The organism is Microbispora sp. H10836 (assembly GCF_012999525.1).
Classification (GTDB): domain Bacteria; phylum Actinomycetota; class Actinomycetes; order Streptosporangiales; family Streptosporangiaceae; genus Microbispora.
The window spans coordinates 1-113,300 of record NZ_JABBWU010000026.1; the positions used below are offsets into that span (position 1 = coordinate 1).

Annotated in this window: 105 protein-coding genes, 3 tRNA genes, 2 pseudogenes and 1 riboswitch; of the genes and pseudogenes, 55 read left to right on the top strand and 55 right to left on the bottom strand. The window is 71.6% G+C overall.

Going from position 1 to position 113,300, the window contains the following annotated elements; genetic code table 11:
- The 8 genes from HHX30_RS34350 to HHX30_RS34385 all read left to right on the top strand — a co-directional run.
- Positions 1–583 (top strand): GntR family transcriptional regulator (locus HHX30_RS34350; protein ID WP_169987508.1); only part of this gene is annotated, 583 nt, incomplete at its 5' end.
- 124 nt (positions 584–707) lie between these two features.
- Positions 708–1,139 carry a plasmid replication, integration and excision activator gene (locus HHX30_RS34355; RefSeq protein ID WP_169987510.1) on the top strand — a complete coding sequence of 144 codons (432 nt, stop codon included), beginning with the start codon at positions 708–710 and terminating at the stop codon, positions 1,137–1,139.
- A complete protein-coding gene (locus HHX30_RS34360) occupies positions 1,139–1,468 on the top strand; it encodes a hypothetical protein (RefSeq protein ID WP_169987512.1) in 330 nt (109 codons plus the stop codon). The genes HHX30_RS34355 and HHX30_RS34360 overlap by 1 nt, the downstream gene beginning before the upstream one ends.
- 87 nt (positions 1,469–1,555) lie before the next feature.
- Positions 1,556–2,995: an FtsK/SpoIIIE domain-containing protein gene (locus HHX30_RS34365; RefSeq protein WP_169987515.1), complete on the top strand. Its 1,440-nt coding sequence runs from the start codon at positions 1,556–1,558 to the stop codon at positions 2,993–2,995.
- A complete protein-coding gene (locus tag HHX30_RS34370) occupies positions 2,982–3,143 on the top strand; it encodes a hypothetical protein (RefSeq protein WP_169987517.1) in 162 nt (53 codons plus the stop codon). The genes HHX30_RS34365 and HHX30_RS34370 overlap by 14 nt, the downstream gene beginning before the upstream one ends.
- Before the next feature lie 38 nt (positions 3,144–3,181).
- A complete protein-coding gene (locus tag HHX30_RS34375) occupies positions 3,182–4,756 on the top strand; it encodes a replication initiator (RefSeq protein WP_211593091.1) in 1,575 nt (524 codons plus the stop codon).
- The gene (locus HHX30_RS34380) at positions 4,753–4,941 is read left to right on the top strand and encodes an AlpA family transcriptional regulator (protein WP_076435042.1); all 189 of its coding nucleotides are present in this window, start codon (positions 4,753–4,755) and stop codon (positions 4,939–4,941) included. The genes HHX30_RS34375 and HHX30_RS34380 overlap by 4 nt, the downstream gene beginning before the upstream one ends.
- The gene (locus HHX30_RS34385; RefSeq protein WP_169987520.1) at positions 4,938–6,320 is read left to right on the top strand and encodes a tyrosine-type recombinase/integrase; all 1,383 of its coding nucleotides are present in this window, start codon (positions 4,938–4,940) and stop codon (positions 6,318–6,320) included. The genes HHX30_RS34380 and HHX30_RS34385 overlap by 4 nt, the downstream gene beginning before the upstream one ends.
- Positions 6,321–6,574: 254 nt before the next feature.
- On the opposite strand, the gene HHX30_RS34390 is transcribed toward HHX30_RS34385, so the two are convergent.
- Both HHX30_RS34390 and HHX30_RS34395 read right to left on the bottom strand, forming a co-directional pair.
- Positions 6,575–6,648 (bottom strand) — tRNA-Arg (locus tag HHX30_RS34390).
- Between the two features lie 105 nt (positions 6,649–6,753).
- Positions 6,754–7,692: an alpha/beta fold hydrolase gene (locus HHX30_RS34395; protein WP_169987522.1), complete on the bottom strand. Its 939-nt coding sequence runs from the start codon at positions 7,690–7,692 to the stop codon at positions 6,754–6,756.
- Positions 7,693–7,859: 167 nt separating this feature from the next.
- On the opposite strand from HHX30_RS34395, the gene HHX30_RS34400 reads away from it, so the two are divergent.
- From HHX30_RS34400 to HHX30_RS34435, 8 genes are all read left to right on the top strand, one after another.
- Entirely contained in the window at positions 7,860–8,669 is an 810-nt protein-coding gene (locus HHX30_RS34400) for a phosphotransferase (RefSeq protein ID WP_169987524.1), read from the top strand.
- Positions 8,670–8,710: 41 nt separating this feature from the next.
- Entirely contained in the window at positions 8,711–9,664 is a 954-nt protein-coding gene (locus HHX30_RS34405) for a cobalamin biosynthesis protein (RefSeq protein WP_169987692.1), read from the top strand.
- A complete protein-coding gene (locus tag HHX30_RS34410) occupies positions 9,664–9,810 on the top strand; it encodes a hypothetical protein (RefSeq protein WP_169987526.1) in 147 nt (48 codons plus the stop codon). The genes HHX30_RS34405 and HHX30_RS34410 overlap by 1 nt, the downstream gene beginning before the upstream one ends.
- A gap of 10 nt (positions 9,811–9,820) precedes the next feature.
- Entirely contained in the window at positions 9,821–10,204 is a 384-nt protein-coding gene (locus tag HHX30_RS34415; RefSeq protein WP_169987528.1) for a thiol-disulfide oxidoreductase DCC family protein, read from the top strand.
- A 92-nt stretch (positions 10,205–10,296) separates the two neighbouring features.
- Positions 10,297–11,205: an ABC transporter ATP-binding protein gene (locus tag HHX30_RS34420; protein WP_169987530.1), complete on the top strand. Its 909-nt coding sequence runs from the start codon at positions 10,297–10,299 to the stop codon at positions 11,203–11,205.
- Positions 11,186–11,986: an ABC transporter permease subunit gene (locus HHX30_RS34425; protein ID WP_169987532.1), complete on the top strand. Its 801-nt coding sequence runs from the start codon at positions 11,186–11,188 to the stop codon at positions 11,984–11,986. The genes HHX30_RS34420 and HHX30_RS34425 overlap by 20 nt, the downstream gene beginning before the upstream one ends.
- Positions 11,986–13,038 (top strand): CdaR family transcriptional regulator, encoded by a 1,053-nt coding sequence (locus HHX30_RS34430; protein WP_169987534.1) that lies wholly within the window; start codon positions 11,986–11,988, stop codon positions 13,036–13,038. Before HHX30_RS34425 ends, HHX30_RS34430 begins: the two co-directional genes overlap by 1 nt.
- 181 nt (positions 13,039–13,219) lie before the next feature.
- A complete protein-coding gene (locus HHX30_RS34435) occupies positions 13,220–14,449 on the top strand; it encodes a glycosyltransferase (RefSeq protein ID WP_169987536.1) in 1,230 nt (409 codons plus the stop codon).
- Here the strand turns inward: HHX30_RS34435 and HHX30_RS34440 are convergent.
- From HHX30_RS34440 to HHX30_RS34475, 8 genes are all read right to left on the bottom strand, one after another.
- Positions 14,439–15,401 (bottom strand): quinone oxidoreductase, encoded by a 963-nt coding sequence (locus HHX30_RS34440; protein ID WP_169987538.1) that lies wholly within the window; start codon positions 15,399–15,401, stop codon positions 14,439–14,441. The two genes, HHX30_RS34435 and HHX30_RS34440, sit on opposite strands and share 11 nt — an antisense overlap.
- Positions 15,402–15,483: 82 nt before the next feature.
- Positions 15,484–16,554, bottom strand: coding sequence for a zinc-binding alcohol dehydrogenase family protein (locus HHX30_RS34445; protein WP_211593079.1), 1,071 nt, complete (start codon positions 16,552–16,554; stop codon positions 15,484–15,486).
- Positions 16,555–16,687: 133 nt separating this feature from the next.
- Positions 16,688–17,041: a helix-turn-helix domain-containing protein gene (locus HHX30_RS34450; protein ID WP_311922988.1), complete on the bottom strand. Its 354-nt coding sequence runs from the start codon at positions 17,039–17,041 to the stop codon at positions 16,688–16,690.
- A 24-nt stretch (positions 17,042–17,065) separates the two neighbouring features.
- Positions 17,066–17,746: an HAD family phosphatase gene (locus HHX30_RS34455; RefSeq protein ID WP_169987540.1), complete on the bottom strand. Its 681-nt coding sequence runs from the start codon at positions 17,744–17,746 to the stop codon at positions 17,066–17,068.
- The gene (locus HHX30_RS34460; protein WP_169987542.1) at positions 17,736–18,818 is read right to left on the bottom strand and encodes an ABC transporter ATP-binding protein; all 1,083 of its coding nucleotides are present in this window, start codon (positions 18,816–18,818) and stop codon (positions 17,736–17,738) included. Before HHX30_RS34460 ends, HHX30_RS34455 begins: the two co-directional genes overlap by 11 nt.
- On the bottom strand, positions 18,815–19,705 hold the full coding sequence (locus HHX30_RS34465; protein ID WP_169987544.1) for an ABC transporter permease: 891 nt from the start codon (positions 19,703–19,705) through the stop codon (positions 18,815–18,817). The genes HHX30_RS34460 and HHX30_RS34465 overlap by 4 nt, the downstream gene beginning before the upstream one ends.
- Positions 19,693–20,529 (bottom strand): ABC transporter permease, encoded by an 837-nt coding sequence (locus HHX30_RS34470; RefSeq protein ID WP_311922989.1) that lies wholly within the window; start codon positions 20,527–20,529, stop codon positions 19,693–19,695. The genes HHX30_RS34465 and HHX30_RS34470 overlap by 13 nt, the downstream gene beginning before the upstream one ends.
- A 4-nt stretch (positions 20,530–20,533) precedes the next feature.
- Positions 20,534–21,685 (bottom strand): ABC transporter substrate-binding protein, encoded by a 1,152-nt coding sequence (locus tag HHX30_RS34475; protein ID WP_169987546.1) that lies wholly within the window; start codon positions 21,683–21,685, stop codon positions 20,534–20,536.
- Positions 21,686–21,797: 112 nt separating this feature from the next.
- On the opposite strand from HHX30_RS34475, the gene HHX30_RS34480 reads away from it, so the two are divergent.
- Positions 21,798–22,535: a GntR family transcriptional regulator gene (locus HHX30_RS34480; RefSeq protein ID WP_169987547.1), complete on the top strand. Its 738-nt coding sequence runs from the start codon at positions 21,798–21,800 to the stop codon at positions 22,533–22,535.
- Between the two features lie 8 nt (positions 22,536–22,543).
- Here the strand turns inward: HHX30_RS34480 and HHX30_RS43540 are convergent, their stop codons facing one another.
- The 6 genes from HHX30_RS43540 to HHX30_RS34510 form a co-directional block, all read right to left on the bottom strand.
- The gene (locus tag HHX30_RS43540; RefSeq protein ID WP_169987549.1) at positions 22,544–23,245 is read right to left on the bottom strand and encodes a DUF6193 family natural product biosynthesis protein; all 702 of its coding nucleotides are present in this window, start codon (positions 23,243–23,245) and stop codon (positions 22,544–22,546) included.
- A gap of 82 nt (positions 23,246–23,327) precedes the next feature.
- On the bottom strand, positions 23,328–23,693 hold the full coding sequence (locus HHX30_RS34490) for a hypothetical protein (RefSeq protein ID WP_169987551.1): 366 nt from the start codon (positions 23,691–23,693) through the stop codon (positions 23,328–23,330).
- Between the two features lie 97 nt (positions 23,694–23,790).
- Positions 23,791–24,576: a putative hydro-lyase gene (locus HHX30_RS34495; RefSeq protein WP_211593081.1), complete on the bottom strand. Its 786-nt coding sequence runs from the start codon at positions 24,574–24,576 to the stop codon at positions 23,791–23,793.
- Positions 24,576–25,520, bottom strand: coding sequence for a biotin-dependent carboxyltransferase family protein (locus HHX30_RS34500; RefSeq protein ID WP_169987553.1), 945 nt, complete (start codon positions 25,518–25,520; stop codon positions 24,576–24,578). Before HHX30_RS34500 ends, HHX30_RS34495 begins: the two co-directional genes overlap by 1 nt.
- A 13-nt stretch (positions 25,521–25,533) precedes the next feature.
- A complete protein-coding gene (locus HHX30_RS34505; protein WP_169987555.1) occupies positions 25,534–26,148 on the bottom strand; it encodes an allophanate hydrolase subunit 1 in 615 nt (204 codons plus the stop codon).
- Positions 26,145–26,912, bottom strand: a complete 768-nt coding sequence (locus HHX30_RS34510; RefSeq protein WP_169987702.1) for a LamB/YcsF family protein — start codon at positions 26,910–26,912, stop codon at positions 26,145–26,147. The genes HHX30_RS34505 and HHX30_RS34510 overlap by 4 nt, the downstream gene beginning before the upstream one ends.
- A 188-nt stretch (positions 26,913–27,100) precedes the next feature.
- Between HHX30_RS34510 and HHX30_RS34515 the strand changes: the two genes are divergently transcribed.
- The 4 genes from HHX30_RS34515 (at position 27,101) to HHX30_RS34530 (ending at position 35,479) form a co-directional block, all read left to right on the top strand.
- Complete coding sequence (locus HHX30_RS34515; protein WP_169987557.1) at positions 27,101–28,339, top strand: hypothetical protein; 1,239 nt, start codon at positions 27,101–27,103, stop codon at positions 28,337–28,339.
- Positions 28,340–28,497: 158 nt separating this feature from the next.
- Positions 28,498–28,764 (top strand): DUF6504 family protein, encoded by a 267-nt coding sequence (locus HHX30_RS34520; protein WP_030509646.1) that lies wholly within the window; start codon positions 28,498–28,500, stop codon positions 28,762–28,764.
- A 79-nt stretch (positions 28,765–28,843) separates the two neighbouring features.
- Positions 28,844–32,419: a DNA polymerase III subunit alpha gene (locus HHX30_RS34525; RefSeq protein ID WP_169987559.1), complete on the top strand. Its 3,576-nt coding sequence runs from the start codon at positions 28,844–28,846 to the stop codon at positions 32,417–32,419.
- A 1,539-nt stretch (positions 32,420–33,958) separates the two neighbouring features.
- Positions 33,959–35,479: an extracellular solute-binding protein gene (locus HHX30_RS34530; protein WP_169987561.1), complete on the top strand. Its 1,521-nt coding sequence runs from the start codon at positions 33,959–33,961 to the stop codon at positions 35,477–35,479.
- Positions 35,480–35,568: 89 nt separating this feature from the next.
- On the opposite strand, the gene HHX30_RS34535 is transcribed toward HHX30_RS34530, so the two are convergent.
- Positions 35,569–36,411, bottom strand: coding sequence for a LysR family transcriptional regulator (locus HHX30_RS34535; RefSeq protein WP_169987563.1), 843 nt, complete (start codon positions 36,409–36,411; stop codon positions 35,569–35,571).
- Positions 36,412–36,487: 76 nt separating this feature from the next.
- Here HHX30_RS34535 and HHX30_RS34540 point away from each other — a divergent pair, with 76 nt between their 5' ends.
- On the top strand, positions 36,488–37,198 hold the full coding sequence (locus tag HHX30_RS34540; RefSeq protein ID WP_249350751.1) for a glutamine amidotransferase-related protein: 711 nt from the start codon (positions 36,488–36,490) through the stop codon (positions 37,196–37,198).
- Here HHX30_RS34540 and HHX30_RS34545 read toward each other — a convergent pair.
- Both HHX30_RS34545 and HHX30_RS43545 read right to left on the bottom strand, forming a co-directional pair.
- On the bottom strand, positions 37,167–38,180 hold the full coding sequence (locus HHX30_RS34545; RefSeq protein WP_169987567.1) for an LLM class F420-dependent oxidoreductase: 1,014 nt from the start codon (positions 38,178–38,180) through the stop codon (positions 37,167–37,169). The genes HHX30_RS34540 and HHX30_RS34545 overlap by 32 nt on opposite strands.
- A 20-nt stretch (positions 38,181–38,200) precedes the next feature.
- The gene (locus tag HHX30_RS43545) at positions 38,201–38,983 is read right to left on the bottom strand and encodes a FadR/GntR family transcriptional regulator (RefSeq protein ID WP_169987569.1); all 783 of its coding nucleotides are present in this window, start codon (positions 38,981–38,983) and stop codon (positions 38,201–38,203) included.
- Between the two features lie 91 nt (positions 38,984–39,074).
- Between HHX30_RS43545 and HHX30_RS34555 the strand changes: the two genes are divergently transcribed.
- Genes HHX30_RS34555 through HHX30_RS34565 form a run of 3 tightly spaced genes read left to right on the top strand, consistent with a single transcriptional unit; the run spans position 39,075 to position 41,832 of the window.
- Positions 39,075–39,812 (top strand): (Fe-S)-binding protein, encoded by a 738-nt coding sequence (locus HHX30_RS34555; protein WP_169987571.1) that lies wholly within the window; start codon positions 39,075–39,077, stop codon positions 39,810–39,812.
- Complete coding sequence (locus HHX30_RS34560) at positions 39,809–41,224, top strand: lactate utilization protein B (RefSeq protein WP_169987573.1); 1,416 nt, start codon at positions 39,809–39,811, stop codon at positions 41,222–41,224. The genes HHX30_RS34555 and HHX30_RS34560 overlap by 4 nt, the downstream gene beginning before the upstream one ends.
- Positions 41,221–41,832 carry an LUD domain-containing protein gene (locus HHX30_RS34565; RefSeq protein ID WP_169987575.1) on the top strand — a complete coding sequence of 204 codons (612 nt, stop codon included), beginning with the start codon at positions 41,221–41,223 and terminating at the stop codon, positions 41,830–41,832. Before HHX30_RS34560 ends, HHX30_RS34565 begins: the two co-directional genes overlap by 4 nt.
- Positions 41,833–41,870: 38 nt before the next feature.
- On the opposite strand, the gene HHX30_RS34570 is transcribed toward HHX30_RS34565, so the two are convergent.
- Both HHX30_RS34570 and HHX30_RS34575 read right to left on the bottom strand, forming a co-directional pair.
- On the bottom strand, positions 41,871–42,944 hold the full coding sequence (locus tag HHX30_RS34570; protein WP_169987577.1) for a Vms1/Ankzf1 family peptidyl-tRNA hydrolase: 1,074 nt from the start codon (positions 42,942–42,944) through the stop codon (positions 41,871–41,873).
- A gap of 9 nt (positions 42,945–42,953) precedes the next feature.
- Entirely contained in the window at positions 42,954–43,373 is a 420-nt protein-coding gene (locus HHX30_RS34575) for a DUF2795 domain-containing protein (protein WP_076435018.1), read from the bottom strand.
- A 134-nt stretch (positions 43,374–43,507) separates the two neighbouring features.
- On the opposite strand from HHX30_RS34575, the gene HHX30_RS34580 reads away from it, so the two are divergent.
- From HHX30_RS34580 to HHX30_RS34625, 10 genes are all read left to right on the top strand, one after another.
- Positions 43,508–44,596, top strand: coding sequence for a GNAT family N-acetyltransferase (locus HHX30_RS34580; RefSeq protein ID WP_169987579.1), 1,089 nt, complete (start codon positions 43,508–43,510; stop codon positions 44,594–44,596).
- Positions 44,597–44,809: 213 nt separating this feature from the next.
- Positions 44,810–45,976 carry a sirohydrochlorin chelatase gene (locus tag HHX30_RS34585; protein ID WP_249350752.1) on the top strand — a complete coding sequence of 389 codons (1,167 nt, stop codon included), beginning with the start codon at positions 44,810–44,812 and terminating at the stop codon, positions 45,974–45,976.
- A 106-nt stretch (positions 45,977–46,082) separates the two neighbouring features.
- Positions 46,083–47,168: a nicotinate-nucleotide--dimethylbenzimidazole phosphoribosyltransferase gene (gene cobT, locus HHX30_RS34590; protein WP_169987581.1), complete on the top strand. Its 1,086-nt coding sequence runs from the start codon at positions 46,083–46,085 to the stop codon at positions 47,166–47,168.
- Between the two features lie 127 nt (positions 47,169–47,295).
- A complete protein-coding gene (gene cobA, locus HHX30_RS34595; protein WP_169987583.1) occupies positions 47,296–48,528 on the top strand; it encodes a uroporphyrinogen-III C-methyltransferase in 1,233 nt (410 codons plus the stop codon).
- On the top strand, positions 48,525–50,714 hold the full coding sequence (locus tag HHX30_RS34600; RefSeq protein WP_311922990.1) for a dynamin family protein: 2,190 nt from the start codon (positions 48,525–48,527) through the stop codon (positions 50,712–50,714). The genes cobA and HHX30_RS34600 overlap by 4 nt, the downstream gene beginning before the upstream one ends.
- 58 nt (positions 50,715–50,772) lie before the next feature.
- Positions 50,773–52,404 (top strand): GTPase, encoded by a 1,632-nt coding sequence (locus HHX30_RS34605; protein ID WP_169987585.1) that lies wholly within the window; start codon positions 50,773–50,775, stop codon positions 52,402–52,404.
- Positions 52,405–52,589: 185 nt separating this feature from the next.
- Positions 52,590–53,357, top strand: a complete 768-nt coding sequence (locus HHX30_RS34610) for a single-stranded DNA-binding protein (protein ID WP_169987587.1) — start codon at positions 52,590–52,592, stop codon at positions 53,355–53,357.
- Positions 53,358–53,960: 603 nt separating this feature from the next.
- Positions 53,961–55,262, top strand: a complete 1,302-nt coding sequence (locus HHX30_RS34615; protein ID WP_169987589.1) for a GGDEF domain-containing protein — start codon at positions 53,961–53,963, stop codon at positions 55,260–55,262.
- 10 nt (positions 55,263–55,272) lie between these two features.
- Entirely contained in the window at positions 55,273–56,937 is a 1,665-nt protein-coding gene (ettA, locus tag HHX30_RS34620; RefSeq protein ID WP_169987591.1) for an energy-dependent translational throttle protein EttA, read from the top strand.
- A 93-nt stretch (positions 56,938–57,030) separates the two neighbouring features.
- Positions 57,031–57,435 carry a thioesterase family protein gene (locus tag HHX30_RS34625; RefSeq protein ID WP_311922991.1) on the top strand — a complete coding sequence of 135 codons (405 nt, stop codon included), beginning with the start codon at positions 57,031–57,033 and terminating at the stop codon, positions 57,433–57,435.
- A gap of 516 nt (positions 57,436–57,951) precedes the next feature.
- Here the strand turns inward: HHX30_RS34625 and HHX30_RS34630 are convergent.
- The 4 genes and pseudogenes from HHX30_RS34630 to HHX30_RS34645 form a co-directional block, all read right to left on the bottom strand.
- A pseudogene (locus tag HHX30_RS34630) lies at positions 57,952–59,034 on the bottom strand (alpha-amylase family glycosyl hydrolase); the annotation flags it as partial.
- A gap of 36 nt (positions 59,035–59,070) precedes the next feature.
- Positions 59,071–59,430, bottom strand: a pseudogene (locus HHX30_RS34635) (globin); the annotation flags it as partial.
- Between the two features lie 108 nt (positions 59,431–59,538).
- Positions 59,539–60,489, bottom strand: coding sequence for a mechanosensitive ion channel family protein (locus HHX30_RS34640; protein WP_169987597.1), 951 nt, complete (start codon positions 60,487–60,489; stop codon positions 59,539–59,541).
- Between the two features lie 537 nt (positions 60,490–61,026).
- Positions 61,027–61,287, bottom strand: a complete 261-nt coding sequence (locus HHX30_RS34645) for a hypothetical protein (protein ID WP_030509616.1) — start codon at positions 61,285–61,287, stop codon at positions 61,027–61,029.
- A gap of 335 nt (positions 61,288–61,622) precedes the next feature.
- Here HHX30_RS34645 and HHX30_RS34650 point away from each other — a divergent pair, with 335 nt between their 5' ends.
- From HHX30_RS34650 to purU, 4 genes are all read left to right on the top strand, one after another.
- Positions 61,623–63,212 (top strand): helix-turn-helix transcriptional regulator, encoded by a 1,590-nt coding sequence (locus tag HHX30_RS34650; protein ID WP_169987599.1) that lies wholly within the window; start codon positions 61,623–61,625, stop codon positions 63,210–63,212.
- A gap of 21 nt (positions 63,213–63,233) precedes the next feature.
- Positions 63,234–63,800: a GNAT family N-acetyltransferase gene (locus HHX30_RS34655; RefSeq protein WP_311922992.1), complete on the top strand. Its 567-nt coding sequence runs from the start codon at positions 63,234–63,236 to the stop codon at positions 63,798–63,800.
- A 256-nt stretch (positions 63,801–64,056) separates the two neighbouring features.
- Positions 64,057–65,970 carry a tetratricopeptide repeat protein gene (locus tag HHX30_RS34660; RefSeq protein WP_311922993.1) on the top strand — a complete coding sequence of 638 codons (1,914 nt, stop codon included), beginning with the start codon at positions 64,057–64,059 and terminating at the stop codon, positions 65,968–65,970.
- A gap of 157 nt (positions 65,971–66,127) precedes the next feature.
- Positions 66,128–66,976, top strand: a complete 849-nt coding sequence (gene purU / locus HHX30_RS34665; protein WP_169987603.1) for a formyltetrahydrofolate deformylase — start codon at positions 66,128–66,130, stop codon at positions 66,974–66,976.
- A 2-nt stretch (positions 66,977–66,978) separates the two neighbouring features.
- On the opposite strand, the gene HHX30_RS34670 is transcribed toward purU, so the two are convergent.
- Positions 66,979–69,042 carry a prolyl oligopeptidase family protein gene (locus HHX30_RS34670; protein ID WP_169987605.1) on the bottom strand — a complete coding sequence of 688 codons (2,064 nt, stop codon included), beginning with the start codon at positions 69,040–69,042 and terminating at the stop codon, positions 66,979–66,981.
- Positions 69,043–69,341: 299 nt separating this feature from the next.
- On the opposite strand from HHX30_RS34670, the gene HHX30_RS34675 reads away from it, so the two are divergent.
- From HHX30_RS34675 to HHX30_RS34685, 3 genes are read left to right on the top strand one after another with little or no spacing between them, the layout of a single operon-like run.
- Positions 69,342–69,851 carry an HNH endonuclease gene (locus HHX30_RS34675; RefSeq protein ID WP_169987607.1) on the top strand — a complete coding sequence of 170 codons (510 nt, stop codon included), beginning with the start codon at positions 69,342–69,344 and terminating at the stop codon, positions 69,849–69,851.
- 5 nt (positions 69,852–69,856) lie between these two features.
- Positions 69,857–70,675, top strand: a complete 819-nt coding sequence (locus tag HHX30_RS34680; protein ID WP_169987609.1) for a GNAT family N-acetyltransferase — start codon at positions 69,857–69,859, stop codon at positions 70,673–70,675.
- Between the two features lie 50 nt (positions 70,676–70,725).
- Positions 70,726–70,947, top strand: a complete 222-nt coding sequence (locus tag HHX30_RS34685; RefSeq protein ID WP_169987611.1) for a zinc ribbon domain-containing protein — start codon at positions 70,726–70,728, stop codon at positions 70,945–70,947.
- Positions 70,948–71,045: 98 nt separating this feature from the next.
- Here HHX30_RS34685 and HHX30_RS34690 read toward each other — a convergent pair whose 3' ends face one another.
- Complete coding sequence (locus HHX30_RS34690; RefSeq protein ID WP_169987615.1) at positions 71,046–71,540, bottom strand: YafY family protein; 495 nt, start codon at positions 71,538–71,540, stop codon at positions 71,046–71,048.
- A 299-nt stretch (positions 71,541–71,839) separates the two neighbouring features.
- Between HHX30_RS34690 and HHX30_RS34695 the strand changes: the two genes are divergently transcribed.
- From HHX30_RS34695 to pip, 3 genes are all read left to right on the top strand, one after another.
- Positions 71,840–73,579, top strand: coding sequence for an alpha/beta hydrolase domain-containing protein (locus HHX30_RS34695; protein ID WP_169987617.1), 1,740 nt, complete (start codon positions 71,840–71,842; stop codon positions 73,577–73,579).
- 347 nt (positions 73,580–73,926) lie between these two features.
- Positions 73,927–74,400, top strand: a complete 474-nt coding sequence (locus HHX30_RS34700; protein WP_169987619.1) for a hypothetical protein — start codon at positions 73,927–73,929, stop codon at positions 74,398–74,400.
- A 170-nt stretch (positions 74,401–74,570) separates the two neighbouring features.
- Positions 74,571–75,533, top strand: coding sequence for a prolyl aminopeptidase (gene pip / locus HHX30_RS34705; RefSeq protein ID WP_169987621.1), 963 nt, complete (start codon positions 74,571–74,573; stop codon positions 75,531–75,533).
- 77 nt (positions 75,534–75,610) lie between these two features.
- Here pip and ilvD read toward each other — a convergent pair whose 3' ends face one another.
- Positions 75,611–77,449, bottom strand: a complete 1,839-nt coding sequence (gene ilvD / locus HHX30_RS34710) for a dihydroxy-acid dehydratase (RefSeq protein WP_169987623.1) — start codon at positions 77,447–77,449, stop codon at positions 75,611–75,613.
- A gap of 100 nt (positions 77,450–77,549) precedes the next feature.
- A complete protein-coding gene (locus tag HHX30_RS42185; protein ID WP_310742258.1) occupies positions 77,550–78,152 on the bottom strand; it encodes a nuclease-related domain-containing protein in 603 nt (200 codons plus the stop codon).
- A gap of 372 nt (positions 78,153–78,524) precedes the next feature.
- On the opposite strand from HHX30_RS42185, the gene HHX30_RS34720 reads away from it, so the two are divergent.
- Entirely contained in the window at positions 78,525–79,952 is a 1,428-nt protein-coding gene (locus HHX30_RS34720) for an amidase (protein ID WP_169987626.1), read from the top strand.
- 3 nt (positions 79,953–79,955) lie between these two features.
- Here HHX30_RS34720 and HHX30_RS34725 read toward each other — a convergent pair whose 3' ends face one another.
- The 4 genes from HHX30_RS34725 to pepN all read right to left on the bottom strand — a co-directional run bounded on the left by HHX30_RS34725 (position 79,956) and on the right by pepN (position 86,098).
- Positions 79,956–80,924, bottom strand: a complete 969-nt coding sequence (locus HHX30_RS34725; protein WP_169987628.1) for a hypothetical protein — start codon at positions 80,922–80,924, stop codon at positions 79,956–79,958.
- Between the two features lie 9 nt (positions 80,925–80,933).
- Complete coding sequence (locus tag HHX30_RS34730) at positions 80,934–82,769, bottom strand: DUF2207 family protein (RefSeq protein ID WP_169987630.1); 1,836 nt, start codon at positions 82,767–82,769, stop codon at positions 80,934–80,936.
- A gap of 2 nt (positions 82,770–82,771) precedes the next feature.
- The gene (locus HHX30_RS34735) at positions 82,772–83,323 is read right to left on the bottom strand and encodes a LemA family protein (protein ID WP_169987632.1); all 552 of its coding nucleotides are present in this window, start codon (positions 83,321–83,323) and stop codon (positions 82,772–82,774) included.
- 210 nt (positions 83,324–83,533) lie between these two features.
- Complete coding sequence (gene pepN, locus HHX30_RS34740; protein WP_169987634.1) at positions 83,534–86,098, bottom strand: aminopeptidase N; 2,565 nt, start codon at positions 86,096–86,098, stop codon at positions 83,534–83,536.
- A gap of 183 nt (positions 86,099–86,281) precedes the next feature.
- Here pepN and HHX30_RS34745 point away from each other — a divergent pair, with 183 nt between their 5' ends.
- Together HHX30_RS34745 and HHX30_RS34750 are read left to right on the top strand one after the other, a co-directional pair.
- On the top strand, positions 86,282–86,890 hold the full coding sequence (locus HHX30_RS34745; protein WP_169987636.1) for a DsbA family protein: 609 nt from the start codon (positions 86,282–86,284) through the stop codon (positions 86,888–86,890).
- 94 nt (positions 86,891–86,984) lie between these two features.
- Entirely contained in the window at positions 86,985–88,391 is a 1,407-nt protein-coding gene (locus HHX30_RS34750; RefSeq protein ID WP_169987710.1) for an aldehyde dehydrogenase family protein, read from the top strand.
- A gap of 1 nt (position 88,392) precedes the next feature.
- Here the strand turns inward: HHX30_RS34750 and def are convergent, their stop codons facing one another.
- Positions 88,393–88,881: a peptide deformylase gene (def, locus tag HHX30_RS34755; RefSeq protein ID WP_169987638.1), complete on the bottom strand. Its 489-nt coding sequence runs from the start codon at positions 88,879–88,881 to the stop codon at positions 88,393–88,395.
- A gap of 106 nt (positions 88,882–88,987) precedes the next feature.
- On the opposite strand from def, the gene HHX30_RS34760 reads away from it, so the two are divergent.
- Complete coding sequence (locus tag HHX30_RS34760; RefSeq protein WP_169987640.1) at positions 88,988–89,458, top strand: ribose-5-phosphate isomerase; 471 nt, start codon at positions 88,988–88,990, stop codon at positions 89,456–89,458.
- Positions 89,459–89,464: 6 nt separating this feature from the next.
- Here the strand turns inward: HHX30_RS34760 and HHX30_RS34765 are convergent, their stop codons facing one another.
- Complete coding sequence (locus HHX30_RS34765) at positions 89,465–89,626, bottom strand: hypothetical protein (protein WP_169987642.1); 162 nt, start codon at positions 89,624–89,626, stop codon at positions 89,465–89,467.
- Between the two features lie 36 nt (positions 89,627–89,662).
- Positions 89,663–90,898 (bottom strand): GNAT family N-acetyltransferase, encoded by a 1,236-nt coding sequence (locus HHX30_RS34770; protein ID WP_169987644.1) that lies wholly within the window; start codon positions 90,896–90,898, stop codon positions 89,663–89,665.
- Between the two features lie 117 nt (positions 90,899–91,015).
- On the opposite strand from HHX30_RS34770, the gene HHX30_RS34775 reads away from it, so the two are divergent.
- Positions 91,016–92,128 (top strand): PP2C family protein-serine/threonine phosphatase, encoded by a 1,113-nt coding sequence (locus tag HHX30_RS34775; RefSeq protein WP_169987646.1) that lies wholly within the window; start codon positions 91,016–91,018, stop codon positions 92,126–92,128.
- 1 nt (position 92,129) lies between these two features.
- Here HHX30_RS34775 and HHX30_RS34780 read toward each other — a convergent pair whose 3' ends face one another.
- Positions 92,130–92,735: a response regulator transcription factor gene (locus HHX30_RS34780; RefSeq protein WP_169987648.1), complete on the bottom strand. Its 606-nt coding sequence runs from the start codon at positions 92,733–92,735 to the stop codon at positions 92,130–92,132.
- 190 nt (positions 92,736–92,925) lie between these two features.
- Between HHX30_RS34780 and HHX30_RS34785 the strand changes: the two genes are divergently transcribed.
- A complete protein-coding gene (locus HHX30_RS34785) occupies positions 92,926–94,230 on the top strand; it encodes an RIP metalloprotease (RefSeq protein ID WP_169987650.1) in 1,305 nt (434 codons plus the stop codon).
- A 14-nt stretch (positions 94,231–94,244) separates the two neighbouring features.
- On the opposite strand, the gene HHX30_RS34790 is transcribed toward HHX30_RS34785, so the two are convergent.
- Positions 94,245–94,754, bottom strand: a complete 510-nt coding sequence (locus HHX30_RS34790) for a DinB family protein (RefSeq protein ID WP_169987652.1) — start codon at positions 94,752–94,754, stop codon at positions 94,245–94,247.
- 78 nt (positions 94,755–94,832) lie between these two features.
- Complete coding sequence (locus HHX30_RS34795) at positions 94,833–96,002, bottom strand: serine hydrolase domain-containing protein (RefSeq protein WP_169987654.1); 1,170 nt, start codon at positions 96,000–96,002, stop codon at positions 94,833–94,835.
- Between the two features lie 340 nt (positions 96,003–96,342).
- On the opposite strand from HHX30_RS34795, the gene HHX30_RS34800 reads away from it, so the two are divergent.
- On the top strand, positions 96,343–96,774 hold the full coding sequence (locus HHX30_RS34800) for a hypothetical protein (RefSeq protein ID WP_169987656.1): 432 nt from the start codon (positions 96,343–96,345) through the stop codon (positions 96,772–96,774).
- A 579-nt stretch (positions 96,775–97,353) separates the two neighbouring features.
- On the opposite strand, the gene HHX30_RS34805 is transcribed toward HHX30_RS34800, so the two are convergent.
- The 8 genes from HHX30_RS34805 to HHX30_RS34840 form a co-directional block, all read right to left on the bottom strand.
- Positions 97,354–98,694: a cytochrome P450 gene (locus tag HHX30_RS34805; RefSeq protein ID WP_311922994.1), complete on the bottom strand. Its 1,341-nt coding sequence runs from the start codon at positions 98,692–98,694 to the stop codon at positions 97,354–97,356.
- A complete protein-coding gene (locus HHX30_RS34810; protein ID WP_169987658.1) occupies positions 98,691–99,290 on the bottom strand; it encodes an ATP/GTP-binding protein in 600 nt (199 codons plus the stop codon). The genes HHX30_RS34805 and HHX30_RS34810 overlap by 4 nt, the downstream gene beginning before the upstream one ends.
- A gap of 4 nt (positions 99,291–99,294) precedes the next feature.
- Positions 99,295–99,651, bottom strand: coding sequence for a DUF742 domain-containing protein (locus HHX30_RS34815; RefSeq protein ID WP_117409594.1), 357 nt, complete (start codon positions 99,649–99,651; stop codon positions 99,295–99,297).
- Entirely contained in the window at positions 99,648–100,082 is a 435-nt protein-coding gene (locus HHX30_RS34820) for a roadblock/LC7 domain-containing protein (protein ID WP_169987660.1), read from the bottom strand. Before HHX30_RS34820 ends, HHX30_RS34815 begins: the two co-directional genes overlap by 4 nt.
- Positions 100,083–100,174: 92 nt before the next feature.
- Complete coding sequence (locus HHX30_RS34825; RefSeq protein ID WP_169987662.1) at positions 100,175–101,698, bottom strand: sensor histidine kinase KdpD; 1,524 nt, start codon at positions 101,696–101,698, stop codon at positions 100,175–100,177.
- A 469-nt stretch (positions 101,699–102,167) separates the two neighbouring features.
- Positions 102,168–103,091 (bottom strand): hypothetical protein, encoded by a 924-nt coding sequence (locus tag HHX30_RS34830; RefSeq protein WP_249350753.1) that lies wholly within the window; start codon positions 103,089–103,091, stop codon positions 102,168–102,170.
- A gap of 22 nt (positions 103,092–103,113) precedes the next feature.
- Positions 103,114–103,252, bottom strand: a riboswitch (cyclic di-AMP (ydaO/yuaA leader).
- A gap of 70 nt (positions 103,253–103,322) precedes the next feature.
- The gene (gene galT, locus HHX30_RS34835) at positions 103,323–104,381 is read right to left on the bottom strand and encodes a galactose-1-phosphate uridylyltransferase (RefSeq protein ID WP_169987664.1); all 1,059 of its coding nucleotides are present in this window, start codon (positions 104,379–104,381) and stop codon (positions 103,323–103,325) included.
- Positions 104,382–104,418: 37 nt separating this feature from the next.
- Positions 104,419–105,222 (bottom strand): DeoR/GlpR family DNA-binding transcription regulator, encoded by an 804-nt coding sequence (locus HHX30_RS34840; protein ID WP_169987665.1) that lies wholly within the window; start codon positions 105,220–105,222, stop codon positions 104,419–104,421.
- 140 nt (positions 105,223–105,362) lie between these two features.
- On the opposite strand from HHX30_RS34840, the gene HHX30_RS43860 reads away from it, so the two are divergent.
- Positions 105,363–105,440 carry a 50S ribosomal protein bL37 gene (locus tag HHX30_RS43860; RefSeq protein WP_373320643.1) on the top strand — a complete coding sequence of 26 codons (78 nt, stop codon included), beginning with the start codon at positions 105,363–105,365 and terminating at the stop codon, positions 105,438–105,440.
- A 9-nt stretch (positions 105,441–105,449) separates the two neighbouring features.
- Here the strand turns inward: HHX30_RS43860 and HHX30_RS34845 are convergent, their stop codons facing one another.
- The 4 genes from HHX30_RS34845 to HHX30_RS34860 form a co-directional block, all read right to left on the bottom strand.
- Positions 105,450–106,016, bottom strand: coding sequence for a TIGR03086 family metal-binding protein (locus HHX30_RS34845; RefSeq protein WP_169987667.1), 567 nt, complete (start codon positions 106,014–106,016; stop codon positions 105,450–105,452).
- Positions 106,017–106,102: 86 nt separating this feature from the next.
- A complete protein-coding gene (locus HHX30_RS34850) occupies positions 106,103–107,836 on the bottom strand; it encodes a SpoIIE family protein phosphatase (protein ID WP_169987669.1) in 1,734 nt (577 codons plus the stop codon).
- A 163-nt stretch (positions 107,837–107,999) separates the two neighbouring features.
- Positions 108,000–109,358 carry a TrpB-like pyridoxal phosphate-dependent enzyme gene (locus tag HHX30_RS34855; RefSeq protein ID WP_169987671.1) on the bottom strand — a complete coding sequence of 453 codons (1,359 nt, stop codon included), beginning with the start codon at positions 109,356–109,358 and terminating at the stop codon, positions 108,000–108,002.
- Between the two features lie 77 nt (positions 109,359–109,435).
- On the bottom strand, positions 109,436–109,933 hold the full coding sequence (locus tag HHX30_RS34860) for a DUF2087 domain-containing protein (RefSeq protein ID WP_169987673.1): 498 nt from the start codon (positions 109,931–109,933) through the stop codon (positions 109,436–109,438).
- 50 nt (positions 109,934–109,983) lie between these two features.
- On the opposite strand from HHX30_RS34860, the gene HHX30_RS34865 reads away from it, so the two are divergent.
- Positions 109,984–110,376 (top strand): VOC family protein, encoded by a 393-nt coding sequence (locus HHX30_RS34865; RefSeq protein ID WP_169987675.1) that lies wholly within the window; start codon positions 109,984–109,986, stop codon positions 110,374–110,376.
- 3 nt (positions 110,377–110,379) lie between these two features.
- Here HHX30_RS34865 and HHX30_RS34870 read toward each other — a convergent pair whose 3' ends face one another.
- Both HHX30_RS34870 and HHX30_RS34875 read right to left on the bottom strand, forming a co-directional pair.
- Positions 110,380–111,141, bottom strand: coding sequence for an enoyl-CoA hydratase (locus HHX30_RS34870; protein ID WP_169987677.1), 762 nt, complete (start codon positions 111,139–111,141; stop codon positions 110,380–110,382).
- A gap of 175 nt (positions 111,142–111,316) precedes the next feature.
- Positions 111,317–111,393 (bottom strand) — tRNA-Pro (locus tag HHX30_RS34875).
- Between the two features lie 90 nt (positions 111,394–111,483).
- Here HHX30_RS34875 and HHX30_RS34880 point away from each other — a divergent pair.
- Positions 111,484–111,554, top strand: a tRNA-Gly gene (locus HHX30_RS34880).
- 116 nt (positions 111,555–111,670) lie between these two features.
- On the opposite strand, the gene HHX30_RS34885 is transcribed toward HHX30_RS34880, so the two are convergent.
- Both HHX30_RS34885 and HHX30_RS34890 read right to left on the bottom strand, forming a co-directional pair.
- Positions 111,671–112,582, bottom strand: a complete 912-nt coding sequence (locus tag HHX30_RS34885) for a ferritin family protein (RefSeq protein ID WP_211593087.1) — start codon at positions 112,580–112,582, stop codon at positions 111,671–111,673.
- A gap of 235 nt (positions 112,583–112,817) precedes the next feature.
- Entirely contained in the window at positions 112,818–113,297 is a 480-nt protein-coding gene (locus HHX30_RS34890) for an ATP-binding protein (RefSeq protein WP_169987679.1), read from the bottom strand.
- Between the last annotated feature and the right edge of the window lie 3 nt (positions 113,298–113,300).

A 113,300-nucleotide genomic window follows, 5' to 3' on the forward strand; every position in this document is an offset into this window, starting at 1 on the left:
CCGCACCACCGTTGTGCGGGCGCTTCAGACCCTTGCCATGCAAGGCTGGATTGAGCGCGAGCACGGCCGCGGCTCGTTCGTGAAGGGCCGCCCGGAAAGCCCGGCCGAGCGGGTACGGCCCGGCCTGTCGACGGCTGAGCATCCCGAGAGCGCCGAGGACCTCGTCAGCGTTGCCCGGGTGCCGGCCCCCCGGCACGTCGCCAGGCTGATGGGTGTTGACGAGCGAACCCCCGTGATCGCCCGCAACCGCGTGACCAGGCAAGGTGACCGGGTCTCGGCGGCCGAGACTCTGTGGTTCCCCCTGGAGATCGCCCTCGGCACCGACCTGGACAAGTCCGATCCGCTGCGGCATGGCGTCCGGCAACATCTCCAGGCGGTCAAGCATCTGCGGATCGACCACGTCACCGAACGCCTGACCGCGCGGAAGCCGACTAAGGAGGAAGCCGAACTCCTCGGCTCCTCGTCCTCGGTGCTCGGCGTGCTGGCGACCGTGCATGACCCGGCGGGGAGCGTGCTCCTGGTGCTGAGCGTGGCCCTGCCCGGTGACCTGTACGAGCTTGAGGATGTCTATCAGGTGAGCTAAGTCTTACCCCGCTCGTCTCGCTCGGTTACTTGTGCGGACGAGTAGGCAAGACTTACAGTAGAACTCAGTCGGACAAGTGGACGAGCGGTTGAGCTGCTCGTGCCCGAGAAAAGGAATCAAGCACATGGCCATCGCAGGACCCATCCCGATCGCCTTTGAACACGTCTTCCCGCACGGCTGCTACCTCGTGGGGGAGGTGGAGCAGGTCAAGGACTTCACCGCCTCGACCGGCGGGCGCACCGTGTTCGCCAAGGACAAGACCACCGGCGAACTGGTCTGGCAGGTCGCCGTCATGGACGCCGACCCAGCCGCCAAGATCGCCCAGAAGACGGTCGCGGTGAAGATCATCGCCCCGGTGCAGCCGGTCCCGCCGACCCCCACGCCCGGCCTGCCCATCACGCCGGTCGAGTTCGAGGGGATGACGGTCACGCCGTACGTCCACCAGACCACCGGGCGCCTGGCCTACTCCCTCCGTGCGAGGAGCATGCGCGCTCCCCGCACCGGGGCCAGCTCGGCCAAGCAGACCGGCGCGGCCGGTAAGGAGGTGGCGGCCTGATGCTCCGCGACCCCTACACCTACGTCACGCTGTCGCTCAGCCCCGGCGCTCCCGCGAACGTCGGCATCTCGTTCTACTCGCCTGAGCTGCGGGCCGGGGCCTCGGTCCTGGACTCCGGGCGGCCCTACTTCGCCATCACCAGCCCGAGCGTGGACGTGACGGTCTCGACCACCGCGGCCGGGCCGGTCACCCCCAGGGATGTCGAGATCGCCCGGCAGATCTTCCAGGCCGCCTCGCGCTACCTCGCCGAGTGCGAGCGCCTGGTCAACCAGCAGCCGGCCGACTCCGATCAACTCGCCCTTCCCGGCGTCGACGGCTCGGCGGCCTGACACGCAAGCGGGGCCGCTGGAAGCGGGAACTTCCGGCGGCCCCTCGGATCTCCCACGCACGCCAATGCTTGAGAGGACTCCAGCCTAATGCTGAGAAGACTGCCCGGAGACGAGGCACGTAACCTCGTCTCCACCACCCCGGACACGGCCGTCGTCTTCCGCCCGGCCGTCATGCAAACCCCCGCCATCGTCACCATCGTGATCTGGCTGGCCCGCCTCCTGCGCGGGCTGGTCCGGACGCTCTGGCGTCACCCGATCGCCTGCACCGCCGCCCTGGCCCCGGCTGTGGTCACCCTCGTCTACGGGTGGCGGATGACGGTAGTCCTGGCCGGTTTCCTGCCCACGGTGGGCCTGTCGTGGGTGCTGCTGGAGCGGGATTCGTTCCTGCGCGTGGTCGGCTGGCCGCTGCTGGCCTGGTGGCGCCTGGTCTGGGTCTACCGGCGGCACTGGCAACCCGTGATGATCGTCTCCGGTCTCGGTCGGCACCTGCGCGGCCGGGACTACCTGCCCCGCCTGGTCAAGGTCACCTGCACATCCTGGGCCGACCTGGTCACCGTGAAGATGCTCAACGGGCAGGCGGTCAAGGACTGGACCGACCGGGCCGACCACCTCGCGCACGGTTTCGGCGCTCGAAGTTGCCGGGTGTCGATCGCGCGGGCTGGTCGCCTCGTGCTGACCCTGCCCCGGCATGACCCCCTCGCCGAGCCGTTGCCCGCCATCCCCATTCCCGAGGCTTCTTCGGTGGGGCCGGTTGAGATCGGCCGGTGCGAAGACGGTACCCCGTACCGGCTCAAGGTCCACGGCACGCATGTGCTGATCGCGGGCGCGACCGGCGCGGGCAAAGGCTCCTACCTGTGGAGTGCCATCCGCGGCCTGCTCCCCGCGATGCGGGCGGGCCTGGTTCAGGTCTGGGCGCTGGATCCCAAGCGGATGGAGCTGTCCTTCGGCCGGGCGCTGTTCGGCACCCGCTACGCCGCCACCCCCGCCGAGTGCGCCGACCTGCTTGAGGCGGCCGTGTCGGTGATGCAGGAGCGGGCCGACCGATTCGGTGGCAACCAGCGCTCCCACACACCTACCGTGGCGGACCCCTTCGTCCTGGTCGTCGTCGACGAGGTCGCCTTCCTGACCGCCTACCAGTCCGACAAGGGCCTCCGCGAGCGGACCAAAGCAGCCCTCGCCACGCTCACCACCCAAGGCCGCGCGGTCGGTGTCGGCGTCATGGCCGCACTGCAGGACCCGCGCAAGGAGGTCATGAACATCCGCAACCTGTTCCCCGACAAGATCGCGCTCCGGCTGGACGAGTCGGAACAGGTGGACATGGTCCTCGGCGACGGCGCACGGGACCGGGGCGCGCTCGCTGACCACATCTCACCCGTCCCGGAGCTGGGCGCGGGGATCGGCTACGTCCGGCTCGAAACCTCACCCGACCCGATTCGCGTGCGCGCGGCCTACGTCTCCGATGAGGACATTCGCACCATGGTCGCCATCTTCTCGACTGGCAGGGCGGGGGCGCATGCCCGTGGTTGAGATCTCCCACCTTCTCGACGAGCTCACCTGCGCGGCCTGCGGCACCCGCAACGCGCTGTGGCTCTACCCCGTCCGGGGCGTCATCGAGTGCCGCGAGTGCGGCGAGAAGGCAATCGTGATCGTCGAGCCCTCCGGCGGTGACCAGTGACAGTCGCCAATGACAGGGCCACCCCTCGCGCCGTCCGCATGGCGATGCCGCTGGCCCGGGGCGTCGTCGAGGAGATCGCCAAGCAGTACGGCGTGTGCATCCGCCCGGTTCCGCTGCGGCGACAGGACATCCTCACCGGTCAGGTTGAGGTGATCGACGTGCCGTGCGGGGCGACGCTGGAGAGCAAGTGCCCGCCGTGCGCCAAGCGGAATCGCCAGTTGCGGCGGGCGCAGTGCCGGGAGGGCTGGCACCTGGAAGCCGAGCCGGTGAACCTCCCGGACAACGCTGATGAGTATCAGCGCCATCTCGTGGAGTTGCGGGCCGACGCTCAGACATGGCGGGATGAGGTGGAGAAGGCCGGCGGCGACACCACCGACCTGGACGCCGCGATCGTGGAGCTGGACGAGGAGATCAACAGGGCGGGGATGCGCGGCAACGTCCTCGGCCGCACCTCCGGAAAGCGCGCGCGCTCGACCAAGCGGCGGCAGGACGCTCCGGATCTGCCCAAGCGGCAGATGACGAAGAGCACGTTGGGGCGGACCTTCACCGGCTCGGACGGCAAGGTCTACCGGCCGTCGATGTTCGTCACCCTGACCCTGCCGTCCTATGGGCGGGTGCTGGAGGGTGCTCCCGTCGACCCTGATCGGTACGACTACGGCCGGGCGGCCCGCGACGCGCTGCACTTCTCCAAGCTCGTGGACCGCTTCGTGCAGAACCTCCGCCGCGTGGCGGGCTACGACGTGCAGTACTTCGCCACCGTCGAACCTCAAAAGCGGCTCGCACCACACCTGCATATGGCGATCCGCGGCACCCTTCCGCGTGCGGAGCTGCGGCAGATCATCGCGGCCACGTACCACCAAGTGTGGTGGCCGTCCACTGATGTCGTGCGGTTCGAGGGGGACCACCTGCCGGTCTGGGAGGACGGGGCCGGCTACCTCGACCCCGACACCGGAGAGGTCCTGCCGACCTGGGAACAGGCCCTCGACCGGCTCGATGTCGACGACGAGGCCGAACCCCTGCATGTGCTCCGCTTTGGCGACCAGCTCGACATTCAGAGCGTGCTCGCAGGAACGCCGGACGCCGACCAGCTCATTCAGTACCTCTCGAAGTACCTGACCAAGTCCCTCGGCGACGCCCTCGGCACCGACGACCCACGCCGCAAGGCCCACGCGGAACGACTGCTTGACGCTCTGCGGTTCGAGCCGTGCGCGCCGACCTGCCTGAACTGGCTGCGGTACGGCGTGCAGCCCAAGGGCGCCAAGCCGGGGATGGCCCCCGGCCGGTGCAAGGGCAAGGCGCACAAGCCCGATCACCTCGGCTACGCGGGGCGGCGCGTGCTCGTGTCGCGGAAGTGGTCCAACAAGACCCTCACGGAGCACAAGCAGGACCGGCGTACCTGGGTCCTGGAAGCCCTCGGCCTGCCTGACGAGCCGGTCGACCCCCACCGCTACATCTGGCGACCGGTCAAACCCGGTGATCCCGACCTGGCCCCGATCGGCGTCCGGCTCCTGCGGTCGGTCCACGAACGCCAGCGCTGGCGCAACCACCTCGACCGGCTCCAGGCCGAGGCAGAGGGACAAGTTCTTTCGGCAACTGAAGGGAGGGCGGCATGAGAAAGGACGACAAGCTGATGACGGTCCCCGAGATCCTCGACGAACTCGGCGTGTCCGTCCGCACCTTCTACCGCTGGCGCGAGATTGGCAAGGCACCCCAGGGCTTCAAGCTTCCCAATGGCGAGATTCGCATCTACCGCAGCGAATTCGCCGCCTGGTTGGAAAGCCTCCGGGAGGCGGCGTGAACCCGACCTACAACGTGAAGTTCTGGGAGATCCGCGCGAACAAGACTTCCCAGGGGCCGGGGAAGCCGAAGCGGGTCGTCTCGCACACTGTGCGGTGGACAGTGGACACCCGCGAGAAGTCCGCGACGTTCCGCACGAAGGGCCTGGCCGAAAGCTACCTGTCAGACCTGCGGCAGGCCGCCAAGCGCGGGGAAGCTTTCGACCTTGAGACCGGGCTCCCCGAATCGATGGTCAAGGCGAAGAACGCTCGCACGTGGTTCGCCTTCGCCGTCGCCTACGTCGAGACCCGCTGGCCTCACTCGGCGGCCAAGAGCCGGGAGGGCATGACAGATGCGCTGTCCAACGTCACGCCCGTGCTCACCAGCGACCGGCCAGGCCGACCCGATGACGAGACTCTGCGGCGCGCTCTCCGAGAGTTCGCGTTCCTGCCGGCCGACCGTCGTCCGGCTCCTACGCCTGAGATCGCGGGCGCGCTGCGCTGGCTGGAAGCGGCTTCGTTGCCTCTCACTGCCTTGGAGGACGCCAAGCATGCACGGGCGGCCCTGGAGGCGCTCGCGCTCCTCCTCGACGGTTCTGCGGCGGCGGCCTCGACCTACCGGCGTAAGCGGGCCGTGTTCCATCACGCCCTGGACTACGCCGTAGAGCTGGAAGAGCTTTCGGCAAATCCACTCGACCGGGTGAAGCTACGCCGTCCCAAGTCGACGGATGAGATCGATCGGCGCGCGGTGGTGAATCCCGCCCAGGCGCGCGAGTTGCTGACGGCCGTGACCTACTGCGGCCGGACGCGGGGGCCGATGCTGGCCGCGATGTTCGCCTGCCTGTACTTCGGCGGTCTGCGACCGGCTGAGGCGGCTGGGCTGCGTGAGAAGGACTGTCACCTTCCCGAATCCGGCTGGGGCCTGCTCACCCTGGAGAAGACCAAGCCGCAGAGCAACAAGCGCTTCACCGACTCGGGCAAGACCCACGACGATCGCGGGCTCAAGCACCGGGGCGAGAAGGGCACGCGGCAGGTACCGATCCCGCCCGAACTGGTCGCCATTCTCCGCGAGCACATCGGGCGGCACGGCGTCGGTGACGACGGACGGCTCTTCCGTACGAGGACGGGTGGTCTCATCTCCGGCTCGGCCTACTCGAAGGTCTGGAAGGAGGCACGGAGCTACGCCTTCACGCCCGAGCAGGTCGCCTCTCCTCTCGCTGCCCGGCCGTACGACCTGCGCCACGCGGCCGTCTCGCTGTGGCTGAATGCGGGAGTCCACGCACCGGAAGCCGCAGAGCGGGCCGGCCATGGCATAGACGTGATGCTCAGGGTGTACGCCAAGTGCATCGACGGTCAACGCGACGTCGCCAATCAGCGGATCATGGAAGCTCTCGCCGGATGAGGCGACACGAGCACGTATCGACGAAGGGTCTCGGTCCACGCCGAGGCCCTTCGGCGTGTTCCGGGAGGCTCGGAATCGTTCCGGAAGTTGGCGGAATCCGCCTGGCGACCTGCGGAAACGCGGCCAAGATCATTCCGGATATGTTCCGGGAGGGGCCGCCTGGGGCTGCATCTGGTGGCGTCCGGCTGCATCCTCGGCGACAGCCCGATCATGTGAAGGGCCAGCTCAGAGGGCATCTGGGCTGGATTGGGGAGCGCGCCCTGAGGGATTCGAACCCCCGACCGTCGGATTAGAAGTCCGATGCTCTATCCAGCTGAGCTAAGGGCGCTCGTGCCTAATTCTGCATGATCCGGGGACCTGGTACACACCCGGTTTCCCGGATATGACCCGGACCACGGCTCGCGCGGGCCTCCGAGCCTGGTGGCCGTGCCCGTCAAGGAGCCGCCCGGCCTGGGCCGACATCGCTCTGGCGCCGGCCCGTGCCCTCTGGGTGAGGAGCCGAGCGGGTGCCCCTGACCGGACTGTCGCGGAGGAAGGCCAGTATGGGTTCCGCGTGCCCGCGCAGGCCGTGCGGGGCGTCGGGGAGGTAGCGGAGCGTGGCGTGCCGCACCAGGTGACGCATTCGGCGCTCGGTGTCGCGCGAGTCGAGCATGACGTCCCGGCCGCCGAGGATCACCAGCACCGGCATCGTCAGGCCGCCGAGGGCGTCGTCGCCGAACACCGGCAGTCTCTGCCTGCGTGGCCTGAAGTGCCGGGAGATCTGGGTCGCGTAGTCGAGATACGCCGCAAGACGCGCATCCGGCGTCGCGCCGCCCATGACCATGGTGAGCAGGCGGCGCCGTCCCCGCTCGCCGAACGGGAGCAGGAACAGCGCCTTGACCGCGAAGCCCGCCTTCTGCCGGCCGATACCGCCCGGGGACAGCAGTGCGAGCCGCTCGACCCGGCCGGGGCGCCGGATGGCGTAGTCCACGGCGAGCCAGCCGCCAAGCGAGGCTCCCACCAGTGACACCCGCGACAGTCCCAGCCCCTCCAGCACGTCGTCCAGCCACAGCGCGTACGCCTCGGAGCCCAGCGGGGGACGTGAGGGAGCGCTCAGGCCCGGCTCGCCGATCAGGTCGACGGCGTAGACGCGGAAATGCGGCGCCCAGGTGGCGACGTCGCCCAGCCACATCACGCAGGTCGTGCTGGATCCGTGCAGCAGGAGCAGCGGTGGGGCCTGCGGAGGGCCGGAGGCGATCACGAAGGTCTCACCCTCCCTGGTCGGGATCCGCAGGCGCTCGCTCGGGACCGGCCAGCGGGTCAGGAGCTCCTGGTGTCGCTCGCGCAGCTCGCGCTCGCCCTCGCTGGTGACGTAGATGCCGGTGGCAGTCATGCCCGTCTTCCCTCCCTAAAATTCCCTACAAGACATTAATAGGGAAGGTTGCAGAAGTATAGGGAGTTTCTCGCTGGATGGACGGTTGTCCGGGTGGCGAGACGTTTTCCCGTACTTCATGCTTTCGGGCGGAAATTTGATCGCCTACGGGACTAAAATCCAGCGCCATGTCCGTACGCGAGATCCCACTCATCGGAGACGTCTCCGAGGGGGTCGTGCGGGTGGGGGCGACCGTACGGCGGCCGATGCGGCCCTCGTCGCCTGCCGTCCACGCGCTGCTGCGGCATCTGGAGGCCGTGGGGTTCGACGGTGCGCCCCGGTTCCTCGGGACCGACGAGCGGGGCAGGGCGATCCTCACGTACGTCGAGGGCGTGGTGCCCGCGCACCCCCTGCCGGCGTACGCGGTGAGCGACGAGGCGCTGACGGCGGTGGCCCGGCTGCTGCGGAGCTTCCACGACGCGGCGGCGTCGTTCCGCCCGCCTCCCGGCGCGATCTGGGATGACGGCTCGGGGGCCGAGGGCCCCATCGAGCTCGTGGGCCACTGCGACGTCACGCCGGCCAACGTCGTCTTCCGGAGGACGGCGCGGGGACTCCTGCCGTACGCACTGATCGACTTCGACCTGGCCAGACCGACGACGCGACTGTTCGACGTGGTCACCACGGTGCGGCACTGGGCCCCGCTCGCCGACCCGGTGGACCGCGACCCGCTGCAGCGGTCCCTGGACGCGGCGGCCCGCGTCCGGCTGTTCTGCGACGCGTACGGCCTGTCCGCGCGAGACCGGCTCATGCTGGTGGAGACGGCCAGGATCCGGTTCGGCCGCTCCTACACGCTCATGCGGGACCGGGCCCGGACGCTCGGCGGAGGCTGGGCGCGCATGTGGGCCGGCGGCGCGGGCGGGCGGATCAGGCGTGCCGCCGCCTGGCTCGACGCCAACGAGGACGCGATCCAGAGCCGCCTCCTCGCCCCCGCCCCTTGAGCCCCGGCGGCGTACGGCAGAATGCGTGGGTGACCCGGATCATGGACGGTGCCACGGCGGCGGGGCTGCTCGCCGGGGCCGCGATCGACGCCGCGGTGGGCGATCCCCGGCGGGGTCATCCGGTGGCGGTGTTCGGAAGCCGGGCCGCTGCCCTCGAAACGCGCATATATCGGGACTCGCGGTTAGCCGGCGTGGCCTACACAGCCGTCTGCGTGGGCGCCGCCACGGCCACCGGGGTCATCGCGGAGCGGTTGACCCGGTCGAGCCCGCTCGCGCGGGCCGTGGTCACCGCCGCCGCCACCTGGGCGGTGCTCGGCGGCACGACGCTGGGCAGGGAGGGCGCGCTGATGGCCCAATCGCTGAAGGAGGGCGACCTGGCCGCCGCCCGCGCGCGTCTCCCGCATCTGTGCGGGCGTGACCCGTCCGGGCTGGACGCGGCGGAGCTCGCGCGGGGCACGGTCGAGTCCATCGCGGAGAACACCTCGGACGCCGTCGTCGCCCCGCTCGTGTGGGGCGCGGTCTTCGGGGTGCCCGGCCTGCTCGGCTACCGCGCGGTCAACACGCTCGACGCGATGGTGGGCCACCGGTCGCCGCGCTACGCGAGGTTCGGCTGGGCCTCCGCCCGGCTGGACGACGTGGCCAACTACCTGCCGGCCCGGCTGACCGCCCTGCTCACGGCGGGCCTCGCCGGTCTGGTCGGCGGTTCCCCGCGCCGCGCCGCGGCCGTTCTCGCACGGGACGGGCACCGCCATCCGAGCCCCAACTCCGGACGCTGCGAGGCGGCGTTCGCCGGCGCCCTCGGCGTACGTCTCGGCGGGGCGAACGACTACGGCGGCAGGGTGGAGCACCGCCCGGAGCTGGGCGACGGCCCCCGCCCCGCCGTCTCCGACATCCCCAGGTCCGTACGGCTGGCGCGCGCGGTGTCCTACGCGTCGGTCGGCCTGGCCGTCGCCGCCCGGCTCGCCCTCACCCGGAACCGCCGAAGGGATCGATGATGAGCGCACTCGTCCTGCTGCTGGTCCTCGCGGTCGTCTTCAGTCTCACGGTCGCGGTGATCCTGATCGTCGTGCTGGCGGTGCGCGCGTCGCGACGGCCCGCGCCGCCGCCACGAGACCGGAATGATCCGTCCCAGGATTGGTAGGTTCGACGGCATGGGCCGAGAAAGCGGAGAAAACCGGGTTCTGCTGGTCTTCGACGGCGACTGCGCCTTCTGCCAGACGTGCGTGAACGCGGGGCACCGGTTCCTGCCGTACATGCCCGCCGTACGGGCCTGGCAGGGCCTCGACCTCGGCGCGGCGGGCCTGACGCGCGAGGAGGTCATGACGTCCGTGCAGCTCCTCGGCCCGGACGGGCTGCGGGCCCACGGTGCGCGCGCCGTCGCGCTGATCCTCGCCCTGCAGCCGGTCGTGGCCTGGCGCGCGGCCGGCCGGGTGATGCTGACGCCGCCGGTGAGCTGGCTCGCCGAGGCGGGCTACCGGCTGGTCTCCCGCTACCGCCACCTCCTGCCCGGCTCCACCACCTGCGGCACGTCCTGACCTCCGCTTTGCCGAAGGTGGGAACGAAGAAGACCGGCAAGTGTCCGGAAGCGGGCATACCCCGCGCCTGACGGGAGCGCCACCATTGCGGCATGACAGCAGTGGTGGAGACCGAAGGACTGACGAAGTTCTACGGTACGAGACGGGGCCTCGAGGACCTCACCCTCGAAATCCGGCCGGGCGAGGTCTTCGGTTACCTGGGCCCCAACGGCGCCGGCAAGACGACGACGATCCGGCTGCTCCTCGACGTGATCCGGCCGACGTCCGGCCGGGCGACCGTCCTCGGCGCCGGCACCCGTGATCCGCGCGTACGCGCCCGGATCGGCTACCTCCCGGGCGAGCTGGCCCTGGAGGGCAGGGAGCGGGCCCGCGACTATCTGCAGTTCCTCGCCGACGTACGCGGCGGGGTGAGCCGCGGCAGGATCGACGAACTGGCCGAGCGGCTCGACGCCGACCTGTCCGTCAGGATGGGGGAGTTGTCGAAGGGCAACAAGCAGAAGGTCGGCCTCATCCAGGCGTTCATGCACGAGCCCGAACTGCTCATCCTGGACGAGCCGACGAGCGGGCTCGACCCGCTGGTGCAGCAGGAGTTCCTGGCCATGGTCCGGGAGGCGCGCACGGCCGGCCACACGATCCTGATGTCGTCGCACGTGCTCGCCGAGGTGGAGCACGTGGCCGACCGGGTGGGCATCGTGCGCGCGGGCCGCCTCGTCGCGGTCGAGGACATCGCCGCGCTGCGCGAGCGGGCCGTACGGCACGTGGAGCTCCACTTCGACGCGCCGGTCCCGAGGGAGTCGTTCGAGGGGCTCCCGGGCGTACGCGACGTGGTCGTCCAGGGGGCGAGCCTGCGCTGCACGATCGACGGCAGGCCCGATGCGCTGATCAAGGCGGCGGCCGGCTACACCGTGGTCCACATGGTCAGCGCGGAGCCGGACCTCGAGGAGATCTTCCTGACCTACTACAGCGAGGAGGAGGGCCGCCATGCCCACGCTGGTGCGTAAGAGCCTCGGAGAGTACCGCCGCGCCCTCATCGGGTGGACGGTCGGGCTGTGCGCGTTCCTCGGGATGTACATCTCGATCTTCGCGAGCATGATGAACGACCCCGAGACGTTCAGCAAGCAGGCCATCGCCAAGTATCCCGGCGCGTTCAGGGACCTGATGGGCGGCATGTCCGACATCGCGACCGGGCGCGGCTATCTGCAGGCGGTCGCCTACCAGCTCCTCGGTCCGCTGCTGTTCACCATGTGCGCCGCGATCCTCGGCAACCGGGCCATCGCCGGCCCGGAGGAGGCCAAGACGCTGGAGCTCACGCTGACGCTGCCGATCGACCGCAGGCGGCTGCTCCTGGAGCGCTGGGCCGCGCTGGCGCTCGGCCTGCTCGCCGTCGCGCTGGTGACGCTGGCCGTCGCCGCCGGGGCCTCGTCCGCCGCTCACATGGACGTGCCGTTCGGCAGCATCCTCGCCGCGCACACCGGGCTGTTCCTGCTCGTGCTGTTCTTCGGGACGCTGACGCTGTGCGTGGGCGCGGCGTTCGGGCGCAAGCAGATCGCGCTCGCCGTGGTCGGCGTCTGGGGCGTCGCCGGGTACATCGTGGAGACCATGGGCAGGAGCATCGACGCGATCTCCTGGCTGCGCTGGATCTCGCCCCTCCACTACTACCTCGACGGCAGGCCGCTCTATCAGGGCTGGCCGTACGGTGACTACCTTGTGCTGCTGGGTGCGACGGCCGTCCTCCTCATGACGGCGCTGCTCGCCTTCGAACGGCGTGACGTAGGAGTCTGATGGACAGCGTTCTCGCTCGCGTGAGCGAGGCGACCGGGGTGCCCGCCGACTTACTCGGCGGGTTCCTGTCGGTTCTGGCCGCGTCGGCCGCCACCGGCAGGCTGCCCGGCCGCGCCGACATGGACGGCCTGCGCGAGTGCGGCGCCCTCGCCGCCGAGCGCGGCATCCCGCTGCGGGTGCTCGCCGACGCCTGCCTGCACGCCGCCGAGATCACCGCCGGCGGGGCGTTCGGCGCCGTACGCCGCGGCATGGCCGCCTACATCGAGGGGTACGAGGAGGCCCAGCGCGCCGCCCTCCGGCAGGAGGAGGAGGCCCGCCGCCTGTTCGTCGACGACCTGCTGCAGGGCAGGGCGGACGCCGAACGTGCCGAGCACTTCGGCCTGCGGCTCGCCGGGGCGTACGTCGTGACCGTGGTGAGGCCGGGCGCTCCGGTGGCGCCGGGCGACCCGCTGGCGGCGCGGGTCGAGCAGGCACTGGTGGCGAGGTTCGGCTCGCACAACATCCTGGTCGCCGTCCGCGACGGCCTGCTGGTGTGCGTGGCCCCGGGCGCGCTGACCGCCGCGAGCGGCGAGTTCACCCACCACGTACGCTCCGCGCTCACGGACTGGCGGGCCGGGGTGGGCCGCCCCCACCAGGGCCCCGGCGGCATCGTCACCTCCTACCGGGAAGCGGTCAACGCGATCGACCTCGGCGAGCGGCTCGGCCTGCGGGCCCAGGTGCTGAAGGCGGCCGACCTGCTGGTCTTCCCGGTGCTGCTGCGGGACAGGGAGGCGATCGTGGACCTCGTCTCCACCGTGCTCGGACCGCTGACCTCCGCCCGCGGGGGGCCCGAGGCGCTACTGGAGACGCTGGAGGCCGTCTTCGCCTCCCAGGGCAACCACACGGCGGCCGCGCGCAGGCTCGGCGTCAGCACCCGGGCGATCACCTACCGGCTGGAGCGGATCCGGAGGCTGACCGGCTTCTCGCCGAGCGACCCCACGCAGCGGTTCACGCTGGAGACGGCCGTGCTCGGGGCCCGCCTCCTGGAGTGGCCGGCCCACCCGCTGACCTGATCGAACCCCCGAGCAAGTCCCCGCCACTTTCAACGTATAGGCGGCGGGGGGACTTGTGGCAAGGCCCCGGTGACGCCGCAGAATCGGAGGCCGTCAGCCGGACCGCCCCGGTGCGGGACTTCGGCCGCGGGCGGGTTCACGTTCGCCATGCCGTCATAGGGGCCGTCACAGGGGAGTGCACATGCGCGTGCTTCTGTCCACGATCGGAACGCGGGGGGAGGTCCAGCCGATGGTGGCGCTGGCCATGGCGTTGCGGGAACTCGGGCATGAGGCCCGCCTGTGCGTGCCCCCCGACTTCCGCGGCTGGATCGAGGGCCTGGGATTTCCCGTCGTGCCCATCGGGCCCGAGCTGCGCCGGACCGCGTCGGCCGCCCCACGGGCGCAGGCCCCGCCCACGCCCGAGCAGCGCCGGCGGATGATCGAAGGCACGGTCGCCGTCCAGTTCGCCACGATCCCCGCGGCGGCCGAGGGCTGCGACGTCATCGTGGGTGGCGGAGCCATGTCGATGGCCGCGCACTCGGTGGCGGAGCAGCTGGGGATCGGCTACGTGTACGTGAGCTACTGCCCGGTCACCCTGCCGTCACCGCACCACGCGCCCGTGCCCGTCTGGGGGCAGGCGACGGCCGGCGCGACGGCGGGTAACCGCGCGCTCTGGGCCGAGGACGCGCGGCGCTGGAACGACACCGTGGGCGCCGCGCTCAACGTCCACCGGGCCTCGGCCGGCCTGGCCGCGGTGGCGGACACGCGTGGCCACATGTTCACCGACCGGCCGTGGCTGGCCGCCGACCCGACGCTCGCGCCCTGGCCCGAGCCCGCCGACATCGGCGTCGTGCGGACGGGCGCCTGCATCCTGCCGGACCGGCGCCCGCTGCCGCCGGAGCTGGAGAGGTTCCTCGACGACGGCGAGCCGCCCGTCTGCGTCGGCTTCGGCAGCGTCCGCGCTCCCCGGGACATCGCGCGGGCGACGGCCGAGGCGGCCCGCGCGCTCGGTCGCCGCGTGGTCGTGCTCCGCGGCTGGGCCGGCCTGTCCCCGGCGGACGACGGACCCGACTGCCTGGCGATCGACGAGGTCGACCAGCAGGCGCTCTTCCCCCGGGTCGCCGCCGTCGTCCACCACGGCGGCGCGGGCACCACGACCGCCGCCGCGCTGGCCGGGACGCCGCAGGTCGTCCTGCCGCAGCACTACGACCAGCACTACTGGGCGGGTCGGGTCGGCGACCTCGGGATCGGGGTCGCGCACCCGCCCGCCGCACCGACCGCCGAGTCGCTGACCGCGGCTCTCGGCCGGGTCCTCCACCCCGATGTGGCCGCCCGCGCCGGAACCGTCGCGGGCGAGGTGCGCACCGACGGCGCCGCGGTCGCGGCGCGACGTCTGGCCGTCATGGCCGCCGAGCGGACGTTCAGGGCATGAGCAGCAGCTTGCCGGTCGTCCGCCTGGCTTCCAGGTCGTCGTGGGCGCGCCGGGCCTCGGCGAGCGGGTAGCGCTGGGAGACGTGCACCTTCAGCGCGCCGGAGGCGACCCAGCCGAGCAGGTCGTCCGCCCGCGACAGCAACTCCTCGCGGGTGGCCGTGTAGTGCGCGAGCGTGGGCCGCGTCAGGAACAGCGAGCCGCCCGCGTTGAGCCGCTGCGGGTCGAAGGGCGGGACGGGCCCGCTGGCCGCGCCGTACAACGCCATCATGCCGCGCGGCCGCAGCGACGCGAGCGACCCGTCGAACGTGGCGGCGCCGACCCCGTCGTAGACGACGTGCACCCCGGCGCCGTCGGTGATCTCCTGCACGGCCTCGGGGAAGCCCTCGTAGCCGACGACCTCGTCGGCGCCCGCCTGCCGGGCGAGCTTCTCCTTCTCGGCGCTGGAGACCGTGCCGATGACGCGGGCGCCGCGCAGCTTGGCCATCTGGACGAGCAGCAGGCCCACGCCGCCGGCCGCCGCGTGCACGAGCACGTCGTCACCCGCCCGGATCGCGTACGTGGAGTGGGTCAGGTAGTGCGCGGTCAGCCCCTGGAGCAGCACCGCCGCCGCCAGGTCCGGCGACAACCCGTCGGGCAGCCGGATCGCCTTGTCCGCCGGGACCACGGCCTTGGTCGCGTACGCACCGGTTGCGCTCGCGGAGACGACGCGGTCGCCGGGCACGACGTCGGTCACCCCCGGCCCGACGGCCGTGACGGTCCCGGCCGCCTCCGAGCCCGGGATCAGCGGCAGCGGCAGGGGATAACGGCCCTCGCGGTGGTAGACGTCGATGAAGTTGACGCCCGTCGCCGCGACCTCGACCAGCACCTCACCGGGGCCGGGCTCGGGGTCGGGCCGCTCGGTGTACTCCAGCACCGAGGAATCACCGTACGCGGGGACGACGATGGCATGCATGCGCGGCTCCTGTCTGGTCTCTTCTGAATGCCACTAACCGGCCGCTCCCCGGAGGTTGTTCCCGGGCCCGGTACGGCGGGCCTCAGAAACCGGTCGGGGTGATCTTGCCGATCGCGGTGCCCGACTCGAGGATGCGGTGGGCCTCGCGCAGGTTGGCGGCGTTGACCGGGCCGAGGTCCAGGTTGGCGGTGGTCGTGACGACCCCGGCGTCGACGAGCCGCGCGACCCGGTCGAGGATGCGGTGCTGGTTCACCTGGTTCGGGGTCCCGAACAGCGAGTGGGTGAACATGAGCTCCCAGTGGAAGGCGATGCTCTTCGACTTGAGCACGCCGATGTCGAGGGAGTCGTGGTCGTCGATGGCGACGATCCGGCCGAAGGGGGTGAGCGCCTCGGCGTAGGCCGCGAGGTTGCGGTCGGTGCCGGTCGTGCTGAAGACGAAGTCCACGCCGCCCGGCGCGACCTCGGCCAGCTGCTTGGCCAGCGGGGCGCGGTGGTCCACCACGTGGTGGGCGCCCATCCGGCGGGCGAACTCCACGGTCTCCGGCCGGGAGGCCGTGCCGATCACGGTCAGCCCGGTCAGGGCGCGCGCGAGCTGCACGACGATGGAGCCGACGCCGCCCGCGGCCGCGGTCACCAGCAGCGTCCCGGTCTGGTCGAGAGCGTCGCCGCGCAGGCCCAGGCGCTCGAACAGGCCCTCCCAGGCCGTGAGGGAGGTCAGCGGCAGCGCGGCGGCCTCGGTGAAGGACAGCGTGGCGGGTTTGTGGCCGGCGATGCGCTCGTCGACGACGTGGAAGCGGGAGTTCGCGCCGGGCCGGTCGATCGCGCCGGCGTAGTAGACCTCGTCGCCGACCTCGAAGAGCTCCACCTCGCCGCCCACGGCGACCACGGTGCCGGCGGCGTCCCAGCCGAGCACCTTGGGTTCGCCGCCCGGATCGCTGTTGCGCCGGACCTTGTAGTCCACCGGGTTCACGGCGACGGCCTCGACCCGGACCAGCAGGTCGCGCGGGCCGGGCTCGGGCACCGGCAGCTCGACGTCCAGGAGGCTGTCCGGGTCGTCGACGGGAAGGCTGCGCCGATAGGCGACGGCGGGCATGACGGCGGGCATGACGGCGGGCATGACGGCGGGCACGGTCGTGCTCGGGTACTCACTCATGATGGTCCTCCCACACACAGAGGCGGCCGGCGCGGATCGCACGGCGGCGCGGTGACTGTGGGACGGTACCCGCCGGAGCGTGGTTACCCGCAAGGGACACGAGTACCCGATGGGAACCATCGAGGTGGGGGGACTAGCCGGAGCCGGGGAAGCGGTCGATGTTGCGCTCCACCCACGTCCGCAGGTGGGCGAGCGGGACGTTGGCGTCCCTGCCGAGCGGGGTGAGGCTGTATTCCACGCGCAGCGGCACCTCCGGATACACCTCGCGGTGGACGAGGCCGTGGTCTTCCAGGCGGCGCAGGGTCTGGGTGAGCACCTTGGGGCTGACGCCCTGGAGGCGGGCGCGCAGTGCGCCGAAACGCTGCGGCCCGTCCTCCATGGCGCCCAGGGCCAGCGCGCTCCACTTGTTGGCCAGCAGGTCGAGCATGTCGCGGCACGGGCAGGCGGCGGAGTAGACGTCCTTGGGATCATCGCAAACGGTCTTCACAGTGCGAAGATATCCAAAAGGTACTTATGGCCCTGGGGTGATCGCCCCCGGAGGGGAGACCAACCGGCGCAGCAGCGGCAGGTCGACGCTTTCCAGCGTCGGCACGGCCGTCACGCCGCTGCCGCCCAGGAGGCCGACCGCGATGACGGCGCACCCGGCGGCCCGGGCCGAGGCGACGCCCGTCGGGCTGTCCTCGATCGCCACGCACGCGGCGGGGTCGACGCCGAGCCGCGCCGCGGCGGCCAGGTACGGGTCGGGCGCCGGCTTGTTCCTGGCGCTGTCCCCGGCGGCCACCGACAGCCGGAAGCGGTGCCCGCCGACGGTCTCCAGCACCAGGTCCACGACCGGCCGGGGGGACGCGCTGACCAGCCCGGCCGGGATCCCGGCCGCGCGCAGGGCCTCCAGCAGCGCGACCGCGCCGGGGAGCGTGGTCACCCCGCTTTCGAGCCGGACGGTGAACGCGTCCGTCAGCATGGCCTCGACGGCTAGCGCCCCGGGACCCCCGGTGGTGTCCAGGGCGGCTGTGATGTGCAGGGCGGCGTCCTCGACCGACAGGCCGTACAACTCCTCCCGGTCGGCCTCCCCGAGAGGGGAGCCCAGGCCGTCCGCGACCTCCACGCAGGCGTCCCACCACAGGCCTTCGGTGTCCACCAGCGTGCCGTCCATGTCGAACAGCACCGCCGCCGGGCGCTCTCTAGACGACATCGGGTTCGGGGACCGCCGCCGCGGCTCCGGCCTCCGGACGGGCCGACACGAGCACGGGCCGCTCGACGAGCCCGACGCGTACGGCGGTGCCGGGCGCGAAGCGCGCGGAGTCGTGCCCGGGCACGTCGGCCAGCACCTCGTCGCCGTCCCCCAGGCGGACCCGTAGACGGGCGGTGGAGCCGCGGAACGACGACACCATGACGATCCCGTCGCCCTCGCCGTCGGGGGTGACCAGCACGGCCTCGGGCCGTACGAGCACGTCCACCCGCGCGGTGTCCGGGGACGGCCCCTCCACCGGCAGCGTCTGGCCGAGGACCGTGACCCGGTCGCCCGACACCAGGCCGGGCAGGTGGTTCATCGCCCCGACGAACTCGGCGACGAACGGGGTGGCCGGCCGGTCGTACAACGTGGCGGGGTCGGCGACCTGCTCCAGGCGGCCCTCGCGCAGCACGGCGACCCGGTCGGCCATCGACAGCGCCTCCTCCTGGTCGTGCGTCACGAAGATCGTCGTGATGCCGAGGGACAGCTGCAGGCGGCGGATCTCCTCGCGCAGCGTGACCCGCACCTTGGCGTCGAGCGCCGACAGCGGCTCGTCCAGCAGCAGCACCCTGGGCTCCAGGGCGAGCGCGCGGGCCAGCGCCACGCGCTGCTGCTGACCGCCGGACAGCTGATGGGGGTAACGGTCGCCGACCGAGGGCAGGCCGACCAGCTCCAGCAGTTCCTGCGCGCGGGCGTGCCTCTTGGCGGCGGGCGCCTTGCGCACCCGCAAGCCGAAGCCCACGTTGTCCCGCGCGTTGAGGTTGGGGAAGAGGCTGTAGGACTGGAAGACCATGCCGGCGTCGCGCCGGTTGGCCGGCACGCGCGTGATGTCGGCGCCGTCCACCAGGACCTCGCCCTCGTCGGGCTGCTCGAAGCCGGCCAGGCAGCGCAGCGCGGTCGTCTTGCCGCACCCCGACGGACCGAGCAGCGCGATCAGCTCGCCCGGCTCCACCGTGAGGTCGAGCCCGTCCAGCGCGACCGTGCTGCCGAACCGCCGCCGCAGGCCGCGGAACTCGACCCGGGCGCCGTTCATGATCCACTCCTTTGCCTCGCGCCGGCGGACGACAGGGCGAGCAGCAGCAGCCAGGTGATCAGCAGGCTGAACACCGAGACGGCCACCGACACCTGCGCCTGTGAGCCGGAGATCCGGTAGATCCAGTTGGGGAAGGTCTCGAAGCTGAGCAGCCGGGCGATGGTGAACTCCCCGAGCACCAGCGCCAGCGTGAGGAACGACGCGCTGGCCATCGCCGACCGCATGTTCGGGATGATCACCCGCAGCAGCACGTGGGGCCACGACGCCCCGAGGTTCCTGGCCGCCTCCGTAAGCGTGCGCACGTCGATCGCGCCCAGGCCCGCGTCGAGCGAGCGGTAGGCGAACGGCAGTGCCAGCACGACGTAGGCGAGCACGAGCACCACCGGGAAGCCGGGGTTCTGCAGCGCGATGATCGTCTGGTAGAAGGGCGTGCTCGCCAGGTAGTCCGGCCCCCACCGAAGCACCGTGCTGATCCCGGCCACGAACGTGATCGGGGGCACGACCAGCGGCAGCGTGCAGACCACCTCCAGCACCGGCCGCAGCCGCGGCGCGCCGAGCCGTACGGCCACCACGGCGGGCAGCGTCAGCAGCAGCACCAGCGCGATTGTGGCGAGCCCGAGCCCGAGCGACAGCAGGAGGCTGCCGCCGAAGCCCTCGGCCGAGAAGATCTGGCCGTACGCGTCGAGCGAGAAGCCCCGGCCCGGCGCTTTCACCGTGAAGACGAACGACGCGATCAGCGGGACGAGGAAGTAGACGGCGGCGAGCAGGAGGACCACTCCGCGCCACACCCGGGGACGCCGGGGCCGGCCGCCGCCGCGCGCGGGCACCGTCCCGGGCGTCACCTGTGTGGTGACCTGTGTGGAAACCTGTGGGGTCAGCGAAGCCATCGGGCGCTCCTTCGCTGCAGCGGGAGGTAGACGGCCATGACCAGGCCCGCGACCACGATCATGTCGAGGCTGAGGGCCAGCGCGACGTTCTCGTGGCCGATCAGGACGTTGCCGGTGAGCGCGTCGGCGATCTTCAGCGTGACCAGCGGGACGGTGGACCCGACCATGGCCTGCGCCGTGGCGTAGGCCGAGAACGCGCCGCCGAACAGCAGCACGACCCCGCCGAGCAGCGCCGGGGTCAGCACCGGGATCCCGACGTACCGCCAGAACTGCCAGGTGCTCGCGCCGTTGTTCTGCGCGGCCTCACGCCACTGCGGGCGCAGCCCGTCCAGCGCGGGCACGACCGTGAGCACCTGGAGGGGGATGGAGAAGTACAGGTAGACCAGGGTGAGACCCCAGAAGTTGTACAGGCTCCACCCGTGCTGGCCGAGGCCGAGCGTGGTGGTGACGACGCCCGAGTTGCCGAGCGTGGCGATCCAGGCGAAGGCCAGCGGCACGCCGCCGAAGTTGGCCAGCACGCCGGAGGCGGTCAGCACCGCCTCGCGCAGCGCCCGGAACCTGGAGGTCACCACGGCCTGGGCGAGGAAGGTGCCGAGCACCCCGCCCAGCACCGCCACGAGCGCCGAGATCTTGACGCTCCCGACCAGCGCGGTCAGGTACGCGCCCTGGAGCGACTCGGTGAGGTTGGCGGTGCTGAGCGTGCCCTCCTTGGTGAACGTGCCACCGAGGAGGACCAGCATCGGCACGCCGAAGACGATGACGGCGAAGACCAGCAGCGGCGCGGCCGCCCACCGGCCCTTCGATCGCGTACGGCTGTCGCGCACGGTCTCAGCCCGAGACCGCCGCGCCCCACCCGCTCGCCAGGGCCTCCTTGGCCTTGTTGACCTGGTCCGGGGTGGGGAAGGAGGGGGTGCCCTCGACCTTGGGGAGCTGGTCGACCATGGCGGCGTCCGCGCTGCCGTCCTCCTGCATGGACGGCAGCAGCACCGGGCGGGCGTAGCCCTTCAGCCACAGGTTCTGGCCCTCGGCGCTGTAGAGGAACTCCTGCCACAGGCGGGCGGCGGCGGGGTGCGGCGCCCACTTGTTGATCGCCTGGGCGTAGAAGTTGGCGTACTCGCCGTCCGAGGGAATCGCGATCTTCCAGTCCACGCCCTTGGACGCGAACTCCTTGGCGTAGCTCGCCTGCAGGTAGTCCCAGTCGAGGGTGATCGGGGTCTCGCCCTTCTCGACCGTGGCGGGGGTGGCCTCCACGGGGTTGAAGTTGCCGTTCTCCTTGAGCTTCTTGAAGAAGTCGATGCCGGGCTGGATGTCGTCGAACGAGCCCTGGTTGGCGAGCGAGGCGGCGTACACGCCGGCGAAGGCGGCGCCCGCCTTGGTCGGGTCGCCGTTCAGCGCGACCATGCCCTTGTACTCGGGCTTGAGCAGGTCGGCGAACGTCTGCGGGCAGGTCTTGACCCGCTTGGCGTCGCAGCCGATGGAGATGTAGCCGCCGTAGTCGTAGTACCAGGCGCCGCTCGCGTCCTTCTGCCCGTCGGGGATCTTGTCCCAGCTCTGCACCTTGTACGGCGCGAACAGGCCCTCCTGGGCGCCGCTGAGCGCGAAGGCGCTGCCGAGGTCGAGCACGTCGGGGGCGCGGCCCTGCCCCTTGAGGGTCTTGACCGCGTTGATCTCGTCCTGGCTGGAGCCGTCGGGGTTGTCATTGGTGATCTTGATGCCGTACTTGGCCTCGAACGCCTTGATGACCTCGCCGTAGTTGGCCCAGTCCGGCGGGAGCGCGATGGTGTTGAGCTGCCCTTCCTTCTTGGCGGCCTCCACCAGCTTGTCCAGGCCGCCGAAGTCCTGGGCGGAGGTCGCGGAGGCGGCCTTGGAGTCGCCCGATCCCGAGCCGCCGCCGGCGGTCGTCGGGGCGGCGCCGCACGCCGCGATCACTGAGGTGGTTATCGTGAGCGCGGCCACGAGGCCGGCGGTACGTGTGGACAAGGGTCCCTCCCACTATGGTGCGTGGATCGAACTTAGGCGAACTTGTACAAACAAGCCAGAGCAAGTAAGTCGCATATCGATGTCGGTCGCGTGAACGGAAGGGCTCAGCACGATGGCGCGCTACGAACAGATCGCGAGTGACCTGCGGGACGCCATCGTCAGGGGGGACTATCCGATAGGCGCTCAGCTCCCCTCCGAGGCTGAGCTGGCCTTACGGTACGCCGCCGCGCGCGGGACGGTCCGTCAGGCCGTCGCCCTGCTCGCCGCCGAGGGGCTGGTCGGGTCCCGGCAGGGCGCCCGGCGCATCGTGCTCGGCAGCGAGCGCAGCCAGAGCTTCGCCGAGTTGCACAGCTTCGCGCAGTGGGCCCGCTCGATGGGCTACCGCGCCAGCGGGACCGTGCTGTCCTCCGGGCGCCGCCCGTGCTCGCCCTCCGAGGCCGTACGGCTGTCGCTCGAGCCGGGGGAGGACGTGCTCGCCGTGCTGCGGCTGCGGCGGCTCGACGGCGAGCCGGTGCTGGTCGAGCGCACCGTCTACGCCGGCTGGATCGCCCCCGCCGTCGAGCGGCTCGATCCCGACTGCGAGTCGGTGACCCAGGAGCTCTACGAGTCGGTCGGCCTGGTCTTCGCGTACGGCGAGCACCTGATCGACGCGGTGGCGGCCGGCAGCGAGGACGCCCGGCTGCTCGGCGTGCGGCGGGGCAGCCCCCTGCTGCGCCAGCGCCGCGTCACCACCACCCAGGAGGGCCGGCCCGTCGAGTCCTCCGACGACCGCTACCGCGCCGGCAGCGTGACCTTCAGCATCCGCAACTCCACCGCCGCCAACCCCCTCGTCCGCCGCGCCGGAGACTGACGGCCCGGTCAGGACAGGAAGGAGCGGGCGAGTCCAACGGCCTCCGGCAGCGTATCGGCTTCCCCCGTCGAGCCGTTCCAGGTGGCCTCGACCCGGAATCCTCCGCTGGGCAGCGGCACGAGCCGAAGCTCCCCCAGTGACGTGTCGCGAACATCCCGGTAGAGGCGCAGGGCGCCATGGCTCACGTAGGGAAACAGGGCGCCCAGCCGCTCGTCGGAATGGGCCGCGTGCAACAGCGGCCGGACGTGAACGAGTTCGGGATGTCCGAGGAGCTCGTCCCATCGGGCGGGGATCGGGTCACCCCGTTCGAAGGCAAGAGCCAGCGCGTTCGTCCGCATGAAGGGGAAGCGGTGCACCAGCTCGTCCAGGGTCGCGCCCCTGCGCCAGGCGTTCGCGACCTCGGTGACCGCCGCCAGGTCGTCGGTGGCGCCGCTTGCCCACACATGCCCCAGGTGCGAGATCCTGATGGAGAAGAAGCGCTTTTCGGCGCCGAGGAGAATCGCTATCCTGCCCCGATCGGAACTCATTGTGGCGGTGACGAAACGCGCTGGGCCGGCGTCGGTCTCGATTCGGCCCAGATCCCAGCGCCCGCGGGACGCCAGGCGGCGCATCGCCGGCGCGAGGCCGCCGTCCCGCAGGAGATCCGGATAGAGGCTGCCGTCGACGACGCCGGCTATTCCGTCGTCCGGATCTTTTCTTTTCTCCGCCACCCGGCATCGTCCCTTCCACCGGCGCGTCATCGTATCGTAGGCGGCAGGCCCGGCCTCGACCCGTGACGGGAATTCAGCCGGCTCAGAAATAGAAATCAGGCAGTCTGCCGAAGGTCGACCAGTCGGGTTCGAGAATGTTCAGAATGTTCCCGTTCTCGTCGTAGAACCTGACGGAACTCCATTCCCTACGGCCGTTCGCGACCGCTCTCGCGATCCAGTACATCTCCTCCTCGGTCGCCCTGGCGCCGGTGCTCTTACCCCGCATGGCCATCTCTCGGAAGCCGGCGTTGAAGCCGGTCGTGTTCACGTGCAAGTCCACGCTGCCGTCACCGATCGCTCTTTGGACCGGCGCCCGCCACGCGTCCCCGGAGTAGCGCGGGTGCAGGAAGTGCCGCAGGCCTCTGCCCTCCGCGAACTGCCTGGTGGCGACCGACGCCGTGCCGTTCACGGCGACTTGCCCTACTTCTTCGTTCCCGCCAGGCTGGACCCCGATCGGTGGTGGAGTGGCTGAGCCGGGTCACCGCCGTGAAAGTTCGGATGCCGCCTCAGGGCACCAGGTAGTCGCTGTCGCGGGCGTCGGTGATCGCCATGTGGCCGGGCGCGTGGCCGATCGCGAACGGCGGACGCGACCGCATCACCGCGGCCTGCGGCGTCACCCCGCAGGCCCAGAAGACCGGCAGTTCGCCGGCGCGCACCTCGACCGGGTCGCCGAAGTCCGGCTCGCCGAGGTCGGCGATGCCCAGCGCGGCGGGGTCGCCGACGTGCACCGGTGCGCCGTGCACGGCCGGATAGCGCGAGGTGACCCGGACCGCGGCCGGCACCAGCTCGGCGGGGATCGGGCGCATCGACACCACGAGCGGCCCGGAAAGCTCGCCCGCCGGGACGCACGGCCGGTCGGTCAGGTACATCGGCACGTTCGTCCCCGCCTCGATGTGGCGGACCGGGACGCCGGCCTCCAGCAACGCGGCCTCGAACGTGAAACTGCAGCCGATCAGGAAACCCACCAGGTCGTCGCGCCAGTAGGACGTCACATCGGTGACCTCGGCGACCTGCTCGCCGTCCCGGTAGACGCGGTAGGCGGGCAGATCGGTGCGCAGGTCGCCGTCGAAGATCGACGCGAACGGCTCGCCCGGCTCGGTCACGGCGAGAACGGGGCAGGGGCGCGGATTGCGCTGCGCGAACAGCAGGAAGTCGTACGCCCTGTCCCTCGGTAGCGCGATCAGGTTGGCCTGCGTCCACCCCGCGGCCCAGCCGGAGGTGGGCGTGACCAGCCCTCCCCGGAACAGCTCCCGCGCCTCGCGGGGGGTCAGACGTGCGGGATCGAGTTCCATCACGGCCTCCCCGGGCCGGTGGGCGGTCCGGCGCCCGTCACCTGGAAACGGACGCGCTGCCCGGGGCGGGCCTGCGCCGCCCGGTCAACGTCGGCGTCGTGCAGCACCGCTATGACGGGATATCCGCCGGTGACGGGGTGATCGGCGAGGAAGAGTGTCGGCTGGCCGGACGGCGGCACCTGCAGTGCGCCGGGGACCATCCCCTCGCTCGGCAGCTCTCCTTCGCGCGTGCGTTCCAGGCGAGGCCCGCGCAGCCGCATGCCGACGCGGTCGCTGTGCGCGGTGACCTCGTACGGCTCGGCGCACAGGGCCGCCAGCGCCCCGGGCCTGAACCAGTCGTGGCGTGGCCCCGGCATCACGCCCAGCGTGAGCACGCCGGACCCGGGCCCGGGCACCGGCGCGAGATCGGCCACGGGGAACTCCGCCGGCGCGGGCCCGACCGGCAGCACCGATCCTGGGGCGGGACGTTCCGGGCCGAGCCCCGAGAGCAGGTCGGTGGCCCGCGACCCCAGCACCTCAGGGACGTCGACGCCGCCGCGGACCGCGAGATAGGTCCGCAGCCCGCGGGACGGCACGCCGAGACGGAGCGTGGCCCCGTCCGGGAGGCGCTCGACCGACGCGTGCCCGATGCCGCGGGTGCGCCCCTCGGCGTCGGTGACGGTGGCGGGGCAGGGCGCGCCGGTGAGCGCCACGAGCAGATCGCCGGTGGCGCGCACCTTCAGCCCGCCCAGCGTGACCTCCAGGCAGGCCGCGTCCTCGGGATTGGCCAGCAGGCGGTTGGCCAGCCGCAGCGCGCCGCGGTCGGCGGCGCCGGAACGCCCGACGCCGAGATGGCTGTGCCGGCGCCGCCCGAGGTCCTGCACGGTGGTGAGGGGACCGGGAGCCAGCACCACCAGCGCCCGCCGAGGTTCGCTCCCACCGGCGCTCACAGTCGCCTCACTCACAGGGCCTCCGTACTCACAGGGCCTCCGCGAACCGTACCCGGACCCCCGGGCGCAGCAGGGCGGGCGGGTCGGCCGCGATGTCCCACACCACGGTCTCGGTGCGCCCGATCAGCTGCCACCCGCCCGGCGACTCGCGCGGGTAGACCCCGCTGAACTCCCCGGCGAGCCCCACGGCTCCGGTGGGCACGCGCACACGCGCCTCCGGCCGCCGCGGCACGGAGAGCCGGGGGTCGCCGCCGATCAGGTATCCGAAGCCGGGGGCGAACCCGCAGAAGGCGACGGTCCAGGGTGTCCCGGTGTGCACCGCCACGACCTCGCGTTCGGTCAGCCCGGTCAGCGTGGCCACGTCGGCGAGGTCGTCGCCGTCGTACACCACCGGGATCACCACCTCCTCGGTCGTCGTACGGCGGCCTCCCGCGGGCCGTACGGCCAGGACGGCGGACTCCACCACGGCGTGGCGCGCCGGCGGCTCGAACCGGACGAGCACCGTCCGCGCCGCGGGGACGATGTCGACGACTCCCGGCGGGGAGTCGGCCACGAGGGCGTCGTAGAGCGCGACGACCTCCTCGAGACGGTCGAGCTCGACCAGGACCGCGTGCTCGCCGCAACGGTGCAGTCGTGCGTTCACAGGTCCTCCTCGACGAACGGCGCCAGGCCGATGCCGCTCGCCTTGAGCGCGTCACGGACCTCCAGGGCCATGGCGACGGCGCCGGGGCTGTCGCCGTGAACGCAGATCGAGTCGGCCGTGACGGTGAGCGGTGTCCCGTCGACGGCCTCGACCGGCTCGCCCATGGCCATGCGCACGCAGCGCTCGGCGACCAGGGCGGGGTCGTGCAGGACGGCGCCGGGCACGTCGCGCGGCACCAGCGCGCCCTCGGGGGTGTAGGCGCGGTCCGCGAAGCACTCGGAGACCGTGGTGAGCCCGGCCTGGCCGGCCTGCCGCAGCCACACCGAGCCGGGCAGGCCGAGCACGGGCAGGCCGGGATCATAGGCGCGCACGGCCGCGACCACCGCGGCGGCCTGCGCCTCGTGGTGCACGATCGCGTTGTAGAGCGCGCCGTGCGGCTTGACGTACCTGACCCTGGTGCCCGCCACCCGCGCGAAGGCGTCCAGCGCCCCGATCTGGTAGATGACGTCGTCGGCGAGTTCGGCGGGCGGCACGTCGACGAACCGCCGCCCGAAGCCCGCCAGGTCGCGGTAGCCGACCTGCGCGCCGATCACCACCCCGCGCGCGGCCGCGGTCTCGCAGGTGCGCCGCATGATCACCGGATCTCCCGCGTGGAATCCGCAGGCGACGTTGGCGCTCGTGACGATCGACAGCAGCGCCTCGTCGTCGCCGATCCTCCACTGGCCGAAGCCCTCACCGAGGTCGGAGTTGAGGTCGATACGCATGGTTCGGTAGGGCATGTCGGCTCCAGAGTGCGCTGATCCCGCTCAGGGAGTTCCGGCCGAGATAGATGGTAAGCGCCCGGATACGGGCCGCCGCCCGGCCGCCTACGCGGAACACGCCGGTTGAGCCCGCTGGGCCTGGGCCTGGAGTTCCGGCAGAACCGGATGACCGGCCGCCACGTCCTATGGATATGCGGACGCGGATTCTGCGGGTGACGGCGGCGCTGGCCGCGATGGTTCTGCCGGCGGCGTGCGCGTCGACCACGCCCCGCGATCTCGAGACCTGGAACGAGTCCGACGCCGTGAGCGCGCTCGCCGCGCCGGAGCGCCCGTCGCCCTCCTGCCTGACGGGGTCGCCGACGCCGGAGCCGGGCGGGGAAGGCGGGCGGAGCGGCGGGTGGCGGACCGCGTACTACGACTACCGCGACCGCCTCGGGGGCCTGGCCGTGACCCGCGAGGGGACCGTGTGGGCGGCCGGCACGCGGGTGTCCCACCCCTGCGGGTCCGAGACGAAGGCGCCGCTGCTGCTGCGCGGGGACGGCGGGCGGTGGCACGAGGTCGCGGCCCCGCCGACGGTGCCCGAGCCGAGAGCCGTGGTCGCGTACTCCGACCGCGACGTGTGGCTGTTCGGCGGGGAGAACGCCGCGCACTGGAACGGGCGGGAATGGACCGCGGCGCCCGGCCCGGGCGCTGACCTGAAGCGGGTGCACGCGGCGGCTCCCGGCGACGTCTGGGCGATCGTGAACGCGAACTTCCTGGACGGCGCCGGGGGAGCCGAGGGAGCCTGGGGCTCCCGGGCGGACCTGCGGCGCTGGGACGGCAGGGCCTGGCGCGAGGCGCGGCCGCCGCTGGTCGCCAAGGACGTGGACGGCCTGCCCGGCGGCGAGGTCTGGGCGGCCGGTTCCAGCCGCGGCCGGGCCGCCGTGGCCCGGTGGAACGGCTGGTCCTGGAGCACGGTCCCGCTTCCCGCGGTCCCCGCCCTGCACCGGAACCAGCTCTCCGAGCTCGTCGACCTCGCGATGGACGAGTCGGGCCGGGTGGCGGCCGTCGGCTGGGTCGCCTGGGTCTGCGGCACCGAGGAGGAGGACGTGACCTACTGCGGCAGCACGCTGTTGCTGCGGCGGGAGAACGGACGGTGGAGCTACAGCCTGCCGGGCGAGCCCGCGCTCGATCCTCACCTGCGGCTGGAGGCCGACGGCCGGGGCGGGTTCTGGCTGTTCTACGCGAAGAACGAGTGGAACACGACGGTCGGTCACCTGTCGGGCGGCCAGTGGACGCACGGGACGTTTCCCGTGGGCCCGCTCGGGCACACCCAGCTGACGGCCGTCGTCAGGGAGCCGGGGACGGCGCGCCTCTGGGCGACGGTGACGGACTCGACCGAACGAGAGGAACCGCCCTACCGAGGCGGTGGGATCTGGCTCGGCGAGTGATCCGCCGGACGCGCTTCCTGGGCTTTCGCTCCCGCGAACGGGTCGGGCCGACTTGCGTTCCCCCTCCTGGGAACGTATGTTCGAAGTAGCGGCGATTCCGTCCGAATCATCCGCCCGTCTTCCCCCGGGTGGCCAGAAAGCCACAGGGAGAAGGAGTCTTGAGCAGACTTTACGGCGATCCGATCGAGGTGTGGGTCCGGGACGGGCACCCTGCTCAGTTCGTCTGGCGTGACCGGCTCTACACCGTCCGCGAGATCCAGGACCACTGGGTGGTCGCCAGGGAGTGGTGGAAGACCTCGGACGCCGATCCCGGCGAGCGGCGCTTCTGGCGAGTGGGGGCCGCGGCCGGCAAGGAGGTCGGGACCTATGAACTGCGCTTCGACACCGCCAGCGGCGGATGGCTCCTGCTGAGGGCCTGGGACTGATGGGAACGCTCCAGCCACCCACGACGACCGGGGGACGGGCCGCTGGAGGACGGACCGGGGGACGGACGGGGGCGCGCCCGTGACGCAAGCCTTCGCCCACCTGCACGTGGCGTCCGCCTTCTCGATGCGGTACGGCACCGCGTTCCCCGCCGCCCTCGTCCGGCGGGCCGCCGAGCACGGCATGGACACGCTGGCGCTGACCGACCGCGACGGCCTCTACGGCGCGATCAAGCACGTCATCGCGTGCCACGAGCGGGGTGTCCGCCCGGTCGCCGGCGTCGACCTGGCCCTCGGCGAGAGCTCCGTGCCGGACGACCTGTTCGGCGGCGGCCTGCCGTCCGGCCACCGCACCGGACCCGGCCACCGCGCGGGACACGGCCACCGCGCGGGACACGGCCACCGCGCGGGACACGGCCGGGGGACGGCGGCCGAGCCGGCGCGGGTCGTCGTGCTCGCGCGCTCGCACGGCTGGGCCGCGCTGTGCCGCCTGGTCACCGCCGCCCACCACGCGGGGGAGCGCGGCGAGCCGCGCGTCACGCCGGGGATGGTGGCCGAGCACGCGACCGGCCCGGACGGGGAGCCGCGGCTGACCGTGCTGCTCGGACCCCGCTCCGGGGTCGGCCGCGCGGTGGCCGAGCGGCGCGACGACCAGGCCCGCGCCCTGCTGGCCGCCTGGCGCGCGGTGGTCCCCGACCTGGTCGTCGAGGTGTCCGACCTGTACGGCTACCGCGACGCGAACACCGCCGCCCGCATGATCGGGCTGGCCGACTCGATGGGCGTGCCGGTCGTGCTGACCAACGCGGTCCGCTACCTGGACGCCGCCGACCACCAGGTCGGCAACGTGCTCGACGCGGCGCGCAAGCTGGTGCCCCTCGACGGGCGGCATCTGGACGACCCCACGGCCCACGCGTACCTGAAGGACGGCGCCGAGATGGCGCGGGTGGCCGCGCGGATCTGCGGCGGCGATCCCGGCCGGGCCGGGCGGCTGCTGGCCGAGACGCGCCGCGTGGCCGACCGGTGCGTGCTCGACCCCGTCGAGATCGTGCCCCTGCTCGAACCCGAACGGCCCCGGCTGCACCTGCCGGAGGTCGGCGAGGACCCGGTCCCCCTGCTGCGCCGCCGGTGCGAGGAGGGGCTGGCCCGGCGGGGCCTGGACCGCTCGGCGGAGGCCCGCGACCGCCTGGCGGCCGAGCTCGGGATCATCGAGCGGAAGCGGCTGTCGGGATACTTCACCGCGGTCGTCGGCATCACCGACATGATCCGGGCGATGGGCGTGCGGTGCGCGATCCGCGGCTCGGGGGCGGGCAGCCTGGTCAACTACCTGATCGGCATCGGCGAGGTGAACCCGCTCGAACACGGCCTGCTGATGGAGCGCTTCCTGTCGGAGGGCCGCAAGGGCCTGCCCGACATCGACATCGACGTGGAGTCGGCCCGCCGCCTCGACTGCTACCGCGCCATCCTCGACCGGTACGGCGAGGACCGGGTGGCCTGCGTGTCGATGATGGAGACCTACCGCGCCCGCAGCGCGATCAGGGACGTCGGCGCCGCCATGGGCCTGCCGCCGCACGAGATCGACGTCATCGCCAAGGCGTTCCCGCAGGTGCGGGCCAGGCAGATCAGGGCCGCGCTGTCCGACCTGCCGGAGCTGCGCGACAGCGGGCTGAACGACCGGTCGCTGGAGACCGTGTTCCGCCTGGCCGAGCGGCTCGACGGGCTGCCCCGGCACATCGCGCTGCACCCCTGCGGCGTGCTGATCGGCAACTCCACGCTGCGCGACCGCACGCCGGTCGAGCGCAGCCTGCTGGAGTTCCCGATGTCGCAGTTCGACAAGGACGACGTCGAGGAGGCGGGGCTGCTCAAGCTCGACGTGCTCGGGGTGCGCATGCAGTCGGCGCTCGCCTACGCCATCCAGGAGGTCGAACGGGTCGAAAACCGGAAGATCGACCTGGACGCCGTGCCACGCGACGACACCGACACCTACGACATGATCCGGCTCAGCCGCACGATCGGCTGCTTCCAGATCGAGTCGCCGGGACAGCGCGAGCTGGTCGCCAAGCTGGAGCCGCGCACGATGCACGACCTGATCGTGGACATCTCGCTGTTCCGCCCGGGACCGGTCAACTCCGACATGGTCACGCCCTACCTGGAGACCAGGCACGGCTTCCGCGAGCCGCGCTACCCGCACGAGTCGCTGCGCGAGGCGCTCACGGAGACCAACGGGGTGGTCGTCTTCCACGAGCAGGTCATGAAGGTCATCGACGTCATGACCGGGTCGGGACTGTCGGAGGCCGACCGGGCCCGCCGCGCACTCGGGACGCCGGAGGGCCGTGCCGCCGTACGCGCCTGGTTCGTGCCGCTCGCCAGGGAGAACGGTTACGCGCCTGACGTCGTGGACCAGGCGTGGAAGGTGCTCGACGCGTTCGGCGGGTTCGGGTTCTGCAAGGCCCACGCGGCGGCGTTCGCGCTGCCCACCTACCAGTCGGCCTGGCTGAAGCGGCACCACACCGCCGCGTTCCTCGCGGGCGTGCTCACCCACGATCCCGGCATGTACCCGAGCCGGGTCATCCTCGACGAGGCCCGCCGGTGCGGGGTGGACGTCCTGCCCCTCGACGTCAACCGCTCGGGGAAGACCTGGCTGGTGGAGCGTACGGAACCGGCGGAGGAGAACCCCGGCGGGTACGGCCGCGGGTACGGCCTGCGGGTGCCGTTCTCGGCCGTCCGGGGGGTGAGCGAGGCCGAGGTGGACCGCATGGTCGCCGGCCGGCCGTACACCTCGCTGGCCGACTTCTGGGGGCGGGCCAGGCCCTCGCGCCCGGTCGCCGAGCGGATCGTGGAGGTCGGCGGGTTCGACGCGCTGCACGGCCTGCGGCCGGGGGAGCCGCGCTGGCGGCCCGGACGGCTGACCAGGCGTGACCTGATCGCCCAGGTCGGCGCGCTCGACCGCGGCTCTCCGGCGGGTGCGGAGGGACAGCTCCCGATGGGGTTCACCGAACATGTCGCGCCCGGAGAACTGCCGGAGATGACCGAGGCCGAGGCCGTCGAGGCCGAGCTGGAGATCCTCGGCATGGACGTGAGCCGCCACGTCATGGACTTCTACCGCGACCTGCTCGACGCGCTCGGCGTGACGCGGGCCAGGGATCTGCTCCGGCAGCGCAACGGCGCGGAGATCCTGGTCGCGGGGGTCAAGGTCGCCACCCAGACGCCCGCCGTGCGGTCGGGACAACGGGTGATCTTCACCACCGTCGACGACTCCACCGGCCCGATCGACCTGACGTTCTTCGAGTCGGTGCAGGCGCACACGGCCGCGACCGTGTTCGGGTCGTGGCTGCTGGCCGCCAGGGGGGTGGTGCGGCGCACCGGGGGCCGGGCGGTCTCGCTGCGCGCCGTGCACTGCTGGAACCTCGCCGACCTCGACCGTGTGTGGCGCACCGAGGGGCTCGACGCCGTACGCGCCGTGATCAGCGAGGTGCCCGCACCCGGCGCCGGGGTGGGCGGACGGCCCATCGAGTACGGCAACGGCTTCCGGGTGTCGCCCTACTCCGACAACGGCGCTCCGCCGGCCGCGCGGGAGGGGCGGTTCCTCGGCCACCCGGGGGAGCCCCAGCGGCGGCTCTGGCACGCCAGCTCCGGCAGCTCGGGGCCGTCGCCCGGCTGATGATCCTCCCCACCGTCCGTGCGTCCCGCGTGTGCCGCACGGACGGCCGGTGCCGCGGCGACGGGCCTGCCGGACGGCCGTTCGGCAGGGTCATGGGCAGGGTTGAGGACAGGGTTATGGGCAGGGTTATGGGCAGAGTTGAGGCGGACCTGCGGTCGGGTCGCGGGCCGCGCCGCGCGACCGTGCCCCGCACCCGTGTGCCGGGCGGTGACCTCGCGGACGGCCGAGGCGCATAGGAGCGCCGCGACGGCGACCGCGGCGGCCTGCGGCGTGCCGAGGCCGGTCAGTCCCTCCCGCGCCGGGCCGGCGAACACCAGGCCGAGCGCGGCCAGCCAGCTCACCCACCAGCAGGCGAGGACGACCAGCCATCGGGTGCGCTCCGCGGGCCCGCCGGTGCCTCCGCCGAGGCCACTCCCGGTCCGGGCGCCACCCGTTGTCCCGGTGCCATCCGTGGTCCGGGTGCCGCCCGTGCTTCCGGAGCCGTCCGCCTGCCGCGCACGATCCGCCGGGCGGCCGTGCCGTGGCGCGGGGGCCTCACGCCAGGCGAGGTCCGTCAGGAACAGCGGGACCACCAGGTTCACCCCGGGCACGAGGTACGCCGCCGCGAGCGCGACGGGCGGCGTAGCCGGGCGCACCTGCCGAAGCCAGGACAGGTAGGCGAGCGCGGCGGTCACGGTGGCGGTGAGGAGGGCGAGGAGCAGCACGGCGAACGTCGTCGCCGCGCCGCTGACGGCCCGCGCGGCCGGAGAGGCGGGATCCCCGCCGAAGGCCGCGATCTGCGAGGCCAGCCGGCTGCCCCGGGACTCTTCGAACACGGCCAGCGCGGCCACCGAGACGACCTGGGCGGCGAGGGCCGCGTACACGCCGGCCGCCGCCCGGCTCACCGCTGACGACGTGGACCGCATCTGTTCTCCCCCCGGCACCGGTGGCGTGACCTGCCTCACTCTTATCCCGCCCGCGCCGTCGCTAATCCGCCTCCGGAGCAGCTGTCAGGGAAGGGGGATTTAGGGCTTTTGGGGCCTTTTCTCGCTTTGATGCTGATATGGGGTTCTCGGGAGGGATTTGCGGCGGAGTCCATGCTTGGCGCCCCGGGGTATACGGCTGCGGGCTCGGACCACCAGGTCCTCGTACATGGCGGCGTATCTGTCGCCGAACCCGCGAATCTCGCGCTCGCGCCGGATGTGCGACTCAAGCGCGTCCCACGCTTCGCTCGCATGCCGCCATTCCGCCAACCGGAATTCCTGAAATCGGGCCGGGTGTGAACTCGCCGAGCGCCGGCCCGGCTCGTGGGGCGTGATGCGCGTATGCATCCGGCTGAAAGTCGAGTTCCTCCATCTCCCAAATGCGTCCGTTATCGCGCGAAGTGTGGCCTGAGTGCCCCAGATGTATCATTACTCGAAATAACAAATCATCGTGATCAAGAAGCGCGGTCTGTGAGACTGGTCTGCCCTGTTTAGGTAGAACGGCAGCCGGGGGCCGCCACCGCCGGTATCCCGGCGGTGCGGCAGCACGGAACGGCCACCGGAGAAGGAGACGGTGTTGAACGACCGGAACACCCCGCTGAAATTGCCCTATCGCATCCTGCTGGTCGCGGCCGCGGTCGTTCCGGTTGTCCTCTCCACGGCGGTCGGATCCGGGCTGGTGAACGCGACACAGGGTCTTCCCGACGATGCCTGGGGATGGGGGAGACTGTGCCTCGGGGCGGCCCTGCTCGTGTTCGCGGCCTTCGCTCTGAACATCCTCGGGTGGATGATCAGGGTGCTGCTGAGGCGGCCAGAGAACGAGGACGAGCTCCGCTTTCTCGAATCGCTGAACCGGCTGGGAAGGACCCTCGGGAGGCCGAGCAGGGTGATCGCCACCCTGGCCGCGCTCGCGCTCATCGCTCCGATCGCGTGGCTGCTCCCGAACAACGGGCTGGAGCCGGGCACGCTGTACATCATGAGCGCCAAGGACGAAAGCGGGCCGGCCAACGCCCGGCGGATCCTCGTGCAGCAGTGGAACCAGGCCCACCCGGGCAACCCGGTGGAGTTCGTCGGCGGCCCGGACACGGAGCCCGACAAGCAGCACGCGCGCATGGTTCAGGACGCGAGAAAAGCCCATCAGGCGGACGTGTACGTCCTCGACGTCGTCTATATGCCGGAGTTCATCAGCAACGGCTACCTTCGGCCGATCGACGAGTCCGGGCGGTCCCAGGAGGGAGCGGGTGACGACTTCCTCGACAACGTCCTGAACACGTGCAGGGACATGAGCGGGACCCACGAGGGATTATGGGCCCTCCCCTGGAACACCGACGTGGGACTGCTCTACCGGCATTCGGGCGCACGTGGTCCGGCGAGCTGGGCCGACTATTTTCCCGGCTCCGCCAACGCCGCCCATCTGGTCGGCTCGGAGAACCTGACGGTCACCGCGCTGGAGGCGATCTGGGCCCACGAGGGCGACGTGGTGAACCAGGACGGACGGCTCGTGCTGACGCCCGACAACAGCGCCGTCGACTTCGACGAGAATGTCCGCGACGCGTTGAAGGACCTGGCGGACGTCTACCGAGGGAAGGATCCGGAGGATTCGGTCGACGCCGAGGCGGCCGCCCTCCGGGAGTTCGCGAACGGCAAAACCGGCGTCATGCGCAACTGGCCGGTGGCGTACGACAAACTGGCCAAGCCCCCTACTGGCCTCAACTCGCTCGAGGTCACGCGGCTTCCGCACGCGAGTGTGCTCGGCGGGCAGAATCTGGCGATGTCGAAGTGGACCGACAAGCCGAGGGCGGCCCAGGCGCTGATCGAGTTTCTCACGAGCCCGTCCAGCGAACTGATCCTGTTCGAGGTCGGGGGATTCGCCCCGACCCGCGACTACGCGTACAGGTACGCCACACGTCCATTCCGTACGGAACTCGAGAACGCCGTGATGGAAGCGCGTCCCCGCCCGATCACACCGCACTACACCAAATTCAGCGAGGCGTTCCGCGAGGGCATCTTGTACGCCATCCGCAACAAAGGCCGTTATCCGGCCGATTTCCCGCAGAAGTTGGCGACTATCGCCGCGGGCGGCTCGCACGGCGATTGACCGCCCGTCCTGTCGGTCGGCGGCGAGAAGGGAGGCCTGACCGGCGGGAGCTCGTGCCCGCTTGCGCACTGAGCTCCGATGGGTGGCGCTCAGGATGTGAGCGCGCGGACGACCTCGGCGGCGGGGCCGGGCGGGAGGGCCGCGTGCACCAGCTCGACCCGGTGCACGATCCGCGGCGCGACCAGCGGCACCCGCACCCCGCACGGCGCGGCGGACGCGGGCAGCAGGGTCAGGCCGTGCCCGGCCGCGGCCAGGCGCGCCGCGACGGCCGGGTCGTGGCCCTCGTAGCGGATGCCGGGCCGCAGCCCGTCGAGCCGCGCCACGGCGCGCAGCCGGTCGAGCGGCATCACCTCGGCGGCGTCCACCCACACGGCGTCCGCCAGGTCGTCCAGCCGCAGGCCGGCGCGGCCCGCCAGCGGATGCCCCTCCGGCAGCACGACGACCAGCTCCTCCTCCCGCACGCCCACAGTGGTGAGCGGCCCCGCGTCGGTAAGGCTCAGCGGGTCGGAGGGCGCCGCCGGGCCGTCGACGAGCGCGAGATCGGCCTCGCCCGAGGCCACCAGCGCCACGGCCGCCGCCGCGCCCGCGACGCGCACCGTCGTCACCCCGGCCAGCGCCGCCGCCGTGCCCGCCGTGAGGGCGAGCGGGCCGGCGGCGAGGGTCAGCGTCCGCGGCTCGGCGGACAGCCGCGCCACGTCCGCCCGCGCGGCCCGCAGTCGCAGCAGCAGCGGCCCGGCGTGCTCCAGCAGGCGTTCGCCCGCCCGGGTCGGCCGTACGGGACGGCGGCCGAGCAGCGGCACCCCGAGGTCGGCCTCCAATGCCGCGATCTGCTGGGAGACCGCGGGCTGGGTGTAGCCGAGCCGGTCGGCCGCCGCCGAGAACGACCCCTCGGCGACCACGGTCACGAACGTGCGCAGCAGATGAGGATCCACGGGCATCAGCATCCCTTATGGCAACCCCACAAATCATCATTTGTCATTAAGTTCGCATGTCGTCAGCATGGACGTCATGAGACCCCGCATCGCGCTGGTGGGCGACCGGTCGCCCACCGTCCGCTCCCACACCCGCGTCCCGCTCATCCTCGGCGCGCTGCGCGAGCGCGAAGGGCTGGACCTCGACGCCTACTGGATCAGGACCGACGAGGTCGCCGATCTCGGCGGGTTCGACGGTGTCTGGATCCTGCCCGGCAGCCCGTACCGCAGCGAGCAGGGGGCGATCACGGCCGCCCGGACCGCCCGTGAGCACGCGATCCCGCTGCTGGGCACCTGCGCCGGTTTCCAGCACGCGCTGCTTGAGTACGCCCGCCACGTGTGCGGGCTGACCGTCAGCCACGCCGAGAACGATCCGGACGCCCCGAACCCGCTGATCAGGCAGCTCGCCTGCTCTCTCGCCGGGCACGAGGCGGCGGTGCGGCTCGTCCCCGGCTCGCTGGCCGAGCGGATCGTCGGCGCCGACCGGACCGTGGAGCGCTACTTCTGCTCGTACGGCCCCGATCCCGCCTATCTGGAGACCCTGGAGGCCCACGGCCTGCGCTTCACCGGCCACGACGAGGAGGGGGAGACGCGGGTGGCCGAGCTGCCCGGCCACCCCTTCTATCTGGTCACGCTGTTCCAGCCCGAGCTGGCCGAACGGCAGCCGCATCCGCTGGTGCGGGCCTTCGCCGCCGCGGTGGCCGACCGGGCGGCGCTCACCCGAGGACCAGATCCCGTACGGCTCTGAGCGTGGGCTCGTCTCGGGGACCCATGACGAGCAGCGTCGTGACCGGGCTGCGGCGCCACAGCTCCAGCCGCTCCCGGATACGGCCGAGCGGGCCGAGGAGCGCGATGCCGTCGGCCAGCTCGTCGGGGATGGCGGCGAACGCCTCGTCGCGGCGGCCGGCCAGGTACAGCTCCTGGATGCGGCCGGCCTCCTCGGCGTAGCCCATCCTGCCGATGATGTCGGCGTGGAAGTTGCGGGTCTTGGCCCCCATGCCGCCGATGTAGAGGGTCAGCATCATCTTCACGCCGTCGAGCGCGGCCCGCAGGTCGCCGGTGACGACCACCATGACCATGGCGGCGATGTCGAACCCCGGTTTCGCGCCGGCCAGCGCGTCGCCGTACATCGCCTCGATCTTCTCGGGGAAGGCGAACAGCGGCAGCCAGCCCTGTCCGATCTCGGCGGCGAGCGCGACGTTCTTCGGGCCCTCGGCGCCCAGGTAGACAGGGATGGCGGGCCGCAGCGGATGGGTGATCAGCTTGAGCGGCTTGCCGAGGCCGCCGGGCAGCGGCAGCGGATAGTGCGGGCCGGGGCTGGTCACCGGCTCCTCCCGCCGCCACACCTTCCGCATGATCTCGACGTACTCGCGGGTGCGGGCGAGCGGCGCGGCGAACGGCCGGCCGTACCAGCCCTCCACGACCTGCGGGCCGGACGCGCCGACGCCGAGCAGCAGCCGCCCGCCGGTGAGGTGGTCGAGCGTCATCGCGGTCATCGCCGTGGTCACCGGGGGACGGGCGGACAGCTGGGCCACGCTGGTGCCGAGCTTGATGCGGCTGGTCCTGGCGCCGTACCAGGCCAGGGGGGTGAACGCGTCGCTGCCGTACGCCTCGGCGGTCCACACCGACTCGTAGCCGAGGCGCTCGGCGGCCAGCACCACCTCGGTCGCGTCGTCGGCGTTCCGCTGCCAGTACCCGAGGTTCAGCCCGAGTCTCAGATCATCGGCCACACGCGTGATTAGAACACGTTCTATGAATCCGGGCCAGACTCCGGATAGGCGCGGGCAAGGTGCCCGGCGACCGCGGCCGCCGCGGCGCCGGCGTCGCCGTCCTCGATCGCCCGGTGGATGCGCCGGTGGTCGTCCTGCAGCCCGCCGGTGTCGCCGAGCCGTACGACGGCGTCCACGGCGTAGCGGCGCACGGCGTCGCGCAGCGCCCGCATGACCGCCACGATCAGCCGGTTGCCCGACGCCGCGGCGAGGGCCAGGTGGAACGCGATGTCGTGCTCGACGAACTCGGCGGGGTCGCGGGCCGCGTCCATGGCCGCGATCGCCTCCGCCATCCGCGCCATGGCAGTGGCAGTGGCAGTGGCCGTGGCAGTGGCAGTGGCCGTGGCAGTGGCAGTGGAGACCGTGCCCGTGGAAGCCGCGGGCGGGGGAGTCGCCGCCCGGGCCGCGGCCCACTGCTCGATCATCAGCCGGGTGTCGATCACCTCGCGCATCGAGAGCGTGGCGAGACCGAGATGCAGCCGGAGCAGGTCGGTGAGCGCGCTTCCCGGGCGGGAGGTGAGCACCGCCCCGGCGTCCGGGCCCCGGCCGGCCTGCGGCGTGACCACGCCGAGGGTCTCCAGCACGCGCAGCGCCTCGCGGACCGACGACCGGCCGACGCCGAGCTGCTCGGCGAGCTGGCGTTCGCCCGGCAGCCGGTCGCCGACGGTCAGGCCGTCGGCCGCGATCCGCTCCTCGATGCGGGCGAGCACCTCCTCGAAGGCGCGCGGGCGGGCGTCCGTACGCCGGCGTTCTTCGGTGGTCACCGCGGCTCCTCACGACGCCGGTGTCGCCGGGGGCGAACCAGGATGTATGGTCTGACCATATTTGGTCTGACCATACACGCCGGGAGGGCATGTGCGGGTAGCCCTGTTCGTCACCTGCGTCAACGACACGCTCTTCCCGGACACCGGGCGGGCGGTCGTGCGCCTGCTGCGCCGTCTCGGCGTGGAGGCCGACTTCCCCCGCGCCCAGACCTGCTGCGGGCAGATGCACGCCAACACCGGCTACCGGGACGAGGCCGTACGGCTGGCCCGGCGCGGCGTGGCGGCGCTGCGCGGCTACGACGCGGTCGTCGTCCCCTCGGGCTCGTGCGCGGCCATGATCCGCGAGCAGTATCCGAAGCTGGCCGGGGCGCGGGGTCCCTTCGCCGACGCGGTGGCGCGGGTCGTGCCAAGGACCTACGAGCTGACCGAGTTCCTGGTCGACGTGCTGGGGGTGACCGACGTGGGGGCGTACTTTCCCCACCGGGTCACCTACCACCCGACGTGCCACTCACTGCGCGGCCTCCACTTGGGCGACCGCCCGCTGACGCTGTTACGCCAGGTCAAGGGGCTGGAACTGGTGCCGCTGCCGGGAGCGGAGGAGTGCTGCGGCTTCGGCGGCACCTTCGCGCTGAAGAACGCCGACGTGTCGGCGGCGATGTGCGCCGACAAGGTGCGCGCCGTCCTCGACACCGGCGCCGAGGTGCTGTGCGCGGCCGACAACTCGTGCCTGATGCACATCGGCGGCATGCTCGGCCGGCAGAAGTCCGGCGTACGGGTGATGCACCTGGCCGAGATCCTCTGCTCGACCGAGACGGCGGGAGTGCGATGAGCGTCACCTTCCTCGGCATGCCGGCGGACCGCCCCTTCCCCCGCAACGCCGCGAGAGCCGTACGGGACTCGCAACTGCGGTTCAACCTGCGCAAGGCGACCAGGACCATCAGGGCCAGGCGGGCGAGCGTCGTGGCTGAGGCGCCCGACTGGGCCGGGCTGCGCGAGGCCGGCCGGGCGATCAAGGAGCACACGCTCCGCAACCTCGACAGATATCTGATCCAGCTGGAGGAGGCCGTCACGGCGGCCGGAGGCCACGTCCACTGGGCCGCGGACGCGGCGGAGGCGAACCGGATCGTCGCCGACCTGGTGAAGGCCACGGGCGAGACCGAGGTCGTCAAGGTCAAGTCGATGGCCACCCAGGAGATCGGCCTCAACGAGGCGCTGCTGGAGCACGGCGTCACCGCGTACGAGACCGACCTCGCCGAGCTGATCGTGCAGCTGGGAGACGACCGGCCCTCGCACATCCTCGTCCCGGCGATCCACCGCAACCGCGCGGAGATCCGGGAGATCTTCGCCGAGCACATGTCCGGCTGGGGCCGGCCCGCCCCCGGCGACCTGACCGACGACCCGGAGGCGCTGGCCGAGGCGGCCCGGCTCCACCTGCGCGAGCGCTTCCTGAAGACCAAGGTGGCGATCTCCGGGGCCAACTTCGCGATCGCCGAGACCGGCACCATGGTCGTGCTGGAGTCCGAGGGCAACGGCCGCATGTGCCTCACGCTGCCGCGCACGCTGATCAGCGTGGTCGGCATCGAGAAGATGCTGCCGTCCTGGCGTGACCTGGAGGTCTTCCTCCAGCTCCTGCCGCGCAGCTCCACCGGGGAGCGGATGAACCCCTACACCTCCATGTGGACCGGGGCGGCCGAGGGCCAGGAGTTCCACCTCGTGCTGCTCGACAACGGCCGCACCCGCGTCCTCGCCGACGAGGTGGGACGGCAGGCGCTGCGCTGCATCCGCTGCTCGGCCTGCCTCAACGTCTGCCCGGTGTACGAACGGACCGGCGGCCACGCGTACGGCTCGGTCTATCCCGGGCCGATCGGGGCCATCCTGACGCCGCAGCTGCGCGGCATGGGCTCGGAGCTGGACCGCTCGCTGCCGTACGCCTCCTCGCTGTGCGGCGCCTGCTACGACGTCTGCCCGGTGGCCATCGACATCCCGTCCGTACTGGTGGACCTGCGTTCCCGGGCCCGCCACCCCTGGCCGGAGCGCGCCGGGATGGCGGCGGCCGGATGGGTGTTCGAGCGGCCGGGACGGCTGGCGGGCCTGCAGCGGGCCGGGGGACGGCTGCGCCGGCTCGTACCCCGCAGACTGCCGGGGCCGCTCGCCGGGTGGACCGACACCAGGGACCTCCCGGAGGTGCCCCGCGAGTCGTTCCGCGAATGGTGGGACCGCACGGACGGAGGCCGCCGATGAGCTCCCGCGACCTGATCCTCGCCCGGGTCCGCCGCGCCCTGGCGGGCGTGCCCGACGTCGAGATCACCCGCGCCTACCGCGGGCCCTCCCCGGCCCCGGGCGATATCCGCCTGTTCGAGGAGCGGGTCCGCGACTACCGTGCCGTGGTCCACGTGGTGGACGAGGCGGGCACGGCCGGGCAGGTCGCGCGGTCCCTCGCCGGGCGCGGAGCGCGCAGGGTCGTCGTGCCCGGAGGCTTCCCCCCGCGGTGGTTGGCCGCCGAGGGTGCGGAAGCGGTCGCCGACGACCCGCCGCTGAGCGCCGCCGACCTCGACGCGGTGGACGGTGTGCTCACGACCTGCGCGGTCGCGATCGCCGAGACCGGCACGATCGTCCTCGACGCCGGGCCGGGCCAGGGCCGGCGGGCGCTCACGCTGGTGCCCGACTACCACCTGTGCGTGGTGCGCACCGCGCAGATCGTCGCGGCGGTGCCGGACGCCGTCGCCCGGCTCGACCCCGCGCGGCCCCTGACCTGGATCAGCGGCCCCTCGGCGACCAGCGACATCGAGCTGAACCGGGTCGAGGGCGTCCACGGCCCCCGCACGCTCGAAGTGCTGATCGTGACCTGAGGCCCGCCCGGATCAGAAGCCCGGATCAGAAGCCCGGATCAGAAGCGCAGCAACGCCCCGATGCCGTCCGGCGACTCGATGCGCGGGACGAACCACAGCTCGGCGTCGGTCGCGGCCACCGCCCGCGCGAGGGCGGCGTCCGCGCGCTCCCGCACGGGCCGTTCGACCCCCCAGGCGGTCAGCTCCGTGGGGTCGGTGGACAGCTGCGTCGGCTCGGGCCCGATCCACATCATGGCGGTGGAGGACGGGTCGTCGTGCATCAGCACCGCGCCCACCCGCCGGTCGCGCAGCGCCCGTGCCGTCTCCGTGAGGCCCGTCACGGCGTTGCCCGCCGCGTACGTGTTCAGCAGATCCTCACAACGCCGCTCGGTCCAGGCCCGGCAGGCCCCTTCGACCTCCCGCCGGAAGTGGTCCAGGTCGGCGCCCGGGGCGCGGCTGCCGTGCTCGGCCACCGTCAGCCGCCGTACGACGTCCTTGGCGAGGTAGTCGGTCACGAGCGCGCGGGCCTTGGGATCGCCGGCCAGCACCACCACCTCCGCGCCGATGCCGTGCGCCTCCTTCTCCACCACCTCGGCGAGGGCCACGGCGTTGCGGCGCCAGCCCTCCTCGACCTCCCGGTCGAAGTTGGCCTGCGACCAGCCGCCCTGGCCGGTCTTCTGGAGCGACCGGTCCGGGTCCGCCACCTCCACGGTCAGCTCCCGCCGCCGCCCGTCGGCCACGACGACCACCTCGCCGCCTGCGCGGTCGGCCAGCACCTCGATGTGCGGCACGTGCTCGCCGCGCTGCGCGAGCAACGGCACCACGTGGGGGAGCGGCGACCACCGCGCGGTCTGGCGGCGCGGCCGGTGGGCGAGCGCCTCGGTGAGCACGACCTCGCCCTCCCTGGCGAAGGCCGCGCGCCCCGGCGCGACCCACCCCGGATCGAGCATCAGCTCGCCGATGGGCTCGAGGGTCGAGGCCGGCGCGCCCTCCTCGGCGAGCCGGTCCCTGAGCTGGGCCCAGCGGCGCTGGATCACGTTGGCCGGGCCCTCGGACGACCGGTCGGTGTCCACGTATACCGAGGCGTACGGGCCGCTCCGCTCGTACAGCCCGCGGATGAAGTCCAGTCTCACGGGCCCTCCCTACCAGCGCTGACGTTCCACTCCGAGTCCGAGTGCCTCCGCCACCTCCGCGATGTTGTGGAACGTCATCTCGGGCAGCCGCCGTACGGCGTCGATCACCGCGTCGGGAGCGTTCTTGTGCTCGGCGTGGGCGAGCAGCTTGGCCGGGTCGGCGGGGAAGCCGGCGTCGCTGAGCCAGGTGGCGAGGTGGCTGCGGCGTTCCACGTCGGCGGGGGTGATGCCGAGCGGCGTCCCGGGCTCGCGGCCGGGCGGATGCCGGCGAGGCGGCGACATGTCCTCCTCGGGCTGCTGCGTCGGCTCGGGCTCGCGCCACTCCTCGACCCGGGTGCGTCCGGCGCCCTGCACGAGGCCTTGTGTCTCGTGCTTCTGCTCCTCGTCGAGCCGGCGGCCGTGTTTGTCGCTGCCGCGCTGGATACTCATGACCTCACCTCCCGATTAGGGTCACTGTCGTGCCTCGTACCCGGACCGCCTGCCCCAAACATCGGGAGCGGTGAGGCCGTGTCCCACATAATCTGCGGCGGGCGAAAAATCCGCTCATGTGATGGAGTGACGCATTGTTCGACGAGCGGCTTACGGTCAACACCGAACGGCTGATCCTGCGGCCGTTCGGTCCCGGAGACGCGGGCCAGGTGCGGGCGATCATCCAGGACGGCGCGCACCTCACCGCGCTGCCGCCGGGCGCGCCCGGGCACGCCTCGGGCATCGCGCAGTGGCTGTCGTACGGCGTGCACGAGCTGTGGCGCTCGGGTCAGGGTATCCACCTCGCGATGCACGCGCGGGAGGGCGTGGTCGGGTCGATCAGCGTCTTCAAGACCCAGTGGGGCGCGGGCACCGCGGAGGTGGGATACGGCGTGCATCCCGCCCACCGCCGCCGGGGCTACGCGACCGAGGCGGTCCGCGGGCTCGTCGGCCGCCTGCTCTTGGAGGGCCCGCTGCGCCGGATCGAACTGCGGGCCGACGCCGGCAACCTCGCGTCGATCAGGGTCGCCGAGAAGGCGGGCTTCACCCGTGAGGGACTGCTGCGCGGCGCAGGATTCGAGGACGACGGGCCGCACGACCTCGTGGTCTTCGGCCGGCTGCGCGGCGACGAACGGGCCGTCCCGCGCCGCAGGATCGAGAGCGAGCGGCTGGTCCTGCGGCCGTTCTCCCGGCACGACGCCTTCGACGTCGTCGAGGCGGTCAAGGGCGATCCCGAGATCGCCCGCTGGATGACGTGGGCCGAGGGCTACACGCTGGAGCGCGCGCTGGAGTGGTGCACCCGGCTCGCGCACGCGAACGGCCCCGGCTATGGTGGCAACTTCGCGATACAGCCGAAGGACGGGGAACGGCTCGCCGGAGCCGTCGGCGTGCAGCGCGAGGACCACGAGCGCGGGGACGCCGAGCTGGGATACTGGATCGCTCCGTGGGCCCGCCGCAGGGGGTACGCGGTGGAGGCCACCCAGCTGGCCACGGCCCACCTGTTCGACCTCGGATTCCACCGTGTCCATCTGCTGGTCGCGACGGGAAACCGCGCCAGCCAGGCGGTCGCGAGGAAGGCCGGGTTCATCGAGGAGGGCATCATGCGGCAGGCGCTGCCGGTCCCGGGTGGCTGGGCCGACGCCGTACTGTTCGGCATGCTCAACGGGGAAATTTCATGGCAATAGGTAAAGAATCGCCCTAGTCGCTGGGCCGCTGGGTCAAGCGGCCACCATGATTGAGGGCCGGAAGGCTATCCTCGCCAGCCGAGCCTCCCGCCGGCCGGCGAGCGCGCGTCCCGACGCGGGAGACCCCGGCCCGGCGCGCTCGGGCGAAACCGGCCCGGACGGCGAGCGGGGATTGTGAACGGACGCAGGTCAACTGCAGGGGAGATCGACCAGATGAAACCGCCGCTGCTGCTCATCGGCCACGGCACTCACGATGAGACCGGCGTCGCCGAGTTCGGCAGGTTCGTTCACCGCCTCCGCTGCCGCCTCGACGGGCTCCCCGCCGAAGTGAGCGGCGGCTTCATCACGAACGCCCGCCCCCCGCTCGGCGACTCCATCGCCTCTCTCGTGGCCCGGGGGCACCACCACCTGATCACGGTGCCGCTCAGCCTGACCGCCGACCGGCGCGCGCTCGGGGACATCCCCGGCACCATGGCCCTCGAGCAGGAGCGGCACCCGACGCTCGAATACGACCTCGGCCGCCCGCTCGGGGCCGACCCGCGCGTGCTCAAGCTGCTCGCGGAGCGGCTCGCCGACGCGCGCGCGGAGATGCCGCGATTCGTCACCGACGAGCCGCCCGCCGAGATCGCGCCCGGCGAGACCGCGGTCGTCCTGGTCGGGCACGGCTCCACCGACCCCGCCGTCAACGCCGAGGTCCACCGGGTCTCGCGGCTGTTCTGGGAGACCCACGCCGCCGACCTGCTGACCGTGGAGACGGCCTACGTCTCGCACACCCGACCGGGCGTGCCCGGCGGCCTGGAGCGCTGCCGCAGGCTCGGCGCCAAGCGCGTGATCGTCCTGCCGTACGTCCTGTTCGCCGGCGCGGTCCTCGAACGCATCTTGGCGCAGGCGCTGGCGTACGGCGCCAACCACGAGGGCCTCGACATCCGCTGCGCCGAGGTGATCGGCGACTGCGAGGGCCTCGCCGACGTGGTGATCGAGAGGTACGAGGAGGCGCTCGCCGGGGGCGGGCAGTCCTCGTCGCCGGCCGCGAGCCGCCCGGCCACGATGCCGCCGCTGACCCGGCCGTTCCCCACGAGGCGCGCGGAGCCGGGCGCGAGCCCGGACGCCGAGGCCGACGCCGGCCTCGTGACCGCCATCGCCGCGCGCCTGACCATGGCCCGGGACCCCGATCCCGAGCCGCTGGATCTGGAACAGCTCGACGTGGACGTCCTCGACTTGGAGACGCTCGAGGCCGAGATGCCCGAACCGGAAGCGGAGGGCGAGATCGGGACGGATAGCATGATCGGCATGGCCGGCCGTGGCGAGGCGGGGGAGGAGCCCCGCGACGACGCGCCGGACGAGCCCCTCGCCCAGCCCGGAGTCGCCAGCGCCGTCTGACGCGCCCGCCGGTCCGGGTTCCGGCAGCCGCCCGGCCGGAGCCGGTGAGCAGAGGGCCGGCATCGGGGCGCCGCGGCCGGACCAGGTGGCGACAGAAGGAGAGAGCATGACGTCCCTCGGCGAGACGATCGGCGCCATCCGCCCGGTCGAGCCCGGCCCCATGGCGGAGGCCAGGGCCCACCAGGACAGGCTCACCAAGCCGAGCGGCTCGCTCGGGGTCCTCGAGGACGTCGCGGTGCGGCTCGCGGGCATCGCCGGGACCTGCCCGCCGCCGCTCCCGTCCCCGGCCGCCCTGGCGATCTTCGCCGCCGACCACGGCGTGCACGCGCAGGGGGTGAGCCCCTGGCCGCAGGAGGTCACCGCGCAGATGGTGGCCAACTTCACCGCGGGAGGAGCCGTCGCCAACGCCTTCGCCGCCGAGGTGGGCGCGTCGGTGACGGTGGTGGACGTGGGAGTCGCGGCCGACCTGCCGCCCGCGCCCCGGCTGCTCGCCCGCAAGGTCGCGTACGGCACGGCCGACCTGTCGCAGGGACCCGCGATGACGCCGGAGCAGGCCGGGGCCGCCCTGGTCGTCGGCGTCGAGGTCGCCCGCGACCTGGTGGGCGCGGGCGCGCGCTGCCTGGTCTCGGGTGACATGGGCATCGCGAACACCACCGCGTCGGCCGCACTGATCTGCGCGTTCACCGGCAGGCCGGCCGCCGGGGTCACCGGGCGGGGGACCGGCGTCGACGACGCCACCTTCGAGCACAAGATCGAGATCGTACGGCGGGGCCTGCGGGCCAACGGGATCACCGAGGCGGGAGCCGTACCGGACGGGCCGGACGCGGCGCTGCGCGTGCTCGCGGCGGTCGGCGGCCTGGAGCACGCGGCGATCGCCGGTTTCGTGCTCGGCGCCGCCGCGGCCCGGGTGCCCGTCATCCTGGACGGGGTGATCGCCGGAGCGGCGGCCCTGGTGGCCGGCGCGATCGCGCCCGACGCGATCGGCTACTGCCTGGCCGGGCACCGGTCGGCCGAGCCCGGCCACGCGGCGGCGCTGGCCCACCTGGGCCTCGACCCGCTCGTCGACCTGCGGCTGCGCCTCGGCGAGGGAACCGGCGGGCTGCTCGCCCACCCTCTGGTCAGCGCGGCGGCGCGGGTCATGCACGAGGTCGCCACCTTCGACTCCGCGGGCGTGGCGGACAAGGGCGAGTGAGTCCCGAGGGCCCGCGGGGCGACCGACCTGTGGACTCACAAGTCTCAACCGGTGAATGTCGCCCGAGCCCAGCGGGTAGGTTTGCCTCCTAACAATGCACGCTTGACGCGATAGGGAGACTGGGGTCATGGCGCCCTACCTGCTCGGCCTCCGCCTCGACGGGCGGCGTGTTCTCGTGGTCGGCGGCGGACGCGTCGCACAGCGGCGGATCCCCGCGCTGCTCGACGCCGGAGCCTCCGTCACCCTGATCTCACCCACCGTCACCCCGGCGCTGGACGACCTCATCGCCACCGGGCGGGTGATCTGGGAACGCCGGCCGTACCAGGTCGGCGACTGCGACGGCGCCTGGCTCGTGCACGCCTGCACCGACCACCGCGACGTCAACACCGCGGTCGCGGCCGAGGCCGAGGCCAAGCGCATCTGGTGCGTGCGGGCCGACGACAAGGACGCCTCCGCGGCCTGGACCCCCGCCAGCGGGCGGGTGGACGAGGTCGGCGTGGCGGTCACCGCGGGCGGCGACCCCCGCCGCGCGGCCGGCATCCGCGACGCGATCGTCGGCGCGCTGCGCGACGGCACAGTGGACGCCAGGCGGCACCGCACCAAGCCGGTCGGCGTCGCGCTGGTGGGCGGCGGCCCCGGCGACCCCGGCCTGATCACCGTGCGGGGACGCCAGCTCCTGGCCCAGGCCGACGTGGTCGTGGCCGACCGCCTCGCGCCGCGCGCGCTCCTGGACGAGCTGTCGCCCGACGTCGAGCTGATCGACGCGGCGAAGGTGCCGTACGGCCGGTCGCTGTCCCAGGAGAAGATCAACGAACTGCTCGTCGAGCACGCCCGCGCGGGCAGGTTCGTCGTGCGGCTGAAGGGCGGCGACCCGTTCGTCTTCGGCCGCGGTGGCGAGGAGATGATCGCCTGTGCCCGGGCCGGCATCCCGGTGACCGTGGTGCCCGGGATCACCAGCTCAGTCGCGGTCCCCGGGGCCGCCGGGGTCCCGGTCACCCACCGCGGGGTCAGCCAGGAGTTCCACGTCATCTCCGTGCACGTCCCGCCCGGCGACCCCAGGTCCACGGTCGACTGGCCCGGATTGGCGCGATCGACCGGAACCCTGATACTTCTCATGGCGGTCGAACGGATCAAGGAGATCGCCGAAACGCTGGTTCGAGACGGACGTTCACCGGAAACTCCCGTGATGGTGGTACAGGACGGTACTCTTCCGACCCAGCGAGCCGTTGCCGCCACGTTGTCGACCGTGGCGGAGCGGGTGACCGCGGCCGGAGTGCGGCCTCCGGCGATCGTGATCGTCGGCGAGGTCGTCAAGGTCGGCCAGGAGATCGAGATGGTGCGAGCGGAGCGGGTCCCGTGAGATCGGCAGCCAGGAACACGCCCGACCACGGGACCGGTGCGGGTTCCGGCGACGCCGTGACCGAGGAGCCGGACATCGAGGAGCACCCGGAGTCACCGGGGGAGCGGACCGTCGCGTTCCGCCCGATCCGCGACGACGAGCCCGATCCGGAGCCCGCTTCGCGTCCCTCGGGCTCGCGCGGGCCGCTGCCCGCCCCGTCCGCGCCCGCCCCGTCCGCGCCCGCCGTGGAGACCGCGCAGGAGCCCGACGCGGCCCTGGGTGACGCGGCCCTGGGTGACGCGGCTCCGGACGGCACCGTTGTGAACGACACGGCCGACGACGATTCCGGGGACGGCTCCGTGCGGGACGCACCGGAAGAACCCTCCGCGGGAGCGGCCGCGGACGCCGACGGGGAGGAGGCCGGACGGCCGGAGAGCGGCGACGGCGAACAGGACGCCGAGGACGTCCCAGACGTCCCGGACGCGGAGACCGCGGTGGAGGACGCGTCCGACGACGACCGGGTCCGCTCGTTCCCGATGCCGGAGCCGGTCTCCGCGGCGCTGACCGAGGCGCTCAACAACCTCCGTACCGCGGTGAAGGGCCTGCACTTCGGTCTCGACGTGCCGGGCTCCGAGGAGGCGCGCAAGGCGCAGGCGGCGGTCCTGGCGCAGCTCGACGACTACGTCATCCCGCGCGTCCACATGAGCACCGCACCCGCGCTGATCGTCGTGGCCGGTTCGACGGGGGCGGGCAAGTCCACCATCGTCAACTCGCTCGCCGGGCGCAAGGTCTCGGCCACGGGCGTGCGCCGCCCGACGACGGCGACGCCGGTGCTCGCCTGCCACCCCGACGACCACGAGTGGTACGCGCGGGGCGACCTCCTCGGCGAACTGAACAGGCTCGACGAACCCACGCGGGACGCCCCGCCCGGCAGCGTGGTGCTGAGGTCGAGCCCGTCCCTACCCCGGGGACTCGCGCTGCTCGACACACCCGACATCGACTCGGTCGTGGAGGAGCACCACGAGATCGCGCATCGCATGCTGGACGCCGCCGACCTGTGGGTGTTCGTCACCACGGCGTCCCGGTACGCCGACGCGCCGTCCTGGGGCCTGCTGCGCCGGGCCAAGGAACGCGGGGCGCGCCTGGTCATCGTGCTGTCCCGCGTGCCGCCGAAGTCCCGCGACGTCGTCGTCAAGCACTTCGGCCGCATGCTGAAGGAGTACGGCCTGGGCGAGGTCGAGTGCTTCGTCATCAACGAGACGGCCGTACGGGAGGGGCGGCTGCCCGAGATCGAGATCGCCGACCTGCGCATGTGGCTGTCCGCGCTGTCCGTCGACGACGAGCGGCGGGAGGCGGCGGTCAAGACGACGCTGAACGGCGTGCTGAACAGCTTCCGCACCCGGCTGCCCGCCCTCGCCCGGCACCTGGAGACCCAGGTCGCCCTGCGCGCCGATCTGCGCTCCGACGTCGACGCGGCGTACATGGGGGCCCTGGCGGGGATCGACGAGGCGACCAGGGACGGCTCGCTGCTGCGCGGGGAGGTGCTCGCGCGATGGCAGGACTTCGCCGGCTCCGGCGACCTCATGCGCACGCTGCAGTTGCGGCGCGGAGGCAAGGGCCACCAGCAGGGCCCGGAGCGCGTGCGCGGGCTGAGGACCGCCCTGCGGACCGGCCTCGAAGCGCTGGTCAACTCGGCCGTACAGCAGGCCGCCGAGGAGGTCGTGACGCGCTGGCGGCAGCGGGCGGGCGCGGGCGACCGGCTGGCCGCGACCCCGGGGCTCGGGCGCCCGTCGGAGGAGATCGGACGCAGGACCACCAGGACGATCACCGCCTGGCAGGACCACGTCACCGAACTGATCCGCACCGAGGGCGTGACCAAGCGGTCGGTGGCCAAGCTGATCTCGTTCGACGTGGAGTCGCTCTCGCTGATCTTCATGATCGGCCTGCTCGGCTACGGCGCCACGGACGCCCCCGCGGGCGCGGGCGCCGTCGCGCTGCCCCAGCGCCTGCTGCGCGGCCTGCTCGGCGCGGAGTCGCTGCGCAACATCAGCGCCAAGGCCCGCAGCGACCTGCGCGCCCGCGTCGGCCTGCTCTTCGACGAGGAGACCCTCCGGTACGTCGACGCGCTCGACAGCGCCGGCATCCCGGACGAGGCCGCGGCGACGCGGCTGTACCAGGCAACGTACAACCTCGAGGTCGCACGATGACGGAGCCGATCCGGCAGCTCACACCCGAGTACGCCTCCGGCACCACGGTGAGGAATCCATGACGGCTGTCAGCACCGCCGAAACGCAGCACGGGCTCGGCTCCAGGCTCGCCGCCCTGGCCAAGATCGTCGAGCTGGGACAGGGGCGGCTCGATCCGGCGCTGGTCACGGAGGCGGCCCAGCTCCTGCTGCGCGCGGGCGACCGGCTCAAGCTGTCGTCCGACCACACAGTCGTCGCGCTCGCGGGCGGCACGGGCAGCGGGAAGTCGTCCCTGTTCAACGCCGTCTCCGGGCTGGAGCTCTCGCCCATCGGCGTACGCCGGCCGACCACCGCGCGCACCCACGCCTGCGTGTGGGGCATCGACGGCGCGGGCCCGCTGCTCGACTGGCTGCAGATCCAGTGGCGGCACCGGTTCGCCCGCGCCAGCGCCCTCGACAAGGGCGAGAGCCAGCTGCACGGGCTGATCCTGCTCGACCTGCCCGACCACGACTCGATCCGCGCGCTCACCGACCACGAGGCCCACCGGCTGATCCAGGTGGCCGACCTCATCGTCTGGGTGCTCGACCCGCAGAAGTACGCCGACGCCTCGGTGCACCGGCGCTACGTGACCGAGCTGACCGGGTACGACGCGGTGACGGTCTTCGTGCTGAACCAGTCCGACCGGCTCACCCCGGAGGAGCAGGCGGAGTGCGTGGCCGACCTGGAGGACCTTCTCCGGCGTGAGGGCGTGGCCCATCCCCGGGTGGTCGCGACGTCCGCCACCACCGGCAAGGGCGTGGACAGTCTGAAGGCCGTCCTGGCCGAGTCCGTGGCCGCCCGGCGCGCGGCCTACCAGCGCCTCGAAGCCGATCTCGACCGGCTGGTGCAGCGGCTGGTGAAGGACATGCCGGAGCTGCTGCGGGTGGAGCCCACGGTGGACGGAGCGCGGCGTGCCGGGCTGGTCGACGCGTTGTGCGACGCGATCGGCGTCTCCGCCCTGGGCGAGGCCCTCGAGAACGTGCACGCCGTCCGCTCGGCCGACTGGGTCGGCTGGCCGTACGCACGCTGGACGGCCGGGATGCGGCCCGACCCGCTCAAGAGCCTGCGTCTCGGGGCGGTGAAGGACGACATCCGCGGCCTGGTCGCGAGTTCGGTGACCGCCCAGCCCGCCGAGGTGGACAACGCGGTGCAGGCGCTCGCCGACGGGCTGACGGCCGGCATGCCCGAGGTGTGGCGCGACGGCGTGCGCGAGGCCGCCCGCTCACGGGTGGACGAGCTTCCCGAGGCGTTGTCGAACGATCTGGCGGAGGTGGCTCCGCCGCTCGACCGGGTGCCCGCCTGGTGGTGGCTGCTGAAGATCTGGCAGTACCTCCTGGTGGTCATGTTCGCCGCGAGCCTCGCCTGGGCGGGCGCGATCCTCGCGTACGGCGTGTTCAAGGCGGGCCGCCCGCCTGCCGAGGTCCTCGGGGACGTGGGCGTGCTGCCCTGGGTGGGGCTGATGATGATCAGCGTTCTCGGGCTCGGGCTGTTCTCGGCCATGGCGAGCAGGAACTTCGTGGTCCTCGCGGCGGGCAAGGAACGCGACCGGCTGGAGCGCGACATGAGACGCCGGGTGGGCGTCCTGACACAGGACATGGTCGTCGAGCCGGTCGAGCGCGAGCTGGACCGGTACAACGAGTTCTTCGGCGCGATGGCGGCCACCCGGCGCTGACGCGCGGCGGGGCCGCGAAGGCGGCCGTCAGCCGGGGGATGTCGCTCACAGGTTGGCGCCCACAGGCTGTCGTCCACAGGCACCGTGTCATCCACAGAACGCGGTTCTGGCCGGTGGGGCGGTGATGTTCCCGGCCAGTGTGGTCACCCGAGCCCGGCGAGTGACCGGGCCGGGGAGGCACATCGATGAACGACATCTACGTCACGCTGAGCGGGAACGTCACCGACGACCCCCGGCAGTACCAGTTCCGCGACGGCTCTCGCGTGACCTCGATGCGGATGGCCGTCAACAGGCGCGTCCTCGACCAGCAGACCAACACCTGGCAGACCAGGGACACCACCTACTACACCGTGCGCTGTTACCGGGGACTGGCGGACAACGTCCAGCAGTCGATCCGCAAGGGCCACCCGGTCGTGGTGTACGGCAAGCTGCGCATCAAGCAGTTCGAGCGCGACGGCGAGCAGCGGTTCTGGGCGGAGATCGAGGCCAGCTCCGTGGGCCATGACCTGAAGTGGGGCATCGCCACGTTCGAGAAGCCGATCCGGGCCTACTCGGCGGGCGCGCCGAGTGACGGCGAGCGCCAGGCGATGGAGGACGCGACGCGGGAGTGGGAGCTCACCGGCACCGCCGCCCCCGGCGGGGGAGTCGCCGCCGACGGAGGCGGTGACGAGGCCTTCGACGCCCTCGTCGGCGGACGAGGCACGGCCGACGAGGCCCTGCGGACCGCCGGAGCGGGGGAGACCGCCGGCGCCCGCGACGCCTGGTGGGCCGGCGACCCGGGACGGACCGCCAGGCCGGAGGAGACCGACGCGGGAGACGCACCGGAGGCGGCGGCCGCCGCGACCGGCCCGGGCGAGGCGTCTGATCCGGGCGACGCGTCTGATCCGGAGACCGCGGAGAGCGACCCTCAGGGCGGCGAGGACGCCTGGCTCCCACGCGCTCTCGCCGCCTGATCACGCCGTCGCCCCGCCTCGGAGAGGCCCGCCCGTCGAGGGTGGCGCCTCCGCCCTGCCTCAATCGATCGGGCTTGACCGGGTGTCCCGCCGCCGAACGTCGGCCGCGCGCCGGCCCGGAGGAACGGCCGGAGCGAGGCGAGCGGCGGAGCGGGCGGGCGGGGCGAGCGGCGGGGCGGCGTTGTGCCGCGGGTGGGTGTCGGTGGCAGCGGCGGCGGAGGGGGCCATGCCGGCTGCCGAGGGCGCGCGGTACCCGCTGTCCGGTGCATGCGCGGTCGTGGGAGGGCGCGTGGGAGAGCACGTGGGGCGCACGTGGGCTGGCTCCGCAGGGGACCGATCAGGTCCAGATGACGCCTCGCGGCATGGCTGCTCCTTCCGGCGGTGGCCCGCTTTCGTTCGCTTCCCCCCGCACCCGATATGTCCGTCCGCCCCGGGGCCGGGAGTCCGCGGGCAAACCGCCGCAGACGCTCCCTTAGCCCATCAGAAGCAGATGGCCACCGTGCCAAGGTAGCGGTTCCCGTCGCGCTTCGCACACTCCGCAACTATTGTGTTACTCATCGTGAGATGGAGCTTCGGCTACTGGTTCGGCTACTGGGAGGCGGGATGACGGCGACCGGTCAGACCTCGGCCAGGCCGCGAAGCGCGATCTGCTCGCGAAGTCGCTGGCCCCTGCTGGCCCAGCCGCCCGCCCTCGTGTCCTACGTGTGCGCGATCGTGGCGTTCGACGCGGTCCTGATCGCCGTGCTGGCGAGGTCCACCGCGTTCCACGCTCCTCACCTGGTCATGTTCGCGGCGCTCACCGCGTGCGGTGCCGTGTGCATCGAGGCGACCCGCCGTCTCGGCATGCCGGCCGGTGTGTCCCGCGACCTGCTGTCCGCCTGGTGGTTGCCGGTGGCTTTCCTGCTTCCGCCGGTCTACGCCCTGCTCGCGCCCATACCGATGCAGATCCTGCTGCAGCTCAGGGTCCGGGCGACCGTGCTGTACCGCCGTGTGTTCAGCGCTGCGGCGATCGGGCTCGCGGCGGCCTCCGCCTCGGCCGTCTTCCATCGCTCGATCCCCGTTCCCGCGCACCTGTCGTCGGGTGAGGGCGGGCCGATCGCGGTCGCGGCGGCCTGCGCGGTGCTGTTCACGGTGCTCAACACCGCGCTGATCGCGGTCGCGGCGCACGCGTCGGACCCCGAGGGCCGCTGGGGCGAGGTCCTGTGGGACCGCGAACGCGTCCTCCTCGACGCGGTCGAGCTCTGCCTCGGCGTGCTCGTCGCGGCCGTCTGCGGGCTCAACCTGGCGCTGCTGCTGCTCGTGCTGCCGCCCGTCGTGCTGCTCCAGCGGAGCCTGCTGCACGCCCAGCTGCAGGCCGCGGCCCGCACGGACCCGAAGACGGGCCTGCTGAACGCGGCCGCCTGGCAGCGGGAGGCGGACACGGAGATCGTCAGAGCCCAGCGGACCGGGGACACCCTCGCGCTGGTCCTGGTGGACATCGACCACTTCAAGAAGGTCAACGACACCTACGGCCACCTGGTCGGCGACCAGGTCCTCGCCCAGGTGGCGGCCACCCTCCGCACCCAGCTGCGCGAGTACGACGTGGTCGGGCGGTTCGGCGGCGAGGAGTTCGTCGTGCTGCTGCCCGGCGCCGACGTGCACGAGGCGCGGCGGGTGGCCGAGCGGCTGCGCGCCCGGGTGGGCCGGATGGTGGTCCCCGCCGAGCAGGCGACGGTCACGGTCACGGTCTCCGCCGGGGTGGCCATCATGAACGTGCACGGTGAGGATCTCATCGAGTTGCTGGCCGCCGCCGACCTCGCCCTCTACCGCGCCAAGGAGCTCGGCAGGGACAGGGTCTGCCTCCCCGCCGCCCCCGTGGCCCCGCCTCCTCGCAGCGCGGACGGCGCTGCCGGTGCTATCCCCTAGGCTTGAAGGTATGCCGGAGTACATCTACACGTTGCAGCGCGTGCGCAAGGCGCACGGTGACAAGGTGGTCCTCGACGACGTCACGCTGTCGTTCCTGCCGGGGGCCAAGATCGGTGTCCTGGGCCCGAACGGCACGGGCAAGTCGACGCTGCTCAAGATGATGGCGGGGCTGGAGCAGCCGTCCAACGGCGAGGCCCGGCTGATGCCCGGCTTCACGGTCGGCATCCTGCTGCAGGAGCCGTCGCTCAACGAGTCGAAGACCGTGCTCGGGAACGTCGAGGAGGGCGTCGCCGAGACCAAGGCGATGCTCGACCGGTTCAACGAGATCGCCGAGCAGATGGCCACCGACTACAGCGACGAGCTGCTGGAGGAGATGGGCCGCCTGCAGGACGCGCTCGACCACCGCAACGCGTGGGACCTCGACAGCCAGCTCGAACAGGCCATGGACGCGCTGCGCTGCCCGCCGCCCGACGCCGAGGTGAGCAAGCTCAGCGGTGGCGAGCGGCGCCGGGTCGCGCTGTGCAAGCTGCTGCTGGAGCAGCCCGACCTGCTGCTGCTCGACGAGCCCACCAACCACCTCGACGCCGAAAGCGTGCAGTGGCTGGAGCAGCACCTGGAGAAGTACCCCGGCACCGTCCTGGCCGTCACCCACGACCGCTACTTCCTGGACAACGTCGCGAACTGGATCCTGGAGCTGGACCGCGGCCGGTGCTACCCCTACGAGGGCAACTACTCCACCTACCTTGAGGCCAAGGCCGCGCGTCTGAAGGTCGAAGGCCAGAAGGACATCAAGCGCAAGAAGCGCCTGGAGGAGGAGCTGCAGTGGGTGCGCTCCAACGCGCGCGCCCGCCAGACCAAGAGCCGTGCCCGTCTCCAGCGCTACGAGGAGATGGCCGCCGAGGCCGACAAGTACCGCAAGCTCGACTTCGAGGAGATCCAGATCCCGCCGGGCCCGCGCCTGGGCACGACGGTCATCCGGGCCGAGAAGCTGAGCAAGGGCTTCGGCGACCGGCTGCTCATGGACGAGCTGTCCTTCGACCTGCCGCGCAACGGCATCGTCGGCATCATCGGCCCGAACGGCGTCGGCAAGACCACGCTGTTCCGGATGGTCACCGGGTCCGAGACCCCGGACACCGGATCCATCACGGTCGGCGAGACCGTCAAGATCTCGTACGTGGACCAGGGCAGGGCCGGCATCGACCCGAACAAGAACGTCTGGCAGGTCGTCTCCGACGGGCTCGACCACATCAAGGTCGGCAACGTCGAGATGCCCTCGCGGGCGTACGTCGCGGCGTTCGGCTTCAAGGGCCCCGACCAGCAGAAGCTCGCGGGCATCCTGTCCGGCGGCGAGCGCAACCGGCTCAACCTCGCGCTCACCCTCAAGCAGGGCGGCAACGTGCTGCTCCTGGACGAGCCCACCAACGACCTCGACACCGAGACGCTGTCCAGCCTCGAGAACGCGCTGCTCGACTTCCCGGGCTGCGCTGTGATCACCTCGCACGACCGGTGGTTCCTCGACCGCATCGCCACCCACATCCTGGCGTGGGAAGAGGGCTCGAACTGGTTCTGGTTCGAGGGCAACTACGCCGACTACGAGAAGAACAAGGTCGAGCGGCTGGGAGCGGACGCCGCCCGCCCGCACCGCGTCACCTACCGCAAGCTCACCCGCGACTGACCGGACTCACCGCCTGTGTCCCCCGCCGCCGGGCGGGGGACGGGCGCCGGTTAGGTTTGACCGGTGACCGAGCTGCGTAATCTCCCGGATCAGGTGACTCGCTACGTTTTCGAGCGCAAGGTGCGCTTCGCCGACGTCGACAGCTTGGGACACGTCAACAACGTCCGCTTCTTCGACTACCTCGAGGACGCGCGGGTGTCCATGCTGTGGGACCGGCCGCGCGAGGTCGCCGGCCGCCGTCAGGACCTCGTGGTGGCCCGGCACGAGATCGACTACCGGCGGCCCCTGACCTTCCGCACCGACCCCGTACGTGTCGAGGTATGGGTGCCCGAGATCTCCAGGGTCCGCTTCACGCTGGCATACGAGATCCGCGACGACGAGACGCTCTACGTCGAGGCGCGCACGATCATGGTCGCCTACGACGCCGCGGCCGCCTGTCCCCGCCGGCTCGACGAGGACGAACTCACCTACCTCAGGCGGTTCTCCGCCGCGCCGTGACCGGCCGCGACGGCGAGCGCCCGCGGCCGGCCCCGGGACGTGGCGGAGTCAGCCCGCGAGCAGCCAGGCCGCGGTGTCGGCGGGCAGGGAGGTGCCGTCGAGCGGACCGCTGGTGATCAGCACCTGGTCGTGGGGCGGCAGTGCGACCGCGCCCTCACCGCAGTTGATCACGCAGATCAGGCGGCCTCGCCGGAACAACAGCGTCTCCTCCGGCGACTCCAGCCATGTGATGGCGTCGGGCAGGGTGCCGCGCAGTTCCCGGCGCGTCTGCAGCGCCCGGCGGTAGAACCACAGCGTCGAGGCCGGGTCGGCCGCCTGCCGTTCGGCCGTGAGGTCGGCCCAGTCCGCCGGCTGCGGCAGCCACGAGCCGCCCGGCCCGAATCCGTACGGCGGCTCGGTGCCCGACCAGGGCAGCGGCACCCGGCAGCCGTCGCGGCCCGGCACCTCGCCGTTCGACCGTGCGAAGATCGGGTCCTGCCGCGCCTGCGGCGGCAGGTCGATGACCTCGGGCAACCCGAGTTCCTCACCCTGGTAGAGGTAGGCCGACCCCGGCAGGGCGAGCATGGCGAGCAGCGCCGCGCGAGCCCGTGCCAGACCGGCCCCCGGGTCGAGCGACCCCTGGCCGTAGCGGGTCACGTGCCGTACGACGTCGTGGTTGGACAGCACCCAGGTCGGCGAGGTGACGGCTTTGAGCGTGTCGTCGATGACCTTGCGGAAGGCCGTGGCCGACCAGGGGGCCTCCAGCCAGGCGAAGTTGAAGCTCTGGTGCAGCTCGTCCGGCCGCACGTACAACGCCAGGTCCTCGGCCGAGTCGGTCCAGACCTCGCCGATGGCGACGCGGGTGCCGGGGTAGGCGTCGAGCACCCGCCGCCACTCGCGGTAGATGTCGTGCACCTCCGGCCGGCTCCAGATGGGCGACCTCGCCCCGAAGCCCGGGTCCGTGTCGGGCAGCCCCTCCTCCTTGATCAGGCCCATCGCGACGTCGATCCGGAAGCCGTCCACTCCCCGGTCGAGCCAGAACCGGAGGATGTCGAGGAACTCCTCCCGCACCTCCGGGTTGCGCCAGTTGAAGTCGGGCTGCTCGGGCGCGAACAGGTGGAGGTACCACTGGCCGTCGGGCGCCTGGGTCCACGCCGGGCCCCCGAAGGTGGACAGCCAGTTGTTCGGCTCTCCATGGCCGCTTCCGCCGCCCTCGGGGCCGCCGTCCCGGAACATGTACCGCTCGCGCTCCTGGGAGCCCCTGGGGGACGCCAGGGCCTTCTGGAACCAGGGGTGGGCCGACGAGCTGTGGTTCGGCACGATGTCCACCATCAGCCGCAGGCCGTGCGCGTGCGCGTCGGCGACCAGGTCGTCGAAGTCGGCCAGCGATCCGAACAACGGGTCCACGTCGCGGTAGTCGGCGACGTCGTAGCCGCCGTCCGCCATGGGGGAGGGGTAGAAGGGGGTCAGCCAGACAGCGTCGACGCCGAGCTCGGCGAGGTACGGCAGGCGGTCCCTGATTCCCGCCAGGTCGCCCGTACCGTCGCCGGAGGCGTCGGCGAAGCTGCGGACATAGATCTCATAGACAACGGCATCACGCCACCAGGGGGTTTTTTCCATGTGTCTTTGGCTGCCCGCTGCTTCCGTTGCTTAAGCGTTGACCATGCTGTGGGCGGCGTAGACGAGGTAGTCCCACAGCTGCTTGTCCAGCTCGGCCGGCAGCTCGAGGGAGCGCACGGCGTCGCCCATGTGCCTGAGCCAGGCGTCGCGGGCCGCGTCGTCGACGACGAACGGCACATGCCGCATCCGCAGCCGGGGGTGGCCGCGCTGCTCGCTGTAGGTCCTCGGGCCGCCCCAGTACTGCATGAGGAACAGGCGCAGCCGCTCCTCCGCGCCGGTGAGGTCCTCCTCGGGGTACATCGGGCGCAGCAGGGGGTCCTCCGCGACGCCCTGGTAGAACCGGTGGACGAGCCGCTGAAAGGTTTCCTCGCCGCCGACTGCCTCATAGAAGGACAAGGTCTGCTCGCTGGTCACGATTTCAGCCTAGTGCCGCGACCGCCGAAGTTTGCCCGACGGGGCAAAGGTCGGCGGGAGGGGCACCAGGCCAGCTACCGATCGGTAATGTCAGGCGGCGAAGGTGAGGCTCTTGTCGTCGAAGGCGCGCTTCACCCGCAGGCGCAGCTCACGGGCGACCTCCAGGTGTCGCGCCGGCACGGTCCTCGCGCTGACGCGGAAGATGACGGACGAGCCCGACACCGACTCCAGGCCGAAGACCTGCGGCTCCTCGACGATGACCGTGTCCCGGTACTCCGGGTCCTCCCACATGTCGTGGGCGATGTCCGTCAGCAGGTCGCGGACCGTCGCCACGTCGCTGTCGTACGGAACCGGGACGTCCACCAGGGCCCTCGACCAGCCCTGCGACTCGTTGCCGATTCGGGTGATCGTGCCGTTGCGCACGTACCAGACCTTGCCGTCCGCGTCGCGCAGGCGGGTGATGCGGAGCGTGACGGCCTCCACCGTGCCGACGGCCACGCCGGTGTCGATCACGTCGCCCACGCCGTACTGGTCCTCCAGCAGCATGAACATGCCCGCGATGAAGTCCTTGACCAGTTCCTGGGCGCCGAAGCCGACCGCCACACCGATGATTCCGACACTCGTGAGCAGCGGCGCCAGTTCGACCCCGAGCTTCGCGAAGACCATCAACGCCGCGGTGCCGAGGATCACGACGGACGCGAGGCTCCGCAGCACCGAGCCCATCGTCTCGGCGCGTGCCCTGCGGCGCTCGGTCATGATCGCCGCCGCGGCCTCCGTGCTGGTCAGCACGGCCTTGCCGCGCAGCCGCTCCGGCAGCACGCCGACGCTGGCCCGCATGGTGAGCCGGGTGATCAGCCGGTGCACGACCTTCCGGATGATCATCGCTCCGGCCAGGATCAGGGCGATCAGCAGCAGCACGTCCACGATGCCCGCCACGAGCTGCATCCAGGCCGGAAAGTCCCTCTTCGGGAAGGCGCTGTTCAAGACGGTGCAGAAGATGCCGTCGTTGTTCTCACACGCCTTCATCACCTGCTGCCCCATCTCCGTAGGGTCCAGAACGGTCGGCTCAGGATCTGGCGTCGCGGGTGACAGCGGCAACACGAGGTGGATCCCCCTCTGGATCGGTTCAACGGCAGGTCATGAACGTAGCCAATACTGCCGACTGATCCGGCCTCCGTCACATCGCCGGGGAAGACGGAAGCGCGTCCCGCCCGGGGCCGCGGAGGGCGGACCGGACACGCTCCAGTGACGGTGTGGCAGGACGCGGGCGCGCACCCGGAAGCGTGCCCGTCGCCGTTCTCCAAGTGGGGGATCCCCCCCGATCACCGCCCGGCCCCACCTGCTCGACGGGGCCGGACGGCGGTCCATGGTGCCGGCGGGCCGGTGGGCCCGCCGGTCGTGCCGGAATGCGGACGGGTCGGGGCGGGCGGGACGCCGCAGCGTCGCCGTCGCGCCGGGGCGGCGCGACGGCCACGCTCCGCACCGGGCGTCCTGCCCGCCCCCCGAGGCCGCGGTGGATGCGGCGGCCCACGGCGACTGCGTTCTCACCGTGCTTTCACCTTGGGCCGCCGCCTTCCCCTATTCGCTCACCGCGGCGAGCACACGGGCCACCTTCGTGGCCGCTCCGGCGGGGTCGTCCGCCCGGTGCATCCGCTCACCCCAGGACCACCAGTAGTCGGCCGCCTGGCAGACGACGTTCTCCGTGAGGCTTGTCGCGTCGGGGTTGATCACGCGCACGTAGGCGCGGCCCGACGGGGTGCGCACGACTCGCGCGAGCAGGCCCCGGGCGTCGAGTTCGGCCACCAGATGCTCCAGGCGCCGGAAATCGTCCTCCCCCACCGTAGGTCCTCCTTCAGTTCCGTTCGCGGGCGGAATGTGTACTTTGCGTTCCCGTCTGTTCACTCTGGTGCGCCAAAGATGGCTCACAGAAGTGCTCGGGTCAACGAGGGCGGCAAGCGGCCGAGGTGAAGGAAAACCCATGTTGGTTGAAAGAAAACCCCTATCGGGAGACGATCCTTAGTCGGCACGTTCAGGTTGGGGGCTTGGCTGCGCCAACTATGGTCCATCATTATGTTGTGGGCGGAGTGCGACGGCAGCGTCACTCTCCGTCACAAGGTGAGGACCGCTCGAGACCACGGGCTGCTAGTGCGGCCGGCCACGAGAGAGGGGCCGGAATGTCCGGCAGGCAACACAGGGAGACGGAGATCGCGCGCCGGATCCGGGCGCGGGGCCTGGCCACCGGGCGCAGCCTGGCCGAGATCGCGGAGGAGATCCACAACGACTGCGGGCCACAGTTCGGCACGACCCGGATCAAGGCACATCGCCTCTCGCACGGTGTGGCGCTCGCCGACGTGATCGAGCAGGTGCGCGCTCTCTTCGAGAGGGACGGAAAAGGCGTCCCAGGCATCGGAGAGACGCTACTGTCCGCGTACGAGTCGGGCATGAAGCGGCCCGGCCCGGAGTATCTCCACTACCTGTGCTCGGTCTATCGGGTGGAACCGCTGGCCCTCGGGTTCGAAAGCCCGTGCATCTGCGGCCACGGACACCTCGCCGAATTAAGTAGTGGAGCCCCAGAAGAGGACACACCTGACACTTCACCCGCTCCGTGGGTTGCGCCGGCCCCGTCGGGCGGCGGAACCCCCGCGATGAACGGGGGCGAGGAGGACGAGAACGTGCTACGGAGGACGCTATTGAGGCTCCTCGCCGGCGGCGCCGTGGGGGCGGCTGGCCTCCAAGAGCTCAACGAAGAGGTGCTCGGCGCGGTGGAGAACCTCCGACGGCGTATGGACGAAACCATGGTCACGGCCACCGTCTCGCCGGCGATGCTCGACCAGTGGGAGCAGGCCACTTCCGGTTTCGGGCGGCAGTACATGAACACCCCGCCCGTACGGCTGCTCTGCGACGTCATGCTGGAGTTCACCGCGGTGCGCAAGGCCCTGGACCGCCGCCAGCCCATCGACGTGCAGGAGCGGCTGTGCCGGATGGCCGCCCAGCTCGCCGGGCTCTCCGGGATGATCATGATCGACCTGGGGGACCAGCGGTTGGCCCGCTCGTTCTTCCGCACCGGCAGGATGGCGGCGGACGAGACCGGAGACCGCGCCCTGCGTGCCTGGGTCACCGCCCGCGAGGCGCTGGTGCCGCTCTACTACGGCGACCCGCGGGAGGCGCTCACGCTGGCGAAGAAGAGCCGCGACCTGGCCGGCCACACCCCGTGCGCCGCCCGGACCATGGCGCCGGTCGTCGAAGCGAGGGCGCTGGCGAAGATCGCCGGCGTCAACGGCTCGCGGCACGAGGTGGTCGAACAGGCCAAGCGGGCCCTGCACCGCGCCCGGGCGGCCTTCCAGCAGATGAGCGACAGCGACCGGGAGGACCCGGCCTTCGGCTACACCGAGCGGCAGCTCTACTTCTACCAGGGCGACGTCCTGGTGAAGCTGGGGCAGACCGTGGAGGCCGACGTGATCCTGCAGCAGGCGCTCGACAAGTACACGGACGAGGACCTGCTCGACCAGACCCTGATCCGGTTCGACCGGGCGATGTGCCGGCTCATCGACGGCGACGTCGAGGCAGCGCTCAAGCTGGGTCAGGAGGCCATCGACCTGGTCGACAAGGACTACCGGACCGACCTGCTGCTCAAACCGGCGTACGACCTGGTGAAGGCGATCAGGGCCAAGCACGGCGACTCCGCCCGGTTGCAGGAATTCTGCGAGGTGATCAAGCAGAGCCGCGTCACGATCCCGCCAGAGCTGATCCGGGACGTCGGGTGACGTGGATAGCAAGGAGGACGTGTGGCAGGAGACGCGCTGGCGGGTGATCTCGAGCCGGGAGATCCCGTGAGAGGCGGGGAGAACGGGATCGCGCCGCTGAGGATCCGGCGGTACCGCTGGTCGGATCTCGACGCGGTGTGGTCCCTCCATCAGATCGGCCTGGCCCAGGTGGGTGTGGTGCCTGGTGACGGCGTCTACTACGACGACGACTTCCCCCGGATCACCGAGATCTACCTGGCAGCCGGGGGTGACTTCCTCGTCGGAGAGGTGCCCGGGGCGGGGCTCGTCGCGATGGGCGGCCTGCGGCGCATCGACGCCGACACGGCCGAGATGTGCCGGCTGCGCGTCCACCCCGAACACCAGCGGCGCGGCTACGGCGCGCGGATCACGCAGGAGCTCGAGGAGCGGGCACGCCGCCTCGGATACTCGACGTTGCGTGGTGACACCACCCTGCGTCAGGTCGCCGCGCTGGAGCTCTACCGCAAATCCGGCTGGCGGGAGTTGCGGCGCGAGGTATGCGGTGACAACGTGGTGATTTATATCGAGAAGCAGCTGAATGGCGTGGTCTCCCCGCTTTTCTCCCGATAGATAATGCTTCCATCCCTTGGCGGATAGCTGATCCCTGCGAATACTTGTGCCTTGTCCGCAAGAGTGGGGAAAGAGGCGTGATGAAGAAGATCATTATCCGTAAGCCGGGAACGACCAAGCTGAGCGGCACCTCGAGTGTGATCCACAAGGGGTGAGGGACCTCCCGAGCCACATCTGGGTCCGGGGAGACCTCTCCCGCGACCGCGTAGCGGCCCTCCGAGCGCTGGGGAATCACGCCCTGGAGGTGCCGCCCCCAGTGGTGCCCGTCGTCAACGGGCACCGTCGGCTACGCGGTCCGTACACGATCGGTGGCGCGCTGCTGCGCGCCCTCGTCCCGGTCGCCTTGGAGCGTTCCCCGGGCCTGGTGGCGGAACACGACATCGAGATCCGCGCCGTCGCACCCGGCCTGCGCCCTCTGGTGCCGGCGCGACGCCGGCTCATCGAAGACGGCCTGACCGAAGACGAGCGGATCCTCGTGCCCGCGCCACGTCGCACGCTGCGGATCGCCAACGGCGTCGCCGAGTTCGTCCGCGACTGCCTGGAGGAACCGCGGACGCTGCTGGTGGACAACCTGCACGAGGCGGATCCGGCCGACCGCGAACTGCTGCGCGTCCTGGCGCGCCGGGTGCCCGGCCTGACGCTGGCCGTGGGCTCGGCCGAGCCGCCGTGGGAGGGCATGCGGCCGGTGGAGGCGCGGGCCCAGGGCGGGCCGCCCGACGACTACGTCAGCTCGGACGGCACCTCCGACGACCCCCGGGCCTACCGGGCGTACCTGTCGCTGCCGCCGGAGGAACGCGCGCGCCGGCACGACCGGCGCGCCGCCGAGCTGAGGGCCGGCGCCGCCGCGGCGGAGTACGCCCTGGGCGCGGTGCCGTACCACCTGGAGCACGGCGGCGACACGGACGCCGCGGCGCAGGCGCTGTGGGCGGCGGTGGACCACTGCGTCACCGAGGGGTTCCTGCACGCGGTCGTGGAGTGGGGCTCGCGCGGCCTGCGGCTGGTGGAGCCGGGTTCGGACCTGTGGTGGCGCTTCACCCAGCGCACCGCGACCGCCCTGGCGGGGCTGGGCCGGCGCGCGCACGCGCAGGAGCTGTACGACCAGGCCCGGCGGGTCAGCGTCGATCCCGCCGTGCACGCGGCCGCCGCGTACGGCACGGCGATGCTCGACGCGCGCGAACGCGATCCGGCACGGCGGGACCTGGTCAGGGCCAGGGCCTGGATCAACGAGGCGATAGCGATCTCCACGCTGCTGCCCGACCGGCGGACGCGGGCCTTCAAGCTCGGGTTCGACCAGAACGCCCGCGCGCTGATCGAGCTGCGGGAGGGACGGGCCGACGATGCGCTCGGCCTGGTGCAGTCGGCCATCGACCTGGCCGAGCGCGATCTGCCGCCGGGCGCCCATCCCGTGCACCGGATGGTGCTGTTCGCCAACCGTGCGCAGCTTCTCGCGCGCCTGGGCCGCACGCGGGAGGCGCTGGCCGACTTCGACCGGGCCGTCGCGATCGATCCGGGCTTCCCCGACCACTATCTCGACCGGGGCAACCTGCTGTTCGAGATGGGACGTACCGGCGAGGCGCTGGCCGACTACGAGACCGCGATCCGGGTGAGCCCGCCGCTGCCCGAGGCGTATTACAACCGGGCCGAGCTGCGCCTGGCCGGCGGGGATCTGGACGGCGCCCGGGCCGACCTCGACCACGTGCTCGAACTCGACCCGGGCTACCTCGACGCCTACGTCAACCGGGCCGGCGTGCTGGAGATGCTCGGCGAGCACGAGGCCGCCAGGCGCGACGTCGAGGCGGGGCTCGCCCTCGACCCCGGCAACGCGCACCTGCACGGGGTGCTGGGGCAGCTGGAGACCGAGGCAGGTCGCTACGCGGAGGCCGCCCTGGCCTTCGACGCGGCGCTGGCCGCCGACACCCGCCTGGCCTCGGCCTGGGCGAACCGCGCGACCCTGCGGTTCGAGACCGGCGACGCGCCGGGCGCGGTCGACGACCTGACCCGGGCGATCGAGCTGGGCGAGGACGCGGCACTGTACTTCAACCGGGCCACCGCCCTCGACGCGCTCGGCCGGGGCAGGGAGGCACTGGCCGACCTGCGCCGGGCGCTGGCCCTGGCCCCCGACGACCCCGACGTACGCGCGGCGCTGGAGCGGCACGAGAAGGAGGGGTGACGGGGCCGGGGAAGACGGTCACGCCGAGGTGCCGAGGAGCCGCTCGACGGCATCCGCGGCGAGGCCGGCCGGTCGTCCCGTCCCCGCCTGCCCGCACCTCCCGGGCCGCTGGCCCTACCCTTGAACCCGATACGTCACCCCTGTCGAGGATCTGAGCATGAGCGCTGAATACGTGCTGACCCTGTCCTGCCCGGACCGGCCCGGAGTGGTCGCGGCCGTCTCCGGGCTGCTGGCCCGGAAGGGCTGCAACATCATCGAGAGCCAGCAGTTCGGCGACCCGGTCGAGGAGCGGTTCTTCATGCGGGTGCAGTTCTCCAGTGGGTTCGCCGTCGACGAGCTGCGGGCCGAGTTCGCCTCGCTCGCGCCGGAGTTCGCCATGGAGTTCCAGCTCTTCGACCTCGCGGTGCGGACCCGGGTGCTGGTGCTCGTCAGCCGGTTCGACCACTGCCTCAACGACCTGCTCTACCGCGTGCGCTCGGGGCTGCTGCCGATCGAGATCGTGGGTGTGGCGTCCAACCATCCCGACCTGCGCCCGCTCACCCAGTCGTCCGGCGTGGACTACCACCACCTGCCGGTCACCCCGGAGACCAAGCCGCGGCAGGAGGCGGAGATCCTCACCCTGGTCGACCACTACCAGGCCGACCTGGTCGTGCTGGCCCGCTACATGCAGGTGCTGTCGGAGGACATGTGCGCCAAGCTCGCCGGGCGCATGATCAACATCCACCACTCGTTCCTGCCGTCGTTCAAGGGCGCCAAGCCGTACCACCAGGCGTACTCCCGGGGTGTGAAGCTGATCGGCGCCACGGCGCACTACGTGACGCCCGACCTGGACGAAGGGCCGATCATCGAGCAGGAGGTCGCGCGGGTGAACCACACCCACTCGGCGGAGGACCTCGCCGCGATCGGTCGCGACCTCGAATGCCAGGCGCTGGGCCGGGCCGTCCGCTGGCACGCGGAGCACCGCGTGCTGCTGGACGGCCACAAGACCGTCATCTTCCCCCGCTGAGATCAGCCCACCTTCAGGCCGGTGTGCCGGGCCAGGAAGGCGAGCTGGTCGGCCGAGAGCTCGACCGACCGGCTCACGGCCCGGGCGCCGTGACCCACCTCGGTCTCGTTGCGCAGCAGGATCGGGCGGTCGCCCGCCTGCGCGTGCTGCAGGGCCGCCGCCATCTTCCACGCGTGCAGGGGATGGACGCGGGTGTCCGAGGCGAACACGGCGAACAGCGTGGCCGGGTAGGACACCCCCTCGCGGACATGGTGGTACGGCGAGTAGCCCCACAGCCAGGCGAACTCCTCCGGCGCCTCGGCGGAGCCGTACTCGACGTTCCAGGTCGCCCCGAGACCGAACTTCTCGTAGCGCACCATGTCGAGCAGCGGGGCAGAGCAGACGACGGCCGCGTACAGGTCGGGGCGCTGCGTGAGCGCCGCGCCGACGAGCAGGCCGCCGTTGGAGCCGCCGGAGATGGCCAGCCGGTCGGGGCTGGTGACACCGGTGGCGACGAGGTGCTCGGCCGCGGCGTGCAGGTCGTCGAAGACGTTCTGCTTGTTGCCGAGCATGCCGGCCCGGTGCCACTGCTCGCCCTCCTCGCCGCCGCCGCGGAGCTGGGCGACGGCGTAGACGCCGCCCGCCTCGACCCACGCCAGCGTGGTGGCGGAGAAGCCCGGGTTCATTGAGATCCCGAAGCCGCCGTAGCCGTACAGGATGGTGGGGCGGGGCCCCGAGCCGGGGCGCGAGGTGACCAGCATGCGCACCTCGGTGCCGTCCTTCGACCGGTAGACCACCTGCTCGGTGGTCGCCTCGGGCACCTCCACCGCGCCGGGCGGCGCCTCCCAGAGCGTGGTCTCGCCGGTCAGCGCGTCGTAGCGGTACACCGCGGTCGGGGTGATCTCGTCGGTGTAGCTGAACCAGGCCTCGTGCCCGCCCTCCGGCCGCTCGACGATCCCGCCGATCGAGCCGAGCCCCGGCAGCGGGACCTCGCCGGTCCGCTCGCCGCTCTCCAGCGCGTGCACGGAGATCTCGCCGATCGCGTGCCGGGTCCAGCCGACGAGCAGGACCGGCTCGGCCATGCCGTCGAGGATCGCGAAGTCGGACAGCACCGCCTCGGCGTCCTCGGGGATCAGGTCGCGCCAGTGCTCCGGACCGGGGGTCTGGGGCGAGGTGACGCAGACGCGCCCGCGCGGGGCGTCCCGGTCGGTGAAGACGTAGAGCCGCCCGTCGCGGCCGAAGTGGAGCCCGGTCTGGGCGTCGACATCCTGCTGCACGGTGACCAGTTCCGGCGCCTCGGGCGACGAGGCGACCAGGTCGGCCACCCACAGGTCGTTGCGCGGGGCCGTCCCCCGCGAGGCGGAGATCGACAGCCACCTGCCGTCGAGGGAGACCGACACCCCGTAGTAGTTGGTCTTCTCCAGGCCCTCTCCGAAGACCAGCACGTCGTCGTCGGGGGAGGTGCCGACGCGGTGCAGGTAGACGCGGCGGTGGTACTGCTCCTCGCCGGCCGGGACCAGCGATGGCGCCAGCCTGCGTACGTAGTAGAACGCCTCGCCGCCGGGCAGCCAGGCCACGGGGGAGTAGCGGCAGCGGTCGATCGGTCCCTCGACGACCTCTCCCGTCGCCACGTCGACGACGTACAGGCGCGACTCCTCGTCGCCGCCGACGGAGATCTGGTACGCCAGCCGGTTGCCCTCCTTGTCCGGCTGGTAGGAGTCGAGCGTGGTCAGGCCCGAGGGATCGAGGGCGGTGGGGTCGAGCAGCACGCGCTCGCCGTCTCCCTCCCCGACGTACAGGACCGGGTGCTCCTGGTCGGGAGCCCGGCGGGTGAAGAAGCGGCGCTCCCCGCGCCAGGACGGCGTCCCCACCGACCCGGAGCGCAGCAGTTCGGCGACGCGCTCGCGGAAGTGGTCGCGCCCTTCCAACTCGGCGGACCGGAACAGGATCTCCTGCGCGTCGAGCCACTCCTTCGTCGCCGGATCGTCCGGATCCTCCAGCCACCGGTACGGGTCGGGGACGGGCGTTCCGTGGAGATCGTCGACGATGTCGTCACGGTGGGCTGGCGGGTACGGCGGTCGGCTCATGCTGGCACTTTAAATCAGCCGGACGACTGCGACGGTACATCGTCCGTACCCGGCCAAGACGGGAATAAAGGGGTGATCGGCTGGGCATAGAAGCAGCAGGCGTCCCAGTCGTTCACCTCGCAGACCCTTTTATGGGTGGCGAAGGGGTCGCCGAAAAGGCCACACTTTGGTGAAGGGCGGTGCCGTGGTGACGATCCGCTGGGCCGTCCGGCGGAGGTCCCTGTGACGGAAGCACCCGGGTCCCAACAGGCGGGGCCACAACCCAGGCGCACAGCCGAGATCGCTGTGGAGGCCGGCTGATGCGCCAAGTCCTGCTCCTCAATGCCACATACGAGCCGCTGACCACGCTCTCCCTGCACCGGGCCGTCATCTTGGTGCTCAGAGAGAAGGCGGACGTCGTGCACCGCGACGGCCGGGGCGCGGTTCTGCGCTCGGCCACCCGCACGCTCGACGTCCCGTCGGTGATCCGGCTCCGGCGCTACGTCCGCATTCCCTACCGGACGCGGATCCCGCTCACCCGCGCGGCGCTCATGCGCCGGGACAACTTCCGCTGCGCCTACTGCGGCCAGCGGGCCGAGACCATCGACCACGTCATCCCGCGTTCCCGGGGAGGCCCCCACACCTGGGAGAACTGCGTCGCTTCGTGCACGCCGTGCAACCACCGGAAGGCCGACAGGCTGCTGGAGGAGCTGGGGTGGGCGTTGCCCGTCGCCCCCGTGGTGCCGCACGGCGCGCACTGGCGGCTCATCGGCGCGCAACTCGACGGCGATCCGCAGTGGGCGCCCTACCTGTCGGAGACGGCGGCCTGACGGGCATGCGCTGGACGATCACCGATGAGGTGGAGGAGTACGCCGCGGCGGCCGAGCCCTGGCTGCTGCGCGATCCCGTCCGCAACACGGTCATGCTGACCGCGTTGCGCGGAATCCGCAGCGGCCAGTTCGCCGGCGACTGCCTGCTGGCCTGGCTGGAGGAGGACGACGGCACGGTGGCGGGGGCGGCCTGCCGGACGCCGCCGTACCCGCTCGCGCTCGGCGACGTCCCGCTCACGGCGCTTCCCCTGCTGGCGCGCGAGCTGATCGAGATGGATGAGGACGTGTCCGAGGTCGGCGGTCCGGTGGCCGCCGCGGAGGCGTTCGCGGACGCCTGGTGGCGGCCGGAGACGCACCGGCGGTCCGAGCGCCTCTACCGGCTCGGCACGCTGCGGGCGCCCTCCGCGGCGGGGAAGCCCCGTGTCGCCGGCCCCGACGACCTGGCGATGGCCGTGCGCTTCTTCCGGGAATTCCAGGAGGAGGCGCACGTGGACAGTACGGCCGATCCCAGCCCGGTCGTCGCCGCGCGTATCAACCGCGAGGAACTGGTCTGGTGGGAGGACGACGACCGGCCCGTGTCCATCGCGGGGGCCTCCGCGCCGATCGCCGGGATGTCCCGGATCGGGCCCGTCTACACGCCGCCCGATCTGCGCGGGCGCGGCTACGGCAGCGCCGTCACCCACGCGGCCAGCAGGAAGGCGCTCGACGACGGCGCGACCGAGGTGCTGCTGTTCGCCGATTTGAGCAACCTGACGTCGAACTCCATCTACCAGCGGCTCGGTTTCCGGCCCGTCACGGACTTCGCGAGCATCCAGTTCGGGTGATTCGGGCGCCGCCCGATGCCGTACGCGGTCGCGGGTCGTAATCTGGACGCATGCCTCGCTATGACTACCGTTGCCGCGCGTGCGGATCGACGTTCGAGCTCAACCGTCCCATGGCCGAGGCCGGTGACCGGGCGGTGTGCCCCTCCGGCCACGACGACACCGTGAAGCTGCTGTCCACCGTGGCCGTCACGGGCAGGGCGTCCGGGACTTCCGCCGCCCGGCCGGCGGGAGGCGGCGGTGGCGGCTGCTGCGGCGGTGGCTGCTGCGGCTGACGCGCGTACGGCAGTGCGGCCCGGGGCGTCACGCCCCGGGCCGCACGGCATGCCTCGGCCGGTCCTGCCGGCCGAGGCATGCCGTGGCAGGGCAGGAGTCAGGCCGCGGACGGGCGCCTGACCCGCGCGCGTCGCTGGAACGGCAGGTAGCGCTGCGGCAGGTGGGGGCGGGCCGGCAGGTCGGTCGGCTCGACCGCCAGGATCCGGTCGAAGCGGAAGGCCCTGATCGAGCGGCGCATGCGGCACCAGCCGACCAGGTACCAGAACTCTCCGTGGACCAGGCAGGTCACCGGCTCGACGTCGCGGACGGTCATCCGGCCGGCGGCGTCGTGATACTGGATGCGGATCACCAGGCGCGCGGTGATCGCGTTGGCCACCGCCCGTGCCCGGCGGGCGACGTCGGTGGGCAGCGGGGTGGTCAGGGTGGTCAGGGTCGTGGCGATGACGTCGTCGTCCAGATCGAGGTGCTCGAAGACGTGGCGCAGGCCGCGCCGGGCGGTGACCGACTGGGGGCCGGCACCGAGGTGAGCGAGCGACAGGGCGAGGGCGGCGAGTTCCTCGGCGGTCAGCGAGTGCCGAATGACGTTGGCCATATCTCGACAATAACGACGAGGACTGACATTTTTCCGAACGTCTTATCGGATGGTCAGCATCATGTCGCCGCCGTGCCAGCCATTACTTCCCTGTACGGCGGTCGGGGTTGGTCGCCCGCGCCCGAGCCGGGGTTTGGCGCGTTTGGCAAGCGGCGCCACTGCCTTTCGTTGTTTTCGCCGAAAGTTTGATAGCTACAAGACTATCTTTCGTCCGATCTGACAGTTAGTCTCTGCGCCAGAGACAGCGCGCTGATCCGGACGATCCCCCCCCACCCGGCCTCTCGCAGCGAGGTGAAGTTTTGCCTGCTCTTCTTCCCAATCTCCGGACCGTTCACCGACGACTCGCCGCGCTCGGCCTCGCCGGCGCGCTGACCGTTCCCCTCGGACTCGCCGCTCCCGCGAGCGCGTCCGGGACCGCCCGGAGCGAGGCCGCGCCCCGCCCGTCCACCGCGACCGGCGACAGCGTCGCGAACCCCGTGCTCACGGGACCGATCGCCCGCACCACCCCCGTCGGGGATCCCGCGCACGGCTACCCGTTCCTCGCCACCGACGTCGACCTGAAGGCGGCGGGCTACGTCGAGCAGGAGTTCTTCGTTTCCGGCACGGCGACGGGCTACGCGACCCCCGGCACGGGCACCGCGACCGCCGTCAGCATGGGCAACCCGTACAGCACGCGCATCGTCGTACGCCGCCCGGTCAAGGCCCGGACGTTCAACGGGGTCGTGATCGCCGAGTGGTACAACGTCAGCAATCAGTGGGACCAGGAGGTCGACTGGTTCCAGTCGCACGAGCATCTACTCCGGGAGGGGTACGCCTGGGTCGGCGTCTCCGCCCAGCGCGCCGGAGTGCACTCCGCGACCGGACTTAAGGCGTGGAGCCCGGCCCGCTACGGAGCCCTCGATGTGACCGCGGGCGGGACGATCAACGACGACAGCCTCTCCTACGACATCTTCAGTCAGGCGGTGAAGGCCGTCCGCAGTCCGGCGGGCGCCGACCCGCTCGGCGAGCTGCCCCCGCCCCGGTACGTGATCGCCACCGGCCACTCGCAGTCGGCCGGTCGCCTCGCGAACTACTACAACGGCGTCCAGCCGCTCGCGAACGTCCTCGACGCGGTCGTCCTGCACGGCGGCGGTGGCCCGCTGCGCACCGACCTCGCGACGCCGGTGTTCCGGATCAACTCCGAGGGCGACGTGAGCAGCGGCATCCTGTCGGCGGCGGCCCGCGCTCAGGCCGACTCGGCGGTCCTGACCAGCTGGGAGGTGGCCGGCGCGTCGCACGGCGACTGGAAACTCATCAGAGACTACGGACCGCTGCGCAAGCGTGACATCGGCACGTACCCCGGCGGTTACCCGGGCGAGCCGCAGACGTGCACGCTGCCCTCGTTGTCCCGCATTCCGCAGCACATGGTGCAGAACGCGGTCTACGACCACACCGTCGCCTGGGTCGCCCACGGCGTGCGGCCCCCGGCGGCTCCCAAGATCCAGATGACGAACACGACTCCGCCGGCGGTCGCGCGTGACGGCCTCGGCGTCGCGCTCGGCGGCATCCGGCTGGCCCAGCAGGAGGCGCCGCTGCGCGTCAACAGCGGCAGCAACACCGGCCCGGGCTTCTGCTTCCTCGACGGCAGCTCGGTGCCACTGGCCGACGCGCGGCTCGCGGAGCTCTACCCGACCGTGCGGTCGTACGCCGACGAGGTCGTCGGGACGACGCTCGCCGACGTCGAGGCCGGGTACATCCCCCGGTCGTTCACCCGCGATCCCGCGTGGTACTCCGACATCCGCGACCTGATCGGCGAGTACGCCGCCGCCGGTCGTATCGCCGGGCCTGTCGCGTCCTCCCTGGAGGACCGTCTCCGGCACGCCGAGCGGGCCGGTCTCGCCGGTGACGCGCCCCCTGCCATCGCCCACCTGCGGCAACTCGCCGAGCGTGCGGACAGGCATGTCGAGGACGACGCGGCGAGGGCCGGAGTGCTGCGTGTGACCGAGGCGCTCATCGCGCTCCTCGCCGAGGCACGGAAGGCGGAGCACAAGGGCCGCTAGACACGGTCCGCTCCGGTGGGCGGGTCCGCAGGTGTGCCACTCACGCCCGCGGACCGTCCGCGGCTGTGAATCTTTCACCGAACCGGCTCTGTTCAGAAATCCCATCGATCTCCGCGGTCGCGGAATTTCGGCGGGCCACCGGCACGAATTCCCCGATTCCCGCTGCATACCGAGTCATGACGGCCGGGCCTGACCGGTACCGCTTTTCCGGTCCTCGGCGACGTGCGGTTTTCGCGTTCGGGACGACCAGGCCTTCCGGCCCCGCCGAAAACGCCGGTCATTGACGGCGTCCCGATGAAGTGGTGGATTCGCTGTGGTTGTTGCCGGAGACGGGAGAGGGGCATTTGATGTTCACGGTGAATTCAGCCAGGAGGGTGCTCGCGCTCGGTGCGACGCTCGTGACGACCGGCGTGCTGAGTGCGGCGCTCGCGCCCACTCCCGCCGCGGCCGCCGCCGTCACGGTGCAGGCCACGGTGGACTGCGGCAACTTCAACAGTTACGGGGACACCTGGGACTCGTTCCCCATCGACCCGAGCATCAGCGCCTCGCCGTACGGGGCAGGAGGGACGCCCAGCATTGTCTCGGTCCCGATAACGAACGCGTTGCGGCTCACACAGACGCTGCCCAGCGGAACGACGTCCGTCAGCGTCTCCGCCATGTGCAGCCGGGGCCATGTTTACGACTTCTTCGGCTCGGCCGACAGCGTCACCATCCCCGCCGGAGTCACCACGGTGACGGCCGCCTGGAAATGCTATACGGCCCCGGTCAACCCCGGTCCGTGGAGGACCGACTGCTACCTGCAGTCGGCCTCGTACAGCTGATCGCCCGGCCGGCGGTGCGGCCGTCGGGCGCGTGAACTCGTGGGGCGCGTCCGTGGTGGCGGAGGCGCCCCACGCTCTTCCGGCGGCCGCGCGGCCGGAGCCGTGGTGAGCAGTCCGCCGGCGGGGAAGACCGCTTCCCCAGCCCTGCCGATCACTGTAGTTTCACCGGCGTGTATCCCCCGATAGAGCCGTACGACCACGGGCAACTGGACACCGGCGACGGCCATCTCGTCTACTGGGAGGTCTGCGGAAACCCCGAGGGCAAGCCCGCACTCGTCGTCCACGGCGGCCCCGGCTCGGGCTGCACACCGGGCCGGCGCCGGGCCTTCGACCCCGCACGCTACCGCGTCATCCTGTTCGACCAGCGCAACTGCGGCCGGAGCCTGCCCCACGCGAGCGACCCGGCGGCCGACCTGACGACCAACACCACCCATCACCTGGTCGCGGACATGGAACGGCTGCGTGAGCGTCTCGGGGTCGAGCGGTGGCTGCTCCACGGCGGGTCCTGGGGATCCACGCTCATCCTCGCCTACGCCGAAGCCCACCCCGAGCGGGTGTCGGAGATCGTCATCGCGGGGGTCACGATGACCCGCCGCTCCGAGATCGACTGGCTCTACCGGGGAGTCCGCCGGTTCCTCCCGGAGCAATGGCAGCGCTTCCGCTCGGGAGTCCCCGAAGACCGGCGCGACGGCGACCTGGTCGCCGCCTACGCGCGGCTGATGTCCGACCCCGACCCCGGCGTACGGGCCAGGGCGGTTCACGACTGGGTGACGTGGGAGGACGCGGTGATCTCCCACGAGGTCAACGGCAAACCGGACGCCTACAGCGACCGGCCCACCCCGGCGCTGCAGGCGTTCGTCCGCATCTGCACGCACTACTTCTCGAACGCCGCGTGGCTGGAGGAGGGCGTGCTGCTCCGCGACGCGTACCGGCTGGCGGGCATCCCCGGCGTGCTCGTCCACGGCCGCCTCGACCTGGGCGGACCGCTGGAGACCGCCTGGCAGCTCGCCCAGGCGTGGCCGGACGCGCGCCTGGTCGTCGTGGACGACGCGGGCCACACCGGCGGCGACGCCATGAGCCGGGAGATCCTGGCGGCGCTGGACGGCTTCGCGGGCGCCGCGAACGGGCGGTGACCTGCGCCGCGCGTCTCCCGAAGGACAACGCCTGACGGCTGCCACCCCGGTATGGGGGAGCAGCCGTCACGCGCCGATCAACGCGAAAGCTGGGACAGGTCCCGCGAGGCGCCGGTCGAGGCCGAGGTGGTCAGCGCGGCGTACGCCTGCAGGGCGGCGGACACCGGGCGGTGCCGGTCGCGCGGCCGGTAGCCGCCGAGGTCGGCCAGCAGCCGCTCGCGGCGGGCGGCCAGCACGTCCTCGGCCACCTTGAGTTCGATCGAACGGCCCGGGATGTCGATCTCGATGATGTCGCCGTCCTCGACCAGGGCCATCGTGCCGCCCTCGGCCGCCTCGGGGGAGGCGTGGCCGATGGACAGGCCCGAGGTGCCGCCGGAGAAGCGGCCGTCGGTGACCAGCGCGCACGCCTTGCCCAGGCCGCGGCCCTTGAGGAAGCTCGTCGGGTAGAGCATCTCCTGCATGCCGGGGCCGCCCTTGGGGCCCTCGTAGCGGATGACCACGACGTCGCCGGGCTTGACCCGGTCGCCGAGGATGCCCTCGACGGCGTCCTCCTGCGACTCGAACACGACGGCGGGACCGGAGAATCGCCAGATAGACTCGTCCACGCCGGCCGTCTTGACCACGCAGCCGTCCTGGGCGAGGTTGCCGTACAGCACGGCGAGGCCGCCGTCCTTCGTGTAGGCGTGGTCGAGGTCGCGGATGCAGCCCTCGGCGCGGTCGAGGTCGAGCGACTCCCAGCGGGCGTCCTGCGAGTAGGCCTTGACCGTCCGCACGTTGCCGGGCGCCGCGTGCCACAGCTCCATGGCCTCCTCGGTGACCTCCGGAGACTTCGGGTCCCACTTGGCGATGTACTCGGCCATGGAGGAGGAGGACACGGTCGGCAGGTCGCGGTGGAGCAGGCCGGCCCGGTCCAGCTCGCCGAGGATGCCGGGGATGCCGCCCGCCCGGTGCACGTCCTCGACGTGGTACTTCATGGTCGCCGGGGCGACCTTGCACAGGCACGGCACGCGCAGCGACAGCTCGTTGATCTCCTTGAGCCCGAAGTCGACGCCCGCCTCGCGCGCGGCGGCCAGGATGTGGAGGATCGTGTTGGTCGAGCCGCCCATGGCGACGTCGAGCGCCATCGCGTTCTCGAACGCCTCGCGGGTGGCGATGTTCCGCGGCAGGACCGACTCGTCGTCCTCCTCGTAGTAGCGCCGGGTGAGGCCGACGATCTCCCGTCCCGCGTTCTCGAACAGGGCCTTGCGGGCCTTGTGGGTCGCCAGCGTGGTGCCGTTGCCGGGCAGGGCCAGGCCGATGGCCTCGGCGAGGCAGTTCATGGAGTTGGCGGTGAACATGCCGCTGCAGGACCCGCAGGTCGGGCAGGCGTTCTCCTCCATCGCCAGGAGGTCGGCGTCCGACACGCTCGTGTCGGCGGAGGCGATCATCGGGTCGATCAGGTCGAGCTTGCGGCCGGGGATCTTGCCGGCCTCCATCGGACCGCCCGACACGAAGATCGTGGGGATGTTGAGCCGGAAGGCGGCGAGCAGCATCCCCGGCGTGATCTTGTCGCAGTTGGACACGCAGACCAGCGCGTCGGCGCAGTGGGCGTTGACCATGTACTCGACCGCGTCGGCGATCAGCTCGCGGGACGGCAGCGAGTAGAGCATGCCGCCGTGGCCCATCGCGATGCCGTCGTCCACGGCGATCGTGTTGAACTCGCGCGGGACGGCCCCCGCCTCGCTGACCGCACCGGCCACCACCTCGGCGACCTCGCGCAGGTGCACGTGGCCGGGCACGAACTGGGTGAAGCTGTTGGCGATCGCGACGATCGGCTTGCCGAGGTCGCTGCCCGCTACGCCCGTGGCCCGAAGCAGCGCGCGGGCGCCGGCCATGTTCCTGCCGTGGGTGACAGTGCGGGACCTGAGAGCGGGCATCGAGGGACCCCAATCCGGAGACTACTGAGTCTTCAAATGGTACGACCAGTGCCCGGCTGCCGAGACCTGCTGTCCACGTCTCGGGACGACGCGTCGTCCTCTATTCGGGGTACCGCGCGGGCAGCACGCGCTCGGCGGCCCGGTAGATCGCCTCGATCTCGGCCGTGGTGAGCGATCTCTCCCGCTTGGTGATCCACTTGCGTACGAGCCCGCCGGAGAAGACGTCGACCTCGCGGATGTTGAGGATGCGCCAGGGGATCGGCGGGCCGTAGATGGCCAGGGACGGCACCACGGTGATCTCCCGGCCGAGCGCCTTGCTGATCAGGTCGCTGGCCTGCGCCGCCTCCCACCGGGCCTCGTCGAGCCGCGGCTTCTGGTTGAACGGGCCGTGGAAGAGCTTGCGGTGCGACTGGACCCGTACGGGCAGCCGCTTGTCCCACTTCTCCGAGTCCACCGCGTACACCCCGGTGGGCCCGACCACCAGGTGGTCGATCTGGGCCTCGCTGCCGGGGATGGCCCTGGCGTGCAGCGTCTTGTAGCCGTTCCGCTCCAGCTTCTTGAGCTGGGCCTCCGTCTGGCGCTCGGCCGCGGAGGCGCGCCGCCACGCGGGGATGGTGGAGACGGTCCTCGCATGGAAGACGGCGTCGGCGACACACGCGAGGATGGCCGCGGTGAGCCCGAGCCGCCAGCTGCCGAAGAGCACGCCGAACACCACGGCCGCCGCGACCGCGATCAGGGCACGGCGGCGAAGATGGCGATATCGCGTGTCCTGCCACAGGCTGCTCAGCGACGTGCGCTGGACCGGAGCGTACGTGGGGGACGCCGGCGCCTCGGGTGGCGCCGGAGGGCGTTCCGCCTGCTCCGACGTTTGGTCACCGACCCAGATGGGTGACGTATCGTGACCGTCTTCTGGCGCTAGACCGGTATCCACATCACTCACGGTAGTTGAGCCGTCAGCGGCTTGCCTAGTGTTGGATGGTTCATACTTTTGTGGCCTGCTTGAGCCGATTCGTTGCGCGGAAGTGCGGGTATCTTCTCTAGATATCCGCGGCCCGGAGGCCTACCGTTCGGTAGCGTGGCGCACATTCACGATCTTACCGCCCTCGAGCAGGCGGCAGCTGTACGTACGGGTGAACTTTCCCCCGTGGAAATCACCGAGCACTACCTGGAGCGCATCGAGCGGCTCGACCCCGGCCTGGGGGCGTTCGTCACGGTAACCGCCGAGCGAGCCCTCGGCCAGGCGCGCGAGCAGGAGGCCCGGATCGCCGCGGGCGACTCGGAGGACCTGCCCCCGCTGCTCGGCGTACCCGTTCCGATCAAGGACCTCAACTTCGTCAAGGACGTCCCGGTCTACTTCGGCTCGGCCACGTACGAGGGGTTCGTCGCGCCCGCGGACGACAGCGTGGTCGAGCGCCTGCGGGACGCGGGCACGATCATGCTGGGCAAGACGAGCACCCCCGAGTTCGGCATGCCCTGCTACACCGAGACCTACCTGGGCGAGCCGGCCCGCACACCCTGGGACACCACGCGGTCGGCCGGAGGGTCGAGCGGGGGAGCGGGGGCCGCGGTCGCGGCCGGTCTCGCGCCCGTGGCGCAGGGCAGCGACGGCGCCGGCTCGATCCGCATCCCCTCCTCCGTCTGCGGCCTGTACGGCATCAAGCCCAGCCGCGGCCGCATCTCCGCGGCCCCCATCGTGCCCGACCTCGCGGGGCTGTCGACCAACGGGCCGCTGGCCCGCGACGTCGCCGACGCCGCGGCGCTGCTGGACGCCATGGCCCACAACAACCCCGGGGACCTCTACCACGCCCCGCCGCCCGCGCTCGGGTCGTTCTCGGCGTACGTGGGACGCGAGCCGGGCCGGCTGCGGATCGCCCGGTTCGCCACGCCCGCCGTGCCCGGCGCGGAGGTCCACCCCGAGGTGCTCGCGGCGTACGAGAGCGCCTCGGCGGTGCTGGAGTCGCTCGGCCACGAGGTGGAGGAGATCGCCCCGCCGTTCGGGCCGGACGTGGTGCCCGAGTTCGTGAAGATGTGGTTCGCCTTCTCCTGCATGCACCCGGTCGCCGAGGAACTGGAGCCGAAGCTGCGCCCGCTCACCGCGTGGCTGCGCGAGCGCGGCCGCGCCGTCTCGGCCCCCGAGTTCCTCCAGGCGCAGGGGACGCTCCAGCTCGCCACGCGGTTCGCGCTGCTGGTGACCGACACCTACGACGCGGTGCTCTCGCCGACCGTCACCCAGCCGCCCGTGCCGGTGGGCTGGTTCGAGGACGTCGACTCGCCTGAGGAGACGTTCGAGCGGATGATGCGCTTCGCGCCCTTCGCCGCCATCTACAACGTGAGCGGGCAGCCGGCGGTGAACCTCCCGCTCCACTGGACGCCCGAGGGCCTGCCGATCGGCGTCATGCTGGCGGGCAGGTACGGCGACGAGGGGACGCTCATCTCGCTGTCGTCCCAGGTGGAGGCGTCGGTCGGCGGCTTCTGGGGTGACCGCAGGCCGCCGGTCTGGTAACGGCTACCGGAGCAGTCCCACCACGTGGGCGGCGACGTCGGCGAGCAGCGTGGCCGGTCGCACCGGCGCCGCCGCCACAGCGGAGAACAGGGCGGGCAGACCCGGCAGCGGGAAGTCGTCGTCCTCGGTGACCTCGCGGGCCGCGTCGTGCTTGGCCAGCGCGGCCCGGCTGCGCTCCCACGCCTCCAGCACCTCCTCCGGCGACGGCACGCCGAAGCCGTGGCCCACCGGGGCCGCGTGGCGCAGCCGTACGAGCGGGGTGTCGGCGAACGCCAGCGCGATCCGGCAGCGGGCGGACAGGTCGTCGAGGTCCGGCACCCAGGCGAGTGCCCGGCAGGGGGTGCGGCACCGGCCGGCGCAGGTGGCCAGGGCCCCCGCCACCTGACTGTGCTGCCGGTCGAAGTAGGCCCGCCAGCCCGGCGGCGGCTCCACGGCCACGCGCAGCGTCCGCTCGGCCGCCGACCGCTCGGCCCTGGTGTGGTCGCACTCCCTGACGGGCATGGTCCCGAACCGGCTGCCGGGGGCGCGCAGGCCCTCCGGCCAGCGGACCGGGTCGCCCGCGTGGCCGAGCGCGGGCTCGAAGGCGAGCAGGGGCAGATACTCGCTGCAGATGTGGACGGCTGCGATCATCGCGCTGAGCTCGCGCCGCCGCCAGCGGGCCTCGATCACCTCCAGGAGCAGCGCGTAGGCCGGTCGCAGCGAGTCGAGCGCGCCGCGCGGCTGCTCCCTCGGCGTCTGCGGCATGTGGCACGCGCGGGCGCGCCTGCGCAGGTCGGCGGGCACCGTCTGAGCGTCGATCTCGGTGGCGAAGTCCTCCGCGTCGAGGGTGAGCAGCCGCTGGCCGAACTCGCAGACCGACGCCACCAGGGCCGCCCGCCCGCCCTCTCCGAGCACGTCGGGCGCCAGCGCGCCGACGTCGCCGAAGGAATGCCTACGAGCCAGGGCGATCAACAGGTCTCGGGCTGAGTGCACCCGACGACCTTACTGACTGAGGCGGGCGGCGGCCGTACGGGCGAGCTCGATCAGCGGGCCGGGCGGCGGCGGGCCCTGCGGGGACGACACGGCGATCGCGAACGTGCCCCGGCGGGTGGCCGCCGACACCAGGCCGGGGTAGAGCATGGCGCCGTCGCCGACCCCCTCGACCGGCCGGCCCTGAACCCGGGTCAGCGTGTGCCCGACCACCATGAGGTAGCGGGAGCGCAGGCCGGTGGCGGCGTGGACGTCCACCGTCACGCCCGTGCCGGTCTCGTACCGGCAGGAGTCGACGTGGAGCCAGGACGGCGCGGGCGGGCCGTCGCACGCCACAGGGGCCCCGACGTCGATCCCGAGGGCGCGCTTGAGGTCGGCGGGGGTGACGAGGTCGGCCGGGTGCACGCCGTTCGCCGTCGTCCCACGGGCCAGGGGCTCGGGCAGTATCCGCACCTCGCCCAGGTTCTCCGGCGCGTCCACCAGGTGCTCACCGGTGTCGTCGTAGGAGGGGGTGTCTCGCGGACGCGAGTCCTCGATCACGTCGATCCGCCTGATCCAGCCGAGCCTGCGCCCCACCACGGCGCGCACCTTGTCGCCCTCCCGCAGCGGGTGCCACATCTCCTCGCTCAGGCACATGGCCCTGACCTCGCGCGAGACTCCTTCGTCGATCGCGCACCAGTACGTCCACTTGGGGTCGTCGTTCGCCTTTCCGCCGTCCTGGAAGCGGCGCAGCCGGGCGATCTGGCCCTCGACCGTCGCGGTGCCGCCGAGGTCGGAGATCGCGTACATGATCGGCAGCCCGGCGACCGCCAGCCCGACGGCGAGGGCGGCGGGCAGGACGAGCCCGTCCGGCCACACGCCGAAGGCGGCGGCGAGCACCAGGAGGATCCAGCTGAAGAACCCGGCGAACCAGCCGGCTATGAAACCCCGGCCGATCGTCCGTCCCGGCGGCCGGCCCCACAGCAGGCGCGAGGGGTAGCGGACGTCCACGACGTGCCACATCCCGCCGTAGTCGGACCAGGCCCGGTTGTCGTCGGCCGGGGTGCTGACCGGAAGGCTCCTGACGGCCCGCGGCGCGAGCCCGAGCGCGGCGGCGTACGCGAGGTGGCGGCCCCAGATCGTGACCGAGGCGGCGGGCTGCTCGGCGAACCGCCCGGTCGCCCGCAGGTGCTCGCGGACGCCGAGCCAGTGCGCGGCGGCCCCGGCCCCCTCGGCCGTGCCGCGCTCTCCGTTCAGCCGGCCCATCAACGCCAGGAGCAGGGCGAAGGACACGATCGCCGCACCGACTCCGCCGTCGCGGTGCGTACGGGTGTCGTCAATGGAGACCGCGATGCCGATCGCCACGGAGGGGACGCTCGCGGCCAGGCTGAGGAGCAGCGCGTGCGCCCGGCTCCAGCGCGGCCGGGACAGGCCCTGCTCCCGCGCTTCGACGATCACCTTCTTGCGGAAGCTCTTCCACCACCGGCCGAGGTCGCGCGACCCCTCGGCCAGCGCACCCGTCGCGACCACGCCGTCGACCGCCAGCGAGCGGACGTGGTCGTAGACGAGCCGCTCGTACGGCCGCAGGCCGCCCGGCTCCTTGCGCAGCCGTACGAGGGACAGTTCGGGACCGATCTCCTCGACGGCCAGGACTCCCCTGGCGGCCAGGTCGAGCAGGGTGGCCGAGACCGCCTCGTCGCACAGCCGCCAGTTTCCGGTGATCAGGTCGACCACCGCGGGGGAGTGCCCGGCGAGCTCCCCGGTGGCCGGTCCCGGCTCGACGTCCGGGTTCCTCTTCGCCACGGCGAGCGCGAGCAGGAGCAGCAGCCACAGGCCGGTCGCCGCCGCGGCGGCCACCCAGGCGGGCATGGTCAGAACCTGACCCGCACGGGGCCGCGCTCCTCGCCGGGCGCCTGGAAGTACTCGCGGGGTGCGAAACCGGTCATCCCGGCCACGATGTTCGCGGGAACCGCCTGGACGGCGTTGTTGTAGGTCAGGACGGCGTCGTTGTAGTACTGCCGGGAGTAGGCGATCCGGTTCTCGGTGGCGGCCAGCTCCTCCTGGAGCTCGGCGAAGTTGCTGCTCGCCTTGAGATCGGGGTGGGCCTCGGCCACCGCGATCAGGCTCTTCAGCGCGTCCGACAGCATGTTCTCGGCGGCCGCCTGCTCGGCCGGGCCCCGGGCGCCGATCGCCCGGGAGCGCGCCGCGACGACGGCCTCCAGCGTGGCCCGCTCGTGGGCGGCGTAGCCCTTGACGGTCTCCACGAGGTTGGGGATCAGGTCGTAGCGGCGCTTGAGCTGCACGTCGATCTGCGCCCAGGCGTTGTCGGCGTTGTTGCGGGCGCGTACGAGACGGTTGTAGACGGAGACGAACGCCGCGACGAGGACGGCCACGACGGCGAGGGCGACGATCAAGGGGATCATGGAGGCCTCCTGCACGGACGGTAGTCCCGGTCCGTCCCCCCTGTAAACGGCCTGGCGGACGGCCCGGTGCGCCCATGGCACCGCCGGTGCCTTGCACGGGGCTTGCGCCGCGCTTTCATCAGCCCCGCTGAAGGCCCCCCCGGCACGCCCGAGGGCCCCGGCGGTGCTTCGCCGGGGCCCTCGGGGGTTCGCGGAATCAGGTGAGACGCGTCAGGCTGAGGCGTCGCGGGCACGGGCGCGCAGCGCCCGGCTGACGCCGTCGGCGCCCTCGAGCAGCAGGCGCCGCAGCGCGTGCGGCGGCTGCTTCGCGCTGATGTGGTCCTGCGTGCGGGCCACGGTCTCCGGACGGATCAGCAGCGCGGGGTAGCAGCCGACGGCGAAGTTCTGCGCCATGTCGGAGGTCCACTCGCTCCAGATCCGCCCGACCTCCTCGAAGTACCGGTCGCCGTACGGCTCCAGCAGCTCGGGGTGGTGCGGGTCCACGAAGCCGAGGATCGTGGAGCGCAGCAGCGCGCCGCTGAGCTCGCCTCCCACGAGCGCCGCCCAGGTCTCGGCCTTGGCCTCCGGGGTCGGGATCGCGGCCCGGCTGGTGGCGGCCGAGCGCTCGCCGGTCGCGGTGGCGTCCCGCGCCAGCTCCGCGTCGATGTCCCCGGCGCCGAGCACGCCGCCGGACACGAGCGCGTGGATGAGCGTCCAGCGCAGGTCGGTGTCGACGGCCAGGCCCCCGGGCACCTCGGTGCCGTCGAGGACGCCCTTGAGGAACGCCAGGTCGTCGGGCGAGGTGGCGGTCGCGGCGAAGGCGTTGACGTAGGCGAGCTGGTGGTCCGAGCCCGGCTCCGCCGCCGCGATCAGGCGGCGCAGCGCGCCGGCCAGCTCGGCGAGGCCGGTGTCCCGCCACGCCGGGTCGGCGTACTGCTGCACGGCCTGGCGGGCCTGGCGCAGCACGGTCTGCAGGACGGTCATGTCGCGCACCGAGTCGATGCCGGAGACGACCAGCTTGACGTAGTCGCGGGTGGCCATCTCGGCGTCCCGCGTCATGTCCCAGGCGGCCGACCAGCACAGCGCGCGGGGCAGCGACTCGTTGAACGCGGTGATCCCGCCGTTCACGAGGGTCTGCAGCGACCGCTCGTCGAGCCGGATCTTGGCGTAGGTGAGGTCGTCGTCGTTCACCAGCACGAGGTCGGGCCGGGCCTCGCCGACCAGCTCGGGCACGGCCGTACGCGCCCCGACCACGTCGAGCTCGACCCGCTTGGTCCTGGTCAGCACGCCGTCCCGCAGGGAGTACAGGCCGATGGCCACCCGGTGCGAGCGCAGCGTCGGGTGCTCCTGCGTGGCTTCCTGCAGCACGTCGAAGCTCAGGAACCGGCCCTCGTCGTCCGTGGTGAAGGACGGCCGCAGCGTGTTGACGCCCGAGGTCTCCAGCCACTCCTTGGACCAGGACGACAGGTCGCGCCCGGAGGTGCGCTCCAGCGCCGACAGCAGGTCCTGCAGGGTGGTGTTCTTCCAGGCGTGCTCGTTGAAGTAGTCGCGCACCCCGGCGAGGAAGTTGTCGAGCCCCACGTACGCGACGAGCTGCTTGAGCACCGAGGCGCCCTTGGCGTACGTGATGCCGTCGAAGTTGACCTCGACGGCCTGCATGTCCGGGATGTCGGCGGCGATGGGGTGGGTGGAGGGCAGCTGGTCCTGCCGGTAGGCCCAGGCCTTCTCGACGTTGGCGAACGTCGTCCACGCGCCCTGGCCCCACCGGGTGGCCTCGGCCTGGCACAGCACGGACATGTAGGTGGCGAACGACTCGTTCAGCCACAGGTCGTCCCACCAGCGCATGGTGACGAGGTCGCCGAACCACATGTGCGCCATCTCGTGCAGGATCGTCTCGGCGCGGCGCTCGATGACCGCGTCGGTCACGCGCGAGCGGAAGACGTAGTCCTCCAGGAACGTCACCGCCCCGGCGTTCTCCATGGCGCCGGCGTTGAACTCGGGCACGAACAGCTGGTCGTACTTGCCGAAGGGGTAGCGCAGGCCGAAAACGCGGTGGAAGAAGTCGAAGCCCTGCTTGGTGACCTCGAAGATGTTCCCGGCGTCGAGGTACTGCGCGAGCGAGCGCCGCACGTAGACGCCGAGCGGGATGCCGTCGTGCTCGTCCCGCACGACGGCGTACGGCCCGGCGATGAGGGCCGTGATGTACGTCGACATGACAGGGGTCGGCGGGAAGTGCCAACGCTTGGCGGCCTGCAGCGTGCCGTGCCGCCCGTGGTGCTCCTCCAGCTGGTCGACCGCGTCGGGGGCGGCGTTGGACACCACCTCCCAGTCGGCGGGGGCGAGGACGGTCAGCTCGAAGGTCGCCTTGAGGTCCGGCTGGTCGAAGCAGGCGTACATCCGGTGGGCGTCGGCCGTCTCGAACTGGCTGTGCAGGTAGACCTGCTGGTCCACGGGGTCGACGAAGCGGTGCAGGCCCTCACCGGTGCGCATGTAGGAGCAGTCGGCGTCCACACGCAGCTCGTTGTGCCCGGCCAGCCCCGGCAGCGGAATGCGCCCCTTCTCGGCGTCGTAGGTGCTGACGTCCAGCTCCCTGCCGTTGAGTACGACCTTCCGCACGTGCGCGCCGTGCAGGTCGATGAAGGTGTCCGCCCCCTCGCGGTCCGCGGTGAAGTGGACCGTCGTGATGCTCTCGTACCGCTCCTCGCCCTCCGTCAGGTCGAGTTCGACCTGGTAGGACTGGACGGAGAGCAGCCGAGCGCGCTCCCTAGCCTCGTCCCGTGTCAGATTCCCTGCCACACCCGCTCCTCATCACATGATCAAGCCCCCGGGTCCCCGCCGCCCCGTCGCGTCAGGGAATGCATGAATCCTGCCACGCCGCGGGGGACATCGCGGATTCGAGATCGCTCCTACCTGGAATAGGAGATTTCCTGCCCGGGTTGACGACCGAGGGAACCATAGTCCGTTCGAGAGGGTGTCACAGTGTCCGACCGAAAGCTTGTCGATTTCTGGTTCGACCCCGCCTGCCCCTGGGCGTGGATCACCTCGCGCTGGATCCACGAGGTGGCCGCGCTGCGGCCCATCGATGTGCGCTGGCACATCATGAGCCTGGCGGTGCTCAACGAGGACAAGGACATCCCCGCCGACTACCGCGAGCGGGTCGAGCAGACGCTCGGCGCCGTACGGGTGCTCGCCGCCGCGGCGGACAAGTACGGCGAGGAGGTCCTCGGCGACCTCTACACCGAGATCGGAAGGCGCTTCCACGACGAGGGGCGCGAGCGCGACCGGGCCACGCTCGCCGAGGCCCTCACCGCCGCCGGGCTCGACTCCGCGCTGGTCGCCGCGCACGACTCGGACGAGTACGACGAGGCGATCCGGCGCTCGCACGGCGAGGGCATCGACCTGGTCGGTCAGGAGGTCGGCACGCCCGTCGTCGCCGTCGAGGGCACGGCGTTCTTCGGCCCCGTCGTGTCGCCGATCCCGAGGGGCGAGGCCGCCGCCCGGCTGTGGGACGGCGTCCTGCTCGTCGCCGGCACCGACGGCTTCTTCGAGCTGAAGCGGTCCCGGACCCGAGACCCGATCTTCACCTGAGACTTACAGGCTCCTTCACCGGCGCGCGAATCGATCGGAAAGGTTTCGGCCGGAAGACTCGCCATCTGACAGTCGAGGCGCAAGGATGAGTGACATGCGTCACCTCTACGTGAACGGAGCCTGGGTCCCGTCCTCCTCCCGCGAGGCCGTCGACGTCGTCAACCCCGCGACCGAGGAGGTCGTGGACCGGGTGCCCGCGGGGTCGCCCGCCGACGTCGAGTCCGCCGTCGCCGCCGCCCGTGCCGCCTTCCCCTCCTGGTCGGCCCTGGATCCGGCCGAACGCGCCGCGTTCCTGGGGGCGGCGGCCGGGCTGCTCAAGGAACGCGCCCAGGAGATCGCGGCGACGATCGCCACCGACATGGGGGCTCCGCTCACGCTCGCGCTGAAGGTGCAGACGCTGATGCCCGCCGAGGTGCTGGCCTTCTACGCCGACCTCGCCAAGAGGTACGAGTTCGACGCCGGCCGTGTGGGCAACTCGCTGATCGTGCGCGAGCCCGTCGGCGTGGTGGGCGCGATCACGCCGTGGAACTACCCGCTCCACCAGGTCGTGTGCAAGGTGGCCCCGGCTTTGGCCGCAGGCTGCACGGTGGTGCTCAAGCCGAGCGAGGTCGCGCCGCTCGCCGCGTACGCGCTGGCCGACATCCTCCACGAGGTCGGCCTGCCGCCCGGCGTGTTCAACATGGTCAGCGGTCACGGGCCGGTGGTCGGCGAGGCCATCGCGGCCCATCCGGATGTCGACATGGTGTCGTTCACCGGTTCCACCAGGGCCGGCCGCCGGGTCGCGGCCCTCGCGGCCGAGACGGTCAAGCGGGTGGCCCTGGAGCTCGGCGGCAAGTCGGCGAACATCATCCTGCCCGACGCCGACCTGGAGAAGGCGGTGAAGAACGGGGTCGCCGGGGCGTACCTCAACTCCGGCCAGACCTGCTCGGCGCTGAGCCGGATGCTGGTCCACTGGGACCAGTACGACGACGCGGTACGGCTCGCCGTCGAGGCGGCCGGCGCCTACGCTCCCGGAGATCCGTTCGCCGAGGGCACGCGTCTGGGACCGCTGGTGTCCGCCGCCCAGCGCGACCGGGTCGTCAGGTACATCAACCGCGGCCAGGAGGAGGGCGCCCGCCTCGTGCTCGGCGGGACCGACAACCCCATGGAACGCGGCTACTACGTCGAGCCCACGATCTTCGCGGGCGTCTCGCCCGGCATGTCCGTCGAGCAGGAGGAGATCTTCGGCCCGGTGCTGTCGATCATCCCGTTCTCGTCGGAGAACGAGGCCGTCGAGATCGCCAACGGCACGCCGTACGGGCTGTCGGGGGCGGTGTGGGCGGGCACCGAGGACAGGGCGCTCGCGGTCGCGCGCCGCCTGCGCACCGGGCAGGTGGCCGTCAACGGCGGCCGGTTCAACACGATGGCGCCGTTCGGGGGCTACAAGCACTCCGGGATCGGCCGCGAGCTCGGCGAGTTCGGCCTGGAGGAGTTCCTGGAGGTCAAGGCCATCCAGCTCTGAGTCAGGGCGTCTGCAGGAGGATCTTGCGGCGCTCGTCCTTGCCCAGCCGGTCGACGTACAGCGTGCCTTCGAGGTGGTCGAACTCGTGCTGGAAGCACCGGGCGAGCATGCCCCGGGCCTTGACGGCGACGGGCCTGCCGAGCTTGTCGACCCCGCGCAGGGTGACCCCGGCGGCGCGGGCGGTCGGGGCGTACAACGGCTTGCCGGTCTCCTTGCCGGGCACCGACAGGCAGCCCTCCTCCTCGACGACCTGCTCGGGGTCGTCGATCGTGAGCTCCGGGTTGATCACGTGGCCCTTGCGGTTGCTGATGTCGTAGACGAACAGCCGGCGGCCCACGCCGATCTGCGGCCCGGCCAGCCCCACGCCGTCGGCCTGGTACATGACGGCGAACATCTCCTCGATCAGCCGGCGCAGCTCGCGGTCGAAGTCCGTCACCGGTTCTGCGGGGGTGCGGAGGACCGGGTCGCCGACGTAACGCAGCTCGCGCATGACACTCCTGTCAGGCCGGAGGTGTAAGGGACGGATGCCATCTTGGCTATTACTTTAGTGGAGCCCGGGGTCGTCTCCGCCAGAGGCCTTCTGGGAAACTTGTGTCGTGCGTGTCTACATCGGTGCCGACCATGCCGGCTACGAGCTGAAGAATCACCTGGTCTCCTGGCTGAAGGAGCAGGGCCACGACGTGGAGGACTGCGGGCCCCACGTCTACGACGCCGAGGACGACTACCCGCCGTTCGTGCTGCGCGCCGCCCAGGGCGTGGCCGGCGACGCGGGCAGTCTCGGGGTGGTGATCGGCGGTTCGGGGAACGGCGAGCAGATCGCCGCCAACAAGGTGCGGGGGGTGCGCGCGGCCCTCGCCTGGAACGAGGACACGGCGAAGCTGGCCCGCGAGCACAACGACGCCAACGTGATCAGCCTGGGCGCCCGGCAGCACACGCCGGAGGAGGCCGTCCGGTTCGTCGGGCTCTTCCTGGCCACGCCGTTCTCCGGGGCCGAGCGGCACGCCCGGCGGATCCGCCAGCTCGCCGACTACGAGACCACCGGCGAACTGCCGCCGCTGCCCGCCTGAGTAGCTCTAGCGCGCGTCCCTGTCCCGGCCCCGGCGGGGCTCCCGCCGGGGCGTCTCGTCGCGCAGCGGCCGCTGGTCGGCGGCCTCCAGCTGCTCCGGCGTCGGCCGGGACACGTCGCGGGCCCGCATGGCCGTGATCGCGGTGATCTGCAAACTCTGCAGCGCCATGCCCGAAGCCTACGCCCCGGCTGTCCGCGGCGCGGCTCAGAACACCCGGCAGCCCCACGGAGCGGGGTCCCAGGCCATCGCGGCCGACAGCTCGCGCAGGGCGCCCGCCCGGTGCTCCCGCACCAGTCCGGCCTCCGCCGCCGCGATCAGAGGCCGCCCGCCGAGGTACGCCGCGCCCAGCACTCCGACCGGCAGCGTGAGGTCCGCGGGCGCCTCGCTCCGTTCGCACGACCCCTCCCCGCCGGCCGCCTTCAGCCGCCGGCGTCCGGCGTTCCACGGGCAGACCTCGTCCTCCACCTCGACGACAAGGTCGGCGGGGGCGGCGTAGGCGCGGGCGGCCAGGGCCCGGTCCACGTCCACGAGACGGACCCACAGGTCGTCGACCCAGACCGCGTTGAGCTGGCGGGGCTCGGCCAGCAGGTGCATGATCGGGTCGTCCATCGGGCGCCGCTCGGCGTGGACGACCGCGCACAGGTCGCGGTCGAGGACGCCGCGCCAGACCAGCGCGTACGCCGCGGGGTCGGAGGCATGCAACTCCAGGAGCCGGACCTCCCCGTCCGGCACGTTGTGCTCGTTCCAGCCGGACTTCGCCCGGAACAGCGCGTAGCCGCGGGGCCCCGCCGGGTCCTCCGCGATCAGGCAGCGCAGCGGGCCCATCCCGCCCCGGTCGTGGTCGGTGTCCGGGAGGATCTCGGCCCGCCAGTACGCCTCCGAGCGCCCGTAGAGGCCGGGACGGCCGGGCTGTACGGCGTCGTAGACCTGGCGGAGCCCGGCGAGCTCGTCGGCCGGCCGCGCCCCCCGGAGGCGTAGCGCGGGATCGGCGGGGGCCGAGCGGGTGAAGGCCGAGCCGTGGGTGGGGATGCGGAAGTTGAGGGCGTCGGCGGCCCTGCCGTACCCGAAGCGGCCGTAGATGCCGGCCTCGCTGGCGTAGAGCGCGGCGACGGCCTCACCCCCGCTGTCGTGCAGGTCGTGCAGCTGATGGGTCATCAGCGCGGTCAGCACGCCCTGCCGGCGGTGTGAGGGGAGCACGCCCACCGACGTGACCCCGGCGACGGGGATGGGCCCGCCGGGGACCGTCATCCGGAAGGACAGCGCGCCGGCGCAGCCGACCGGCAGGTCGCCGTCGAAGGCGGACACCAGGCGGTCGATCTCCATGATCTCGCGCCAGCGGTCGGCGATCTCCAGGGGATAGGTGGAGCTGAACGCCTCGTAGGCGACGGCCACGAAAGCCGGCCACTCGGCTTCCTCGATGGGGCGGACGGCGATGCTCATCGAATCACCGTAGAAGCGGACCGCCGCGCGGGGCGACCCAATATCCGTGCCGGATGATCTAGACCTTGGTCAAGCAGGTGCCGCGACCTGGGATGTCCGGATACAGTCGAGGCCATCATGACTTCCCGTCCGGCGCCGCTGATCCCTCCTCGGCTGCGCGCGCTCCTGGCGCGCGTACCGCTCCTGGTGCCGTTGGTTCGTTTCGCCAGGAAAGTCTGGTCGAGGGACCGGTACCTCCTCATCGCTCTCGCCGTGCTCACCATCGTGGTCGGCGTGCTCGACGCGGAGGTGTCGGCGTACTGGTTCTCGCCCTCGCTGCTGATCCTCTTCACCCTGATCGGCGGCCTCCAGCTCCGGCTGCGCAGCCTCGCGATCCTGCTGTGCGTGGTCGTGGCGTCCCTGGCATACATGGGACCGATCACGGGGGTGCCCAGCGTCGGGCCCGGCCTCCTGATCACGATGGGCTTCACCGCCGCGCTGGCGTGGACGATGGCCCGGACCCGGGGCAAGCTCGGCGTCCAGGGCCTGCGCGGCGACGCGATGCTGCTGGAGCTGCGCGACCGGCTCAAGCGGCAGAGCGAGCTGCCGTCGCTGCCCAAGGACTGGGGTGGCAAGGTGGTGCTCAAACAGGCCGGGGGATCGTCGTTCGGCGGCGACTTCGTCGTCTCGATGCGGGAGGGCGACCGGGTCCAGGTCGCGGTCGTCGACGTGTCCGGCAAGGGCGTGGACGCGGGCACCCGCGCACTCATGCTGTCGGGCACCTTCGGCGGGCTGCTCGGCTCGGTGGACGACTTCCTCGTCGCGTGCAACTCCTACCTGCACCGCCAGCTCGGCGACGAGGGGTTCGTCACCGCCGTCCACCTCGACCTCGACCTGTCCACGGGGGCGTACACCATCACCTCGGCCGGACACCCGCCGGTGGTGCGGTTCGACGCCGGGTCGGGCACGTGGCGGGTGTCCACGGCGAAGGGTGTCGTGCTCGGCGTTGTTCCGGATCTGGCGTGCGAGACCGACAGCGGGGTGCTGCGCAGGGGCGACGCGCTCATGCTGTTCACCGACGGGCTGATCGAGCAGCCCGGCCGGGACATCGACGCCGGGCTCGACCGGTTGCTGGGAGAGGCGGAGCGGCTGCTGCCGTCCGGGTTCCGGGACAAGGCCCGGCAGCTCGTCCAGTCGATGTCCTCCGGCCACAACGACGACTGCGCGCTCGTCCTGATCTGGCGCCCTTAGCTCACAGCCAGCCGGAGTCGGTGGCGATGCGGACGGCGTCGACGCGGCTGCGCGCCCCGGTCTTGACGAGGATGCGCGACAGGTGATTGCGCACGGTGCCGACGGACAGGGCCAGCTCCGCGGCGATCTCCTTCGGGCGCGCGCCCCCCGCCGCGAGCCGCAGCACCTCGTGCTCCCGCGGCGTCAGCGGGCAGTCGGCGGCCTCCAGCGCGGCGACCGCCAGCTCGGAGTCGACGACCCGGCGCCCGGCGGTGATCCGGCGGATGCCGTCGGCGAGCTGCTCAGGGCCCACCTCGATGCTCAGGTAGCCCAGGACGCCCGTCGCGAAGGCCCGCTTCACGTGACCCGGGCTCGGCTGCGCCGACAGCAGCATCACCCGGCAGCGCGGCACCTTCTCGCCGAGCCGTGCCGCCGCGCTGAGCCCGTCCACGCCGGGCAGGTCCGCGTCGATGACGGCGGCGTCCGGTCGCACGTCCAGCGCCGCGGGCACGATGTCCTCGCCCGACCCGACGTCCGCGACCACCCGCAGGTCGTCCTCCCCGTCGAGGGACGCGACCAGGCCACGCCGTACCAACGGAAGATGCTCGGCCACCAGGATCCGGATCAAGATGCTCCCCTCTGCACGTCTCTCAAAGGGTGATCGACCAATTGCGTACTGTCAACGAAGTGTCCCTAATCGGTCACGGGTGGGCAAGCCGAACCCGGGCCGGAAAAGTCTTCGCTCTCGCGCCGGTGGGCTACGCTCGAAAGGTGCTTCGTCTGCCAGGGCACCTTCTCCACCTCGGGGGTACGCGCTGATGAGCTGGCTCATCGTGGCCGGATTCGTGATCGTCTTCGTGGGCCTGCTGCTCTCGATCGCGCTTCATGAGATCGGGCACCTCGTGCCCGCCAAGCTCTTCGGTGTCCGCGTGACCCAATACATGGTGGGTTTCGGGCCCACGATGTGGTCGCGCAGGCGGGGCGAGACCGAGTACGGCGTGAAGTGGATCCCGCTCGGCGGCTACATCCGCATGATCGGCATGCTCCCGCCGCGCCCCTCGGACGAGCCGGGCAAGCTGCGCAGCGTCTCCACGGGCCCCTGGCAGGGGCTCATCGAGAACGCGCGGGCCGTCGCCTCGGAGGAGATCCGGCCGGGTGACGAGAACCGGGTCTTCTACCGCAAGCCCTGGTGGCAGAAGGTCATCATCATGGCCGGCGGCCCGGCGATGAACTTCGTGCTGGCGTTCGTGCTGTTCGCGGTCGTGATCATGGGGTTCGGCGTGCGCGAGCAGACCCCGGTCGTGTCCTCGGTGTCCAAGTGCGCCATCCCGGCCGCCGAGGCGCAGCACCGCGACTGCCGGGAGAACGATCCGCTGACGCCCGCCGCCAAGGCCGGCCTGCGGCCCGGCGACCACATCGTCGCCATCGGCGGCACGGCGGTCACCGACTGGTCGACGGCGCAGCGGCTGATCCGGGAGCACGGCGCGGGGGTGACGACGCTCGGCATCGAGCGGGGCGGGCAACGGACCGACGTGCGGGTCGACCTGATCGCGCAGGACATGCCCTCGCTGACCGACCCCGACAAGGTCGAGAAGAACGTCGGCTTCCTGGGCGTGAGCCCGACCACCGTCGTCGAGAAGAAGGGCCCCGGCTACGTCGTCGGGCAGATGTGGGACCTGACCGAGCGCACCGCCGTCGCGATGGTCAACATCCCCAAGAAGATGGTCGGCGTGTGGAACGCCGCGTTCTCCGGAGACAAGCGCGACCCGAACGGGCCGATCGGCATCGTGGGGGCGGGCCGGATCGGCGGTGAGATCGCCGCCTCGGACCTCTCGGTCGAAAGCAAGATCGAAATCTTCATCAACCTGCTGGCCGCGCTGAACCTCGCGGTGGGCATGTTCAACCTGATCCCGCTGCTGCCGCTCGACGGCGGGCACATCGCCGGCGGGCTCTGGGAGGGCCTCAAGCGGGCCCTCGCGCGGGTGCGCCGCCGCCCCGCCCCCGGTTACGTGGACGTGGCCAAGGCGCTCCCGCTGACGTACGTCATGGCGGCCCTGCTGGTCGTCATGGGCGGCCTTCTCATCTACGCCGACCTCGTCAACCCGGTCCGCCTGTCCGGCTGAGCCCGCCGGGCGGGCTACTCGCCCGTCACGCCGTCGATGCGCTCGCGCAGCAGATCGGCGTGGCCGTTGTGGCGGGCGTACTCCTCGATCATGTGGCACATGATCCAGCGCAGCGAGTAGTGGACGCCGTCACGGGCCGTCTTCGTCATGGCGTCCAGGTCGGCGCAGGCCTCCTCGGCCGCCCGCGCGTGCTCGATCTCCGCGCGCCACGTCGCGAAGGCCTCCTCGGCGGACGCGGTGTCCACGTTGTCGAACTCGCCGTCCGGGTCGTCGTCGCCGTAGTAGATGCCGTTCAGGTCCTCGCCGTTCAGCCGCCGCCGGAACCAGGATCGCTCGACGTCGGCCATGTGCCGTACGAGGCCGAGCAGCGACATGCTGGAGGGCTGCACCGAGCGCAGCCGCAGCTGCTCCTCCGTGAGGCCCTCGCACTTCACCGCGAGGGTCTCACGGTGCCAGTCCAGCCAGGCGCGCAGCATCGTGCGCTCGTCCGCGGCGACAGGGGGATCGATACGTGTGTCAGTCATCCCAGCATCCTGCCCGGCTTCGCGCGGGGGAGTCACTCCAATTGCCGCCCGGCGCGGCGGTACCCCGTCGACGCCGCCTCAGATCGCGCCGCGGACCGCGTCGAGGAGCGTGGCGGCTCTGCTGTCCGGCACGCCCTCCTGAATGCGGTTCATGACGTAGCCGAAGGCCAGGCCGGACGCCGGGTCGGCGAAGCCGAGCGATCCGCCGTAGCCGGGGAACCCGAAGGCGGCCGGGCCGTACCAGAAGGCGTCGGGGGTGGGCAGGCCGAAACCGGTGGCGATCCGGACGGGCACGCGCAGGACGCGGTCCACGCCGCCGGCCTGTTGCGCGATCGCCGCCGCCAAAGTGCCGGGCGACAGGATGCGATGCCCGTCGACCTCGCCGATCAGCGCGGCGTAGAAGCGGGCCAGCGCGCGGGCGGTGCAGATGCCGTTGGTCGAGGGCATCTCGGCGAACTGCTCGGCGGGGTCGTCGTGGTTCAGCAGGGGCGTGACGACGGTCATCGCCCGCATGGTCAGCGACGTGGGATCGGCATAGGCGCGCATCACCTCGCGCGCGGACTCGGGAAGGGCGTCCAGGTCGATCCCGGTCAGCGCGCCGAGGTCGATCGGGGTGGTGACGATCCGGCTGACCCGGTGCTGCTCGGACTCCGGCAGCCCGATCCACAGGTCGAGGCCGAGCGGTGCGGCGATCTCTTCGGCGAGGAAGGCGCCGAGGCTGCGGCCGGTCACCCGGCGGATCACCTCGCCGACCAGCCAGCCGTACGTGTGCGCGTGGTAGCCGTGCTCGGTGCCCGGCTCCCAGAACGGCCGCTGGGCGGCCAGCGCGGTCACCATCGGGTCCCAGGCGATCGCCTGCGCCGGGGTGATCGGGTTGTCGATCGCGGGCAGCCCGGCCTGGTGGGTGAGCAGCCAGCGCACCGGGATCCGGTCCTTGCCGTTCGCCGCGAACTCCGGCCAGTAGCGGGCGACCGGTGCGTCCAGGTCCAGTTCGCCCCGCTGGGCCAGCAGGTGCGCGCAGGCGGCGGTGACGCCCTTGGTGGTGGAGAACACGACCGCCAGGGTGTCGCGTTCCCAGGGGCGGCCCGTCCCGGGGTCGGCGATCCCGCCCCACAGGTCGACGACCTTCCGGCCGTGCAGGTAGACGGCGACCGCGGCCCCCACCTCCTGCCCGCCGGACAGATTCGCCGCGAACGCCTCACGTACTGCTTCGAATCCAGGTGCGGTCTCGCCGCCGATTGCGGGCATGCGTCATCGCCTTCCGAACGATCGTGGTGTGCGGGGAGGAGCCGGCGTCGCAGGTGGCGATGAGCCAGGCGCGGCCCGGGCCGTCGTGGCGGCTTTTCCGGTACGCGTGGCGAGCGCGCCAACACCGTCTCTATCGTGGACAAAGTTATGCCATCGATGAAACATCGTCAACGTCGCGGACGAAGTTAGCTTGGGGTGGGAGGGGTGGCTGAACGTGACGCTTGACTCAAAAGTAGACACTTTTCTGTACGACCTTGTCCAAAAATGGCAAGCAAGTCAAAATCGGTTAAGCCTTCAACTATTTGGGGTTGGAGGGGTAACTGCACGGATGAGGAGAGGCATGAAGCGCACCATCTCCGTTCTCGCCGTCGTCGCCGGTGCCCTCGGCACCACGCTCACCGGCATCGGCCCCGCATCCGCGGACACGCCCGCGGTCGACTGCTCCGCAGGCGGGTACACGCGGGCTCTGAACAGCTACATCCTCACCAACATGGAGTGGTCGGCGTTGGACGGTCGCATCTACAACATCAGCGGTCCGACGGCGTACACGTACGAGATCTGCCTCGACATCCCGGACACCTCGACACTCACGGTCGAGGTCCGGATCGGGGCCACCGGGTCACAGCGCGTGATCGTGGACGACCGGCCCGGGGACAAGATCTTCCGCTTCTCGCCCGGCGCCAACACCTTCTGGCAGGTCTACGGCACGATGACCGGGCCCGGCAGCACCTACCTCTACTACACCTGGAACGAGAAGCAGGTCACGGCCTGACCCGGAAGGGGCCGGCCGCCCCGCTCGGCGAAGTGGCCGGCCCCGCCCGCTCAAGGGGCCCCACCACTCTGCTCCGTCGCAGATTCGGCAGGAGGCCGGGAGGCCGCGTTGATCGGGCGCACCGATGAGAACCGCGGCCGTTCCGGAGCAGGCGGGTCGGTGGTTCTCGGCATTTCGCGGCCGGTCACGGTGTCATGTGCCCTGGCTGTGCCCTCTGGCTTGCTCAGTCGCCTCGGCTATCAGCTTGGGAATCGGCTAGTGATCTACCCTCTCTGAGCTGGGAAACAGGGGGTGCAGCTCAGCGCTGATCGAGTCCCCGTGACTTCCCTTACTAGGGGTTCGAGGTGCGCGGTCTTGTCGTCCCGATGGGCTGGAGGAAGATCGTCCGGCCGCGCTCGCCCCCTGAGGGCCGACTTCGGTGAGCACGTCGGATGGGGACCCGCGTCGACGAGGAAGCCGGTGAGCTTCACGTCGGACACTTTGACCTCGGTGGACGGGCTGGAAGGCTACGCCTGAGAATTCGGCCCGCTGGTCGTGAGCCGCATACGGCGCGTCGCCGGACTCCGTTCCGGCCTGACCTCACCTGGAGGCGTTCCAGGTGTTCGACGGGCCCTGGCCGGTCGGCACGGTCGGGCTGAACCGTACGGGCAGGGCCTCCAGGCTGCGAACCCACAGCGAAGGGCGCCAGCGCAGCGCGTCAGGTTTCACGGCGAGGTAGACGTCGGGCAGCCGGTCGAGGAGGACCTCCACGGCCGTCTTGGCGATGATCCCGCCGAGCTCGGGCGCGGGGAAGGGACAACCGTACTCGCCGTGGCCGAAGGCGAGGTGCGCCCGGTTGGCGCCGGAGCCGGCATGGGCGGCCGGTTGCACCTGCGGATCGGCGTTGGCCGCGGCGACACCGAGCACCAGCATGTCGCCCCGGCGGATGTGCCGCCCGGCCAGCTCGCAGTTCTGCACGGCCCAGCGTGTGGGCATGTTCGGCGTGGGCGGGTCCTTCCACAGCACATCGTTCAGCGCCTCGCCGACGCTGCTGCGGCCGCCCTGCAGGCTCATCGAGAAGTGGTCGTCCATCAGCATCAGCCGCAGGGTGCTGCCGATCCAGTTGGAGCAGTTGTCATGGGCGGAGATCAACATCATGATCAGGTCCTGGATGAACTCCTCGTCGGTGAGCCGCGCGTGGTGTGCCAGCATCTGCGAGGTGAGGTCGTGGCCCGGCAGTGCGCGCTTGTCGGCGATGAGCCGGCTTACCTTGTCCAGCATCCGGGGAAGCGCCGAGAGGGCCTCCTCGCCCCCGCTCAGCACGTGGTTGACGTCCTCGACCAGTTTCGGCAGGTCGGTCTCCGCCAGCCCGAACAGCCGGGTGATGACCTGAGCCGGAATCCGGTCGGCGTACTGGGAGATCAGGTCGGTCTGGCCGTCCCCGGAGAACTCGTCGATCGCGCGGTCGGCGATCTGCTCGCAGATCAGGGCGAGCTCGGTGCGGTCGACGCTGTCCAGCGCGTCGCTGATGGCGCCGATCCGCCGCTGGTGCTCGGCCCCCTCGGTGAACATCACGGACGGTTGCCATGTCACGTACGGGCGCGCCGGCCAGTCAGGGGGCAGGACGTCCTGCAGGTTCCAGCGCCTGGGGTCGCGGCTGAACAACTGCGGCTGGCTGGTGACATGGTGCAGCTCGCGATAACCGATCACGTACCAGACGGGCATGCCGTCGAGGAGAACGGGGACGACGGGGCCGTGCTCGCGGCGCATCTCCTGGAACAGCGCGGTCGGGTCGTCGCCGATCAGCGACGCGTGCAGTCGTACGGCATCGGCGTGGTCGGCGTATCCCTCCAGCGGCTCCCGTCTCCGCTCGGGATACTGCGATGCGGGCGAGGCGGCGGACGGGTCTGTGGAGTCGGGCAGGGGAGGGGAGTTCGTCACGGCGTGCTCTCTCGGGCGGGCAACTGGTCGTAGGTGCGGGTGAGGTGCTCGATGAGCGTGATCAGCACGTGCTTGGACGAGGACCGCTCTCTCGCGTCGCAGTCGACGAGCGGGACCTCGGGCGACAGTGCCAGCGCCTCGCGCACCGAATCCAGGGTGGGCCCGTCGGTGAAGCGGTTGACCGCGACGACGAACGGGGTCCGGTGGTGCTCCAGCCGGTCGATGGAGTACCAGGAATCCTCCAGGCGGCGGGCGTCCACCAGGACGACCGCGCCCAGGCTGCCGGCGAACAACTGGTCCCACACGAACCAGAACCGCTGCTGACCGGGCGCGCCGAACAGGTAAAGCACCTTGCTCGCGTTCAGCGTGATCCGGCCGAAGTCGAAGGCCACCGTGGTGGTCGACTTGGTCCGTACCCGGCTGGCGTCGTCGATGCCCACGCTCGCCTGGGTCATGACCTCCTCGGTGCTCAGCGGGCGGATCTCGCTCACCGAGCCGACCATGGTCGTCTTTCCCGCCCCGAATCCGCCGACGATCACGATTTTCAGAGCGTCCGCGGCGGTCGTGCGTAGCGGCGTTCGCGTGGTGGCCGCCATCTGGTCAGAGGTTGTGGAGCGCAACGAGCACCTGCCTCAGGATTTCGGGATCCGGTCGTCCGGCCTGTGCGGCGATCGACGGATGACGGACGGTGATGCGACCGGTGTCCAGCAGGTCGCACAGCAGGATCTTCACCACGCTGACCGGCAGTCGCAGTTCCGCCGAGATCTCCACCACCGCCGTCGGCCGCTGGGCCATCCGCAGGATCTTGATGTGCTCGGACTGCATACCGGGGGTGGGGGCGCACTCGCTGACGATGAGGGAGACCGAGTCGAAGGTTTTCTCATCGGCGCTGGTACGCCCACCGGTGACGGTGTAGAGCCGGTCAGGGTCTTCTTGGTCGATGGCTCGCCGTGTCATCCGCGGTCGTCGCTGTTCTCCGTTTGCCGCGGTGCCGCGGTGAGGTACACCCCGATCTGCTCCACCAGTTCGTTCATGTTGTGCGCGATAAGCCCCACCTCGCCGTCCTCCTCGGCCACCACGGCCAGGTGGGCGCCGTCCCCGGCCGGCACGATGAGCAGCAGTCCGCCGGCGAACTCCACCATCGCCTGCCCCGCTCCGATGCCGTCCCCGAACTCGGCGGAGGCGCTCAGCGAGAGGCTCTGGATCCCGGCGGCCAGAGCGGAGAGCTGGTCGGCCCCGTCCAGGCCGAGGCCGGCGGTGAAGCACATCTTCAGGCCGTCCCTGGTCAGCACCAGCACATGCCTGATCCCCGGGGTCTTCTCCTTGAGGTTCTCCAGTAGCCAGTCGAAGTCACGATCGGTGGTGTGCGAAGCATCGGTTGTGCTCATAGAAACGACGGGGTGCCCCTTCGGCGCGGGAGGGACGCCCCCTGCCTCCTCATCTGTGAATCCAAAAATGTCCGGTGGTCGGCGGACGCGTGTCAAGAGTCGCCCGGGGCCGGGGGAGGGGCTGAAGAGGAAGTACGCCCACGGCCGCCGGCTTGGCGGAACGCGGCGAACCTCGCAGCCGAGTCAGGCCCCTCGCGCGCGGGCTTGACCGGCGATGCCTGCCGCGCCCTGGTCGCCTCGGCCAGCGTCTGCCCCCGGCGCCGCCTGGGCAGCAGATCTTCGGACTCGTCCGTCGGCCCCTCCTGCGCGGGTACGGCCGGTGCCTGCACGGGGTGGTGGACCGACGCCTCGGCGTCGGGCGGCACGGTGGCCGACAGGGGCTGCGTGATCAGCAGGCGCGGGATCAGCATCACGACCCCCACGCCACCGCGGGCGGACGACCGGAAGCTGACCGTCAGGCCGTACTTGTCGACCAGGCGTCCCACGACCGCCAGGCCCAGCCGGGTACCGGACAGCGTCCGCAGGTCGAGCGGCTCGGACACGAGCCTGGTGGCGTGCTGCCGCTCGCGCGGGCGCATCCCCAGGCCGCTGTCCTCGATCGTGATCACGACGCCGGCGTCCTCCTCGTCCACGTACACGTGGACCTCGGTGCCGTGCGCCGAGAACGTGGCGGCGTTGTCCATCACCTCGGCCAGCGCGTGCATCACGCCCTCGGCCGCGTACCCCGCGACGGCGACGGTGCTGGTGGAGTGCAGCCGGATGCGCCGGTAGGCGCCGATGCGGCCCATCGCGCCGCGCAGGACGCTTTCCATGACGATCGGCCGGGTCCATCGCCGCCCGGAACGGCCGCCGCTCAGCAGCGCGATGTTGTCCGCCAGCCGGCTCATCTGGGAGACGCGGTGGTCCAGGTCAAGCAGGTCGGCGAATACCTCCTCTTGTTCGCCGTACCGCTCCTCCAGTTCGCGCAGCCGGGCGAGCAGGCTGGTGGCCTGTGCCTGCACCCGGGCCGCGGCCCCGGCGCACGCCGCCATCACGGCGGTGCCCCTGCGCTCGCTCTCGGAGAGCTGCCGCGCCGTCTCGCGCAGCAGGTCGCGTAGCGGGTCCTGCCCCGGCTGGCGTATCTCGGCCAGTGCGGCGCTCACCGACATCCGGTCCGTCTGGATCCGCCGGAACAGCTCCGGCAGCGTCTCGCCGATCAGCCGGGAGATCTCGCCCTCGGTCGCATCGCGGGACGCCTGGGCGACGGCGCGCTCGCGTTCGAGCAGTTCGAGCTCGTGCCCGGCCGCTCTGAGCAGGTGCAGCAGCGGGCCGTCCGGAGGCTGCGGTATCTGGGAGAGCGCGTCGGCGACCGAGGCGCCGTCCCGCACCTGACGTCCCAGCGCGGGCAGCGACTCCTCGGCCATTCGCAGTGTTTCCCGCTCCAGCCAGGTGAACCGCGCGCCGGCCCACTCGGCCTGCTCACGCAGCCGGCGACCGGTGCCGGAGTAGTGGACAATGGCCGCGACGGCGCCGGACAGGAGTGCGGCCGAGACCCCGCCGACGAGCGCCATCAGCTCTCTGGCCTCATAAGGGGCGGCGGATATCGCCCACAACCACGCGCAGGCCGTAATGATCATGGCGCCGAGAGAGGCGAGGGTTGCCAGTTCCCTCGGTGAAAACCTTCTCCGCGCCCGGTGGGGTACATCTACTGACATCGGCGTCCTCGGGGTGGCGGCAGAGCATGACAAGGCCGCGTCGAACCTGCTGTTCTCCCTGGTAGGCGGGACGGCCATGCGGTGCCGTTTCACAGCAGGGCGTGAACAGGCAGACACCGTAGCACCATGCCTACGACCAAGAACAGACAGTCACCTCGAACCATGTGGTTCAGTTCTAATCAACCATGAGTCAACTCATCCATTGACTAATACTCACTTTTTGGACATTCATAGATTTATGATGATGATTTTCCCTAGTGCGGCAGCCGCCATTTGCCAGCTGAGCTGGGTGTATGCGGTGGATAGGCGGGCTCGATGGTGGAACCAGCGGGCGCGGGCTTGATGACGGCGGCGCCAGGCCAACCAGTGCAGGTAGACGGCTTGCGGGCCTCTAGTACATCGAGATGTGGACGTGGTCGTAGTGGTTGGCGGTGACTCCGCCGCGGTCGGACATCGTCCGCCAGCCCGGGTGGCCGAGGTTGTAGATGCGCTGCTGCCAGATCACGTACATCACGCCCAGCTTCGGCCCGTTCTTGATGGCCCAGGCGGCCAGGCTGTCGCCCAGCGCCTTCATCTCCGGGGAGGGCATGGCGCCGCCCGAGCTCATCATGAAGTCGCAGGCACGCCCGAGGGGGTGCTCGCCGCTGTTCTCCGCGCGGTAGCAGCCCACTGGAAACCGCAGATCGAAGGTCTTGCCGACCTCGGTACGCATGAGCCGCATGCGGGGGGTGATGTTGTCGGAGCCGGCGGGCAGCTCCGGCGCCCACGAACCACCGGCCCGTCTGCCCGGGGCGATCGGGATGAGGGCGTCGAGCTTGTCCTTGATCTCGTCGATGAGGTCCTCTGCGTCCTCGCGCTGTGCGGCGACCTCGGCGGCCTGCGTCTTGAGCTGTCCGGTGAGCGTCTTGGCGGCGTCCGCGGCGCGTTGCCGCTCGGCGCGGACCTGCTCGAAGTGCTCGAGCCTGGCGGCCTGCTCCTCCTTGAGCTGGTAGTTCAGCGCGGCGGTGTTCATGTCGGGCAGCGCCATCGAGCTGTCGGTCTGGTAGCGCAGCCCGGCCATCTGCCGTACGGCGTCCCTGGCGGCCTCGTAATCGGCCTCCGCCTTGGCCAGCCGCCCGCGCGCGGCCTTCTCCTCGACCCGGGCGTCGGCGAGCGCGACCCGTTTGGCGTTGTAGTCGGCGATCAGCCGGTCGATCCTCTTCCGCAGGTCCGACAGCTCCTGCTTGAGCTGCTTCTCCGTCGGCTTGGGGTCGGCGGCGCCCGGGGCGGCCGCGCCGAACAGGAGGGCGGCGGAGGCGAGCACACCGACGGCCAAGGGGAACGCGCGGGGCAGAGCCCACTCCTCTCCACGTGCCTGCCGGGTTAGCTGACGGGTGCGGGCTGGAGGAGCCCGGGCAGGCGGCTGCCTTGACCCCAGATGCGTGATTGGGTCCCCGGCTCCCGGGCGAGGCGCCCGGGATTAGGCGTACCGGCTGTGACAACCGGTGCCAGGGATACTACTGGTAAAGAAACTCCAGGTGCCACCCAAGTCGCAACCGTTCGGTGATCAAGTCGTGACCACCTCGCGGAGCATCCGGGCGGCCTCCTCCGGGAGCACGTCGTTGACGAACGCGCCCATCGCCGACTCCGAGCCGGCGAGGTACTTCAGCTTGTTCGGCGCACGCCGGATCGTGAAGAGCTGGAGGTGGAGATGGGCCAGGTCGCGCCGGTAGGTGACCGGGGCCTGGTGCCAGGCCGCGACGTACGGCATGACGACGCCGAACAGCCCGTCGAGGCGGCGCAGCACCTCGATGTAGAGCGGCGCGAAGGCGGCCCGTTCCTCGGGCGACAACGCGGGGATGTCGGGCACCCGGCGGTGCGGGTAGACGTGCACCTCGAACGGGTACCGCGCGGCGGCCGGGACGAAGGCCGTCCAGTGCTCGTTGGCGGCCACCACCCGGGGGCCCCTCCGCTCGGCGGCCAGGACGTCCGCGAACAGGTTGCCGCCCCGGTGACGGGCGGCGGCGTCCAGCATCTGGCGCGTACGCGGCGTGACGTACGGATAGGCGTAGATCTGCCCATGGGGGTGCGGCAGCGTGATGCCGATCTCGGCGCCGCGGTTCTCGAAGCAGAAGACCTGCTCCACTCCGGGCAGTGCGGACAGCTCGGCCGTACGGTCGGCCCACGCCTCGACGACCAGCTCGGCCTGCTCGTCGCTGAGGGAGCTGAACGACGCGTCGTGGTCGGAGGTGAAGCAGACGACCTCACAGCGCCCGATCCCCGGCCGCACCTCGCTCAGGCCGCCCACCTGCTCGTACGCCCCGGTGTTGAAGCTGAACGACGGGAACCGGTTCTCGAACACCGCCACCTCGTACGGCGAGGGGATCTCCGAGCCGGGATGGGCCGGGCAGAGCGGGCACTCCTCGGCGGACGGCAGGTGGGTGCGCGTCTGACGATGCCTGGCGACGGCCACCCACTCGTCCATCAGGGGGTCGTAGCGCAGCTCGGAGGCGAGCGGGCGCGGCGGCAGGTCCCTGGGGTCGGTGGCGCCGTGGTCGGCGTCGTCGCGCCGGTCGAAGTAGATCAGTTCGCGGCCGTCGGCGAGATGGGTGATGGTGCGCTTCACAGAGCGGTCTCCAACTTTCAGCGTGCGGTGTTCGGCGTCACAGTGCGGTCTCCAGCGCGGATTCCCCGGACGGATCGGCGAGGAGAAGTTCGCCGGCGTGCTCCGACAGCGCGGCGCGCGCCTCCTCCGGCAGGCCGACGTCGCTCACGACCACGTCGGCCTCGCCGAGGGCGGCGATCGTGCTGATGCCGATCGTCCCCCACTTGGTGTGGTCGGCCAGGACCACGAGCTGCTGGGCGGCTGTGATGAGGGCGCGGTCGGTCTCCGCCTCCAGCAGGTTGGGCGTGGTGTATCCCGCCCTGACGCTCATGCCGTGCACGCCGAGCATGAGGGTGTCGACGTTCAGGGAGCGGACGGCCGCCACGGCCACCGGGCCGACCAGGGCGTCGGAGGGCGTGCGCACACCTCCCACCAGCACCACGGTCTGGTCGGGCCGCCCCGCCCGGTGGAAGACGTCGGCCACCTGCACCGAGTTGGTGATCACTGTCAGCTCGGGCACGTCCACCAGGTGGTGGGCGAGCGTCCAGGTCGTGGTCCCGGCCGACAGGGCGACGGAGCTGCCCGGCCGTACGAGCATGGCCGCCCGGCGGGCGATGGCCTCCTTCTCGGCCTGCTGCCGCACCGACTTGGCCGCGAAGCCCGGCTCCTCCGTCGAGCCGGTGCCGGTGGCGGTCGCCCCGCCGTGCACTTTGACGATCAGGCCGCGTTCCGCGAGGACCTCCAGGTCGCGGCGGATCGTCATGTCCGAGACCCCGAGGTCGCGTACGAGCTGCGCGACGCGCACCCCGCCGGTTCTGCGTACCCTCTCCAGGATCGCCTGCTGCCGTTGCTGGGCCAGCATCCACCACTCCTGTCAACAGATTCAAACAAATTATGCCCCACGCACGTGGGGACATGTTGAGTTGGGGTCCGGGTACTTGCCCGGTCGCGGTGCCGGGGAGGACAGTGAGCGAAAGCCGTACTCGACGGAAGGCGGTCTTCATGGGCAGACGCGCGCGCAAGTCGAAGGCACGCAAGAAGAAGAAGGCCAATCACGGCAGGCGGCCCACGGGCCGGTAGAGGCCCGGCCTAGGGGTTCCTGCCCCAGGCGGCGAGCAGGTGAGTCTGCTGGTCGGCGCCGGCCGGGACGTCTCGCTCGTCCCCGATCACTCCCGCCTCGCGGTAGTCCTCCCGCGCCTTCTCGAACCATTCCGAGCAGGAGGCGACGAGCTCGGGGTCGAGCCTTTCCGGCCCGCCGATGGCACGTGCCAGGTCCCAGGTGTGGATCAGCGCGTCCGCGAACAGCTCGGTGATGTACTCCTCGCCCGGCACGTCGCCGAAGGACAGGTGGGCGACGGCGGTCAGGGCGCCCTCGGCGTACACCGCCTGCACGGCGCCCTGTGCGGACGCCTCGAACGCCTTGACCGGGTCGTCGCCGAGCACGTCGCCCTCGAAGGCGTCTCCCACCTCCGCGACCCTGCGGCCGGACAGCAGCTCGGGGGCCCACAGGTTCTCGGACACGACGTGGTTGACCAGCCCGCGGACGTCCCAGTCGACGCAGGGAGTGGGCAACTCCCACTGTCCGCGGCGGACGAGATGGAGGCGGTCCCCGAAACCGTCCAGCGCCCTGCGGTACGCGTCACGGATATCGATCATGTCCCCTCCTCGCCACGAACTCCCCGTTCGAACGTAACTCTTCTCAACGATCAGTAATACACGCTCGCCGGGGAGGAACACCCGGGTCAAGGGAGGTGCTGCTCGACCCAGACGATCTTCCCGTACGGAGTGGGCCGGGTGCCCCAGCGGTAGGCGAACCGCTTGATCAGCTGGAGACCGCGGCCGGTGTCCTCGTCGGGGGTGGCCGTGCGCGGGGCGGGAGCGGCGGGCGAGCCGTCGGCGACCTCGACCACCAGCGTCCGCCCGCGCAGCAGCCGCAGCTCTATCGGCGGCCAGCCGTGCTTGAGCGCGTTGGTGACCAGCTCGCTCACGATGAGCTGGGTGGCGTCCACCAGGCCGCCCAGGCCCCACCTCTGCAGGGTGCCGCGGACGAAGCGGCGCGCGTGCGAGACGAACCGCGGGTCGGCCGGCAGCGGGCAGGTCGCGATCTCGTCCGGATCGAGATCGCGCACTTCGGCCACCAGCAGGGCGATGTCGTCACGCTCGTGGCTCGACCGCTGGCTGCTGATGATCACATCGCACATGTCCTCCAGGTCGTCGACCGGACCGGCGAGCAGGCGCCGCAGCCCCATGATCCCGGCGTCCAGGTCCCGCTCGCGGCTCTCCACCAGGCCGTCGGTGTAGAAGGCGAGCACGCTCCCGGACGGCAGGACCAGCTCGCACGACTCCAGTGGGTCGCTGCCGATGCCCAGCGGCAGGCCCGACGGCAGCTCGATGATCTCGGTCGAGCGGTCGGGGTGCAGCAGGATCGGGGGCACGTGCCCCGCACGGGCGAGCGCGCAATTGCGCGTCACCGGGTCGTAGACGGCGTAGATGCACGTCGCGATCTGGCTCGGGTCGAGGTCCTGGCTCATGAGGTTGAGCCGGAACAGCACCTCGTCGGGCGGCAGATCGAGGCTCGCCAGCGTACGCGCGGCCGTGCGCAGCTGGCCCATGGTCGCCGCGGCCCTGGTCCCGTGCCCCATGACGTCGCCCACCACCAAGGCCGTACGGCAGCCGGGCAGGGCGATCACGTCATACCAGTCGCCACCGACGCCCATCAGGTCGCTGGCCGGCAGATAACGCGAGGCGATGTCCATCCCGAGCGCCTGCGGAAGTTCGACGGGCAGCAGGCTGCTCTGCAGGGTCAGCGCGGTTTTGCGCTCCGTGGTGTACAGCCGCGCGTTGTCGATGCACAGGGCGGCGCGGGCGGCCAGGTCCTCGGCCACCACCACGTCCTGCTCCTCGAACGGCAGGCTGCCGGGGCGCCGGGTGAAGACCACGCAGCCGAGGACCCGTCCCCGCGCACGCAGGGGCACCGCGAGGAACGAGCAGTCGGTCAGGAGCGAGGCGACCGCCTCCTCCCGGTCCAGGCTGGCGCCGATCAGCCGGGCGCTCTCCTTGTCCAGCGACGGGTACATCAGCGGCTTCCCGCCCGCCATGCACTGGGCCTGCGGGAGGATCGCCGGGTAGACCGTCGCCTCGTCGACAGGGAAGGCCTTCATCCAGGCCTCCGGATCGGCGCCGGCCACACCCAGGGCCACCCGGCGTACGAGGGTCGTCCCGTCCACCGGCCGGGGCGATAATTCGCCTTCCGACATGAGGCGGTCCTGCACCATCACGGCCGCCGCGTCGGCGAAGCGGGGGACCGACACGTCCACGAGCTCCCGGCTCGTTTCGGCCAGATCGAGCGTGCTGCCGATGCGCCGGCTCGCCTCGTTCAGGAAAGCCAGCCGCTCGTTGGCGGACGCGGCGCTGCTGCGGCGCCACTGCGCCCGGTTCCCCGGGGCGGGGTCCTTGATAACGCAGTTCCGGTTCAACGAATTCTCCGGAGAGAGCGGATGGTGTTCCAGAATCGTATGGAGCTGATACCGCGCATTTCAGCCGTTTGACATGAGTGCTCCGACAGGTATCACGGCACGATGGCGCAGCCGTACCCGCCGCTCAAGGGACGAAACGGGATATCGGTGAGCATGCGTCACATCAGACGGCGGGCAGGTGCGCGAGGGCCTCGTCGATCCGCTCCTGCGGGAGCGTGAAATCCTCCAGCCGACCGGCGAGACGGCTCTCGTAGGCGGGCAGGTCGAAATGGCCGTGTCCGCACAGGGACATCACGATGACCTTCTCCTCGCCCGACTCCGCGCATCGCAGTGCCTCCGCGATCGTCGCGGCCACCGCGTGGGCGGGTTCGGGGGCAGGCACGACCCCCTCGGCCCTGGCGAAGCGGATCCCCGCGTCGAAGCACTCGGTCTGTGTGACGGCCACGGCCTCCGCCAGGCCCTGCGCGTACACGTGTGAGAGCAGCGGCGACATGCCGTGGTAGCGCAGCCCGCCGGCGTGGATCGGGTCGGGCACGAACGTGTGCCCCAGAGTGTGCATCTTCATCAGCGGCGTGAACCCCGCGGCGTCGCCGAAGTCGTAGGTGTACGTGCCCCGGGTCAGCGACGGGCAGGCGGCGGGCTCCACGGCGCGCAGCACCGGGTTCATCCGTCCCGCCAGCTTCTCGCGCAGGAAGGGGAAGGCCAGCCCGGCGAAGTTTGAGCCGCCGCCGGTGCAGCCGATCACCAGGTCGGGGGTCTCGCCGAGGGTGGCGAGCTGCTCCAGCGCCTCCTCGCCGATGACGGTCTGGTGCAGCAGGACGTGGTTGAGCACCGAGCCCAGGGCGTACCGCGTGTCGTCGTGCTGCCCGGCCACCTCGACGGCCTCGCTGATCGCGATGCCCAGCGACCCCGTGCAGTGCGGGTCCTCCGCCAGGATCCTGCTGCCCGCCGTGGTCACCGCCGACGGGCTGGCGTGCAGGGTGGCGCCGTAGACCTTCATCAGCGTGCGCCGGTACGGCTTCTGGTCGTACGACGCCCGGACCATCCAGATCTCGCAGGCCAGGCCGTACTGGGCGGAGGCGAACGCCAGCGCGGAGCCCCACTGCCCCGCGCCGGTCTCGGTGGTCAGCCTGCGCACGCCCTCCCGCGCGTTGTAGTACGCCTGAGGAACCGCCGTGTTGGGCTTGTGCGAGCCCGACGGGCTGCCGCCCTCGTACTTGTAGTAGATACGCGCGGGCGTGCCGAGGGCGCGCTCCAGGCGGCGTGCGCGGATGAGCGGCGTCGGCCGCCAGAGGCGGTAGACGTCGAGGACGCCGTCGGGGATCGGGACGAACCGTTCGCCCGACACCTCCTGCCCGATCAGTGCCTCCGGGAAGAGCGGGGCGAGGTCGTCGGGGCCGACCGGCTGCAGCGTCGCCGGATGGAGCACCGGCGGGGGCGGCGTGGGCAGGTCTGGGATGAGGTTGTACCAGTTCCGGGGGATCCGGGACTCGTCGAGAAGGACCCTGGTCGGCTCGCCCATGTCTTCCAGTGTCCGCGCCCCGGGGCCATCGGGAAAGGGCGTCGGCCCATGTGGCCGGACCCGGTCAGACGGCTGCGTCAGACCGTTCCCCCCGAGCGCCAGTAGACGCCCGCCTCCCGGGTGAGGAACCCCTCGTCCACCAGGTAGCGGCGCAGCGCGGCGTGGTCGTCGTGGAACGCCCGTAGTGCCACGTCGACCTCCTTCTCCTGGTAGCGCACGCCCACCTCGAACACCTGCGCGATGTAGTCGAGCACCATCAGCCGTTTGGCCCGCTTCACCGGTATGGAGACGAGCCGCCCGTCGACCAGGAACGCGTCCATCGGGTCGGCCGGCGTGGAGGGGACCGTGCGCAGCAGGTCGCGGAAGGTCTCGGGCCGCGCCCGCCAGCCGTCCTCCTCCCGTACGGCGAGGCCGCCCCTGGCCAGCCGGTCCAGAGCCTTGGCCGCCGCCTCCGGGGTCAGCCCGGTGACCTTGTCGAGCGGCTCGCCGGGACGCAGGACCAGTCCGGCGAGGACGCGAAGCGTGTCGTCCTGTCCGAGCAGCCCGAGCACGCGGGAGATGTGCTTGTCGATCACCTGTCCACGGTATTGGGTTGATGAGGACCGCGGAAAACCTGGAGGGCGCCGTGACCGCTCGACTGGACCACACGATCGTGCACAGCAGTGACCGCTTCGAGTCCGCCCGGTTCCTGACCGGGTTGCTCGGCGAGCCGGAGCCCGGCGCGTTCGGGCCGTTCGCCACGGTCCGGGTCGCCAACGGCGTGACGATCGACTACGCCGACTCGATCGTCGGCCGGGACCGGATCGTCATGCAGCACCTGGCGTTCCTCGTCTCCGAGGACGAGTTCGACGAGATCTGCGCCCGCATCGCCGAGCGGGGCCTGCCGTACTGGGGCGGGCCGCACCACCAGGAGCCGCAGCAGGTCAACCACCGCCATCACGGCCGCGGGGTGTACGTGGACGACCCCGACGGCCACGCCATCGAGTTCCTCACCCACCCGTACGTGGAGGAGGAGTGACTGTCACCGGCTCTGGGTCCGGCCCCGGTCGAGCACGGCGCGCCTGCGGGCGGCGAAGTCCTCGGGGGCGGCGATGGTGAGCCCGCCTCGGCCGGTCTCCAGTTCGGCCCGCAGGCCGTCGGCGCCGGTGCCGTCCCGCAGGAGGTCGTAGATCTCCCGGATCCTGCCCAGCGTCTGCGGCGTCGTCGTCGCGATGCTCCGCGCGAGCTCCACGGCCCGGGGCAGCAGCCGGTCGTGCGCGACGACCTCGTTCACCAGTCCGATGCGCAGCGCGAGGGGAGCGTCGACGAAGTCCCCGGTGAACGTCATCTGCCGGGCCCACGCCTGCCCGACCGCCTGGCTCAGCCGGGCGGTCATGCCCCAGGAGGGCACGATTCCGACGCGGGTGTGGGTGTCGGCGAACCGCGCCCGTTCGCTGGCGATCCTGAAGTCGCACGCGAGCGCGAACTCCAGGCCGCCGGTCACCGCGACGCCGTTGACCGCCCCGATCACGGGCACGGGGAAGTTCCGCAGCGGGAGGATCGAGTCGGGATGGCCGATCCTCACCCCCGCTTCCAGCTCACCGAGGTCCAGGCCGGCGCAGAAAGCGGGGCCGGCCCCGGTGAGGACCATCGCGCGCAGGTCAGGCTCGGCCGCGAGCCGCTCCAGCGTGTCGCGGAACTCCTCCAGCAGCGCCTTGGAGAGCGCGTTGTACTTGCGCGGACGGTTCAGCGTCACGACCGCGACGGCCTCGGCAGGCCGGTCGACGAGGACCAGGTCGCCCATGGTGCTCCTCAGGGTCCCGGAGGTACGGCGAGAACAGGTTATAGAAACGCGCCGGAGGCCCGGAGCCCGGCTGGTGCGGTCGGCGGCGGGGTGTCGTCGCCTCGATCCTGCGGTGCGCGGGAGCGGACGAGGCCGCTCCCGCCTGCCGGAAGCGGCGTGAGAAATGCGTGAGAGCTGGTCGGGGCGACAGGATTTGAACCTGCGACTTCTTGCTCCCAAAGCAAGCGCGCTACCAAGCTGCGCCACGCCCCGTCTCGTCGGGTACGCGTGCGCTCCGAGACTCCGGTACGCTTACGCCCTGACGACCGGATGAAGTCTAGACCAGATGGACACCGGGCGCGCGCGGACGTAGCTCAATGGTAGAGCCCCAGTCTTCCAAACTGGCTACGCGGGTTCGATTCCCGTCGTCCGCTCTGACCATGAAGGCCCAGGTCGGGGGAGTGCTCCCGACTCTGGGCCTTGGTCTTTCACGGCCTCCGATTTCTCGCCGTTCCCGTCGCGTGCCCCCGGCACGACCGTGCCGGATCGGTCAGCTCGACGTGGGGCATCGGCCGCCGAGCTTGGACAGCTGACCGGAGAAGGCCTTCGCGTGCTTGAGTTCGTCTTTCGCCGTGTCCTTCAACACGCGCGCCGCCGCGGTGTCTCCGGCGGCCGAGGCCTGGCGCGCGTAATCGGGGTACATCTGCGTGCCTTCGTGCGTCTCCCCCTTGATCGTCGCGCACAGGTTGGCCGCGGTGTCCCGGACCGCGCCGGCCAGATTCGCCTCCTCGGCGAAGTGCTCGGTGCGCTCGACGGCGGCGGTGCGGTGGAACAGCTTGGCGAGCCTCGGCTGACCGGTCTCCCGGGCCTTGTCCCCATAGAGGGTGTACTTCGCGTAGGCGAAGGCCTCGCCCTTCATCGCCGTACGCAGGTTCTCCAGCGTCCGGTCCGACGAGACCCTGGGCTTGCCCGCCCGTATCTCGACCGGCTTGGCCTGTACGTCCGTTGGGATGACCGTGCCGGACGACGGATCGGTGATGGCCTTCGCCGCCTTGACGAACTTCGCGTGGTGCGCGGCCTCGTCCTTGGCTATCTCGGAGAAGAGTCGGGCCGCCTGCCGGTCGCCGTCGGCCCTTGCCTGCTTGGCGAAGTTCTTGTACATCTTCGTCGCCTCGTAGGACTCGCCGCTCATGCTGTCGCCGAGGTTCGTGGCGTTGTCGCCGACCAGGCCGATGAGTTTCGCCTGCTCGGTGAGGTGCTCGCGTAATTCCGTGTGCGCGGTGCGCCGGTACAGCGCCGCAGCTTCCGGCAGATTCTCCCTGTCCGCCTGCTTCGCGTACGCGCGGTATGTGACGTGCGCCAGTGCCTCGCCCTTCATCGCGTTCGTGACGTTGGTACGTGTCGACTGATCGACGTCGTCCCCGTGGGGAGCGGGCGCCGCCGAGGCGCTCGCGGCTCCCAAGGCGAGAAGCGTGACGGTGCCGGCAGCAGTGAGACCGGCTTTGCACCAGCCGAGACCTGAGGTTCCCATGCGACCCCCCGACGGGCATGTCCTCGCGACCATGAGTAGAGCCAGGTGAGAGGGGGGTCGAAATCCGACATACCCGGTTACGGCGGGAGAATCTCCCCGGTTGTCCTGTGTCTGGCACGGACATCACAAAACATGGCCCCGGCGGCTGCGGGGTCGCTGGAGAACGTCAGTCCCCGGTGCGGAAGAGGGCCCAGACGGCCTTGCCGCCCTCGTCCAGCGCGTCCCAGCCCCAGGCCTGGCTGTAGGTCTCGACGATGTACAGGCCTCGTCCGTGCTCCGAGACGAAGTCGGGCTGCGCCGGCGACGGTGCCTGGTCACTCGGGTCCGAGACGGCGAGCAGCACGTGCGGCGCGATGCGTACGAGCGTCAGCGTTATCGGCGGGTCACCGGTGCGGTCCGCCGGACACAGAGCGTAACGAACAGCGTTCGTCACCAGTTCGCTCACCACGAGTGCCGCGTCGTCGCTCAGTTCCGACAGCCCCCACTCTCGTAGGGTCGTCCGGGTGACGTCACGTGCGGTCTTGACCGAATCGGCCTGGGGGGCCAGGGGGCACATCGTGGTATCGGACGGACCTGCCGCCCTCCGGAACCAGCCGAATCCCACGTCGCGGGTCAGCTGGCCGCCGGATTTGGGCTCGTCCGACATGGT

Coding starts and splice junctions, on each gene's coding strand:
- HHX30_RS34675 (WP_169987607.1), top strand. CDS start 69,342: ATGCGCCAAGTCCTGCTCCTCAATGCCACATACGAGCCGCTGACCACG.
- HHX30_RS34810 (WP_169987658.1), bottom strand. CDS start 99,290: ATGGCGGCCACCACGCGAACGCCGCTACGCACGACCGCCGCGGACGCT.
- HHX30_RS34400 (WP_169987524.1), top strand. CDS start 7,860: ATGTCCGTACGCGAGATCCCACTCATCGGAGACGTCTCCGAGGGGGTC.
- HHX30_RS34355 (WP_169987510.1), top strand. CDS start 708: ATGGCCATCGCAGGACCCATCCCGATCGCCTTTGAACACGTCTTCCCG.
- HHX30_RS34465 (WP_169987544.1), bottom strand. CDS start 19,705: ATGGCTTCGCTGACCCCACAGGTTTCCACACAGGTCACCACACAGGTG.
- HHX30_RS34415 (WP_169987528.1), top strand. CDS start 9,821: ATGGGCCGAGAAAGCGGAGAAAACCGGGTTCTGCTGGTCTTCGACGGC.
- purU (WP_169987603.1), top strand. CDS start 66,128: ATGAGCGCTGAATACGTGCTGACCCTGTCCTGCCCGGACCGGCCCGGA.
- HHX30_RS34440 (WP_169987538.1), bottom strand. CDS start 15,401: ATGCATGCCATCGTCGTCCCCGCGTACGGTGATTCCTCGGTGCTGGAG.
- HHX30_RS34585 (WP_249350752.1), top strand. CDS start 44,810: ATGAAACCGCCGCTGCTGCTCATCGGCCACGGCACTCACGATGAGACC.
- HHX30_RS34730 (WP_169987630.1), bottom strand. CDS start 82,769: ATGCCCGCCTGGGTGGCCGCCGCGGCGGCGACCGGCCTGTGGCTGCTG.
- HHX30_RS34565 (WP_169987575.1), top strand. CDS start 41,221: ATGAGCTCCCGCGACCTGATCCTCGCCCGGGTCCGCCGCGCCCTGGCG.
- HHX30_RS34480 (WP_169987547.1), top strand. CDS start 21,798: ATGGCGCGCTACGAACAGATCGCGAGTGACCTGCGGGACGCCATCGTC.
- HHX30_RS34370 (WP_169987517.1), top strand. CDS start 2,982: ATGCCCGTGGTTGAGATCTCCCACCTTCTCGACGAGCTCACCTGCGCG.
- HHX30_RS34610 (WP_169987587.1), top strand. CDS start 52,590: ATGAACGACATCTACGTCACGCTGAGCGGGAACGTCACCGACGACCCC.
- HHX30_RS43860 (WP_373320643.1), top strand. CDS start 105,363: ATGGGCAGACGCGCGCGCAAGTCGAAGGCACGCAAGAAGAAGAAGGCC.
- HHX30_RS34840 (WP_169987665.1), bottom strand. CDS start 105,222: ATGCTGGCCCAGCAACGGCAGCAGGCGATCCTGGAGAGGGTACGCAGA.
- HHX30_RS34640 (WP_169987597.1), bottom strand. CDS start 60,489: ATGGGGCAGCAGGTGATGAAGGCGTGTGAGAACAACGACGGCATCTTC.
- HHX30_RS34540 (WP_249350751.1), top strand. CDS start 36,488: ATGAGACCCCGCATCGCGCTGGTGGGCGACCGGTCGCCCACCGTCCGC.
- HHX30_RS34775 (WP_169987646.1), top strand. CDS start 91,016: ATGACTTCCCGTCCGGCGCCGCTGATCCCTCCTCGGCTGCGCGCGCTC.
- HHX30_RS34560 (WP_169987573.1), top strand. CDS start 39,809: ATGAGCGTCACCTTCCTCGGCATGCCGGCGGACCGCCCCTTCCCCCGC.
- HHX30_RS34615 (WP_169987589.1), top strand. CDS start 53,961: ATGACGGCGACCGGTCAGACCTCGGCCAGGCCGCGAAGCGCGATCTGC.
- HHX30_RS34800 (WP_169987656.1), top strand. CDS start 96,343: ATGAAGCGCACCATCTCCGTTCTCGCCGTCGTCGCCGGTGCCCTCGGC.
- HHX30_RS34420 (WP_169987530.1), top strand. CDS start 10,297: ATGACAGCAGTGGTGGAGACCGAAGGACTGACGAAGTTCTACGGTACG.
- HHX30_RS34410 (WP_169987526.1), top strand. CDS start 9,664: ATGAGCGCACTCGTCCTGCTGCTGGTCCTCGCGGTCGTCTTCAGTCTC.
- HHX30_RS34770 (WP_169987644.1), bottom strand. CDS start 90,898: ATGAGCATCGCCGTCCGCCCCATCGAGGAAGCCGAGTGGCCGGCTTTC.
- cobA (WP_169987583.1), top strand. CDS start 47,296: ATGGCGCCCTACCTGCTCGGCCTCCGCCTCGACGGGCGGCGTGTTCTC.
- HHX30_RS34405 (WP_169987692.1), top strand. CDS start 8,711: ATGGACGGTGCCACGGCGGCGGGGCTGCTCGCCGGGGCCGCGATCGAC.
- HHX30_RS34815 (WP_117409594.1), bottom strand. CDS start 99,651: ATGACACGGCGAGCCATCGACCAAGAAGACCCTGACCGGCTCTACACC.
- HHX30_RS34375 (WP_211593091.1), top strand. CDS start 3,182: ATGGCGATGCCGCTGGCCCGGGGCGTCGTCGAGGAGATCGCCAAGCAG.
- HHX30_RS34455 (WP_169987540.1), bottom strand. CDS start 17,746: ATGTCGTCTAGAGAGCGCCCGGCGGCGGTGCTGTTCGACATGGACGGC.
- HHX30_RS34575 (WP_076435018.1), bottom strand. CDS start 43,373: ATGAGTATCCAGCGCGGCAGCGACAAACACGGCCGCCGGCTCGACGAG.
- HHX30_RS34870 (WP_169987677.1), bottom strand. CDS start 111,141: ATGGGCGACCTGGTCCTCGTCGACCGGCCTGCCGAGGCCGTCGCGGTC.
- HHX30_RS34445 (WP_211593079.1), bottom strand. CDS start 16,554: ATGAGTGAGTACCCGAGCACGACCGTGCCCGCCGTCATGCCCGCCGTC.
- HHX30_RS34820 (WP_169987660.1), bottom strand. CDS start 100,082: ATGAGCACAACCGATGCTTCGCACACCACCGATCGTGACTTCGACTGG.
- HHX30_RS34360 (WP_169987512.1), top strand. CDS start 1,139: ATGCTCCGCGACCCCTACACCTACGTCACGCTGTCGCTCAGCCCCGGC.
- HHX30_RS34430 (WP_169987534.1), top strand. CDS start 11,986: ATGGACAGCGTTCTCGCTCGCGTGAGCGAGGCGACCGGGGTGCCCGCC.
- ettA (WP_169987591.1), top strand. CDS start 55,273: ATGCCGGAGTACATCTACACGTTGCAGCGCGTGCGCAAGGCGCACGGT.
- HHX30_RS34765 (WP_169987642.1), bottom strand. CDS start 89,626: ATGGCGCTGCAGAGTTTGCAGATCACCGCGATCACGGCCATGCGGGCC.
- HHX30_RS34790 (WP_169987652.1), bottom strand. CDS start 94,754: ATGACTGACACACGTATCGATCCCCCTGTCGCCGCGGACGAGCGCACG.
- HHX30_RS34855 (WP_169987671.1), bottom strand. CDS start 109,358: ATGGGCGAGCCGACCAGGGTCCTTCTCGACGAGTCCCGGATCCCCCGG.
- ilvD (WP_169987623.1), bottom strand. CDS start 77,449: ATGCCCGCTCTCAGGTCCCGCACTGTCACCCACGGCAGGAACATGGCC.
- HHX30_RS34650 (WP_169987599.1), top strand. CDS start 61,623: ATGTCCGGCAGGCAACACAGGGAGACGGAGATCGCGCGCCGGATCCGG.
- HHX30_RS34690 (WP_169987615.1), bottom strand. CDS start 71,540: ATGGCCAACGTCATTCGGCACTCGCTGACCGCCGAGGAACTCGCCGCC.
- HHX30_RS34825 (WP_169987662.1), bottom strand. CDS start 101,698: ATGATCATTACGGCCTGCGCGTGGTTGTGGGCGATATCCGCCGCCCCT.
- HHX30_RS34435 (WP_169987536.1), top strand. CDS start 13,220: ATGCGCGTGCTTCTGTCCACGATCGGAACGCGGGGGGAGGTCCAGCCG.
- HHX30_RS34460 (WP_169987542.1), bottom strand. CDS start 18,818: ATGAACGGCGCCCGGGTCGAGTTCCGCGGCCTGCGGCGGCGGTTCGGC.
- HHX30_RS34605 (WP_169987585.1), top strand. CDS start 50,773: ATGACGGCTGTCAGCACCGCCGAAACGCAGCACGGGCTCGGCTCCAGG.
- HHX30_RS34365 (WP_169987515.1), top strand. CDS start 1,556: ATGCTGAGAAGACTGCCCGGAGACGAGGCACGTAACCTCGTCTCCACC.
- HHX30_RS34670 (WP_169987605.1), bottom strand. CDS start 69,042: ATGAGCCGACCGCCGTACCCGCCAGCCCACCGTGACGACATCGTCGAC.
- HHX30_RS34700 (WP_169987619.1), top strand. CDS start 73,927: ATGTTCACGGTGAATTCAGCCAGGAGGGTGCTCGCGCTCGGTGCGACG.
- HHX30_RS34735 (WP_169987632.1), bottom strand. CDS start 83,323: ATGATCCCCTTGATCGTCGCCCTCGCCGTCGTGGCCGTCCTCGTCGCG.
- HHX30_RS34845 (WP_169987667.1), bottom strand. CDS start 106,016: ATGATCGATATCCGTGACGCGTACCGCAGGGCGCTGGACGGTTTCGGG.
- HHX30_RS34890 (WP_169987679.1), bottom strand. CDS start 113,297: ATGTCGGACGAGCCCAAATCCGGCGGCCAGCTGACCCGCGACGTGGGA.
- HHX30_RS34510 (WP_169987702.1), bottom strand. CDS start 26,912: ATGCGTATCGACCTCAACTCCGACCTCGGTGAGGGCTTCGGCCAGTGG.
- HHX30_RS34680 (WP_169987609.1), top strand. CDS start 69,857: ATGCGCTGGACGATCACCGATGAGGTGGAGGAGTACGCCGCGGCGGCC.
- HHX30_RS34785 (WP_169987650.1), top strand. CDS start 92,926: ATGAGCTGGCTCATCGTGGCCGGATTCGTGATCGTCTTCGTGGGCCTG.
- def (WP_169987638.1), bottom strand. CDS start 88,881: ATGCGCGAGCTGCGTTACGTCGGCGACCCGGTCCTCCGCACCCCCGCA.
- cobT (WP_169987581.1), top strand. CDS start 46,083: ATGACGTCCCTCGGCGAGACGATCGGCGCCATCCGCCCGGTCGAGCCC.
- HHX30_RS34495 (WP_211593081.1), bottom strand. CDS start 24,576: ATGGAACTCGATCCCGCACGTCTGACCCCCCGCGAGGCGCGGGAGCTG.
- HHX30_RS34685 (WP_169987611.1), top strand. CDS start 70,726: ATGCCTCGCTATGACTACCGTTGCCGCGCGTGCGGATCGACGTTCGAG.
- HHX30_RS34515 (WP_169987557.1), top strand. CDS start 27,101: ATGCGGACGCGGATTCTGCGGGTGACGGCGGCGCTGGCCGCGATGGTT.
- HHX30_RS34380 (WP_076435042.1), top strand. CDS start 4,753: ATGAGAAAGGACGACAAGCTGATGACGGTCCCCGAGATCCTCGACGAA.
- HHX30_RS34425 (WP_169987532.1), top strand. CDS start 11,186: ATGCCCACGCTGGTGCGTAAGAGCCTCGGAGAGTACCGCCGCGCCCTC.
- HHX30_RS34750 (WP_169987710.1), top strand. CDS start 86,985: ATGCGTCACCTCTACGTGAACGGAGCCTGGGTCCCGTCCTCCTCCCGC.
- HHX30_RS34795 (WP_169987654.1), bottom strand. CDS start 96,002: ATGCCCGCAATCGGCGGCGAGACCGCACCTGGATTCGAAGCAGTACGT.
- HHX30_RS34395 (WP_169987522.1), bottom strand. CDS start 7,692: ATGACTGCCACCGGCATCTACGTCACCAGCGAGGGCGAGCGCGAGCTG.